This window comes from Paraburkholderia sp. SSBN10T (assembly GCF_056619545.1).
This window is the reverse complement of record NZ_JBWQQI010000015.1, coordinates 57,236-172,578: the sequence shown is the minus strand read 5'-3', so window position 1 is coordinate 172,578 and position 115,343 is coordinate 57,236. Positions and strand designations below refer to the sequence as shown.

The following is a 115,343-nucleotide window of genomic DNA, read 5'->3' as shown; positions in this document are numbered from 1 at the left end:
TCGTGGAATTTCCACCAGTGGACTGCCGATCTGGCATGGCAGTACACGGGTCCGTACTCCAACGCGCTGGGTCTGGACTACTCCACCGCATCGTATAGCGTGTTCAACCTGAACGTGTCGTACACGGGCTTCAAGCACTGGACGATCTACGGCGGCATGAACAACATCTTCAACAAGGCGCCTCCGTACGATCCGCTGTGGGTCAACCAGATCGACCAGACCGGTTACGACCAGTCCCTGTACACGTACATGGGCCGTTATCTGCAAGTGGGTGCAACGTATAAGTTCTAACAAGTTGTAAGCCTGTTGACGACTGTCGCTCCGGCTTTTGTGCCGCCGGAGCGACTTTTTTGCAAGTGGCACACTGTGTCTGGTAAGTAGCACACTGTGGACTTCTCCGTACGTCGCCGCGGCCGGCATGCCTCATCGCCGGACCCGGCCAGCGCGAGAGGAACGCAGGGATGGATGTCGGCGGCGCGGTCTGCGGTTCTGGACCCGTCGCGCGACGCTAACCCGTAACCCAAGGCGCCATGCGACGCCTTAAGTGACCGGAGCGCTGGCAGTTGGCCTCGCTCAAGTCGATCCGACGAACCGCGTGCCGGCCACGAGCCAGCGCGCGACCCTACGCATAACGATGATGAGACTTGTGAAGTTTCGGTTGCCGCGCGCTGTATGGACGATCTCTTGCGCAGCGGCGACACGGCAAGCCGCCACGCGCGCCGCGCCGGCGTTGGCTGCCGCGCTGCTTGGCGTGATGAGCCTGGGCGTCACGCCGGCTCAGGCTGCCTCGGCAATCGCGCAATACGATCAGCCCAAATATCCCGCCAATTTCACGCATTTCGACTACGCGGATCCTGACGCGCCTGCTAACGGCGTGATCAATTTCGAGAACTACAACGAGCTGCAGAGTTACGACTCGCTCAATCCGTTCCTGGTGCGCGGAGCAGCGGCTCCGGACATCCAGAACCTGATGTTCGACACGCTGATGCAGCGTAGCTGGGACGAACTCGCTTCTGAATATCCATTGATCGCGAACGACGTCGAAGTGGCGCCGGACCTGAGTTCCGCGACGTTTCACATCAATCCGGCCGCGCGCTTCTCGAACGGCGACCCGATTACGTCAGCCGACGTCAAGTATTCGTTCGACACACTGACGAGTCCGCAGGCGTCGCCGCTGTTCAATGCGCAGTTTTCGGTGATCAAGAGTGCGACGATCATCGACAAACTGACGATCCGCTTCGATTTCAGGCATGCCGAGCGCGATGCGCCGCTGATTGCCGGCGACCTGCCGATTTTCTCGCCGAAATGGGGCATGAAGGCCGACGGCACGCGTCCGCCTTTCGACCAGATCGCCAACGAGCCGCCGATCGCCAGCGGCCCTTATCTGATCACGCAGCGCAAGAACGACAAGGACATCGAGTACGTTCGCAATCCGAACTACTGGGCTGCCGATCTGCCGTCGCGACGCGGCATGTACCGTTTCCAGCGCATCCGTTTCAAGCTGTATCTGGACCAGTACACCCAACTGGAGGCCTTCAAGGCCGGCGATGCGGACGTCAAGGTCGAATACAGCGCGACGCAATGGGCGCGCAAATATGTCGGCAAGAACTTCAAGAATGGCTTGCTCAAGCAGGTCAACGTGCCGGATGGTCCGGCGCAAATGCAAGGTTTCCTGATCAATCTGCGCAGGCCGATGTTCAAGGACGTGCGCGTGCGCCATGCATTGTCGCTTGCGTTCGACTACGATTGGATGAACCGGATGATGTTCTACGGCCAGTATGTGCGCCTGAACAGTTATTTCGATGCCAGCCCGTTTGGCGCGACAGGTGTGCCCGGTCCGAAGGAGCTTGCCTTGCTCGAGCCGTTCCGCGCGAGTTTGCCGCCCGAAGTGTTCGGCCCGATGGTGAAGCAGGCCGACACACTGCCGCCGAACTCGCTGCGCGGTAATCTGCGTGTCGCCCGCGATCTGCTCGCGCAGGCCGGCTGGCATTATCGTGACGGCGCGCTGCGTGACGACAACGGCAATCCGATGACGATCGAGATCATGGACGATGAGCCCGGCATGGACCGGCTGATCCTGCCGTACATGCAGGCGCTCGGCACGCTCGGCATTCAGGCGCACATGCGCGAGATCGACAGCGCGCTGTACCAGAAGCGTCTCGATAACTTCGAGTACGACATGACCACCTTCATCTACCCGCCGGTCACGATTCCGGGCGCGGAGCTGGAGCGCCGTTTCGGCAGTGCTGCGGCGACGCAGGTGGGTTCGGAAAACTACCCGGGGATCCAGTCGAAAGCCGTCGATGCGCTGGTGCATGCCGCGCTGGCCGCCAATACCCTCGACGACCTCGAAGCGGCGACCCGCGCGCTCGACCGCGTGCTGATCAACGAGTATTACCTGGTGCCGCAGTACTACAACGCGAATTCCCGCATCGGCTACAAGACGACGCTGGCGTATCCGAAGATCACGCCTGTCACCTATCAGGCGGAAGACTGGATCATCAGCTACTGGTACCAGAAACCGCAAGCCGCGCTCAGCGCAGCCACGCCCGTTTCCTCGCCGTCCGCAGCCAACTGAGGACCACCATGCTTGCTTACATTCTTAGACGTCTGTTGTTGATGGTGCCGACCTTGATCGGCGTCGTGACCCTTACCTTTGTCGTCACGCAGTTCGTGCCGGGTGGGCCGGTCGAACAGGTGATGACGCAACTCCGCCACGGCAACGGCCGTGGCGGAGAGGCGGGGGCGGGCGGGGGCGGCTATCACGGCAGCCAGGGCGTCGATCCTCAGCAGCTCGAGCAGATCAAGAAGCAGTTCGGCTTCGACAAGCCGCCGCTCACGCGTTACTTCCTGATGATGAAGAACTACGCGACCTTCAATCTCGGGCAGTCCTACTATCAGCACGACAGCGTGTGGGATGTGATTCGCTCCAAACTGCCGGTGTCGATCACACTCGGTTTATGGACGGTGATACTGACCTACCTTGTCTCGGTGCCGTTGGGCATTGCGAAAGCAGTGCGCAACGGCTCCCGCTTCGACACGGTGACGAGCGTGCTGGTGCTGGCCGGTTACGCGATTCCAGGCTTCGTGCTGGGCGTGCTGCTGCTGATGCTGTTCGGTGGCGGCACCTTCTGGCAGGTGTTCCCGATGCGCGGCCTGACCTCGGATAACTTCCAGGAGCTGAGCGTCTTCGGCAAGGTGCTCGACTACCTGTGGCACATCGTGCTGCCCGTCACCGCATCGGTGGTCGGCAATTTCGCCATCGTCACGATCCTGACGAAAAACACCTTCCTCGAGGAGATTGGCCGGCAATACGTGCTGACCGCAAGAGCCAAAGGGGCGCCCGAGCGCGACGTGCTGTGGAAGCACGTGCTGCGCAACGCCGCGATTCCGCTGCTGACAGGTCTGCCCGCTGCGTTCGTGGGCGCCTTCCTGAACGGCAACCTGCTGATCGAAACCCTGTTCTCGCTCGACGGTATGGGCCAACTGTCCTATGACTCGGTGATCCGCCGCGATTACCCGGTCGTACTCGGTTCGCTGTTCCTGTTCACGCTGATCGGTCTTGTAACCAAACTTATTGCTGACGTCTGCTATGTCCTCGTCGACCCCCGCATCCAATTCAACCGCCTGGGCCGCTGATCCGGCGGCGGTCACGCTCGTCGCGTCGGTCTCGCCGTGGCGGCGTACGTGGCAGCGCTTCAGGAGCCAGCGTCTCGGTTACTGGAGCCTGCTGATTTTCGCGGCGCTGTTCGTGGTCAGCCTGTTCGGCGAAGTGCTCGCCAACGACCGGCCGCTGATCGTGCGCTACGACGGCCATTACTACTTTCCGATCGTCAAGGACTATCCGGAGACGCTGTTCGGCGGCGACTTCCCGGCGAAGACCAATTACCTGGACCCGTATATCCGTTCGCGCATCCAGGGTAACGGCAACTTCGCGCTGTATCCGCCGAATCATTACCACTACGACACGATCGACTATTTCGCGGCGCATCCGTATCCGGCGCCGCCGTCGTCGAGCAACTGGCTGGGTACCGACCAGTTCGGCCGCGATGTGCTGTCGCGCCTCCTGTACGGCTTCCGTCTGTCGGTGTTGATGGCGTTCGCGCTGACGATCTCGGGCGTGGTGATCGGCGTGCTCACCGGAGCGGTGCAGGGTTTCTACGGCGGGCGCACCGACCTGATCGGGCAGCGCCTGATCGAAATCTGGAGCTCGATGCCGGACCTGTACCTGCTGATCATCTTCGCCTCGATCTTCGAACCGACGCTGTGGCTGCTGTTTATCCTGCTCTCGATGTTCGGCTGGCTGGTGCTGTCGGACTACGTGCGCGCCGAATTTCTGCGCAACCGTTCGCTCGACTACGTGAAGGCCGCCCGCACCATGGGGCTGTCGAACTGGCAGATCATGTGGCGCCACGTGCTGCCGAACAGCCTGACGCCGGTGATCACGTTCCTGCCGTTCCGCATGAGCGCGGCGATCCTGTCGCTCACCAGTCTCGACTTTCTCGGCCTGGGCGTTCCGCCGCCGACGCCGAGCCTTGGCGAGCTGCTTGCCGAAGGCAAGAACAACCTCGATGCATGGTGGATTTCGATTTCGGCGTTCTCGGCGCTGGTGATCACGCTGCTGCTGCTGACCTTCATGGGCGACGCATTGCGCAACGCGCTCGATACACGTATGCGCGGCTCGGCATTTGGAGGTAGCAAGTAATGAGCAAGCCTTTGCTGGAAATTGACCGCTTCTCGGTGCGCTTCGGCGAGAAGGTGGCGGTGCAGGAACTGAGCCTGTCGATCGCTCGCGGCGAGCGTGTGGCGCTGGTCGGCGAATCGGGCTCGGGCAAGAGCGTGACCGCGCTGTCGATCCTGCGCCTCGTGGATGGGGCGCAACTGGGCGGGCGCATGCTGCTCGACGGCGAAGACCTGCTGCAGAAGAGCGAGCAACAGATGCGCGGGATTCGCGGCGCGGACGTCGCGATGGTGTTCCAGGAGCCGATGACGGCGCTCAATCCGCTCTATACGGTCGGCAAGCAGATCGCCGAGAGCCTGCGGCTGCACGAAGGCATGCGCCCGAATGCGGCGCGCGAGCGCGGCATCGAACTGCTGCGCCGGACCGGCATTCCCGAGCCGGAACGCCGTATCGACAGCTTTCCGCACCAGTTGTCGGGCGGCCAGCGCCAGCGCGCGATGATCGCCATGGCGCTCGCCTGCCGGCCGCGTCTGTTGCTGGCCGACGAGCCGACCACCGCACTCGACGTCACGGTGCGCCAGCAGATCGTCGATCTGCTGATCGAATTGCAGGAACAGGAAGCGGCCGAGCGCGGCATGGCCGTGCTGCTGATCACCCACGACCTGAATCTGGTGAAGCGCTTCGCACAGCGCGTCGCGGTGATGGAAAAGGGCGTGCTGGTTGAAACCAATACCACCGAAGCGCTGTTCTCGAATCCGCAGCACCCATACACGCAGCGCCTGCTCGACAGCGAGCCGCAGCGCGAGGTGGACGAGGTTGAGAAGGACGCACGCCGCATTCTCGACGTGAAGGGCCTTGCGGTTGACTATCACGTGTCGGGCAAAGGCCTGCGTTCGATCTTCGGCAAGTCGACCTTCCGCGCCGTGCACGATGTGGACCTGAGCTTGCGCCGCGGCGAGACGCTCGGCATCGTCGGCGAATCGGGTTCGGGCAAATCGACGCTCGCCGCGACGGTGCTCGGCTTGCAGCACGCCGCCCAGGGGCAGATCGAGATTGACGGCCTGCCGTTGTCGTCGCTGAAAAACGCCCGTGAAAAGCGCGCGCTTTACTCGCGCATGCAAGTGGTGTTCCAGGATCCGTTCGGCTCGCTTTCGCCGCGTATGACGGTCGAACAGATCATCGGCGAAGGGCTTGTCATGCACCGTCCCGACATCGACGCCAGGACGCGGCGCAACCGCGTCGGCGCGCTGCTCGAAGAAGTCGGCATGCCGGTGGAATCGATGCTGCGCTATCCGCACGAGTTCTCGGGCGGCCAGCGGCAGCGCATCGCGATTGCCCGCGCGCTCGCCGTCGAACCCGAACTGCTGGTGCTCGACGAGCCGACCAGCGCACTCGACGTGTCGATCCAGAAGCAGGTGCTGAATCTGCTCACCAGGTTGCAGAAAAAATACCAGCTCAGCTATCTTTTCATCACCCACGATCTCGCGGTGATGAAGGCGATGGCGCATCGCGTGATCGTGATGAAGTCAGGCCGCATTGTCGAGGCGGGCGACACCATGGAGGTGCTGCACGCCCCGTCGCATCCTTACACCCAGTCGTTGCTGGCGTCTTCGATGATGACGCCTGTGTTTGCTACCCAAGAGAAAATCGCATGATTGACGAACGGTGGGCGCAAGCCGCTCGCACACTGAAGAGCGAGGCGGATTTCTGGTCGCTGCGCATCGTCGACGAAACGATCGACGATCACGAAGTCCGTAACGACGTAGCCCAGCCACTGCGCACCGTGCGCGATCGCGGTGCGATGCTGATTGCATATGTCGGCGCCGGCGCCGGTTATGCGGCCACCGCCAATCTGTCTGCTGCGGGCCTGCAGGCTGCGCTGGAGATCGCCACTGCGCGCGCGAGAGCGAGCGCGGCGCTGTCGCTGATCGATCACCGTGAGATCGCGCGTCCGGCGACGAGCGGCCGCTATGTCTCGCCGAACGCCGAGCACGCCTTGCCGAGCCGGCACGACTGGCTCGACCGGCTGGCGCGCGAGTGCGCCGCGGCCAACATCGATCCGCGTATCGTTGAACGGACCGCCAGCGTGCAGGTGACGCACACCGATCAGCTCTATATCACCGGCGACGGCGTGCGCATCGACCAGCAGTTCCGTTTCGTGATGCCGCAACTGAGCGTCGCCGCGCATGCTGACGGCGACACCCAGGTGCGCACGCTCGGCGGCAACTACGGCACGCTCGCGCAGGGCGGCCTCGAAGTGCTGGCGCGCTACGGTTTCGACGGCGCGGGTGCACGCGTGGCTCACGAGGCGCTGCAATTGCTGGGCGCGCCGAATTGCCCGTCGGGCAAGCGCGATTTGCTGCTGATGCCGGACCAGATGATGCTGCAGATCCACGAGTCGATCGGCCATCCGCTGGAGCTGGACCGCATTCTCGGCGACGAGCGCAACTTCGCCGGCTGGAGCTTCGTGAAGCCGGAGATGTTCGGCAGTTACCAGTACGGCTCCGAACTGCTCAACGTCACGTTTGATCCGGAGCTGCGCGAAGAGGCCGCGTCCTACGCCTTCGACGACGACGGCACGGCTGCACAGAAGCACTATCTGATCCGCGACGGCCTGCTGGAGCGGCCGCTCGGCGGCGCGCTCTCGCAACAGCGCGCGCATCTGCCGGGCGTGGCGAATTCGCGCGCCTCGAACTGGAACCGGCCGCCGATCGACCGGATGGCGAACCTGAACATCGAACCGGGCGACCAGTCGCTCGACCAGATGATCGCCAATATCGAACACGGTATTTTGATGCGCACCAATACGTCGTGGTCGATCGACGACCATCGCAACAAGTTCCAGTTCGGCTGCGAGTTCGGCCAACTGATCGAAAACGGCCAGCTCACCCAGGTCGTGAAGCAGCCGAACTATCGCGGCATCTCCGCGAATTTCTGGCGCAGCCTCTCGGCAGTCGGCGACGCGAGCACGCGGCAGGTGTTCGGCACGCCGATGTGCGGCAAGGGCGAGCCGGCGCAGATCATCCGGGTCGGCCATGCGTCGCCCGCCTGCGTGTTCAGCAACGTCGACGTGTTCGGAGGCGCATGATGAGCGGCTCCGTTATGTTGCAAGGTTCGTCCGCAGTGGACTGGCATCGTCACTTTCTGCTGCTCGCCGATGCGGTGGAGCATGCGCAGCAGGGCAGTGAAATCACGCTGGCGTCGTTTTCGGCGGAGCAATCCGATTTCATCCGCTTCAACGCGGGCAAGGTGCGGCAGATCGGCAGCGTCTCGCAAGGCAAGCTGACGCTGCGCCTGATCGACGGCGCGCGCCAGGCGTATTCGACGCTGACCGTGTGCGGCGACGCCGGTATCGACCTGCAGGAGGTGAGCCGCGCGCTCGCCACGCTGCGCGAGGGGCTGCGCGACGCGCAGGACGATCCGCACCTGCTGTTCGACAAGTCGCAGTGGGAGCGCTCGACGCGCCGTGCCGGCAAGGTGGCGGAGCCGCAAGCGCTGGTGCGCACCGTCGCCGAATGTGCGAAAGGGCTCGACTTCGTGGGCTTTTATGCGGGCGGCACGCTGGTGCGCGGCTTCGCTTCGAGCAAGGGCAGCCGCGGCTGGTACGAAGTCGCCAACTTCAGCTTTAGCTGGTCGCTTTACGACCCGAGCGGCCGCGCGATCAAGACCAGTTACGCCGGCGACCACTGGAGCGACGCAACCTTCGCCCGCAAGGTGGAGCAGGCGGCGGCCCGCCTGCCGGTTCTCGCGCTCACGCCGCGTGCGCTGTCGCCGGGGCGTTACCGCTCGTATCTCGCGCCCGCCGCGCTCGAAGAGCTGCTGGGCGTGACCGCGTGGGCCGGCTTCTCGGCGCGCGCCCAGGCCACCTCGCGCAGCTCGCTCTACAAGCTGCACACGGGCGAGGTCGCGCTCGATCCGCGCGTCACGCTGACCGAAGACCTGAGCCTTGGGATCACCCCCGGCTTCAACGAAGACGGCTATCTGCGCGCGAGCGTGCCGCTGATTCAGGACGGCCGCAGCCTCGAGCGCCTCACCAATGCCCGCAGCGCCCGCGAGTACGATTTGCAGCCGAACGGTGCGTTGGACTCCGAAGCACCGGTCGCGCTGTCGATGGAAGGCGGCGACCTCGCCGAGGACGACGTGTTGGCGCAACTCGATACCGGCCTCTATATCGGCAACCTCTGGTATGTGAATTTCTCGGACCGGATGAATTGCCGCCTGACCGGCATGACACGCTTTGCGACCTTCTGGGTGGAGCAGGGGAAGATCGTTGCGCCGGTCGAGGCGATGCGCTTCGACGACAGCATGTACCGGCTGCTCGGCGATCAGCTCGAACGGCTCGGCGCGCAGCCCGAACTGCTGCTGAGCGACTCGACCTGGGGCGAACGCGGCACCGGCGGCATGCAGTTGCCGGGGCTGCTCGCGCGCTCCTTCGAATTGACGCTGTAAGCGGACGGCTCCATAGCGGGCGCGCCCGGCGATATACTTGTTGGCTTCGGAGCGCGGCCGCCCGGCAAGGTGCGGCGCGCCCATCCGGCGACAATCGCCCGCGGCGTGCATGACACATGACACGGTTTCGCGAACCGGCGCTGTTCGCAACGGACCCAAAATAATGATTACAAGCAACGAAAGGTTTGAGAGAGAGGCGGGGGGCGGCCCACACGTCATCGTGCGGGCCAGCGAAGCGCCGCAGGTCTTGCACATGGCGCGTCTCGCCGCCGCGCCGTCGTTCGTGCAGCACTGACAGGAAGCCTGCGTGCCCTCATTTTTCATTGACCGACCGGTTTTCGCCTGGATTGTGGCACTCGCCATCATGGTGGCGGGTGCGCTCGCCATTCCGGAACTGCCTGTCGCCCAGTATCCGCGCCTCTCGCCGCCGCGCATCGTGATCGACGCGAGCTACCCCGGCGCCGCCACCGAAGTGGTCGACGGCGACGTGGGCAGCATCATCGAGGAAAGTCTCGATGGCGCCGACGGCATGCTGTACTACGAAACCAGCAGCGACGGCCAGGGCAACCTCGAAATCGACGCCACCTTTTCGCCTGCCACCAATCCCGACATCGCGATGGTGGACGTGCAGAACCGCCTGAAGCAGATTGAGTCGCGCCTGCCGCAGCAGGTCGTGCAGAACGGCATCAGCGTGTTCAAGGCATCGAACACGTTCCTGATGCTGGTGGCGCTGACTTCGAGCGACGGCACGCGCGATTCGACCGAACTCAGCAACTATCTGAACCGCTATGTGATGCGCGAACTGAAGCGTGCGCCAGGTGTCGGTTCGGCCGAGCTATGGGATTCCGACCAGGCGTTGCGGATCTGGCTCGACCCGATGAAGCTGCGCGAATACGGCCTGTCAGCCGGCGATGTGAATGCCGCGATCATGGCGCAGAACGCCACGGTGACGGCCGGCACGCTCGGCGATGCGCCGTCGGTGCCGGGGCAGGAACTGGTGGCCTCGGTGAGCGTCAAGGGGCAACTGGTGTCGCCGGAGGAATTCGGCCAGATCGTGCTGAAGGCGAAACCGGACGGCTCCGCGGTGCGCCTGCGCGATGTGGCGCGGGTCGAACTGGGCCGCGACGATTACTCGTTCTGGTCGCGCCTGAACGGCCGCTCGTCGGCCACGGTCGGGATTCAGCTCGGGCCGCGCGGCAATGCGCTGGAAACCTCGAATGCGATTCGCGCGCGCCTCGCCGAGCTGTCGAAGAGCTTGCCGCCTGGTGTGGAAGTCGAGATTCCGTTCGACAGCGCGCACTTCGTGCAGATCGCGATTCGTGAGGTGGTGTACACGCTGATCGAAGCCGTGGTGCTGGTGTTCTTCGTGATGTGGCTGTTCCTGCGCGACCTGCGCTACACGCTGGTGCCGACCGTGGTGATTCCCGTCACGCTGATGGGCGCGTTTCTGGCGATGTGGGCGTTCGGTCTGTCGATCAACGTGTTCACGATGTTCGGCCTCGTGCTGGCGATCGGGATTCTGGTCGACGACGCCATCGTGGTGGTCGAGAGCGTGCACCGCGTCATGGAGGAGGAGGGCTTGCCGCCGCGCGAGGCGACCCGCAAGGCGATGTCGCAGATCGGCAGCGCGATTGTGGGCGTGACCGCGGTGCTGACCGCGGTGTTCGTGCCGATGGCGTTCTTCCCGGGCAGCGTGGGCGGTATCTACCGGCAGTTCTCGGTGGCGATGATCGCCTCGATGCTGGTGTCGTCGTTCATGGCGCTTTCGCTCACGCCGGCGCTGTGCGCCAACCTGCTGAAACCGACCGGCACCACGCCGCAGCAGCGCGAGATCCGCCGTGGCCTGCGCGGCTTCGCCGCGCGTGCGGCCTCGACATTCGCCGACGGTTTCGAGCGCGCCTCGCAGGGCTACCGCTGGCTCACCAACCGCACCGTGCGGCGCGTGGGCCGCGTACTCGCCGTGTATGCGGTGCTGGTGGGCATCTGCGGGCTGCTCTACTGGCAAATGCCGGGTGGTTTTCTGCCGACCGAGGATCAGGGGCAGCTACAGGTGATGATCCAGTTGCCGGCCGGCTCGACCCAGGCGCGCACGCTGGCGGTGATCAGGCGCGTCGAGCAGATCCTGCATCGCCACGCCGAGATCGCGCACGTGACGAGCCTGATCGGCTGGAGTTTTCAGGGCACCGGCCAGAACGTCGGCATGGCCTTCGTCGAACTGAAGGACTGGGACAAGCGCAAGCTCAGCGCCATGCAATTGCAGGACCAGTTGAACAACGAGTTCTCGGCGATTCTCGACGGTCAGGTGGACGCGCAGTTGCCGCCGTCGGTGCCGGGCGTCGGCCACTCGGACGGCTTCGTGTTCCGTCTGGAAGACCGCGGCGGGGTGGGGCTCGACGCACTGAAGGCAGCGCGCGAGGCCTTGTTCGCCAAGGCCAAGGTGGATCCGGTGCTCGCCGACGTGCACTCCGAGGACCTGCCCGATGCGCCGCGCGTCGAGCTGACGATCGACCGCGCCAAGGCGTACGCGCTCGGCGTCTCGTTCGACAAGATTTCCGATCTGCTCGGCAGTACCTTCGGTTCGACCTACGTCGACGATTTCCCGGCGAGCGGCCGCATGCGCCGGGTGGTGGTGGCAGGCGACGCGAGCACGCGCATGAGCGACGACGACCTGATGGCGTTGTCCGTGGTGAATTCGCAAGGGACCATGGTGCCGCTGTCGGCCATCGCGACGCGCAAGTGGACGGTGGGGCCGGTGGCGCTTAGCCGCTACAACGGTTATCCGTCGCTCGACGTGAGCGGCCGCGCGGCGCGCGGCTTCAGCTCGGGCGCGGCGATGGCGGAGATGGAGCACCTTGCCGCCGCGCTGCCGGTGGGTGTGGCATACGACTGGGTGGATGCGGCGCGCGAGGAGACCGTGGCGGAGAAGCAGACGCCGCTCCTGATCGGCTTGTCGCTGCTGGCGGTGTTCATGGCGCTGGCCGCGCTGTACGAAAGCTGGACGATTCCGTTCGCGGTGCTAATGGTGGTGCCGCTCGGCGTGATCGGCGCGGTGTCGGCGGTGCTGATGCGCGGCATGCCTAACGATGTGTACTTCAAGGTGGGCATGATCACGGTGATCGGCCTGTCGGCGAAGAACGCGATTCTGATTGTGCAGTTCGCGCGCGATCTGCATGCGCGCGGCTTGCCGTTGACGCGTGCGGTGATCGATGCCGCGGGCGCGCGCTTCCGGCCGATCGTGATGACCTCGGCGGCGTTTTTGCTGGGTGTGGCGCCGCTGGTGGTGTCGAGCGGAGCGGGCGCCGAGAGCCGCCAGTCGATCGGCACGGGTGTGTTCGGCGGGGTGCTGGCGGCGACGCTGCTCGGGCTGGTGTTCGCGCCGGTGGCGTTTCATGCGGTGGTGTCCGTTACGCAGGGCCGGCGTGGGCGCTCTGCCACTCCGCCCGGGCGTACGCCGGACCCGGCACGGCCGGCGCGTTCGGATCGGCAGATGGAGTCCAGTAAGTGAGGGTAATGGGGTGGGGCTGTCGGCTCGCGTGACGAGCGGGCGGCAGCGCGCCGCTTTATTCGCTCAGCGGCCGGCCCGCTTCGATCCAACGCGTCAACTCTCTTAGCGTCAAACGGTAGCGGGCGAAGTTGTGCTCACCGAGGCGCGCGATGTCTCCTTTCACGGTTTCGGTGAGTCGCTCGGCGTCCTGCTGCGAGAGACCGAACTCGGCGACCGCTTGCCTGAGCGGGTGGCGGTCACGCACGACGCGGCTAACCAGTTCGTTGATGGCGTCCCGGTGTGTCGTGCGAAACAGATCGGGTAGACCTGCAGCCTGAATCTGCACCGCATATTTCTCGATCGAGCGACGATAGGTCCACGCGAACAGATCCGCGGCAATGCTGGTGTCCAGCCGTTCGTAGACGCCGATCTTGGCGCGGCTATAGTCCTCGTCGCTCACATCGAGAAAACTGAGCGGCGCGCAGTTGTACATCAGAAGCGGAATATTCGCGGCGAGCCGGCTGGTTCGCTTGTTGCCATCCTCGAAGGGCTGCAGGTAGGCGAGGTTCACCCAGAGGAAAAAAGCGGCTTCTACGGGATTCTTTATATCCCGTGCCTTGGCGACGATGATGCTGAGCATTTCTTCCAGTAACGAAGGCATATGCGCCGGTACGTAGACCGTATTGCTAATGTTCACGATCTTCTGGCGAATCGCGCCGAGCGCATTTTCGTCATGCAGAAGACCCTGCATCAGCAGGGTATGAATATTCCGCACCACCATCACGGTAAGTCCATATAACGGCACTTCGTCGATCAGGAATTCGATCGCGCGCTTGTGATTGAGCAGCATGATCGCGTCCTTGTCGTGCGGGTTGGCATTGCCGGAGCGGAACAGCACCTCGGTATCGAGTCGCGTGTATCGGTTGCCTTCGAGTCTGGACGAAGAGAAGGACAGATCGATTAGCAGCGGGGCGATGACGTTTCGCGCGTACGTTCCGGCCGGTTGCTGCCCTTGCAGCCGTCCTTCCTTGAAAAGGTCGTTCGCCAGCGACTCGGGCAGCAGGAACGTCTGGTTCGGTTTGTAATCGTCGACGAGGCTGCGCTGGTAGGCCACCGGCTTGCGAGCGCCGAGGGGCGCTTCGAGTACCGCGAACAGGTCCTGGGAGGGCGCCGACCATGACGGCGACGCCGTGGGCGTGATGACGCCGGCGAGTCCTGCATGCGATTCGACGGCCGGATTGGCTGCGACCTGCTGCGACGGCAGACCCCAACGCGACGCGGAGGTGCTGCCCGACTGCTCGACCTTGCCGTCGGCCTTGAGTCGCGCCAGATAGCGCAAGACGGTCGAGGGCGACTCGCCAAGCGCCGTGGCGATATCCGCTCGGGAGACCGGGTGATGCCCGGCGTCCCGCTGTTCGGCCAGATACTGGAGGATGCCGTCGTAGAGTTCGCGCTTCGCCATGTCGTTACCGGAAGGGTGCTGGAATGACCTAAGATTGGATCTTGATCCAATCTTAGGTCAAAATGGCCGAAAAATGAACCAAGAATGACTCAAGATTGAGCTAAGAATGGTTCAAGATCCAAAAAATGATCTGAGATTGGTCTAAGCGGGAGCGAGCCGGCGAATGGGAGCCGTGGGCGCACGACCTGATCGAACGCTTCCGAACGGCGCGCTATCAAGTAAACAGCCGGGGAGGGGAGTGCAAAAGAATCGCGCCGCAAACCGGGACTTCAAGAGTCCAGCTTGCGGCGCGAGAGGTACTGCGAGTGACAACCTGACCAGCGGAAAACCTGAGCTTACTTCGACGCCACCAGAATCCACAAACGGGCAAGGTCGGCCGAACCATCGTCGCCCTTGACTGCACGGAACGCCTGGATCGCCTTGGCCTTCTGGCCGGCGATGAAATACGCCTCGCCCAGATGCAGTTGCGCCTGATCCGGATGCGGCAGACCACCCTTGGCGATCAGTGCCTCCATCGCCGCGAGACCCTGCTGAGCCTGGCCCGCGAACACCTGGTTGAAGGCAGCGTCGAACGGCGGAATCGGCACCCCGTTGCTGTCGACCGTGCTCGTCGCGCGCTTCGCCGCCAGCGCCTGCAGACGCTTTTCGCGGTCCGCGCCGGCGTCATGACCCAGCACACCGGACGAGAAGCCCTGATCGATCACCTGCTTGCCTTCAGCCGAGGTGCCCGCAATGATCGAGAGCTGCGTCATCTGCATATAGTCGTCAGCCGTCGTCAACGAACCGGTAGCGCGGCGCAGACGATAGGTGTCGATATCCAGACTGGACGAGTAACCCGGCTTGCTGCGGATCGCCGCGAACAGGTCGTCCCAGTACGACTGCTTCGGGTGGAACGCCACCAGCTTTTCGAGCGCACCGCGATAGGTGGCCGAATCGTTGGACTTCTGCGCGCACGTGCCCAGCAACTGCAACTGGGACTCGTCCGGCGCATGGCCGGCGCGCGCCTGTGCGTCCACGGTCGGCTTGAGTAGGCTCACCACGCTCGTGCAGTCGTTCGACAGGTAGTAGGACTGGATCAGCAAGGTCCGCATGTCCGAATCCGTACCGCCGGTTTTCAGGTAACGCTGCCCAGTCCTGATCGCGAGTGGGTAGTTCTTTTCCTGAAAGTAGATGCCGGCGAGCGCAGCGGTGGTGCGCTGCTCGTCCGCGCCCGTCAGCTTGCCGGAAGCCAGCAGCGTCTCGTAGGCCTTGGCCGCGGTAGCGGAGTCGCCCGCTGCAGCCGCCGCGGCGCCGCGCATCTCTTCGACCATATAGCTTTCATATGGCGTCTTGTTCGGCACGGCGTCGGCCTGGGCGATCTTCGCCAGTGCGTCCTGGTACTTGTGAGCCCGGTACGAATCCTGCGCCGCGTTGAGCGGCTTGGCCACTTCGGGGCGCAGCGTGTCGGCGGCATATGACGCCGCCGGCAGCACGGCGAGGGCGGAGAGCCCCCCGAAAGCGGCCGCAATCACGGCACGCTTGAACCTTTGATGGATCATTAGCACTCCCACATCCTTATTGCATGTACTGCTCGTTGCCGATCAGTCCGATCTTGGTTGCGCCGATGCGTTGCGCCGAAGCCAGCACGGCGGCGACATCCTTATACGGCACCAGCTTGTTCGGCAGCAGATGGATCTCGGCCTGCACCGGTTCAGCGGCAACCTGAGCCAGCTTGGCATCGAGGGCGGCCTGACTGGGCACGACCGTGCCGTTCCACATCATCGTGCCGTCGAAGTCGATATCGATCTGCACCACCTCCGGCTGGACCGCCAGAGGGGGAGGGTTGCCGACCGGCAGGTTCATCTTGATGGCGTGCGTCTGGATCGGAATCGTGATGATCAGCATGATCAGCAACACCAGCATCACGTCGATCAGCGGCGTGGTGTTGATGTCGACCATCACATCCGGCTCGCTGCCTTTACCTGAAGAGACGTTCATTCCCATAATCGATTCCCTTCTCAGCCTCCGCGCGGCGGCGGCTCAGTGATAAATGACACCTTGGCGATACCCGCGCGCTCGCACGCGGTGATCACGCGGCCGATAAACTCGTACCGCGTGTTCTGGTCGCCGCGCACGTTGACTTCCGGTTGCGGCTGCATCACAGACACGGTCTTCAACTGCGTGAGCAGCGTCGCTGCATCCACGTGCTTCTCGTTCCAGAAGAAATCGCCATCGCGGTTGACCGCGATCACGATACTTTTGGGCGTGGTCTGCAGCGGCTGGATTGCCTCTTTCGGCAACTGCACCGGTATCGTATGCGTCACAACCGGAATCGTGATCAGGAAGATGATCAGCAAAACCAGCATCACATCGACTAGCGGCGTGGTGTTGATGGCGGAGATGACTTCGTCCTCATCCCCCTCTTGCCCAACGCTCATAGCCATGATTTAGCCCGCCTGTTCGACCAGCGTCGCCTTTTGACCTGCCACAGGGCGCTTCACCTTCTTGCCGCCGGCCAGCAGCACGGTGTGCAGTTGTGCACCGAAGGCACGCACACGTTCCATCACCGACTTGTTACGGCGAACCAGGAAGTTGTAGCCGAGCACCGCGGGAACTGCCACAGCCAGACCGATTGCCGTCATGATCAGCGCTTCACCGACCGGACCTGCCACCTTGTCGATCGATGCCTGACCGGCGATGCCGATAGCCGTCAGCGCGTGGTAAATACCCCAGACCGTACCGAACAGGCCGACGAACGGCGCCGTGGAGCCCACCGTACCGAGGAAGGCGAGGCCGTCCTGCAGGCGGTTCGAGACGTTGGTGATGGCGCGTTCGACCGACACGTCGATCCAGGTATTGCGGTCGACCGCTTCCAGCAGCGCTTCGTCGTGGTGTTCGCCGGCTTCGATCGCGGTTTCGGCGATGAAGCGGAACGGCGACGCCTCATCCAGCAGCTTCGCGCCTTCGGCGAGCGACGGAGCGCTCCACAACTGGTCGTCGGCGCTCTTCGCGCGGCGGTTGGCACGGTATTGTTCGAAGAACTTCGTGATCATGATGTACCAGCTGCCCATCGACATGATCACCAGCAGGATCAGCACGAAGCGGGCAACGAAGTCACCGTTTTTCCACAGGGCGCCGAGGCCGTACGGATTGCTGACGGTTTCGGAAGTGGCCGGTGCCGGCGGCGGCACGGCCTGATCCGCGGGTGCTGCTGCGGGTGCGGCCGTCGGTGCGGCGTCGGTTGCCGATGCTGCTACGGTTGCGTCGCTAGCTTGCGCGTAGGCAATTTGCGGTGCGACAAAGGTCGTCGCCGTGGTTACGGCGAACACCATGCTTGCCGCCACTGCGGCGAGAGAACGCTTCTTCATGTCTGCTCCAGTTCATGCGTTGAACTTGTACAACGTGACTAATAAATCGCTACCGGTACCGCTCAGTTCGTGGGTTCAGTTCAGGTTAAACGTGAACGGAACCTGGACACGCACAGGTTGGCCTTGGGAAACGCAACTAAACTTCTTTACAGCATTGAATGCCGCGCGATCGAGTGAAGAGTCTTCCGACGACTTCGCGACATGCTCATCCGTAATATGGCCCTGCGGATCGACTACGAATTCGATTAGTACGTCACCCGTGACGTTGTTTTCCTGAGCTTCCTTCGGATAAACCACGGATGAGCGGACCTGATCGGAGTTCGGGCACGCCACGTCGACCTGCGCGCTCACCGGCTTGGACGGGGCAGGCGCGGGCGGGGCAGGCGGCGGTGCGGGCTGCGCCACGACCGGGGCGGCCTGGTGCGTAATGGTGGGCTGCGGCGGGGTCGGCACGTTGACCTCCGGCGGCGGCACGAACGGCGGCGGCGGCGGCGCGAATTTCGGCGGCGGCAACTGCACGGTCGGCATCGGCGGCGGTGGCGGCGGCTTCACCGGCTCGATGATCTTGGTTTCAATCGGATGTTGAATGACTTGCACCACCTTGGTGGCCAGGCCATTGAGCAGTGCATAGATCAGCACCACGTGGAGGAGAAGAACGACGGCAATACCGCCAAAGCGGCGCACGGGGTTCTGCTGCTTTTTCCCGAACTCGCGCGGGCGCCCGGTTCTCTGAACCGCGGACACGCCCGCCGGAAACTGCCCTTCAACTTTCATTACCACCTTGGTTCCTCCCGGCGTGAACCGCCCATTTCCGTGACTGCAGCATTCTTGCTATTTCGAAACATTGTTTACTTCAGCCCAACGACGGCATACAGCATGCTTTGTTGGACTCCGGATGGGATGTACCGTACCGCTCGACTTGAGCCTCGAGGCCCGCGCCTCGAACTCCGAAACGGGTTGCGACGGCGTCTTGCGGACTGTTTGCAAGGCGCATGCCCGCTTCGGACAGATTCTGGGTGGACCGCGGGGATGAGCGGAAGCAGCCAGCAATCTATCTGCGTAGAGGTACTAATAGACGGTATTTGATACATCCCCTTCGGTTTGACACAGGCTGCGACAGACGAAAAGATGCTCGAACGTCACACGTATTTCACAGGCTAGCTCTAGGTGCGGCTGTGATTCCTGCGACGGAACGATATCAGTTCAAAATCACGCGTCAAACTTTTTTTGATAGGGGCATACAGTGTTTAGAGGCTGTACTCTAATCGTGTAGAGTGCAGTAAAGCCGTTTGCTTACAATATCGTAGGGTTTCGGCAAAAAAGTCTTTTGTCTTCAACGATATGCGGAATGACGTTGTAAGCTTATCGAGCCTCGCGTTAATACTTATATACGGCTCGATAAAAAGCGGTAAGGGGATTCAACGCGGCTTTAAACGATTCTAAAGCAGGTGGGCGGTTGACTGCACCAGAAAAAAAACGTAGCGCGATGCGGGGGATTGACGAAGGGGGCGGCAAGATAGGCAGGATAAGCAGCGGCCGACGCGGGACCGGGCGAGGCCAGTCCCGCGTCGTGCAGTCGCCCGGCTAGCTCGCCGGATTCGCCGCGTCCGGCGTAGCCGGCGCCGCGGCATTGCCGGCTCCCTGGGCATTCGTCATCGGCGCAGCCGGTGTGCAGTCGGCGCGGTATTCGGCTTGCAGCTTTTTCTCGGCCGCTTGCAGATCGGCTGGGTAGTCGCTGTCGTCGCCGGCGGGGTTGTAGCCCACGGCCTCCAGTTCGCCCAGTTCGCGCATCAGTTGGCGATGCGTCACCTCGCCCTTGAGCGGCTTGAACGGATAATCGTTGCACTCCTGCGGCGTGAGGTGCGGGGCCGCGATGGCCGATGCGCTGCCTGCCAGCAGCAGGGCCGTCAAGAGGGTTCGGGTAGCGCTTCTCGTAGTCAGCTTCATGTCTGCATTCCTCCGGATAAGGTCACACCAGCGCAGCCGCGACGGGCCGCCGGATGCAGACAGGCTAGGGGATGGCCGCTACCGGATCGGCCTCGCAAGGATGAAAGTTGTTTCATCGTTATGCCCCGACCGCCGACGCCCGCCGGTACTCAGGCGCGGCGCCAATTTAAATATTTTTTAATGAAACCGATACGCGACCGTTAAATGCACGCGCGTAGCCTGTGAACCACGCAGTCCATCACGCCGCGGCGCCGCCAGCGCCGCCCGGTCCCGAACTCAACCCGCAAGCCGAATATGGCATCATGTCCTTCTGCTGATAACCAGTCGCGCACGAAATCATCATGTCGCGAGTGCTGACAATCGAAGATGACGAGATCACCGCGAACGAAATTGTCGGTGAATTGAAAAGCCGCGGCTTTACCGTGGATTGGGTGGCGAACGGCCGCGACGGCATGGCGCGCGCCATCAGCGACGAATATGACGTGATCACGCTCGACCGCATGCTGCCGGGCGTCGACGGCCTGACCATCCTCACCACCATGCGCAGCATCGGCGTCCAGACGCCGGTGCTGATGCTGAGCGCGCTCGGCGACGTGGACGAGCGCGTGCGCGGGCTGCGCGCCGGCGGCGACGACTACCTGACCAAACCCTTCGATCCCGAGGAAATGACCGCGCGCCTCGAAGTGCTGCTGCGCCGCAGTCAAACCCCGGCTACCCAGTTCGAGACGACGCTGCACGTCGGCCCGCTCGAACTCGATCTGATCTCGCGCAAGGTCCAGCGTGACGGCGAAGAAATCGTGCTGCTGCCGACCGAATACCGGGTGCTCGAATTCATGATGCGCCATGCCGGCCAGACCATTACCCGCACCATGCTGTTCGAAGCGGTGTGGGGCTATCACTTCGATCCGGGCACCAACCTGATCGACGTGCACATGGGGCGCCTGCGCAAGAAGATCGACCCGCCCGGGGTCAAACAGATGATCCAGACCGTGCGGGGCTCGGGCTATATCCTCGCGTGAGCAGACAACCTTGACGGACAACTCCTTCCCCGCGCAATCCGCCCTGGGGCGCCGCTGGCATTCCACCACCTTCCGTCTGATTACGATCTACGCCGCGATCTTTTCCATTTCGGTGATGTCGCTGCTCGGCTTCATCGGTTGGGCGGTGACGGGCGACATGGAGCGCGAGACCGACGTCGTGATGGAATGGCAGTTCATCTACTTCGACTCGATGCCGCGCAGCGACCTGGCCGCCGCGATCCACCGGCGGCTCGAACATGAGCGGATGCATGCGAACTACTATGGCCTGTTCGCGGCAGACGGCCAGCGTATCTCCGGCGACGTGCTGCAACTGCCGCCCGATCTGCCTGTCGACCGGCGCGGCGTGACGCTCCAGCACACCTTGCGGGTGACCGGCAGCGAACCGGCGCCGGTGGTGCGCGCGATGGCCGAGCGCCGCAGCGACGGCGAGACGCTCGTGCTGGCGCGAGATCTCACGCATATCCTGCGGATTCGCGAGACCATCATCAACGCGCTGATCGGCGGCGGGGTCCTCTGCCTCGTGGCCGGCGTGGCGGGCGGACTGGCGCTGAGCGTGCGGCAGATGCGCCGCCTGAAAGCGATTCGCCGCGTCACCCGGCGCATCGCCCAGGGCGATCTCGGTCAGCGCCTGCCGATCGGCGGGCGCGACGAGATCGACATGCTGGCGCATCTGGTCAATCACATGCTCGAAGAAGTCGAGCGGCTGATGAACGAAGTCAAGGGCGCCTGCGACGGCATTGCCCACGACCTGCGCACGCCGCTCGCGCATGTGCGGACCTTGCTCGCGCACGTCGCCGAGCGCACAGAGAGCGTCGACGATGCGGCGCTTTCGAGTCTGGTGGAGCGCGCCCGCACGGAGACCGATGCGCTGCTCGACCGCTTTCGCGCCATGCTGCGCATCTCGGAGATCGGCACACTGCAGCGGCGCGGCGGTTTTGCCGAGGTCGAACTGCAGGCGCTTGTCGCCGAAGTCGGCGAGCTGTACGAGCCGCTCGCCGAAATTCGCTCGCTTCAGTTCGCGGTGGAAGCGGAACCGGTCGAGGCGATTTACGGCGACCGCGCGCTGCTGTTCGAAGCGTTCAGCAACCTGCTCGACAATGCCTTCAAGTTCACGCCGCCGGGCGGCGCCGTGCGGATGTCGCTCAGGCAAACCCAGGCTGGGCCGCTGGTGGAGATGGTCGATAACGGCCCGGGTATCCCGCTCGACGAGCGCGACGCCGTGCTGCAACGCTTCTATCGTGGCGAGCGCACGCGCCATCTCGCGGGCTCGGGGCTGGGCTTGTCGATCGTGTCGGCCGTCATGCGCGTCCATGACTTTACGATGCGCATCGGCAACGCCGAACCGGGCACGCGCGTGAGCATCGAATGCTGGTCGAGGACGCTCGCATGAGCGCGCCGGTCTTCCTTTCCGCTCGCTTGCCTGCTCCGATGGGAGGCTGAATGCGCATCCTGTTCGTCGCCGCTGCACATCCCGAATCTGCCTGGCTGTACAAAGCATTGCAGGAGAGCGCCCACAGCCTGCAACGCGCCGACGATTTGCGCGACGGCGCTTTTCTCGCCACCCAGGAGCCGTTCGACGCGATCGTCCTGATGACGCTCGAACCGGCCTCGTATGCCGGCCTGCTCGAGGCGCTGCCGCAGTTCGTCGAGGCCGCGACGGGCGCTGCGATCATCGTGGTGCTCGGCCAGTCGAGTGCCCAGGACCGCACCCGGACATTGCGGGCCGGCGCGGATGCCTGCTTCGGGCAACCGTATTCGTTCATCGAAATGCACGAACGCATGCAGGCGCTGCGGCGCAATGCGGTCTCGCGCGCGGCGCACGACTTGCCGCCCACGGTTGCCGCGGCGAGCACGGCACTCACGCTCGATCCGCTCACCCGCGAGCTGGTGGACGGTCAAGGCCGGCTGGTGGTGACGCGGCGCGAGTACCTGCTGCTCGAATGCCTGATGCGCCAGCTCAATGCGCCGGTGCCACGCGAGCAACTGATTCGCTATGCCTGGCCGGAGAAGGACGATGTCGATCCGTCGAGCGTCAATCTGGTGGTGTCGCGGTTGCGCCGCAAGCTCGCGCAGCATCTGCCGGACGTGCATATCGAGACGGTCAGCCGCTACGGCTATCAGATCAGGACCGGGCCGCGCGAGACGCTCTGAGGGGCGTCTTGAGATGCGATGGCCCAGGATTCGTCACCGGGACACTTCGCAAAAACGCGCGCCCTCAGGGCGCCGACGCTACTGCAATGCGAACTTCCCGGTAGGCGGCCACCAGCGCATCAAGGTTGAACGCCCTGTTGAGTCCACTTGGATTGGGTAAGACCCACGCGCGTGCGCCGCCGAATGGCTTGGGTTGCGGCCCCCAATCGATATCGCGCGTGCCGGAGATCGCCGAGACCGCCGTCTTTCCAAGGAAAGCGATGTGCCGCGGGGCATATTGCTCGATCTTGCGTCGAAAAGCCTCTCCGGCCAGTTCAATTTCCGCTCGCGACAGTTCCGCGGCCTGTGCTGTCGGCCGCGGGACCACCGTTGTTAGACCACAACCGTATCGAAGAAGCGTTTGGTCGTCTTCGGGAGAAATCTGTTCGGGCGTAAAACCCGCGAGATGCACGACCCGCCAGAAGCGATTGCCTCTGCCCGCAAAGTGATGGCCTGTCGATGCCGCACGGAGACCCGGATTGATTCCGCAAAATATGAGCGACAAGCCCGGTTCAAGGACATCAGGAAGAGATTGAGGCGGATCGGTGGCAGTCACAGGGCAGACAGTCCTTGAAACGAGGCGTGCATTGTTGCAATGCTGCGCGCTCCGGCAGATCGTGCCAGTAGTAAGCGCGAACACAGTTCCGAAGGTTTCCCGACGGGGCTTGCAATCTGGAAGAAGCGGTAGGCACTGGATTGGGGCGAACGGATGTGTTCGCCGCATTTTGCCTCAGTCGCCGGGAATTTCCTGCGCAGCAAGGCAAATTGAAAAAGAGGCGGTCGCGCGAAATATCACGGTTGCCCTTTTTGCCGATCGTTCACGAACCGAAATACGGCTGGCAGAAACTCGGCGGTCCGACGCAGCCGTTGGCGGCATCGGGGCCGGCCGCCGCGCAAGCGGACAACATCAGTCCGGCCGTGGCGGCCGCGATCGCGTAGAGAGCGGCGCGTTTAAGCAGAGTAAAAGTTTTCATGGTTTTCATCAGCAGATCTGGCGGCAGTATCGGACCGCCTGCATGGCCGTTGTCTTAGTGCGCGTAGATGGTCGAGTTCAGGTAGTTGAGCTGGCCATCCTGCTCGGCATGCACCAGTTCCTGATAGACCTGGGCCCGCGTCTTGCCCGCGGTAGCCTGGCCGTCCGGCGGCACCCATTGACCATCCTGCTGCACGAGCGCAGACGAGTTCTGCGCCATTTGCGTGGCCGCAGCCGGTTGTTGAGGCGTCGACGGACTGGATTGTGCGAAGGCGGAGGCAGTAGCCGTAGCGCCCACCAAAGCGATCGCGATCATCATGGATTTCATATTGGTTGTCCTTAATATATGCTGGTTGACCGACTTCAGGTTGAGTGACCGAAGCGCGAAGCAGAAGAGAAGCGGGAAGTCCTTCGCTGCCTGGTTGATGAACAGGATAGTCAAGCGGGTATAGCGGATCGATGGTGTGAAAGTGAAAAGAAATTTATCCGCAAGCAGATGATCGTCACGGCGCCTTCGCCAATGCACCCGCGCCGATGCACCTTCGCCAACTTATCGAAATCGTGTCGCTAACTTAAAAAAGCTTTCATTAAACGACCCGCTTTAATCACGGCTGTGTCACCCGCCGCTCCTAAATTGTCGGCACCCGCACGCTACGCGGGATGACGGCGCATCGCCGGCGCGCTTCGTGCGCGGCGATGCGCGATCAACGGCTTCTCTCACCGGAATCAGACATGAATAAAGTATTGGTATCGACGCTGGTCGCACTGGCGGGAACCTGCGCCACGGCTGCTTACGCCCAGAGCAGCGTGACGTTGTACGGCACGCTCGACACGGGCATCGACTATGTCAGCAACCAGAAGGCCGGCAGCGCTGGGCACAACAACTGGATGATGGAAAGCGGCAACATCAGTACCGACCGCTGGGGCCTGCGCGGCAAGGAAGATCTGGGTGGCGGCCTGAGCGCGGTGTTCGATCTCGAGAACGGTTTTAACGTCGACAACGGCAAGCTCGGCAACGGCGGCGATCTGTTCGGCCGGCAAGCCTGGGTGGGTCTGTCGAGCAACCAGTACGGCACGATGACGCTGGGCCGTCAATACGACTTCCTGGTCGACTTCGTGGCGCCGCTGTCGGCAACGGGTTCGGGCTTCGGCGGCAATCTTGCCGACCATCCGTTCGACAACGACAACCTGAACAACGACTTCCGCATGAACAATGCGGTGAAGTATCGCAGCGCAACCTACGACGGCGTGACGTTCGGTGGCGCGTACGCATTCAGCAACGCAGCGGGCGGCTTCAGCAATAACAACGCGTACAGCCTCGGTGCCCAGTGGGCCGGTGGTCCGTTCAACCTGGCGGTGGCGTATTTGCAGGCCAATCAGCCGGGTGGCGTGAACAATCCGACCAACACGGGCGGCGCGCTAAGCAGCAGCGACAACGACGCCACGCTGACCGGCGCGCGCCAACGCATCTTCGGTGCGGCAGGCCGCTATGTGTTCGGCCCGGCGACGATCGGCCTCGTCTTCACCCGCACGATGCTCGACGATCCGCGCCAGATCCAGCAGGGCGGTTCTTACGCGACGCTGAACGGCGAGTTCCTGACCTTCAACAACTATGAACTGAACGCACGCTATGCGATCACGCCGGCTTTCTCGCTGGGCGGCTCGTATACGTACACGGACGGCCATTTCAGCACGGCGGGCAGCGCAATTTCGCCGAAGTGGAACCAGTTCATGTTGCAGGCCGACTATGCGCTGTCGCATCGCACCGACGTGTACCTGGAAGGTGTGTATCAGCACGTGACGGGCGCCGATGGCGTGGCGGTGCTGGGCAACGCTTCGGTGTACTCGCTGGCGGCCTCGGCCAGCAACAGCCAGGCGGTGGTTGCAGTGGGGCTGCGCCACAAGTTCTAAGCGCGTAAGCGCAGGGCTGAATGAAAACGTCGCCGGAGCGATCCGGCGACGTTTTTGTTTGATGAGGCACAGCGAGGCGGGGGCGCGAAGTGTGCGAGAAGCGCGGGGCAGTACGCTGAATGGCAGGGCGTCTGGGAGGCGCCCTACAATCTGCGCAAACGCTAACTGGCGTCGGCCAGCTTATTGCTCTCCACCTGCGCTTGCACGGGCTTGGCAGGCGCAGCCGCAACTGCCGCCGGATTCGTCGACCAGCCACCGCCCAGCGCCTCGATCAGCCCCACCGAGGCCAGCAGACGCCGCGTATTCACATTCAACGCGAGGATCTGCGTATTCAGTTCGGTGGTCTGCGCGGTCACCACATCCAGATAGCTGACCACCCCGTCGCGATAGCGCGACATCGAGAGATTCAAGGTGCGTTGCGCGTCGGTGAGCGCCTCGTTCTGCTGGGTCGCTTCATCGCCAAGGTGATGCAACTGCGCCAGGTTGTCCTCGACCTGCTGGAACGCCAGCAACACCGCCGCCTTATACTTCGCGCCGTTTTCCGCCAGACTGGCGCGCGCCTGCTGCGTGATCGCTTCACGACGGCCGCCGTCGAACAGGGTCATCACGAGACTGGGTCCGATCGACCAGATTTCATTGGGCGCCATGATCCACGGCGATAGCGTATCGCTCTGGAAGCCGCCGTCGAGTCCCAGCGAGACATCGGGAAAGAACGCCGCCTTGGCGACGCCGATCTTCGCGTTCGCTTCAGCCACGCGCCGTTCGGCGGCGGCGATGTCGGGACGCCGCTGCAGCAACTCGGCGGGCATGCCGGTTGGAATCGACGGCAGATACGCGAGGCCGACCGACGGCGCCAGCGCGAACGACGACGCCGGCACGCCGGTGAGCGAAGCGATCGCATGTTCATATAGCGCGCGGCGCGCCTTGACGTCCTCGGCCGATGCGCGCGCCGAAGCGAGCTGGGTCTGGGCGCGCGACACATCGAGATCCGAGGCGATGCCGCCGGCGTGACGGCTCATCGTCAGCTTCAACGCGCGCTCGTAGGTGCTGATGGTGTCGGCGAGAAGCTGCTGCTGCTCGTCGAGTCCGCGCAGATTGAAGTAGGCGTCGGCGAGACTTGCCTGCAGGCTGAGGCGCACCGAGGCAAGATCCGCCGCGCTCGCCTCGGCCGCCGCGCGGCCCGCGCTCACTTCGTTGCGCACCTTACCCCATAGATCGAGGTCGTAGCTGATCCCCACGTCCACGGTGTTCGAGCCGTAGACGTTGGGTTGATCCGCACCGCGCAAGGGCCGGTTAGCGGATTGCCGGTTGCTCGACACGTCGGCTTCGGCGCCGATGGTCGGGAACAGGCCCGAGCGCGCCTGCGCCAGGTAGGCGGTGGCTTCATCGTGCCGCGCAACCGCCGCGGCGACATCAGGGTTGGCTGTGGCCACCTGTGCTTCGAGCCTGTCGAGCACCGGATCGCGATACACCTTCCACCAGCCGTCGTGCGGCTCCTGATCGGCGGGCTTTGCCAGTTGCCACGCGCCGCTTTCCTTGAAGGCCGTCGGGATAGCGGTGGGCGGTGTCTGATAGGTCGGCGCGAATGAGCAGCCGCTAAACAGCGCGGCGACGGCCAGCATCGCGCAAACACTGCGCCTGAATTTAAGCTCAACCATGAGCGCGCTCCGCCTCGCGATGGTCGGCAAGCGAGGCTGCTGCTGCGTTCGTAGCCTGCGTGGCGGCGAGCCGCACGGCGTCGCCGGTGGCGATCGAGTCGGGCGGGTTGTCGATCACGCGGTCGCTGGCGTCGAGTCCCGAACCGATTTCGACCTGGGTGCCCAGATCGGTGGCGATGGTGACGGGCTTGAGGACCGCATGATCGTCCTTGCCGACCACCGCCACCTGCAAGCCGCTGCGGCGGAAGATCAGCGAGCTGGCGGGAATCAGTAGCGCGTGCGGATTGGTAGGCATTGCGAAGTGAACCTCGGTGTATTCGCCGGGAATCAGCAGGCCGCTCTGATTGTCGACCGCCAGTTGCACGAGCAGGGTGCCCGAAGACGGCGTGATCGAATCGTCGGTGTCGACGAGCTTCGCGTCGAACTTCATCCCGGGGCGTTCCGGCACCGTCAGTGTCGCGCTCATGCCAGGCTTGATGGCGGCCGCGTCGCTTTGCGGCACGCTGACGTAGACGCGCAACTGGCGCGCATCGGACACGGTGAAGAGCTCGTGACCGTCGCCGCCGCCCGCGTCGATCAGCGCGCCGATATCGGTCTTGCGCGCGGTCACGATGCCGTCGAACGGCGCGGTGATGCGCTTGAACGATTCCAGCGCTTCGAGGCGGTTCACGTTCGCCTCGGCCGCCGCCACGGTGGCCTGCTTGGCGGCGAGGTCGCTGGTCTTCTCGTCGGTGTCCTGCTGCGACACCGAGTCCTGCTTGAGCATCTCGGTCCAGCGTTTGGCGGTGGACGCCGCGAGCTTTTCGTTGGCCTGCGCATTCTGCAGATCGGCCTTGGCCTGCAGCAACTGCTGGTCGAGATCGGGCGTGTCGATCAGGCCGAGCAGTTGCCCGGCTTTCACATGCGTGCCGATATCGGCGTACCACGCATGTAGATAACCGGGCACGCGTGCATAGATCGGCGCATTGACGAAGGCGGACAGGTGGCCCGGCAGGATCAGCGCTTGCGTCGCACCCTGGCGATCCGGGGTGTAGGCGACCACGGTCGGGATAGCCTGCGCGGCGGACCACGTGGTCATCTCCTGCTTCGCGTGCACGCGCGTGAAGATGCCGGTTGTCACGACCCCGGCGGCGGCGAGCAGCACGACGATGCCGACCAGTTTCAGATGGCGCAGCCGCTTCGGCGAATTGATCTCGATCTCAGTGGACATGGAGAACTCCGGTTTCGGAAGTAGGGTGATCTTTGTCTTTGACAGGAGGGTGCTTCGCCGCATCGCGGCGGTGCACGAGGCTAAATACAACCGGTACGAACAGCAGGGTGGCGCAGGTCGCGCAAATCAGACCGCCGATCACGGCGCGGCCGAGCGGCGCGTTCTGTTCGCCGCCGTCGCCGAGACCGAGCGCCATCGGCGCCATGCCGATGATCATCGCGAGCGCGGTCATTAGCACCGGGCGAAAGCGCGTGAAGCCGGCCTCCATGGCCGCGACGAGCGCATTGCCGGTGACCGCGAGCCGTTCGCGGGCAAAGCTCACCACCAGAATGCTGTTGGCGGTGGCGACGCCCATGCAGAGAATCGCGCCGGTCAGAGCCGGCACCGAGAGCGGCGTGTGCGTGGTGAACAGCATCCAGACGATCCCGGCGAGCGCCGCCGGCAAGGCGGTGACGATCACGAACGCGTCGGACCACGAGTGGAAGTTCACGACGATCAGCATGTAGATCAGCGCGATCGCGCCGACGAGACCGAGCGAGAGTCCGAGGAACGCGCTGTTCATCGTCTGCACCTGGCCGCGCAAGGTGACGATCGAGCCCTTCGGTACGTCTTTGGCGCTCGCGTGCAGGATCTGCTGGACATCGCTGGCCACCGCGCCCAGGTCGCGCCCCTGGGTGGTGGCAAACACGTCGTAGAGCGGCTCGATGTTGTAGTGCGAGACGACTGCATCGCCTACGCCGCGTTCGATGGTCGCGATCCCGCCGAGGATCTGGGACTGGCCGTCCTTGCCGGTGACCGGCAGGTTGTTCAGCGCCGAAAGCGATTCCATCCGGTATTGCGGCGTCTGCGCGACGATCGGATACGACACGCCGTTATGCGGGTTGAGCCAGTAGGTCGGCGACACCTGGCTCGTGCCGGAGAGGCTCGCCACCACCGAGTTGGTGACGTCCTGCTCGGTGATGCCCAACTGGTCCGCCCGCGAGCGGTCCACCGAGACGGTGAACTGCGGGTAGGTCGAGGTCTGCTGAATGCGCGTGTCGGCAATGCCCGGAATCAGGCGCATGCGGCGCATTACTTCATTGGCGTAGCGATGGTTGGCATCCTGGTCCGGGCCGGCCACTTGCAGGTCGATCGGCGCCGGCGAGCCGAAGTTCAGAATCTGGCTGACGATGTCGGCCGGCAGGAACGAGAAGGTCGTGCCGGGGAATTCGCGCGGCAGCAGCTTGCGCAGTTGTTTGACGTAAGTGGCAGTGGGCGCGTGATTTTCGTTCAGCGAAATCATGATGTCGCCGTCCTGCGAGCCGGTGGTGCCGCTATTGTTGTAGGTCAGGTTGATGCCGCTGTTGGGCAGGCCGATGTTGTCGATGATGCTGCCCAGTTGCTCGGGCGGCACCACTTTGCGCACGGCGTCTTCGATGTGATCGAACTCGGCGGCGGTGTCCTCGATGCGCGTGCCGATCGGCGCGCGCACATGAATGGCTATTTCGCCGGAATCGATGTCCGGAAAGAAATTGCGGCCGAGCCACGGCGCGAGCAGGAACGATGCGCCGACGACGATCAGAAAGCCGGTCACGAAACGCTTGCGGTTCGTCAGCGCGAGACCGAGCACGATCCGGTAGACGCCGCGTACGCGTTCGAAACGATGCTCGAAGCCGCGCTGAAACCGCACCAGCGGGTTACGCGAAGGGGGCGCATGGTGGCGGCCGTCGTGCGCTTCCATCAGGGCCGCCAGTTCGCCGGAGGCATGGCCGCCCGAGGCGTGCGGGCGCAACAGGTACTGCGCGAGCATCGGCACGAAGGTGCGCGACAGGACGAACGAGGCGACCATCGCGAAGATCACCGCCTCGGCCATCGGCACGAACAGGAAACGGGCGATGCCGTTGAGCAGCAGCATCGGCACGAACACGATACAGATGCACAGCAGCGAGACGAACGCCGGCCCGACGATCTGCGCGGCGCCGTCCATGATCGCGCTCCTGACGTCCTTGCCTTGTTCGAGGTGCCAGTTGATGTTTTCGATGGTCACGGTGGCATCGTCCACCAGAATCCCGACCGCTAGCGCCAGGCCGCCAAGGGTCATCACATTGAGCGTTTCGCCCATCGCCGAAAGGCCGGCAATCGCCGCCAGTACGGCAAGCGGAATCGACGCCGCGATGATCAGCGTCGAGCGCCAGCTACCGAGGAACAGCAGGATCATCAGCGAAGTCAGCGCCGCAGCGATGACGCCTTCGCGGGCTACTCCGCTGACGGCGCCTTTCACGAAGGTCGACTGGTCGCCCATCGTGATGAGCTTGAGCCCGGGCGGCAGCGTCTCTTCGATGCGCGGCAGTTGCGTCTTCACACCCGCGATGATGTCGAGCGTCGAGGCCGAGCCGTTCTTCAGGATGCTCATCAGCACCGCGCGGTGGCCGTCCACGCGCACGATGTTGGTCTGCGGCGGATAGCCGTCGCGCACATGCGCGACGTCGCGAATGTAGATGGTTGCGCCGTCCACCGTCTTGATCGGCAGCGCATTCAACTCCTGCAGCGCGAGCGGACTATTGTTCAGCTTGATGTTGTATTCGAAGCGGCCGATCTTTTCGGTGCCGGCCGGAATGATCTGGTTCTGTTGCGCCAGCGCGTCGGCCACGTCCTGAGCCGAGAGCTTCTTCGCCTGCAGCGCCTGCGGGTCGAGGTCGATTTGCACTTCGCGGGTCTTGCCCCCGTACGCGGTTGGAATCGCCACGCCCGGCACGCTTAGCAGTTGCGGACGAATGAAGTTGGTTGCGTAATCGGCGAGCTTCTGTTCGTCGAGCGTGTTGCTGGTGAGCGCCAGTTGCAGCACCGGCACAGTGGAAGCGTTGTAGTTCAGGATCTGCGGCGGCGTCGTGCCCGGCGGCATCTGCTTGAGCACCGTTTGCGAAACCGACGTAACCTGCGCGGTGGCAGTGCGAATGTCGACCGTCGGCTGAAAGAAGATCTTGACGATGCCGTAGCCGCGGAACGATTGCGACTCGATGTGCTGGACGTCGTTGACAGTGGTGCCGAGCGTGCGCTCGTAGTAAGTGACGATGCGCCCGGCCATGTCGTCCGGTTGCAGGCCCGCGTAGTTCCAGACCACGCTGATTACGGGAATGCGGATGTCGGGAAAGATATCGGTCGGCGTGCGCAGTGCGGATAGCGGGCCGATCAACAGGATCAGCAACGCCAGCACGATAAACGTGTAGGGCCGCGTTAAGGCTAGCCGGACAATTTTTAACATCGAAAGCTGCTCCGTTCGTGCGTCAATCGCTTAGGGCAAGTCCGGATGGTGGATTGCCGGATGTCGGTATTCTGGAGAGCAGGCCCTAACAGGCAGCCACTAAAAGAATGAAACAAGTTTTAGCTGTCCGACATAACGTACTAGATGCCGCTGCAGCGCCCGAAGCGCCGCGCTCTGCATGCAGAACGGGCGCCTGGTTAAAGCGGGAAGTGGCGCAAGCGAGTGCGCCGGCGTGTCAGCCGAACAGGTAGCCTGAGCCGCGAATCGTGCGGATCAGCGGGCGCTCGCCGGGCGCGTCGACTTTCTTGCGCAGACGCCCAACGTGCACGTCGATCAGGTTGGTGCCCGGATCGAAGCGGCACCCCCACACGGCCTCGAAGATCATCGTTCGCGTCAGCACCTGGCCGGCGTGGCGCATCATGAATTCGAGCACGCGAAACTCGGTGGGCTGCAATTCGAGCTGGCGCTTTCCATGGGTGACGCGGCGACGCACGAGGTCGAGTTCCAGTGCGCCGGTGCGCAGGAAGGTTTCGGCTTTCGCATTGCGCGGCCGGCGGCGCAGCAGCACCTCGACACGCGCAAACATTTCGTCCGCCGAGAACGGCTTGGTCAGATAGTCGTCGCCGCCGGCACGCAGACCCTGAATGCGGTGGTCCACATCGGACATCGCGCTCATCACCAGTACGGGAGTCTCCATGCCGACGCCGCGCATGGTGGCGACGATCGTCAGGCCGTCCAGGTCGGGCAGCATGCGGTCCAGCGTGACGACGTCGTATTCGCCCGCCATCACCTTGGCCATGCCTTCGCGGCCGGTGCGCGCCACGTCCACCGAATAGCCGCTTGAAGTGAGCGTGCGTACGATGTCGTCCGCGATCAGCTCATCGTCTTCGATCGTCAGTATCTTCGGCATAGTTTGCGATTGATATGCTTGTGGTCTATCAAGCCACGACCCGCAGCGCAACAGGTTTGTCGGGCGCGCGGTACTGGCTCACCGCGAAGTCGATGAAACTGCGTACCTTCATCGACAGATAATTGCGGCCCGAGTACAGGATCGACACGTGACGCGGGCCACCGTTCACTTCGTACTGTTCGAGCACCGGCACGAGCGTGCCATGCGCTAGGTCGTCGGTGACGAACGGCAGCGGCAACAGTGCGACGCCCATATGGTTGAGCGCCGCGACGCGTACCATCGCGCTGCTGGTGGCGGTCAGCGCGCTGCCGGTGCTGACGCGGTAGACACCGTCGGCGTCAGCGAATTCCCAGCTGCGCGAACTGCCGTCCGAAACCGTCAGCAGTCCGTGACGGTTCAACGCAGCCGGATCGCGCGGCGTGCCGTGACGGGCGAGATACGCGGGCGTTGCCACCGTGACTTCCTCGATGCTGGTGAGCGTGCGGCTCACCAGCGTGGAGCTGGCAAGGCGGCGCTCGTCGGAGAAGCACACGTCGAAGCCGCCTTCGACCATGTCGATATGCGTGTCGTAGGTGGTGACGTCGAAGTCGACCCGCGGATGCAGCGTGCGATACGACGCCAGCAGCGTGCCGAGGCCCGCGGTGGCGAAGGTCATCGGTGTGGCGATACGCAGCGTGCCGCGCGGGTCGCGCGTGGTTTGCACGAGGTTCGACTCCATTTCATCGAGCTTCTCGATGATGGTGCGGCAACCGTCAAGATATTCCTTGCCCACTTCGGTGAGCGACAGGCTGCGCGTAGTGCGGTTGAGCAGGCGCATGTTCAGATGTGCCTCGAGCATGCTGACACTGCGCGTGACGGCGGCTGCCGACATGCCCAGTTGCCGCGCGGCCAGATTGAAGCTGGCGAGATCGACTACACGTGTAAAGACACGCATTGCTTGTAGCTGGTTCATGTTCCGACACTAGGAAAGGACGATGCATGCATCATCGCCACTCGCGGATAACACGGGGCTGACAGCTTGATTAAGTCTTTTTTAATTTTATGCAATGTTCATGAACTGCATGGGGCATCGAGTGTGCCAGCGACGTATTGCGGACAACGCCTTGCAAAAACGACAGGCAAAAAAGAGCGCGGACCAGGCCGCGCTTCTAAGGAGATCTTGAAAAAGACCGCAGTTACGCGGACAACGAAGTATAGGGCGCGGCCTGCCGGCGGTGAGCGCGAACCTTGAAAGACAATTGTGCGTGAAGTGAAACAACGCCGTGACGCAAAGCGTGGGTCGATGAGGTGATGCGCCGATCGAGAAAGAGTGTATTGCTAAACATAATGTGAATCGGGCCGGGGCACGTTGGCTGTGTCGGCCTCAAGACGCGGCGATTGCTTGTCGCTCAATTCATCGCCGCTCAATTCATCAATGCGTGCACGTCTTCTGCTTGCAGCGTTTCGAGGTGTTTGCCCAATGCTTCATTGAGTTTGACGAGACTGGGCGTCGGCAGCGCGAAGCCGGCCCAGCCGAGACCCGTGTGGCGCATGAACAGCACCGCGCCGTCGTAGAGCGGATGTTTTTCGGTGTGCCAGCAAGGGTCCATCTCGATCACGTACTGGTGTGTACGCGATGGCTCCTTCGACACTTCCGGACGCATCGCGGCGCGGATCAGGCTTAGGCGCTCGATCACCGCATCGACTTCTTCCGCGCTGAGCAGCACGGCGTTTTGATCGACCGCGACCCGGACCGCAGGGTCGCCGTACTCGTTCACCATCTCGATGATCATCGTCATGTCCCGGCTCCTCAGACGTATTTCGATAGGGAAATTATGGATCGCTGCGGCGGCGGCGAGGTTGAAAGAGGGCAATCGTTTGATGAAACTTTGTTTAAGGAGCGTTTGCCGCGAGTATGGGTCGGCTTCGGCGCAGGGGCGTGAAGGACGGCAAACGGTGGTGAAGAACGCAAAGGGAGCAAAGGGCGGTAAAGGGCGAACTGTTGGCAGGCGGCTTCGAGGTCTGAAGAATAGGCTCGGGTTCAGATAGCGGGACATCTGGTTTCAGGCTGAATACAGTCGGGACGATTCGTCACTAAAAAGGAGTGAAGAACAATGCGCAACGTGCATAAAGCGGTGTTTCCGGTAGGCGGGCTCGGTACGCGGTTTTTGCCCGCCACCAAGGCGAGTCCCAAAGAGATGCTGCCGGTGGTCGACAAGCCCTTGATCCAGTATGCGGTCGAAGAGGCGATCGCCGCGGGCATGACGGAATTGATCTTCGTCACCGGCCGCGGCAAGCGCGCCATTGAAGATCACTTCGACAAGTCGTACGAGATCGAAGCGGAACTGATGGCGCGCGGCAAGCAGGCGTTGCTCGATCTGGTGCGCGGTATCAAGCCGGGCAACGTCGACTGCTTTTATGTGCGCCAATCGGAACCGCGCGGCTTGGGGCATGCCGTGCTGTGCGCGGAGAAGCTGATCGGCGACGAGCCTTTTGCCGTGATGCTGGCAGACGATCTGATCGACGGCCGTCCGCCCGTGCTCACGCAGATGATCGGCCTGTTCGATCACTATCATTGCTCGATGATCGGCGTGGAAGAGATCGAGCCGCAGGACACACGCTCGTATGGCGTGATCGAAGGCAAGGCGTGGGACGACCGCATCTTTCGCGTGTCGGGCGTGGTGGAGAAACCGGAGCCGGCTCTCGCGCCATCGAATCTCGGCGTGGTGGGGCGCTATGTGCTGACGCCCGGCATCTTCGATCATCTGCGCAAAACCCGGCCCGGGGCCGGTGGCGAGATCCAGCTCACCGATGCGATCCAGTCGCTGCTCGCCGACGAACAGGTGCTCGCCTATCGCTATCGCGGCAAGCGCTTCGATTGCGGCAGCAAGCTAGGTTATCTGAAGGCGACCGTGGAATTCGCGCTCAGGCATCCTGAGGTGAAAGCGGGTTTCGAGGCGTATCTGGATGCGAAACTCGCGGCGGGCTATCCGGAGCCGGCGCTCTGAGGTGAGGACGCGTACATATATAGGGCGCCGCTCAGCGGGAACGCGGCGCAAACACCGCTCAGATACGGCGCAAACACCGCTCAGCGAAAATACGCCTTGGTATTTTCATGCACGTCGGGGCAGCTCAGCAGCTCCGACGGCGCCATCCACACATAGTCGCTATGCTGTTCGAAGCGTCCGATCGGCGCGGCGTCGCGCAGCAACAGCATATAGCCGAGCACCACATAGTGGGTTGAGATGTCGGCTGCGCCGGCAAAATTGTCGTCGTAGTGGTGTTCGAACACACCGCGAAAACACGCTGCATTCTGCGTGACGTTCTCCAGCCCGAGTTCCTCGCGCACGATGCGGCTAAAGGCGCCGTTCAGCGATTCGTCCTTGTGGATCCGCCCGCCCGGCACGAACCACGCGCCGCGCGCCGGCCGGTTGACACGCCGCCCGAGCAGCACGCGGTCACGGTCGTCGACGACGATCAGGTCGATCGAGACGAGCGGCGTCAGGCGGACGACGTCGAGAAATTCGGGTCGCGCAAGCATGGTTTCGTAGATCTCCTCATTCATCTCTTTCCACCCGCGCGATTCGGGCCGATACGCCCCAGAGCAGCCAGACGAGTCCCGCTGCCACGAGCAGCAGCATGACGAGCGAGCCCAGCATTCCGCCAAGCAGGAGCCAGTACCACGGCAAGTCATGCATGACGTCTCCACGAGCAGGCTGGTGCGGGACTGCAAGTAGAAGGAAAGGGGCTGCTCTCGCGGGTGCAAGGGGCGCGGGCAGCCGGCTCGCCGCGCTCGGCGGCGCGCTCGTCCGCAATGCCGCGGTGCTTTCAGTCTAGCGTCTTGCGGTGGCGCGTCCGTGCGCCGTACCCCTGCCAAATGCGCCGAAGTCTCTGCGCCTCAGGACAAATCACTGGGCAACATAACCCGCCGGAGGCGTGACATTGGCTTTCGCGACGCTTGCATTGGCCGAGATCACATAGATCGGCGCTTCGGTCAGTGTGAGCGCGGCCATGCCGTTGCTATAGGAAAGGCTCGATGGGTTACCCATCATGTCGATTACGGTCACCTGGCCGGAGGTGCCCGGCGCGTCGACCTGCAGGCTATAGGGCGTCTGGTAGGTCGAACTGAAACCTTGGCTCGCGTTCCAGACGGCGTTGTTGTGGGTCCACAGCGCGGTGATCACTGCGCCGCCGTTCAGTTGCTGGAACGCGTAGGCGTAGACGCCGGCCGGCAGGCCATTTACCGGCCCGAGCGTGTTGGTGCCGTCGATGAGGCGCGTCATGGCGGCGGTGACCATGGCTGCGGGCTTCGGACTGATCGCCGAGGGGCCGAAACCGCCTTGCGGGTCGGCCAGATCGAAGAACAGTCCGTAGCCTATCTGCCCCGGGAAATCCGTCGCGTAGAACAGGTAGGTCACGTCTGCGCCTTCGCCGAGCAGGATCAGGTGAGTGCGGGCCACCAGCGCGCCCTGTGCGTACAGGACATTCGGAGTCGGCGAATTCGGGCCGTATTTCGCGCCGATGTCGTAGCTGATGCCGGTTTCGGTGACGAACAGGCGCGCGCCGGGCTTGAGGGTGGCGGCGATCTGCTGGCGCAGCGCGCGCATGGTGGCGGGCAGGGCTTGCGCCGCCTTCGCCGGATCGCTGTCGCCGACCAGCCGCTCGGGCGGATGCGAGGGCGAGGTGCCGACGTCGTAATAGCCGTGGATCGACACGCCGTCGAGATAGCGGGTGATGCCGAGCGGCGCGAGACGTTGCAGCCATTGCGTATTGGTGGCAACCGAGGCGTTGGTGGTGCCCATGATCACCGCGTCGGGATCGGTCGCGTGGATCGCTTCCCAGGTGGCCTGATAGAGCGCGACCAGGTTGGCGTCGGTGTCGCGCCATGGCAGGCCGCTGTTGTAATCGGGTTCCCAGGTCACCTGATAGTAGTTGCGCGACTGGCGCGGGAAACGTTGCGCGCGCACCTGGTTCGACTCCTGCCCGACCCGCTTCATGAAGCTCTGGTAGGCCGGCAGCGAAACCGGCAGATAGCTGTGGGTGGCCGCGTGGGTGGGACTTGCCCAGGCCGGGATGCCGTCGAGCTGGATCAGCCGCATCAGGTCGCCGGACCGGAACACCGGCGAGAGCGGATACGCGGCGGCGTCGAAGGTGTTCGGCCCATTCGGCTCCATCATGTACCAGTTGCGATTGTCGTTGACCCAGCGCAGCCCGAGATCGGGATAGAGCGGCCGGTAGCCGTCGCCTGAACAGCAGCTCTGGCCGGGCGCGACGTATGCCGCGCCCTGGCCGCCGAAGCGGTGCAGGTCCTCGCGCGCGTAGGTGGGCGGCGCCAGCACGCCGCTCAGATTCGGCAGCACGCCGAAGGTCGCGATGCCGGCGGGCCGCGTGCCGCGCGCCGGCAAGCCGGCGCCGGCTGAACTGAGGCTTGCCGACACGGCGAAGTAACCGGCCAGCGTGGCAACGCAATTCAGCGACACGGTTTGTGGACCGCTCGCCACCTTGAATTGGCCGGAGGCCAGCACATTGCTCCATGCGTCGAGAATTTGCCAGTCGAGCGTGTCGCTCCGGTTCGCGCGAGTGGTGAAATTCACCACAAAGGGGCGGCCGTTGGTAAACATGCGGGTGCCGTCGCTACCGGCGGTGTCCGCCTCGATCAAGACGCCGTTTGGCGCGGCATTGACGGGGTCGGAGGGCGCGCTGCAGGTCAGCGCGTTGTTGCCGGGCGTGGCGGTGAGCGACGGCGCGCTCGGCGTGGGTGCGACGCCGCTGTCGTACCAGCAGCGCTTTTCCGTGCCGGGTGCGGGATCGCCGAACACGCCGTTGTCGCAAGGCGTGCCGCCGCTAAAGGTCAGGATCACGTATTGCGTGTCGCTGCCGTATTTGACCTCGTGGGTGCCGGAAAAGGCGCACACGCCATGTTCGGCGGCGCAAGCGGTCCACGTGATGGCGGCGTGCGAAGGCGCGGTATCCGTTGTGCGTGCAACCGTGCGCCCTGCGGTGGCCGTCGGCGCGCTCGCAGCCGTGGCGCTGGCCGCGTCGTTGTGCGGGCTGCAGGCGGCGAGGGCGAGCGCAACCGTCAATTGCAGCGCGGCCAGCGAACCTCGCTTGCCCTGGGTAGGGCGCACGGGGTGTGCGGCGTCGAGCTCCGGGGCCGGCAGGTGTCTCATGATGAGTGGACGAGTGACTGAAGGCAGCATCAGGCCCCAGCATAAGAGATACGGACCTGGCATGCCACGACAAAGCCCAGGCCATGCGAGCAAAAAATGTCGTACGTCGTGCGTATTTCTCGCCGGTCTCGCGACAGGGCTGACACCGGATGCGATGTTGTGATCGTACGATCGTTGCGCGGTAAGAGATACACATCCACGCACGGCTAAATTGATACGAACTGCGAACTATCTGCCGGAAATTTCAGGTGCTGTCCGAAAGTGCCTGGCTCGCTCCGCCACGTGTCCATATCGCCACGCGTATGCGTAACGCTGCGGAAATGTACAAAAACCAATAGATCAGATGTATCGAATTAACGTGCCGTTTCAAGATTGAAACAGTTTCGCCAGCCGCGGACTTTGTATAGTTTTGAAACAACTTTGCTGATCGCTCGTAAATAGGCTATTTCAGCGTTTTGGAAAAAATAACCAATGCCGGATTTCATCGTGTATCCCGCGAAAGCCGATCCGCGGCCGCCCGTTCAATTTCACGATTGAAACATTTTTGACTGTTTGAAGCGCCGCCGCTCCCGCCACGCACCCGCAATCCCGCATCGGATCAGGGTTGGTACGGGGTGTGCTTGTTGCGACGCATCATAGGGTTTTACACAGGCCATCGTACGAGGATTCCCCCAAGGAGTCCTGCCAGACGCAGCGCAACCTCACCGCCTCCCGGTGATTTCGCCTGCCGTACCGGCTTGAGCTCATCCAGTAGACCGTCGATTCGTCGGATGTTCAGTGCGCCTTTGATATCGCAGGCGTAACCGCATTTCAAACGGATCAAAGTCGCGATTAGCCAGGCTGTTGTACGTTCGCATCAAATTTCCAATTTGCGAATTTATATATGGCGACGCTATCCGCCAACATCGCGCGCATTTCGGTCACTGCCGTCAATGGCGATTTTCGGCGTGGATATGATGCAGTGCAATGCTATTAAGAGATTACAAAATCAGAAGATTCGGCCCACAACGTATGACATGATAGGGGAAGATCATGCCGCATATGTCTGTTGATACTGCGAGAATCACGTGGCTGCACACGCCTAGTGTGAATGTGCGCTGTGCCGCACGTCGCGTCGGTATCGTCCTGTTCGACCGATTCGGCCTGCTGGGAGCAGGCATCGTGGCCGAGATGTTCCATACTGCCAACGAAATCGCCACCGCGCATGGCGGCGACGATCCCCCTTACGAAGTGCAATTCCTCTCGATGGAAGGCGGCAGCGTAGCCAGTTCGTCGTCGGCGCGGATGTGGACCGATGGCGTCGATGCACGCTACAGCATCGGCTTCGACGTGCTGTTCGTGGCAGGCGGCTACGGCGCCAACGCGGCGGCTCGCGACGAACGCCTGCTGGGCTGGCTGCGCTCGGTGCGCGCCCGCACCCGAACGATCGAGCCGATTGCCGAAGGTCGCATCGTGCTCGCGGCAGCAGGACTCGCGGAGCACGATGATCTGCGCCATGCGAGCCCGTATCTGTTGCAGGTTTCGGGCGACAGCGCACCAGGCGAGGCCAACGATCGCCACGACGCGAGCAAGAGCGCACTGACGTTCATCAAGCGTGATCTCGGCCTCGATGTGGCGCGCAATGTGGCGGATCGCGTGATGCCCGGCATGGGGGCGGCGTTGATGCCGCGGCTCGCCGAGGGCGGCACTATGAGCGTCGGCGAGAAGATCCGCGCGGCGGCCCGCTGGATGGAGGCCAACTGCGACCGGCCGGTGTCGGTTGCGGATGCGGCGCACGTGGCGGCCATGAGCGAGCGCAATTTCCTGCGCCGCTTCAAGCACGAGATGCACGTCACGCCGTCGGATTACCTGCTGCAGGTTCGCTTGCGCATTGCCTGCAATTTCCTCACGGAAACCGAATTGCCCGTGGACAAGATTGCACGGCGCAGCGGCACCGGCAACGGCGACCGTCTGGCGAAGATCTTCCGCAAACGCATGGCGCTCTCGCCGACCGAATACCGCGCACGCAGCCGCACCGCAACTCAGGATTGAGCACGGCGGGTCGGCGCGCACGTCGTGTGATGCGGCCCTGCAGGGGAAGGAACGTCCTATTTAGTAATAGTAATAGGAGTGCTAAAAATGGTAAATGCGTACCGGGATGACGCCGAGCAGAGCGGCAACACCGGCGATGGCGCGGATCGGCTCGCGTCCGGCGAGCCGCGGGCGAGTGGTCTGAGCATTGCTCCTGTGATTCTCGCCGGCGGGTCGGGAACCCGGCTCTGGCCCCTGTCGCGCGAGCACTATCCGAAGCAACTGATCGACGTGATCGGCGCGCATTCGCTATTGCAGGACACGGTGCGGCGCCTTGACGGCTTTCCGGCGCAGTGGACGGTGCGGCCCACGCCGATCATCGTGTGCGGCGACGAACATCGTTTCGTGACTGCCGAGCAGTTGCGCGAAAGCGGCGTCGCGGCTCACCTCGTGGTGGAACCGGCGCGGCGCGATACCGCTCCGGCGCTGACGCTCGCGGCCGCGTTGGCGGCCGCCGACGGTGAAGACACGATTCTGGTGGCCATGCCGGCCGACCACGCGATGCCCGATACGTGCGCCTTCCAGCAAGCGGTGGCACAGGCGGCGCTGCATGCGCAGCGCGGCGCGATTGCCACGCTCGGCGTTCCGCCGACACGGCCCGATACCGCATTCGGCTATATCCGCCTCGGTGCCGAAATCGAACCGGGGACCTATCGGATCGACCGTTTCGTCGAAAAGCCGGCCCTCGAACTCGCCGCGCAGTACGTGGCTTCAGGTGCGTACTGGTGGAACAGCGGCATCTTCGTCGTGCGTGCGTCGGTGTGGCTCGCGCTGGTCAAGCGTCTGCAGCCCGCGATGGCGGACGCTTGCCTTGCCGCGTTTGCCAACGGTCACGTTGATGGTCCGTTCTTCCGGCCGCAGGCCGAAGCGTTTGCGAAGACGCCTGCCGATTCGATCGACTACGCGGTGATGGAGCGGCTCGGCACGGCCGGTCCGGCGGGCGAGCCGTTCGAAGGTGTGGTGGTGCCGCTGGTGGCCGGCTGGTCCGATCTGGGTTCGTGGGATGCCGTGTGGGATGCGCTCGACAAGGACGCCGCCGGCAACGTCGCGCGCGGCCGGGTGCTGTTCGAAGGCGCAACCGCGTCGTATGCCCACTCCGAAGGGCGCCTCGTGGCCTGCGTGGGCACCAGCAACATCGTGGTCGTGGAAACCGCCGACGCCGTGCTGGTGGCCGACCGCTCGCACGTGCAGGACGTCAAGGGGCTGGTCGCGCGCATCAAGGCCGAGCATTCGCCCGAAGCCGACGAGCACCGCAAGGTGCGCCGTCCATGGGGCTTCTACGATTCGATCGATCACGGCGACCGCTTCCAGGTGAAGCGCATCGTGGTCGATCCCGGTTCCCGGCTCTCACTGCAGTTGCACCATCATCGCGCCGAACATTGGGTCGTCGTGCGCGGCACGGCGATGGTCACGCGCGGCGAAGAGCGCTTTCTGCTGAGCGAAAACGAGTCGACCTACATCCCGCTAGGGGTGCGGCACCGGCTCGAGAACCCCGGCAAGGTGCCGCTCGAAATTATCGAAGTGCAATCGGGATCGTATCTCGGCGAAGACGACATCGTGCGCTTCGACGATACGTATGGGCGCTGCAATTGAGTTTGCCCTGTTCGGCAGGAACAGTCGGCAAGAGCGTTGGATGGAGGCAGTTCGCAAAAGTGGTGGCACAGGTAGTTAGCAAAACGTAGTAGGCAAAAGTCGTTTCAATGGCGTTGGGTGGGGAGAGAAAAATGATCAAGCCTGAAGCATTGGCCGCACGCCTCGTGGATGTGGCGCTGGTCGTTGCGGGCGCGGCTATCGCGTCCCATATACGTTTCGACGAGCTCGGGCAGAGCAGCTTCTATTACGCCTTCGTCGCATTCGCGGCGGCGTTCGCACTCGCGCTGTTTCCGGCCTTCGGCGTCTACCAGTCGTGGCGCGGCCGCTCGAAGATGGGTCTGGTGGGGCAGGTGTCGCTTGCCTGGCTGACTGTGCAGACCTGTGCGCTGGTGCTGATGTTCACCTTGCACCGCAGCGACTTCGTCTCGCGCCTCTGGTTTGCCTACTGGACCGGCACCACCGGCGCGCTGTTGATCTTCTCGCGTGTAGTCGTGCACCGTGTGCTGGCCCGGGTGCGCCTCGCCGGCATGAACCTGCGCCAGGTGGCGGTGGTGGGGCGCGGCGCGCATGCCGCGGCGCTGGTGCGCAAGATCGACGGTTGCACGGCAGCGGGTTTTCGTACCGCGGCGGTGCTCGACGTGTCGCACGATACGCCCACGCTCGGCGCCGCTATACCTTCGGTGCCGTCCTTCGGCGAGTTGCACGCGTTCGCCGACTACATTCGTGCCCAGGACGTGCACGAATTGTGGCTGGCGTTGCCGCTTTCGGAAGAGCACACCATTCACGAATGCGTGAAAGAGCTGCGCGACGATCTCGTCAACATCCGCTTCATGCCCGACCTGCGCAGCGTGGCGATGTTCGAGAGCACGATGATCGACCTGCTCGGCGTGCCGGCCATCAATCTGGTGGCGTCGCCGCTCTCGCAGGCCTCGCAGTTGCAAAAGGAAATGTTCGACCGCCTGTTCGCCGCCGTCGCGCTGATTTCGCTCGCGCCGTTGCTGCTGGCGATCGCCATTGCGGTCAAGCTGTCCTCGCGTGGCCCCGTGCTGTTCAAGCAGAAGCGCAAGGGTGCGGACGGCCGCGTGTTCACGATCTACAAGTTCCGCTCGATGCGTCTGCACACCGAAACGCCTGGCTTGCTTGCCCAGGCGACGCGGCACGACGCGCGCATTACCCGGGTCGGCGCCTTCTTGCGCCGTACCAGCCTCGACGAGCTTCCTCAGTTCTTCAACGTGCTGCGCGGCGATATGTCGGTCGTCGGACCGCGTCCGCACGCGCTCGAGCACGACGATCTCTATCAGAAGGTAGTGGCGGGCTATATCCAGCGCTACCGCATCAAGCCGGGCATTACCGGCTGGGCGCAGATCAACGGCTTTCGCGGCGAGACCGACAGGATCGAAAAAATGGAGCGGCGTGTGGAGCATGACCTGTATTACCTCGGCAACTGGTCTTTTGCATTGGACATGCGCATCATCGCAGCAACCATCGTCAAGGGCCTGGTGCACAACAACGCTTATTGACGCAGTGAGGGAGACAAAAATGTATCGAATAAAGACAGCAACAGGTAGGACCGCTCTGTCGCACATGGCAGTTCAGCGTGTGCGCGGGTTCGGCGTCATGGCGGCGTTTGCGGTGCTGGCGGCGTGCTCGGCTGTGCCCGGCCAGCGCATGGTGCAGCCGCCAAGCCTGCCGGTTAGCAATACCGACGATGGCAAGGCCACTGGAGCCGAACAGATTCCTATCACCGATATCACGCTGGCGACCGTCCAGCAGGAGCAGCAGAGCATGGTGAGCGGCGCCGGCAACGATCTGGCGCCGCTGTTAGGGAATCCGGGCCCGTACAGGATCGGCCCCGGCGACGTGTTGCAGATTACGGTCTGGGACCACCCGGAACTGGCTGCTGCACAGGGCCAGCCGGCCGCGCCCACGCGTCCCTCGGATGCGGCGCTGGGCTTTCTGGTCGACCACGAAGGCAACCTGCAGTTTCCGTACGTCGGCAACCTGCACGTGGCCGGCGACAGCGCCGAGCAGGTACAGCGCAAGATCGCGGCCGACCTGGGCAAGGTCATGGTGAAGCCGCAGGTGACGGTGCGCATCGCCTCGTTCCGCGCCTCGCAGGTCTACATCGACGGCGAAGTGCGCGCGCCCGGCTCGCAGTCCATCAACGACATACCCATGACCTTGACCGAGGCGATCAATCGCGCGGGCGGCTTTGCGCCGAGCGCCGATCAAAGCCATGTCGTGATTGTGCGCGACGACAAGACCTATTACGTCAATGTCTCGCAGATGCTGCACAACAACCAGAACCCCTCGAAGATCGTCCTGCAGAACGGCGATCTGCTGCGTATCGAGGCGCGTGAGGACTACGGCGTCTACGTGATGGGCGAAGTCAACAAGCCCGCGACGGTACTGCCGATGAAGAACGGCAAGCTCTCGCTGGGCGAGGCGATCTCGCAGGCGGGCAGCCTGAATAACACCACGGCCAATGCGAAGGAGCTCTACGTGATTCGCGGTGGTCCGGGCCTCAAGCCGCAGGTCTGGCATCTGGACGCCACCTCGCCGGTCTCGATGCTGCTCGCGAACCAGTTCGAGCTGCAGCCGAAAGATGTGGTGTATGTGGACGCGGGCGGGCTGGTGCGCTTTAACCGTGTGCTGAATCTGTTGTTGCCGTTGGTCAACGCAGGGCTGACCGCGGCGATCGTCACGAAGTAAGCCGGTGCCGGGAACGTTGGGGAATAACGGACCCGGCAGCGTGCGCCGATTGAACGCAATTGTTGTGCGGGATTGATGACACCATGGCTACTAATTTCGAAAACCGGTATATCGATGTCCAGAGCAGCGACGAACTGCGCCTGTCGGACTACCTGTCGGTCATCTCGCAACATTGGCGGATGATTCTCGTGGTCACGCTGTCGGCCTTGCTGATCGGCACCCTGGTGGCGTTTGTGCAGACCCCGGTGTACCGGGCCGATGCGATGATCCAGGTGGAGGACACCGCCAACGACGGCAACGGCAACGCAAACGGCAACAAGGATGCCTTGCAGACGATGGCGTCGATCTTCGACACCAAGGCGGTGACCTCGGCGCAGATCGAATTGATCCGCTCGCGCCTCGTGCTCGACGAGACGGTGCGCAAGCTGCATCTGGATATCACCGCCGCGCCGCGTCATTTCCCGGTGCTCGGCAATCTGCTCGCGCGCTGGCGCGGCGGCGACGGTCTCGCTGCGCCGCTGTTCGGCATGCCGCAGTACGCGTGGGGTGGCGAGCAGATCGGCGTGACGCTGTTCGATACGCCGAAGGAAATGTACGGCAAGCCGTTCGTGCTGACCGTGCAGCCCGACGAGTCCTATGTGGTGAGCGACGAGAAGGGCGCCGAGGTGTTGCGCGCGCGTGCCGGGCAACTGGCGGTCGGCACGACCTCGCACGGTCCGGTGCGTCTGCAGGTCGATCAGTTGACGGCGCGTCCAGGCACACAGTTCGACCTGACGCGCGCCTCGACACTCGATACGGTAAACAAGCTGCAAAAGGAACTCAACGTCGTCGAGACGAGCGTGCAGTCCGGCATCATCGCGGTCACGCTCGAAGGCGGCAACAGCGAGCTGACGGCGGCAGTCGTCAACAACATCGCGCGCCAGTACGTGCAGCAGGACATCGACCGCAAGTCGGCCGAGGCCGAGCATACGCTTGCCTTTCTCGACCAGCAGTTGCCGCAACTGCGCACCGAGCTCGATCAGGCCGAACAGCGCTACAACACCTTCCGCAACCGGCAGGGCACGGTCGATCTGAGCGAGGAAAGCCGTCTGCTGCTGCAGCAGATCGTGGAGAACAAGACCAAGCTGGTCGACCTGCAGCAACAGCGCGCCGAACTGGCGACGCGCTTTACCGCCGCCCACCCCGCGGTCGCCGCGCTCGACGCGCAGATCGCCCAGTTGCAGGCGGTGCAGGGCGGCTTGACACATAACGTGTCGACCCTGCCGGACACCGAGCAGACCGCGCTGCGGATGTTGCGCGACGTGCGCGTCGATACCGAGCTATACACGAACCTGCTCAACAGCGCGCAGCAGTTGCGCATTATCAAGGCGGGCCAGGTGGGCAGCGTGCGCGTGGTCGATTACGCCGAGCCGGCCGACGACCCGGTGCGGCCGCAACGCGCGCTGCTGATCCTGATCAGCACAGGTCTCGGCCTCGTGCTCGGCATCCTCGCGGCGTTCACGCGCAAGACGCTCTATGGCGGCGTGCAGAACACCACGGAAATCGAATCGTTGCTCGGCGTGCCGGTCTGCGCGGTGGTGCCGCGCAGCAACCTGCAGGTTCGCGTGCAGCGCAACGTCGGCCTGCGCCGTGCGGGCGTGCATGTGCTGGCCGCCCAGGCACCGGACGACGTCGCCGTGGAAGGCGTTCGCAGTTTGCGCACCACGCTGCAATACGCGCTGGTTTCGGCGCGCAACAACGTGGTGATGCTGACCGGCTCGCGGCCCGATGCGGGCAAGTCGTTCATGTCGGTCAACCTGTCGGCGCTGGTGGCGTCCGCCCACAAGCGCGTGCTGCTGATCGACGGCGACATGCGGCGCGGCGATATCCACAAGCACTTCGGCCTGCCGCACACGCCAGGGCTCGCCGACGTGCTGAACGGCGCGGAGCTGCAGGAGTGCGTGCTGCGCGACGTGCTGCCTGGTCTGGACGTGCTGACCAAGGGCGGCTTGCCCGGCAATCCGTCAGAACTGCTGATGAGTGAGCGCTTTCGCACGCTGCTCGAACACTTCTCGCGCGTCTACGACCTGGTGATCGTCGATACGCCGCCGGTGCTGGCGGTGACGGACGCGGCGCTGATCGGCAAGCACGCGGGCACCACGCTGATGGTGGTGCGGCACGGCCGGCATCCGGCGATGGAAATCTCCGAAGCGCTCAAGCGCCTCGTCAATGCGGGCGTCAACCTGCATGGCGTGCTGCTCACCGACGTGCCGCCGCCGAAGCTAAACCTGGGTGGCTACACCGGTTATTACGGCTACGAAAGCCGCGCGGATTGAACCCGCGCCGGGGGCAGCGCGGCAACGCGCTGTGAAGCAAGACCGTTTTCCACACGCGTGCGGTGGACCGCCGCACGCGCGGCTCTGCAGTCAAACGCTTCGACGAGGGGAACACAATGGATCGCAAGGTCGCTTTGATTACCGGCGTAACAGGGCAGGACGGCTCGTACCTCGCCGATCTGCTGCTTGCCAAGGGCTACGATGTGCACGGCATCAAACGGCGCACGTCGCTGTTCAATACCGATCGGATCGATCATCTGTGCTGCGATCCGCACGTCGCCGACCGGCACTTCTTCCTGCACTACGGCGATCTGACCGATGCGTCGAGCATCGTGCGCATCATCCAGCGCGTGCAGCCGGACGAAATCTACAACCTGGCGGCGCAAAGCCATGTGGCGGTCTCGTTCGAGGAGCCGGAGTACACCGCCAATGCGGATGGCCTCGGCACGCTGCGGATTCTCGAAGCCATGCGCATTCTCGGGCTGGAGAAGCGGACCCGTTTCTATCAGGCGTCCACCTCCGAGCTGTATGGGCTCGTGCAGGAAGTGCCGCAGAAAGAGACCACGCCGTTCTATCCGCGCAGCCCGTATGCGGTCGCCAAGCTGTACGCCTACTGGATCACCGTCAACTACCGCGAAGCGTACGGCATGTACGCCTGCAACGGGATTCTGTTCAACCACGAATCGCCGGTGCGCGGCGAGACCTTCGTGACGCGCAAGATTACCCGCGCTATCGCGCGCATCGCGGTGGGCCTGCAGGAGGACATGTATCTCGGCAATCTGTCTGCACTGCGCGACTGGGGCCATGCGCGCGACTACGTCGAGATGCAATGGATGATGCTGCAGCAGGACGAACCGGAAGACTTCGTGATCGCGACCGGCCAGCAGTACAGCGTGCGCGAGTTCGTCCAGGCCGCCGCCGCCGAACTGGGCGTGACGGTGCGCTTCGAAGGCGAGGGCGTCGACGAAGTGGGCGTGGTCGACAAGGTGGAGGGCAAGGAAACGCGGCTCTCTCGCGGCGACGTGATCGTGCGCGTCGATCCGCGTTACTTCCGGCCTACCGAAGTGGAGACGCTGCTCGGCGACCCCTCCAAGGCACACGCCAAGCTCGGCTGGAAACCGGCTACGCCGTTCCAGACGCTGGTCAAGGAAATGGTGCGGGCCGACTACCAGATCGCGCGCCGCGACGCGCTCGTCACGCTGGCCGGTTTCAAGGCGCTCGAACATCACGAATAACGTCACCGGTAACGTCACGCATCACTTCAAGGGGAAACGGCTATGGACAGGAGCGCGCGCATCTTCGTCGCCGGCCATCGCGGCATGGTGGGTTCGGCACTGGTCCGCTGTCTGCAGGCGGACGGTTACACCGACATCCTGACAAGAACCCACGCCGAACTGGACCTACTCGACCAGGCGGCGGTGCGGCGCTTTTTCGCCACCGAGCGTGTGGATGTAGTGCTGCTGGCTGCGGCGCGGGTGGGCGGGATCCTCGCCAACGCCACGCAGCCCGCGGACTTCATCTATCAGAACCTCGCGATCGAGACCAACGTGATTCACGCGGCCTGGCAGGCCGGCGTGACTCGCCTCGTGTTCTTCGGCTCGTCATGCATTTACCCGAAGGCCTGCGCCCAGCCGATCGAGGAAGAGTACCTGCTGAGCTCGGCGCTCGAAGCGACCAACGAGCCGTACGCGATCGCCAAGATTGCCGGCCTCAAGCTATGCGAGGCCTACAACCGCCAGTACGGCACGAAGTTCGTCGCGCTGATGCCGACCAACCTGTACGGCCCGAACGACAACTACGACCTGCGCAGTAGCCATGTGCTGCCGGCGCTGATTCGCAAGGCGCATGAGGCGAAGCTGCACGGCGACGGCGTGCTGACCGTATGGGGCACCGGCACGCCACGCCGCGAATTCCTGCATGTCGACGATCTGGCGGCCGCCACCGTGTTCGTGCTCGAACGCGAGGTGGCCGACGGCCTGCTGAACGTGGGCGTGGGCGACGATCTGTCGATCCGCGAAGTGGCCGAACGGGTCGCCGAAACGGTCGGCTTCGACGGCCAGATCGTGTTCGATACTTCGAAGCCGGACGGCACGCCGCGCAAGCTGCTCGACGTGTCGCGTCTCGCCAGGATGGGCTGGCGCGCGCACATCGGTTTGCGCGAAGGCATCGAAGCGACCTATCGCGACTTCGTGGCGCGCTTCGGTGCGGCGACGCTCTCCGAAGGGACGGTGTGAGATGGCTAGCGGCACCGTCACGATCTTTCATAACGTGGTCTGGTCGCGCCATAAGGCCGTGGTGTTTTCGGCGCTGCATGCGATCTCGGCGGCAAGCCCGATCAAATATTCGATCGTGCAGATCTCCGAGACCGAGCACTTTCGGCTCGGTTTTTCCGACGTCGACTATTCGTATCACCGCTACCCGATGCGCACGCTGTTTCACGGCTGCTACGAGGACGTGCCGCCCTGGCGCATGATGTACCGCCTGACCATGGAAGTTCTGCGTACCCAGGCCGATCTGGTGGTGCTGCCCGGCTACCATCGCCCGGAATACTGGGCCATGCTGCTCGCCTGCATTGCGACCGGCAAGCGCCGCGCGGTGTTTTGCGATTCCACCGGTCGCGACCGGCCGCGCCGCCTGCTGACTTCGATTCCGAAGCGCGTGTTCTTCTCGCTATGCGACGGCTATTTTGGTTTCGGCGAACGCAGCCGTGAGTATCTGATGTCGCTTGGCGCGAAGCGCGAACGCATCTTCGTGCCCTGCCAGGCGGCGGCGCTGCCCTGGTCGTTCGTGCCCGAGCGTGCGCTCGACGAGCGTCTGTATGCCCGCCGCGCTCAGGACCCGGTGTTTCTGTTCGTCGGACGACTCTCGCAGGAGAAGGGCATCGACGCGCTCGTCGAGGCATTCGCGGCGATTCGCCGGCGGATTCCCAAGGCGAAGCTGCGTATTGTCGGCACCGGTCCGCAGGGCGAACAGTTGCAGAACCACGTGAGCGAGAGCGGCCTTGGCGACGCGGTCCGCTTCGTCGGCAGCCTGCAGGACGAAGGGCTGTCGCGCGAGTATTTCGGCGCCTCGTGCCTGGTACTGCCGAGTTTCAGCGAGCCGTGGGGCCTTGTCGTCAACGAGGCGTTGAACCACGGCTGTCCGGCGGTGGTAAGCGACAACTGTGGTTGCGTGCCCGAACTGGTGATCGACGGCGTGACCGGCTACGCGTTTCGCTCGGGCGACGCAGCATCCCTGCATCGCACGATGTTGAAAGCGCTCGAGGCGTTTGCCGATACCGGGCAGACTGCCCGCGCCTGCATGGAGGTGATCCGCCGCTTCGATCCGCCGAACGCCGCGTCGAATATCGCACGGGGCTGTGCCGTGATGCTCGCTCGATGATGGACGCAACGCCTGATCGTCTGATGCTGTGCTGGATTGGCTGGAAAGAATGACGTGCTGGCGCCGGCGCGCGGTGCGCGCTGGGCCGAACGGGAGGGGTATGAGAATTCTAATTGTCGGGCTCAACTACGCGCCGGAGCTCACGGGGGTCGGCAAGTACAGCGCCGAGATGGCGGAAGCGCTGGTCGCCGACGGGCACGAAGTGCGCGTGGTGTGCGGGCCGCCCTATTACCCGCAATGGCGCATCGCGGCGGGCTTCAGCGCCTGGCGCTATCGGCGTGAGCTGCGCAACGGCGTGCAACTGCGCCGGGTGCCGCTGTGGGTGCCGGCGAGACCCACCGGAGTTTCGCGTCTGCTGCATCTGGCGAGCTTTGCGCTCGCGTCGTTGCCGATGCTGGCTGCACAGCTCGCATGGCGCCCCGACGTGGTGATGAGCATTGCGCCGAGCCTGATGAGCGCGCCCGGCGCCTGGCTCGTCGCGCGCCTTGCCGGTGCACGCTCGTGGCTGCATATTCAGGACTACGAGGTGGATGCCGCGTTCGACCTCGGCCTCGTCAAGGGAAGCCGCGCGCGCAGCATCGCGCTTGCCATCGAGCGTCGGCTGCTGAGTCGCTTCGATGTGGTGTCGAGCCTGTCGGCGAAGATGGTCGAGCGCGCCATCGCCAAGGGCGTCGATCCGCTCAAAGCCTACTGTTTGCCCAACTGGGTCGATACGCGCGCCATCGTGCCGCTCGCGCATGCCCGCTATTACCGCAGGCTGCTCGGCCTCGACAAACGGGCCTTGCCGCAAACCGTGGTGCTGTATGCGGGCAACATGGGTTCCAAGCAGGGGCTCGAGATTCTCGCCGCCGCGGCGGCCGAACTCGCCGGACGGCCCGACATCAGTTTCGTTTTCTGCGGCAACGGGCCGGCTCGATCGATGCTGGAGGCGCGCTGCGCCGGCTTGCCCAACTGCAGCTTCATGGCCTTGCAGCCGGCCCGCCAGTTGAACCAGTTGCTCAACCTCGCCGACATTCATGTGCTGCCGCAGCGCGGCGGCGCTGCCGATCTCGTGATGCCCTCCAAGCTCAACGGCATGCTGGCGAGCGGACGCGCCATCGTAGCGATGGCCTGTGCCGGCACCGAACTGTATGACGTGGTGGAGCCGCGCGGTGTCGTCGTGCCGCCGGAGAACGTCGGCGCGCTGGTGGAAGCGATCGTGGCGCTGGCGGCCGATCCATCGCGACGCGCGGTACTGGGTGCAGCGGGGCGCGAGTATGCCGAACGCAGCCTGTCGAGCGCGAGCGTGCTCGGCGCCTTGAGTCGCAAGCTGCGCGAGTTGTGCGGTGAGGGCGACGCGGCTGCGGCACAGAGCGGTATTAACGGCGCAGGTGGTAGTGGCAATGGTAGCGGTGGTACGGCGAGCGGTCTGGCGTGCGGGAAGCTTACAGGAGCGCCGTTGGAGCCGACCCAGGTGGACTGAGGCAAGCGCGCGGTGGCGAGCGAACGCTCGCCGGGTTGATCCGGCGAGTGCTGTCACCAGCTCGATGGGGACGATGGTGTGGCCGACGCGGATCGCGCCGCGGCCTACCAAGGCATCTTGTAGATGTCGTGACGCGCGGCGCCGCTTGCGGTGCCGTTGCCATAGAGCTGCTGCGCCGCGTTGACCGGCGTCTGCGTCAGCGTCGCAGTGCCGGTGCCGGTGCCGGGCGCACCTGCGCCGGGTTTGACCGCATTCGCACCCGCGCCGATTGCCGCGCCGCCAGGCTGCGGCGTCCCCGGGTTGGTCAGCATGTGCTCGACCGGCGTCACACCACGGCCTTGCGGATTGGCCGCGGCCGCCGGGACGTTTTGATCGAGGCGGTTATCGGCAGTCTGGTTGCGGTACACGTCGCCATACGCAGCCGGACCGCCGAGCAGCGACGCATCGCCGGTGCCCGGCGCGAACGCACCGCCGCCGTTGCCGGCGCGGGTCGCCGCGGCAGCCGCGCCTTCGGCCTCGGCAGCGGGCGCATCGCCGTAGGTGGCGAGCGCCTGGCCATATGCGGCACTGCAGGCGAGAACCAGTGAGAAGGAGAGCGCGATGCGCAGGGCAAGAGCATTCATCAGTAGCGTCCGGGCTCGTCAGGGGGCGACGCACGCAATCGCGCTGCGTCATCCTAATGGTAGTGTCAACCGCGCTGTGTCCCTCATCAGATGCCAGTTCAAAGACGACAAAGCCTGTGCACATCAAGCCAATCGGCGCTAGCAAAAACGAAACCTCGTGAGGACTGTGCACAATTTCTTACACGATGCTACAAGGCGGAAAAGCGCCTCCCGGAGACAGCGGACGACTGTCCGCGCAGAGCATAGCGGGATACAGGTGGAGCGCAATATTCACATGAAACGCGACGAACTCGACGCAGCGCTGGATTGGCAAGCGGATGCCGTCACGGCGACTTCGGCCATGCCACACGTGATCGATCTGAGCCTTGCCGGCAAGGGCAATTACGTGCGGCGCGTGAGCCGCCTCACCGAGGCCGTGTGGTTCGTGATCGAAGCCTGTGTGATCAACAACAAGCTGGTGCCGTTTTCGGCGCTGCGGGTGGCGTTGTTGCGCCTGTTCGGCGCGAAGATCGGGCCTAACTGCCGCTTCGTGCATCCGCTGCGCGTGAAGGCGCCGTGGAATCTCGAGGTCGGTACGAACTGCTGGTTCGGCGTCGATGCATGGATCTACAACCAGGCGCCGATTCGCATCGGCGCGAACGTGTGCATTTCGCAGGGCACGCTGCTGACTGCCGGCTCGCACGACTATGCCACCAATATGGACTTGCACGTCGCGCCCATCGTGATCGAAGACGGTGTGTGGATTTCCTCGAAATGCGTGGTGCAGATGGGCGTGACGATCGGCCACTCCGCGCTCGTTACACCGCTCTCCGTGGTACATCGCTCGCTTGCTGCCGAGGGCGTGTATGGCGGAAATCCCGTGCGCTTTATCAGGAAGCGCTTCGCGCACCAACGCGTGCCGTAATGCGTGATACCGAACACCGCGATTCGCGGGATGCGTGAAAGATAGATTGCAGTACTTGACGTACCCGGACCGGTTCAGCCGGGCGACAGCTACCGCCGCGAGCGGCATGTCGAAAAGCAGCGCAGAAGGGCCCGAACATGTACCACCGGATGCCGTCGCGGGCCAGGCGCCGGCGTCGCAAGTACGTGAAGCGAGGACCGACCCCGGCGCTGCTTGCGAACTCAGGGTGGCCGGCGTGAAGTGCCGGTAAGGCTGCACAAGAATCACGGGAGCGGGGATGTTCATCGACAGCCGGGGTGTGGAAGAGCGGTCGGTCATCGGGACCACCGTTTGCATTATCGGGGCAGGCGTGGCCGGTATCACGTTCGCGCTCGAAATGAACCAGTTGGGCATCGACACGTGCCTGCTGGAGAGCGGCGGCTATACGGCCGACGACGAGACGCGCGACCTGTATCGCGGCGAGAATGTCGGCATTCCCTATACGTTTGCGGACGGCAGCCGCAGCCGTTTTCTCGGCGGCAGCAGCAATTGCTGGGGCGGCTGGTGCCGTCCGCTCGATCCCTGGGACTTCGAAAAGCGCGACTGGGTTCAGGACAGCGGCTGGCCCTTCGGCCTCGAGGAACTCAAGCCGTACTACGAACGCACCCACGGCCTGCTGAAGCTCGGGCCGCAAAATTTCGATCCGGCCTACTGGGAAGCGGCGATCGGCCGTGCCGATGTGCGCCGGCACCCGCTGCCGAGCGGCAACGTGCGCGACACCATCTCGCAGTTCAGCCCGCCCGTGCGCTTCGGCAAGCTGTATCGCAGCGAGTTGCAGAAATCGCGCTACGTGCGCGTGTTTCTCAACGGCAATGCGCTCGATATCGAAACCGATGGCGAAGCCCAGCAGGTCTCCCGCATTCAGGTCGGCACGCTGAGCGGCCGGCGTTTCGCGGTGGCCGCCAAGGTGTTCGTGCTGGCTACCGGCGGCATCGAGAACGCCCGGCTGCTGCTGGCGGCCAACAAGGTGCAGGCGGCGGGTCTCGGTAACGGCCACGATCTCGTGGGCCGCTATTTCATGGACCATCCGCGCATCATGTCGGGCAGCATCCGCTTTAACCCGGCATGGGCGCGCAACAAGCTATACGACATCAAATACCACTACCAGAACGACGCGGTGAAGGCGCACGGCCAGCATATCTCGTCGCAGTTCGCGCTGACCCCGCAGGTGCTCGAGCGCGAGAAGCTGCTGAATGCGCGCGTGTGGTTCTATTCGATGTTCTACGGCGAAAACACCGCTGGCGCCGAGGCGTTGATCCGCTGCAAGCAGGCCTTGCTGAAGAAAGACCAGCCGGGCTGGAGTCTGCGCCGCGATCTCGTGACCATGGCCATGCATCCGGTCGAGGCCGGGTGCTTCGGCGCCGCTCGCCTGTTTCAGCCGCGCTCGCTGATCACCGACGTGAAGTTTCAGACCATCGTCGAGGCCGAGCCCAACCGCGATAGCCGCGTGACCTTGTCGACCCAGCGCGACCGGCTCGGCATGAATCGCGTCAAGGTGGACTGGCAACTGACCGATCTGGTGAAGCGAACCTTCGATCGCACCAATGCGTTGCTTGCCTGGGAGATGCAACTGGGCGGCGTGGCGAGCGTATCGCTCGATGCGCCGCTCGAAGGACGGCCGTGGCCGGCGCAACTGGAAGGCACCTGGCATCATATGGGCACCACGCGCATGCACGCTTCGCCGCGCCACGGCGTGGTGGACGGCGATTGCAAGGTGCACGGCATCGCCAACCTGTATGTGGCCGGCAGTTCGGTGTTCCCGACCGTCGGCGCGAACTTTCCGACCATCACCATCGTGGCCTTGACGTTGCGGCTGGCCGAGCACATTGCGGCGGCGCTGAAGGGGCGCGACGGCGCGCAACTGGCGAGCCTGGGCGCGCTGACTCCGGCGCCGGCGGCGAGCGGCGAACCGGTAGGCGAGAAACTGCCGTTTGCAGCCGAGGTACGGCCCGAGGTGCGGCCGATGGGGAAGGATCTGCTGTTTCTCGCCAAGAAGTGAAGGAGGCCTACGGAGTGAAGGGCGGATACGGGCCGCTGGATCAGACCAGGTTCGCCACGCCGCTGCGCCACCGCACCGCTCGCTGTTGCGCGCCGCCTTGCTTTGTGGCGCCCGCTCGCCGTGCAGTGTGTGATTCGCCTAACCCTGTTCGAGCGCGAGCGGGCGTTCCTGCGGCCCCTGCTTGCCGCGCCCTTGCTGTAACACCCGCAGCAGATCGGCCGACATCGCTTCCACCGTGAAATGTTGCTCGAAACAGTGCAACGCTTGCGCCCGCATCGTGGCTACCGCAGCGGGGTCGAGCTGCAGCCAGCGCGTGAGATTCGCGAGCGTGCCTTCGACGCTGTCGGGTGCGACGAAGCCCGCACCCTCCGCTTCGACCTCGCGCCAGATATTCACCTTGTCGGAGATCAGCGCGGGCAGGCCGCAGGCTAGCGCCTCGGCCACCGCGATGCCGAAGTTCTCCTGATGCGAGGGCAGTACGAAGGCGTCGCTGGCGTAGAACGCCCCCCACTTTTCGTCGCCTTGCAGCATGCCGGTCCAGGTGACGCGCGGTGCAATCCCCAGTTCCGCCGCGAGTGTTTTTAGCGCCGGGGTCCACTCGCTGTTGTCGGGGCCGGCCATCACCAGGTGCAGCGACGTATCGCGCTCGCAGAGCGTGGTGAATGCCTTCAGCAGCAGATCGCAGCCTTTCTTCGGATGGATGCGGCCGAGAAACAGGAGCAGGCGGCGCTCGCGCAAGGCCGGTTGTGCCGCATAAAACGCGGCGCGCAGAGTGACGGCATCGGCGGGCGGCCGGTTCGTGCCGAATGCCACGACTTCTTCGTTGGCGCGATAGAGCCTGAACGACTCGCGCGCGAGCCTGCGCTCTTCCTCTGCAGTGAAGATCACTCGCGTCGCATCGCGCAGCACCCGGTATTCAGCCCACGGCCAATAAAGGCACTTCTTCAGATGCTTGAGCGGATAGGTGCGCTTGAACCACGGGTCGAGCATGCCGTGCGGAAACACATAATAGGGCACGCTGCTATGGCGCAGCGCTTGCCATGTCGCATAACTGGGGTATTGCCAGAGTCCGTTGACGATGACCGCGTCGAACTCGGCGGCATGGGCCTGCAGCCACGGCACGAGGTTAGGCGTGTAGCCGTAGAACCCCTTGGCGGGTCCGAGCGCATGCACCGGCAGCGGGAAGGTGTCGAGCCACGCCGCCGCCGGATTGTCGACGCTGGCGACCTCGACCTGATGACCGAGCGCCGTCAGGCTCAGACCGCTTTGCCGCACGCTTTCAGTGGGGCCGCCGGCGCGGGGATCGAGGGTCGGCAGCAGATGCAGAAGCTTCATCGGCGCACTCATGACTGGGCTTTGCCGCGCAGGCCAGGCGGCAACTGGGCGAGACCCGGACGGCCGTCGAGGCTGCCGTGCGGCCATTGCGGCGCGGGCGACATGGTCGGCACGCGGTGCGGGCGGCCCACGTGGCGCGCGGCGCGCACCCGCATGGTCTGCGCAATGCGGCCATAGGTGGCCACCAGCATGCCAAGTGCGACGCCGAACACGAGCCCCGAAAAACGCGGCCCCAGCGGGTTGCCGCCGATCGAGGTGGCCGGCAGCGCGGCGAGCAGCAGAATGGAGCGGCCGAGTACCGGCAGATACAGCAGGTTCGGCATGCGGCGCCGCCATTCGCGATGGGCGAGCGTGCCCTTGTAGAGCGCATAGAGGATCGCGAACGGCATGCCGATGCCGAACAGGAGACCGCCCGCGAACAACTGGTAGACCCAGAAGTTGTGGCCCGCCACCCACTCCTGGATAGCGAAGAAATCCTTCGCGCTCATCTGCCCCTGGAGGTCGGGCAGGAAGCTTGGCGAATAGCGATACAGGTGCCCATATCCTTCGCCGGTGAGCAACGCGGCCGACGACGAGGTCACCTGGTCGTACTGGTTCTTCATTTCGGCGAGGCGCGTGATGGTGGTCGGATCGACGCCGGCTTCGGTTTCCCTGGAGGCGAAGATGCGCTGGGTCCAGTGCGCGGATACGGCCGGGAACAGCGCGGCGACGCCGGCCACGGTCACGCAGATCAACAGGCCGATCACGATCGAGCGCGTGGCCGCGCGAATCAGATGCCTCAGTGAAGTCGCGCTCAGCCACGTGGCGAGCAGAAACAGCAACGCTGTGCCGAGCAGCAGCGAGCGGGTCACGCTCAGCAGTTCGATCACGATAGTGGCGAAAAACAGCGCCAGCGCGAAACGCGTGTAGCGCTTGGCGACGACGAATTCATGCAGCAGCACCGCTTGCAGCGCGAGGAAGGTGACCGAGACGATGCGAAAGCGCACCTTGTCGAGACCGCCGCCGGTGGCGACGCCGTACATGAAGCTGAACACGAGCGAGATGATCATGGCCCACAGCAAGGCCTTTTCGATCTGTGCGAGCCGCACGTCGCTCCACGGATGGCAGGCCACGGCGTAGCCGAGCAGAAACAGCAGGAACGGCAGCAGCACGCGTAGATAGTTGCCGGCCTGATTGCCCTGCATGGCCTGCGTCAAGGCGCTGCCTAGAATCGTCAGCAGCAGCGCGAAGGTGACGACCTTGCGCATGTGCGAGCGGTACTCGAAGCGCGGCGCGATCAACAGCAGAAGAAAGCCCGCGCCCACCGAGGGGACGACGAGCAGGATCTGCGCGAGATGGCTGGCGGCATCTTCGGAGGCCTTGAAGTCGAGTGCGAGCGGCATGAGGAATAGCCAGATCCAGACGCCGGTGAACTTGTTGCGCACGATTGGGTTCTCCTTATGCTGCAGGTGCGGCAGTTGCGGCAAGGTCGCTAGCAATGTACGAGCCCGCGGCACTGCTGTCCGTGTGGCAAACCACGCAAGGCGCACAGCGCGCAGCGTGGAGCGCACGCAGGTAGCGGCATGAGGGAGAACGGCGCGCGGGGCGCGACGTGAGGGCGCCGGGCGGACGCGCTCCGGACGCTATGCGGGCTTGCGCCGCTGCCGCAGTCGGGCGCGGCGCGCAAGGACATAAGCCGTGTGCAAACGGGTTGTCGCATGGTCGTTTCCATGGCCCCGCATTCCCCCAATCATTGCTTCGAATATAGCAGCGCGTCCCTCTGCATCTGCCGGCCTGGGAGGGGGGCGGCGTCTGGCGGCTAGTCTTCGGCGTGAATCGACTGGCAGATGGGTGGTGCAGCGCGGCGCGGCGTTGGACTTCGCCAACAGTGAGTGCGCCTGGCCGCGAACGGCGTGATGTTGGCGGATGGAACCGGACCTGTCACAAGAAGATAAGAGGACAGATGGCGGAAATCGGTTTGAACAGATCAATTCCGTAGCCGGGGGAAATCATGCGCTGGTTCGGCACCGACAATTCGAAGGGACCTCAACGCTCGATCGAGCTCGATTTCATTCGGGGCATCGCCATCATCGCCGTGATGGGCTTTCACTTTCATACGGTGCACACGGGCAGCACGCTGATCGCCGTCATCGAATACCCGCTGAAAAGCTTCGGCAAGGAAGGCGTCAACCTGTTCTTCACGCTGAGCGGCTTTCTCGTAGGCGGGCTGCTGCTCAAGCAGTATGCCAAGGTGGGGCACATCGACGCGCGCCGCTTCATCATCCGGCGGATCTTCAAGATCTGGCCTGCTTACTACGTGCTGATCCTGTTCCACGTATTCGCCGGCCGTCATCCCACCAGCACGTTCCTGGTGCAGAACCTGACACATATGCAGAACTATCTGGGCACCTCGATCACGCAGACCTGGAGCCTCGCGGTCGAAGAACACTTTTATCTGTTTCTACCGGCGCTGCTGTCGGTCGTGGTGATGCTCAGACTGCGCGCGAACGCGATTCTGGCGACGTTGCTGGCGATCTGCGCAATCGTGCTGGCGGCGCGCTGCGTGGTGGTGGCGAAGGGCGATCTCGATGCGGCGTTTTTCTACACGCAGTATCGGATCGACAGTTTGCTGTTCGGCGTGATCCTGGCCGCCGTGTACTGGATGAAGCCGGAGCTGTACCGGCGGCTTGCCGCGTACAGGAAGACGCTGATCGCCATGGTAGTGGGGGTGGTTGCATGGCTCGTGCTGGCGACGAGAGATATCCCGCTCGACGAAAGCATCGGCTACACGATCCAGGCGCTCGGCTTTTGCGCGCTGATCGTGCTGACCATCGAGTATTCGCACAAGCTGCGCGAGGCTTGGCTGTTTCGCGCGGTAGCCTGGATCGGCGTCTACTCGTACGGAATTTATCTGTGGCATTCGCTGGCCCTCGCACCAGGCGACATGCTGATCCGCAAGTTCGCGGCCCTGCATGTGCCCGCGATCGCCGCGTGGGCGCCGGTGCTGATCGCGCAGTTTGTGATTGCCATCGCAATCGGCTACGTGACGACACGCGCGGTGGAGTTTCCGTTCCTGCGTCTGCGCGATGCGATTTTCCCGGCGCGCCGCAAGGGCCTGAAGGGCGAGGGCATGCCGGAGGAACTGGAAGTGCCGGCGGTCGGCGGACACGTTTTGTAAAGGAAACGCATCGATGACGATCCAGCGGCGTCTTGCAGTACTCGATGCGGGACGCGCGCTCGCGATCCTCGGCGTAATCGCCGTCCATCTGTCGCCGTGGTTCGTCGATCTGCCGGTGTGGATCGCGACGCTCTCGCGCTTCGGACAGTACGGCGTGCAGACTTTCTTCGTCATCAGCGCCATCACCATCTGCACCACGCTCGAAGGCGATGCACGCCGTTACTCGAGCCGCGATACCTGCCGGCGCTTTTACATCAAGCGCTTTTTCCGCATCGCGCCGCTGTATTTCGTGGGGCTTGCAGCTTATGCGCTCATCGACGACAGCGCGCTGCTGATGCATTCGCGCATGCTGCTGCCGCACGGCCTCGTGGACGTGTTCGCCAATCTGCTGTTTATCCACGAGTGGGTGCCGGGCGCAATCAATAGCGTGGTGCCGGGCGGCTGGTCGATCGGCGTCGAGATGTTTTTCTATCTGCTGGCGCCGGCCTTGTTTGCCGCTTGCCGCACGGTTCGCGGGCTGACGGCTGCGAGCCTGCTGGTGATGCTCATCTGTGCCGCCTTCTGGTATGCGGGGCCGTGTTCGCATGCGCGGGGCTGCCTCGTGCAGAACAATGAGTTCTATTACTTCTGGCCGCCCGCGCAGTTGCCGTGTTTCGTCGTGGGCATCTGGATATGGCGTCTGGCCCGCCCGGTGCTTGCGGGCGACCAGCGGCTCGGGCCGCTCGAGCTGTCCGGCACGGTGACAATGGGCGCGCTATGCGGTGTATTGCTGTATCTGTGCGGGGTCGGTGACGGACTGAGCCACGGGCTTGCGCCTTTTTTCGCCGCGTGCCTGTCGGCCGCGTTGCTTCTGCTGATGTCGGGGTTTCCTGAAGCAGTCCTGAGTTTGAAGATTCTGTCCGCGCTGGGCCAGTATAGCTACGGCGTCTACATCTGGAACTTTGCCGGCATTGTCGTCATTCGAGCCGTGCTGAAGCTAGGTGTGTTTAGCGGTGCGGCGCTCGCGTATCCGCTGACCGGCTATCTCGCGGCGCTTGCACTGGTGACGCTTGGCGCGTATCTCGGAGCGCGCACGACGGCGCGGTATATCGAGGAACCGATCTCGCGGCTCGCCCGCGAACGCTGGCTTGAACCGGCGGGCGGTGCGGTGCGTAGCGTCCAGGGGCCGGGGGCGGCGGGGTGAGCGGCGCTCGGTTGGGTTCGACAAGCCGGTTTGCAGATGCGGGACTGATTTGCCAGGTGAGTCCGCTTATGTCGGCGCGGCGCCAGGATGGCATGCACTTGCGGTCCACACCTTCGGGCTTTCGAGCAGCGCCGCTTGCAAGGTCTGCTTGAAATGAGCGAGCGTATTGCGCTCGAGCAGATGCGGGCCGTTCGCCGCGCCGGGGGGCTGCCAGTTCTGCGCGAGCAGCGTATCGAGCGCCTGATTGATCGAATCGGGCGCGAGTTCGTCGATTACCGGGCCCAGCTCGCCGTTGCGGCAAAACCAGCCGATCAGGCCATCGGCTGTCGCGATCAGCGGCTTGCCGAAGCGGTAGGCTTGCACCAACACGCCGCTCATTCCGTAGTGCCCTTTGTAGCCGAGCCAGATCACGTCGCAGGCGGAGAAGAGCGCCTGTTCGGTGGCGGTATCGATGAATCGGTCCAGCACCACCGGCTCCGACGCCAGTTGTGTCAGCGCCTTGAGCAAGGGGGCCCGCACTTCCATATCCTGAACGCCGGCGATCACGAGCGTCGGGGCGTCGTCGCGGGCGGCCAGCGCATCGACGAGTTCGAAAATGCCTTTGCGCTCGCTGATCGTGCCGTACACCAGCACGAACTGACCGTAAGCGGCGAGACCGAGCTGCTCGCGGGCATCCCACGGATCGAGCGGCGCGGCTTCGGGGCACGGGTCGGCCAGATACTGCACCGGCGCGGCGCCGGGCTCGGGATGGTTGGCGCACCAGTCGGCCAGCGTCGGGTCGATTGTGAGCAGCGTCTTCAGGCCGCCCGTGCGAATCGCACGCCGAAACAATTGCCCTTTGACCGCATTGACGAGCGGGCGGCGTGGTGTACGTACGCCGGCTTCGTGATGATGAAACGTTGCGCGCATCGTAATGCCGAGCCAGGGTGTGGCGCCGAACGGTGAGCCGAGTAAAGGCAAGGCATAGAAGAAGTAGTCGAGATACGGCACCACCACCTGCACCACGCGGTACTCCCGGCTGACGGTGCGATAGATATGCTGAAAGTGGCGAAAGAAGCGCACGTAGCTGAGCGAACCGATGCCGGGAGGGCCGGCGTCGGCGGGCGGATCGACGAAGCTGATCTGTAGGTCTGCCGAGGCATCGATCCCGTTGCCGGCGGCGAGACGTTGCGCGAGCGGGTGGGTGGCGTTGGCCGAGGCGGTCACGATCACGCACTGATAGCCCGCGTCGACACACGCCTGCGCGGTCCATTCGGCATAGCGCCAGCGGTGACCCGTGAAGTCTGGTTCGATGACGAGGATAGTGTCTTTTGTCATACCCCAAAGGTAACGAAAAACATTGTCCGGGGCCTGCACGGGGCCGATATCGGCTAGGAGATGGCGGTCCCCGCATAAACAGCCGCGTTACCGTGTCAGAGATGGATTGCGCATGTAAAAAGGGGAGGGCATCCGTGAGATCGATCAGGGCTCCGCTTGTCTCGATGAGACCTGCATTCGACGGCAGCGCGGCGACCTGGGTATTGATCCAGCAGGTGGTTGTCCGTGGATTGGTCGCGTTGAAGTTTCTTGCGATCGGCCGCATGCTCGGGCCGGCGGCGATCGGCAGCGTCAGCGTGGCCTTGCTGGCGGTGGCGATTGCCGAGGCGCTCAGCGAGACCGGCCTCGCCCAGGCCGTGGTGCAGGCGAAGGTTATCCCGAGCCGTGCGGAACTCGGTGCGGTGTGGACCACGCTAACCGCACGCGGCATGCTGATTGCGCTGTTGCTGATCGCGCTCGCGCCATTGATGAATGCGCAGTTCCATCTGGGTGGCTCGCTGGTGCTGCTGCAACTGGCCGCCGCGCTGCCGCTGATTCGCGGCCTCGCGTCCCCCGCTTACTACATGGTGCAGCGCGAGCGGCGCTTCCAGCAACTGGCCGGTGTCGAAACCTCGTCGGCATGCGCTGATTGCGCGATCGGCCTTGCTTGCGCATGGGGTGGCGCCGGCGCCTTCGCGGTGCTGATCGGCATGATCGCCGGCGAAGCGCTCAAGACCATGCTGAGCTGGACCACCATGGGTCCCCGGCCGCCGGTGCGGCTCGTGTGGCACGGCATCGGCCACTACGTGAATTTCAGCCGCTGGATCTGGGCCGGCAGCGTCGTCAACCTGCTGCTCAACCAGTTCGACAAGGTGCTGGTCGCCAAACTGCTCGGCCCGGTGGCGCTCGGCGCCTATCAGATGTCGTCGAAGCTCGCGCAGATGTTGCTTGCCGATGCGGCGATCGCGCTCGGCCAGTATCTGTTTCCGACCTTCTCCGCGCATCATCGGCGCGAAGACGGTTCGGCGGCCAGACTGTTCGCGCGCTACATGGCGATCATCGTGATCGGCCTCGTGGCGGTGGTGCTGGTGCTGCGCTGGACCGCGGCGCCGCTCTTCATGCTGGTGCTCGGGCCGGCGTGGATGTCGGCCGTGCCGCTCTTCAGGATCTTCGTCATCAACATGGCGATCGGCGCGGTGATCGCCATGCTGGTCGCGTACCTGCGCGCCGTCGGCGCACCGAAAGCGGCCACCGAGGCTTCGGTGCTGCAGGTGGTCGCGCTCGTCGTCATCGTGCCGCCCGCCACCCATCTGTGGGGCGTGACCGGCGTAGCATGGGCGTTGACAGTGGGCCTGAGCGCGAGCGCAGCCTGGATGCTCTATCGGATCCTGAAGAGGGCGTGATGCGAATTCTTCATCTGGTTCTTGCGCCGCGGCTCTCGGGCGCCGAAGTGCTCGCGAAAGACCTCGCGATCCATCAGCAGACGCACGGCGACACGGTGGGCGTGACCTCGTTGCTGCCGCAACAGGACGACTTCGTTGCGCTGCGCGGCGAGCTCGAAGCGCAACAGGTGGCTTGCCTGTTCCCGGTCGTCACTCACGGCAGCCTCGGCAAGCTGTGGCATCTGTATCAGGCGATTCGCCGTTTCAAACCCGACGTGCTGCTTGCGCATGCAACCATTCCGGCGTTCTATGCGCGGGCCTTGCCGGTGCGGGTGCCGGTGATCTATGTGATGCATTCGGCGGCCAACGACTTCGAGCGCTCGCTGTTTCGCCGCGTCGAGCGGCTGCTGTCGAGCCGGGCGCGGGCGGTGATCGGCGTGTCGGAGAGCAACCTCAAGGACTACGTTGCCGCGATTGGCCGTCATCCGCTGATGCAGGTGATTCCGAACGGCGTCGATACGCGCCGCTTCGTCTGCACGACGCAGGCCGACGCCACGCGTGCGGGCAGCCCGCTGCAGATCGTGCAGATTGGCCGCTATAACGCGGTCAAGAACCAGTTGCAGACGGTGAGCGCGTTTGCCGAGGCGCTGCAAGCAGTCCCCGAGGCGCGGCTGCTGCTGGCCGGGGTCGTCGAAGATCCGGCGTACTTCGCGGCAATAGAGGCGCGCGTGCGCGAGCTTGGACTCGAGACACGGGTCGTCATGCACGGTCCGCGCGGTGACGTCTCGCGCCTCTTGACCGAGTCGGGCGTATTTGTCATGCCGTCGCGTTCGGAAGGGCACAGCATCGCGTTTCTCGAAGCGCTGGCGACGGGGATTCCGGTGGTCGCCAGCACGATCGACGCGTTCGCTTTCGCGCGCGATTTTCCCGGTGTGCAATTGCTCGATACCGCCGACACCGGCGCCTATGCGCAGGCGCTGGTCGCGGCGCTGCGGCAGCCGCGCGTGGCGCGCCCGCTGGCAGGTCTGACGCTCAACGACACCGCCGAGCAGTACCAGGCGATTACACGCCGGGTGGCAGGTGCGCCGGCATGAATACCCGTCATTCGCAACCGGCACGGCAGGGCGCGACGCATGGCGGGAGAAGCGCGGCCGAACGGCTTGCCAGCCGCAGCATCCGGGCGCGTCGCGGCAAGGCGGCGCCTGTTTACGGGGCAGGCGCCACGACTTTGAAGGTCACGCGCACGGCGCTCCCGGAAGTGAAAATCGTCGAATCGGAGTTGTTCTGCGACGAGTTGGGCAGCGCGTTCGAGACCTTCAATGCCGACGAATTTGCGCGCCACGTGGCCGCGGGTGTCGAGTTCGTGCAGGACGATCATTCGCGCTCGCGACGCGGCGTGCTGCGCGGCCTGCACTATCAGATCCAGCATCCGCAGGGCAAGCTCGTGCGGGTCGTGGCCGGCGACGTGTTCGACGTGGCGGTGGACATCCGCCTCAGCTCGCATAACTTCGGCAAGTGGATCGGCGTGCATCTGAGCGCCGACAACCGCCGGCAAATGTGGGTGCCGCCGGGGTTCGCGCATGGCTTCGTCGTGATGTCGGAGATGGCCGAGTGCCTGTGCAAGGCCACCGACTACTGGTATCCCGAACACGAGCGCAGCATCCTGTGGAGCGATCCGGATATCGGCATCGACTGGCCGATCGAGTTCGCGCCGATTCTGGCCGCCAAGGATGAGGCCGGCAAGCGTTTGTACGAGGCGGAGTATTACGCGTAGTTTTTTACGCCCTCGATATCCTCGATCTTCGCGCTCCGCTCAAATCCCCGTCGCACGCAGCCGCTGCTTGCCCCACCGACGCGGCGTTCAGGGCGCCGCCAGCACCACCCCCAAACTGGCGCTGACAACCAGCAGCATGCCTGCCAGTTGCGGCAAGGTCAGCGGCTGACGCAGCACGACGAAGCCGGCGAGCGCACCGATGGCCGGTTCGATACTCATCAGGATGCCGAACGAGGAGGCGCGCATATTACGCAGCGCGACCATTTCCAGCGCATACGGCAGGAGCGGCACCAGCACCGCGAGACCGGCGCAGACGCCGAGTTGCGCGAGCGGGATGTGGCCGCCGCTTTCGACAAGGCCGAACGGCGTCGCTGCCACGGCGGCGGCGAGCAGCGACACCGACAGTCCCTCTAGGCCCACGAACAGCGCGCCAGTTTTTTTCATCAGCACGATATAGCTGCCCCAGCCGAACGCCGCGCCGAGCGCCAGCAGCACGCCGAGCGGGTCGCCGACCCAGCCGGCGCGATCGTGGGCGAGCAACAGTACCCCGGCGATGGCGAGAACCGGCCACACGAGCGCTCGCAGACGGCGCACGCCGAAGGTGGCGACCGTGAGCGGGCCGAGGAAATCGATCGCGACCGCCAGACCCAGCGGGATGCGCTGGAGCGCCGCGAAGAAGCACAGCGTCATGCCCGCCATCGCCACGCCCAGCGTGCCGGCGGCGAGCCAGTGCGAGCGGGCATAGCTGCGCAAGGGCGGGCGGACGATCAATGCCAGCACGCCGGCTGCCCAGCATAGCCGCAGCCACGTCGTGCTGAACGAGCCGTAGGCCGTCATCGCGGGCGCGGACAGGGCCGCGCCGAACTGCACGCTCGACATCGACAGCATGGCGAGCAATGCCGCCAGGCCGGCCGCGCGCCGCGCTGCGCCGCCGGGTGTCGCAGAGGGCGGGGAGGCCGCCGCGCCATGCGCATCATGCGTGCCTTCAGCGCCCGCGGCGCCGTCTACCCCGGGAGCCGGGGCGAGCATGTGGTCGTCCTGCATGAAAGTCTCTTCGAATGATGTGCGCTCATCATAATCGCGCTCGCGACGTTAAGATAAGCTGATATTTCTTATGCCGACATCAAGGGCCTTGATAATGCGTGATCTCGATAGCAGCTTGCTGCGCGCCTTCGTGACGGTCGCGGAGACCGGCGCGGTCAGTGCCTCGGCCACCCGTCTGGCGCGCACCCAGGCGGCCGTCAGCATGCAGTTGCGGCGGCTCGAGGAAGAGGTCGGGCAACGCTTGCTGGACCGCTCGCCGCGCGGTGTGCGTCTGACCGAAGCCGGCCACCGGCTGCTGCCGTATGCGCATACGATCCTCGGCGCGGGAGCCGATGCGCGCCGGGCGCTGAGCGCGGAGCAGGTGGCGGGCACCGTGCGCCTCGGCCTGCTCGAAGATATTGCCGTGGGGCGGTTGCCGCATGCATTGCGGCGCTTCTCGTCGGCTTATCCGCAAGTGGCGCTGGAGATCGTCGTCGATAGCAGCGAGGCGTTGTCGAACCGGCTGGGCGAGGGCAGTCTGGATGTGGTCGTAGGCGATCCGGCGCTGATCGACGCGACGCCGCTGTTTGCGTGGACCCAGCCGCTCTTCTGGGTCGGCGCGCGTGGCTTTAGCCGTGCGGCCGACGAGCCTCTGGCGATCGTCGCGTTCGGCGCCGGGTGTCTTTGGCAACAGCAGGTCTTGACCTTGCTGCGGCGCGCCGGCTTTGCATGGCGCATCGTTTGCACCAGCACCAGCTTGCCGGCCGTGCAGTCGGCGGTGGAGGCGGGACTCGGCGTCGGGGTGCTGCTGGAAGGCAATATCCGCCCTGACGCGATGCGCGTGCTCGGCGCGAACGACGGCTTGCCCGAGCCGCCCACCGCCGACTTTGGCTTGTTCGCGCGCAGCAGCGGCGCTAGCCAGGCGGCGGCCGTGCAGGCCTTGCAGACGTTTCTGTGCGAGGAGTTGCAGCTCGGCGAGACGGTGCCGCAACTGGTGTGAGGCTCCGCGTCCCCCGCAGTTTTTACGGGATTTTTTCTTGCGGGCGTTCCCCGGCCAAACCTACACTTCAAGTAACCCGATGAATGTGGATGGTCATGGTGAAACAGCGCGCAGCCCGGCAACAGCCAGTCCAGATCGACTATGTACGGCACGGCTTCGGCCGCATCGAACTGCGACGTTTCGATCCGGCGCGCGATTCGTTCGATGCGCTCACAACCATGCTGCACCGTGCGTTCGAGCGGCTCGGCTCCATGGGCCTGAACTGCACCTGCGTCGATCAGAGCGCCGCTGTCACCCGCTCGCGGGCCCAGCGCGGCGACTGCTACGTGGCGGTATGCGACGGCCGGATCGTCGGCACCATGACGCTCTATGCGCCCGATAGCGATTCGCCGTGCGAGCTCTACCGGCACGGCGACGTTGCCAGCCTGCGTCAGGTCGGCGTCGAACCGGCCTGGCAGGCGCGCGGCATCGGTACGCTGCTGCTGGCTTTTGCGGACCACTGGGCCGCTACGCGTGGCTATGCGGAACTCGCCCTCGACACGCCGCAGCCGGCCGCTCATCTGATCGCGTTCTATCGCGGTCATGGCTTTCGCATCGTCGACTTCCAGCGCTTTGACGGCAAACGCTACGACAGCGCGATCCTCAGCAAACCCGCCGTGGTTGCGCGCAGCCTCGCCAACTGGTCGCAGCGGCTCGAACTGCCGCGCCGCCAGATCGCCTGCGCGGCATGAGCGGCCATGCACGACCCCTTGAATTGACCCGCAGAAGGACCGAAGAAACCGATGGTGCGCCCAAGACCGGGAATGATGCTCCGAGGCATGCTCAAGGTCCTGCTGATCGCGATTGCGGTGAGCCAGGTCCTGACCACCGCGTTCACGTTGTTAGCACACCAGATCGATCCGGCGCTCTCGCCGCAGATCGTCACGGTGTTCGGCTTCGTGACTTGCGGCCTGGTATCGACGTGGCTGCAGGCCGACGCGCGCCGCGCGTTCGGCTTCGCAAGGCAGAAGGGTTTCATCGCGGCTGCGCGCGACGGCCAGCCCGGGCCGCAGATTGCAGCCGATTGTCCACGGCGCTGGCTGGTCGTACTGCATAGCGAGCTGAATCCTGGCGCAGCGACGCTTTAATTCGCCTGGTGTAGCGCTCGTCACTTGTCTTCCAAGGGGACTTCCTTCGGGGCGTTTGGCTCGGCCAAGCGGCGCTCCTCGCTTCTTGCACTGCGGCCGGCAACCCATGTTCGCAAGCCCGTTATTGGCGTGAACAGGTCCTAATGCGCATGCACGGAAGCCGAGGACGCCGCCGCGCCCGCCGCGCGTGACAGCGGCGCCGCGGGCCAGGCCGTCACGCGATTGCGGCCCGCTTCCTTCGCGCGGTACAGCGCCGCGTCGGCCTGCGCGAGGAGTTCGGCGGCCGGGATCGGCGCATCGGGGCCGGAGGTCGCCACACCAATCGATACGCTCACGCAGTCCGCCTCGGCGAACCGCGCCGCGACGGCGAGCCGCTCGACCTCTGCATGCAGCGTGTCGGCAATGTGCACGGCCGTCTCGCGGTCGCAGTCCGGCAGCACGACCACGAACTCTTCGCCGCCGAAGCGGGCGACAAAATCGCCGCTGTGCCGCAGACCTGCCTGCAACGCGCCGGCCACCGCGACGAGGCATTCGTCGCCACGCAGATGGCCGAACGTATCGTTAAAGAGCTTGAAGTGGTCGATGTCGACCATCAGGATCGAGAGTGCGCGTTGCTCCACGCTGGCCTGGGCGAGGGCCAGCGGGTAGCGCTCTTCGAAATAGCGCCGGTTGAAAATGCCGGTCAGGCCGTCGCGCGATGCGTATTCGGCGAGCCGTGCATTGGCCGCATGCAGTTCGCGGTACAGATGGCTGATCTCCCAGATCAGCACGCCGAGCACGGTGCTCGACGCCAGCACCGATTCGAGCCGCGCGACGTACCAGCCTACGCTGAAGCGCGCGTTCGCCACCAGCGTCACGACCACGTCGCCAAGGCCGGCGAAGAGCGCCACGCCGAGCCACAGTTCGAGCAGGGTCCGCAAGCGCGTGGTGATCACCAGATAGAGCAGCGCGCCCGCGCTCAGCAACGCGACCCCGATACCCGAGGGGCTATGCATCAGGCGCTGGTAGGAGTGGCCGTCGACGAGCGGGGGCAGCGCCGAGGCGCCGCGAATGGCCAGCGCACACAGCAGCAACGACAGGCATACCGGGCCACCGACCAGAGCGAGGCCGGCGAGGCGGAGTTTGACGCGCGGCAGCGGGTTGGGGAAGCGGCGCCGTACGCACAGCGCGACGACGATCAGCAAGGGCGAGCCGCAATGCCAGAAGGCCCAGATCCATACTGCGCTTTGTGGTCCGGCGCCGAGCAGGCCGGTTGCCGAGAACACGCCGGGGAACACCATCAACTGGATCGCCACCGTCACCGCGGTGTACGCATAGGCGCCCGCGAGAGCGGCCAGGAACGCGCCTCTGGTGATGAAGAATTGTGTCCACAGCAGATAGGCGGTGAGGCCTTCGGTGGTGAACACGGCCATCGCAAACAGCGGCAGGAATGCAGCCACCCTGGGCTCGGCGACCTTGGCCAGCGGCAGCGCCGCCAGCACCACGCACAGAATGAAACCGGCCACGCCATAGGCCGCGATGCGATGGTGGCGGCTGACCGCCAGACTCATGATGCTGCTCTTCATGCAACGCTTGGCTGGAAGGGTGACAGAAATTTTGAAAGGTTTTAGAAAGACTCTCGGGAGGCCTAATGAAACATACCCAAGGCGCATTCTATCGGCAGGTTTGCGATTTGGGCGCGGCTTGCAGGCCGCAGGGGCGGATTTTGTTCTGCGCTGTTGGGCAATTGCCGCAAGTACATCTGGTTTGTGTGAGCGGTATCGATTTCACCCGCCCGGGTTTGCAGATACCAGCACTGAATGCCGGCCGAAGGCAGCCCATCGTGCGGCAACAGTTTTCTGCATGACGGCAGCTTCTCTGGCGAGCGCCATGCCGGTGCCGGCCTGAACGTGCAGTGTTTGCGCCGCATCAATTGCGCCGGAAATGATTCTTCGAATGATCCGGAAAAGACCGCAAATGCGGACGATTGAGGCCGGGGATATTCCCACATAAAAGAATGATTAACGTCTTGCGAAGTCGTTTGCGATAACGTTTGCGCGGGTTTCCTAAAGGTTAAAAATTGGAACGACCGTGCGGTGCCGAACGTACGAATTAAAGTGTTAAACATGGTCAAAGGAAATTCGAAATCCGGAATCGCCTTGCTTCCGGAAAACGTTTGCGCTAGTCCATTTGTCACGGTTCATCTCATAATTCGCTGTCATTCCTCTGACCAGGTTAAAACAGGGTAATAACCTGTCGTAAAAATAATGATTCCAGCATTGGCGGGACGCGTTAGAATGCGCGCCAATTCGTTGTGTCAGTCTGTGCGTTTTGCGCCGCGATCAATCCTGTCGGTAGCTGCGTGAATCTGGCTGTTGGTTTTTCCCGTATAGGGAAAGCTTGCCGGTAAATACCGGTGGCGTTTGAAGTCGAATCGGTAGATTTGGCCTGATTGGCATGGCCGTGTATCGCCGGTTGCCAATAAAACATCCAAAGCGATCATAAGGAATCGGATGCGAATCGGAATTGCGCCGATATTCGGTGTGCGAGCGGGGGCTCTCGGGGGAGCGCTGCTCGTCAAGCGAGTTGCAGGGCACGCGATTATCGCGGGGCGGGCCGGTTTTAAAAGCTCATACCGCCTGAAGCCCTCAGCCGGGCGCACGCCGAGTGCGCGTGCGGCGCGTTGCTGCGCGCCGCTGCTGATGGCGCTTGCCGTGCTCGGCGCCGGCGCCGCGCCGTGGCAGGACGCCCACGCAGCCGATGCCTCCGCGAGTGCCGCCGGCCACGCGCTGCAGCCGAATCTCGCCTTCTTCTACGCCGTCAACCCGCCGGTCGATCTGCTGCAGGCCTTCGATGCCGTGGTGCTCGATCCCGCACGCGGCTTCGATCCGGCGGCACATCCGCTGGCACATACCGTCTGGATTGCCCGCCTGCGTCCCGCCGACCCCGGTACGACGCCCGAACAGGTGGTCCAGTTCGTCGAGCCGTTGTGGGCGCACGGCTATCGCGGCTTCCTGCTCGACACGCCGGCGGCGCTTGCCGCAGCCGAAGCGATCCGCGCCGCGCATCCCGAGGCACGCCTCGTCGCCGCCGGGCCCAACGCGCTGCAGGCCGCCACACTGCACGCGAAAGCGCTCTATGCGGTGGTGGGCGACTCGCTCGTGCGCGGCCTCAACGACAGCGGCACCTTGCCGGTCGAGGTGCCGGACGCGATCCGCGCGAGCCGCCTCGCCGCGGCGCGCAGCTTCACGCAGCAGACCGGCGTGCCGGCGGTCTCGCTCGAGTATTGCCCGCGCACCGACCGCGACTGTGCCCGCAGCACGGCGGCGCAGGTGCTCGCGAGCGGCGTGGTGCCCTACGTGACGAGCGCCGCCCGCGATATCGTCGGCGTGGGGGCGCTCGAAGTCCTGCCGCGCAAGATCCTCGTCGTGCAGGACCGCGACACCAAAGAGCCGCTTGATCTGAGCGTCGGCGTGCGCGATCTCGCCACGCCGCTCAATTACCTCGGCTACGACGTCGAATACGCCGACTTCTCGAAACCCCTGCCGGCCAACGTCACGCCGGACCGCTATGCGGGCGTGGTCGCCTGGCTGCAGGGCAACGCCTTGCCCGACCCGCAGGCCTGGCAGCGCTGGGTCGCCGCGCGCATCGTCGACCATGTGCCGGTGGTGTTCCTCGGCCAGTTCGGCTTCGACCCGGCCGGCGCGCTCGGCGATGCGCTCGATCTGCAGGCCGTGCCGGGCACGATGGCCGCACCGGTGAACGTGATCGCCCGCGACCCGATGGTCGGCTTCGAGATCGATCCGCGGCCCGATCCGCGCGATCTGCTCGGCGTGCGGGTCGGCGTGAAGAGCCATGCGCTGCTGCGCGTGTCGGCCAACGGCGCGCTGATCGACCCGGTCGCGCTGACGCCTTGGGGCGGCTATGCGCTCAATCCGTACACCTCGGTGTCGCTCGACAGCATCGGCCAGGAGCGTTGGGCCATCGAGCCGCTCAAGTTCCTCACCGCGGCGCTGCGTCTGCAGACCATGCCGTCGCCGAGCGTCACGACCGAAAACGGCCGGCGCCTGTTGATGACCCATGTCGACGGCGACGGCTTCGCCTCGCGCGCCGAATTCCCCGGCCCCGACTATTCGGGCGAAGCGCTCTATCAGCAGATTTTCACGCGCTACAAGATTCCGATGACGCTTTCGGTGATCGAAGGGGAGGTGGGTCCGGCGGGGCTGTATCCGAAGCTCTCGCCGCGTCTGGAAGAGATTGCCCGCAAGATGTTCGCGCTGCCGTATGTGGAGATCGGCACGCATACCTATTCGCACCCATTCCAGTGGGAAGACGTGGACAGCAGCACCGGCGCCAAGGTGGACCGCGGCGGCGGCGATGCGGCGTTCTCGCTGAACATTCCGGGCTACCGGTTCAATATCGACCGCGAAGTGAGCGGCTCGATCGACTACATCAACTCGCGCCTCGCGCCCCCCGGCAAGAAGACCGTCGTGCTGCAGTGGTCCGGCGATTGCCAGCCGCCCGGCATCGTGGTGCGTAAGGTGTACGAAGCAGGCGTCTACAACTTCAACGGTGGCGATACCGTCATCACGAAGTCCGCGCCGAGCTGGACCAATATCGCACCGATCGGCGTCGACAAGGGAGCGGGCGCCTACCAGGTGTACGCGCCGAACCAGGACGAGAACGTTTATACGAACGACTGGCAGGGGCCGTTCTACGGCTTCACGCGCGTGCTCGAAACCTTCGACATGACCGACCGGCCGCGCCGCTTCAAGCCGATCGATATCTACTACCACATGTATAGCGGCACCAAGGTGGCCTCGCTGCGTGCGCTCGAGCAGATTTTCTCGACCGTGCTGACGCAACCGGTGCTGCCCGTGCATGTGACCGACTACATCCGTAAGGTGCTCGACTGGCGCTCGTTTGCGGTGGCGCGCCAGGTGGGCAGCCGCGACGGCTGGGTGGTGCGCGGCGACGGCGAAGTGCGCGAGCTGCACTGGCCGGGCACGAATGCGCCGCTGCTCGACGGCGCCTCCGGCGTCACCGGTTTCGCCGCCGGCCCGGACGGCACCTATATCCATATCGATGGTGGCGCTGCGCGCTTTTCCTTCGGCGCCGATAGTACCGGTGGCGCAGGTGGCGCGCATGCGCTGCCGTACATCGCCGAGGCCAATGGTTTCGTGCGCAACTTCCGCTATACCGCCAACGGCATGAGCTTCGAGTTCGGCGGCTACTATCAGCCGTTCGTCACGCTCGCCAATGCGCAGACCTGTAGCGCGAGTGTTGCCGGCAAGCCGGTGGTTGCGCGGCGCGACGGTGCCCTGCTGCGTTTCGATACCCAGGGTGTGGCCGCGCAGCAGGTCGAGTATCAACGTGTCGAGATCGGCTGTGGACACTAGCCGCCCACGCATTGCCTCCCCGGGGCTGGTGCTGCTGCTCGCAGCCGTGGTGGTGCTGATTTTTTACGCCACTTATCCGGGCGGTGGCCTGCGTGAACGGATGAGCGCGGCGGCCGAGCCGAGCGAGCTGAGTGCAGCCTATCTGGAGGCCTGGCTGCGCGTGCAGCCCGACAATGCCGAGTTGCTCACCACGCTCGGCGCGCAGTACGCGCAGCTAGGCCGTAACGACGACGCGGAGCGGATCGCCCAGCGCATGGAAGACCAGCATACCGAGGCGCTGCATCGCGCCGCAGTCATGTTGCGTCTGACGGTGGCCGAGCAGGAGGCGTTTGCGATCCCGGCCGCGGACCCGCGCCGCGCGGCGGCGCTCGCGACGTTGCGCGCGCGCTTTGCGGCGGTGGCCGGCCTCGCATGGGACAACACGGAACTGGAGATACTCGCCTCCCGCGCCGCCGAGATCGACGCGCCGGAGCTGGCGGTGCAACTGTATGCGCGGCTGGCGGCCCAGGACCCGCAGGACCGCCGGCGCTGGAATGCCGAGGTGGCGAAGTATGGGCTGTGGGTCGGCCAGTACCGCCGCGCCGCGGCTGCCTGGTTTCAGCAGGAGACCGACGCAAGGACCCGCGACGAGCAGCGTCGTTGCTTCATTGCGGGCATTCGCGCGCTGCAGTCGGGCAACCTGCTGGTCGAGGCGCTGCAGGCGGCCGACGAACACGTCGGCGCGCTCGCCGACGACCGCGATACGCTGATCGTGCTGCTGAACCTGGCGCGTGCCGCGCAACGGCCGGACCGGGTCGACCAGTATGCGAAGGCGCTGATGAAATACAGCAGCGCGCAACCCCGCGAGCCGCGTGGCGGCCTGGCACTCGCCTCGCTGGTGTTGAGGAGAGGGCGGCAACTCGGGCGCGCACCCGAGGCTTATGCGTATATGGATGGCCCGCAAGGCGGCAGCGGCATGCGGCCGTGGGCATCGGTGCGCGTGTTGAGGGCTGCGGCGAGCATTGCGGCGAGCGGTAACCGGGCGAGCCCGAGCCAAGCGAGTGAAGCAGGCAGCGCCGCTGCGCCCGCAGCATCGGGAACGCCCCCGGCCGACATCGATGTCGCGAGCCTCGTCTACCAGTCGTTCCTCGAATCGAGCGACCTCGACAACGCGCAGAAGGTCGCCGCCGCGCAGGTTGCGAAGGATCCGCATTCGGCGCTCTGGCTCAAGCGTCTTGCTCAGGTGGCCGAATGGAACCGCGCGGCGCCGCTCGCGCTGCAGTCGTGGCTCGGCTACGCGCAGGCGTCGAACGATCCGCTTGGCTGGAGCAACGTGCTGCGTCTCGCGCCGATGCTCAACGACGACTCGGCCTATCTCGCTGCACTCGTGCATGCCTCGAACGCCTCGCCGGGCGACCTCAAGCTGGTGGACTCGGTGATCGCCACGTACGAGCGCCTCGGCCGCCCGGACGACGGTCTCGCTTTCCTGCAGGCGCATCAGCGCGACGCAGGCAGCCACGCGATCGACGAACGCATGGCGCTGCTTGCCGAGCGCGCCGGTCACGACGACGAGGCGCTCGCCATCTGGCGCAAGCTGCAGGCGAGCGAGCCTGGCAACACCTCGTATGCGCTGCATGCCGCGAGCATCCTGTACCGCCAGGGCAAGTACGCCGAAGCGCTCGCCGCGCTGGAGCGGTCTCGTGCCGGCGCGCGCGACGACGACGTGCTGTTCTGGCGCAACGACGCGCAGCTCGCCCGCCTGCTGCAACAGGACAAGGTGGCGAACGACGCGTACCGGCATCTGCTCGCAAGCGGCGCGGAAACGCCTGAAGATCTGAGCGCGATGACGTACTTCTACGACGCGTATCCGCTCGACGCCGGCCGCACCGCGCAGTTGCAGTACGAGCGCGACCACACGCCACGCGCGCTGCAAGAAGCGATCTATTACTACACCACCGCGCAGGCGCCGCAGCGCATCGCCGCCTTGCTCGATGGCCTCACGCCGGACGAGCGCGCCGCAGCCGAACAGTCGCCGGGCTTTCTCGGCGTGCGCGCCGAGTACTACCGGCAGACCGACCGGCCGCTCGACGCGCTGCACGATCTGGAGCGCGCCGTGGATTTGCCGGGCGCCACGCCGGAAGTACGTGCCGCGCTGCTCTGGTCGCTGGTCGACTACGGCAGCGACGCCGAGTTGCGTCGCGCGCTCATGCGCTGGCGCGACGACGCTGCACAGGACAGCCTGCTGTGGGGGCCGTTCGCCGCGGCGGAGCTGCGCAGGAACCGGCCGGTCGCGGCGCTGCAGTATCTGCGTTTGCAGTCGGCGCTGATGTCGCGCGACCCGCTCTGGCTGTTGACGCTGGCCGACGCGCAGGAGATGGCGGGGCGGCCCGATCTCGCCTGGTCGCTGCGCCGCAAGGTGTGGCACCAGATCGAGCTCGACGGGCAGGCGCTGCGCACGGGCGGCAGCGGCGCCCAGGCGGCGCTCGGGCGGCGCGCCTCGCAGGATGCCGAAGCGCGCGAACAGGTGCGCGGCCGACGCGTCTCGCTGGCGGAAATCTTTGCCGACGCCGATGTGTCCAGAGGACTGCTTGACGATCTGCTGAAGCAAGACGGTGCGCGCGCCGACAACGCCGCGGTGCGCCGCACGCTGCTCGGCGATGCGCCGGGCCTGCCGCCCGCACCGCCGGCCGTCAAGACGCCGGACGATGGACGCCTCAAGTCGGCGGTGGCGAAAGACGTCGCTGTGGCATGGGCCTTGTCGCACGAGGCGAATCCGCTTGCCAAGCGCTGGCTCGCCGAGCAGTACGTCAACCGTCTCGCGCAGCCGGCCGACTCGCAACTTGCGATCGCGCTGGCCGAGGGCGACACGGCGAGCATGGAGCGGCTCGTCGACAAGGAGGGCGCGCGCCTGCCGCTGTATGGCCGCATCGACGCGAGCATCGCGCTCGACCGTCCCGGCCAGGCCGAGCAACTGGCGTTCAACGGGCTCGACGGGGCGCCGGAGGACACTGAATTGCATACGCGCCTCGTCGATACGGCGCTCGGCTGGCCGCAATCGCTCGGCACCACGGTGGAGAGCTACGTCGAGCATCCGCTCGACTACGTGGAGCAGACCCTCAACGGCAGCATCAAGGTGGCGGATCGCTACATGATCGGCGTGACCGGCACGCAGCGCTACCAATGGTCGGTCGACCGGACGCAACTGGTGAACGTGCCGGGCGTGGACCGCGCGCTCGATTTCTTCGTGCGCCGGCAGACGCTCGATACCGCGTTGCAGGTGACAGGCGGCCGGCGCGAAGGGCTCGACAGTTTCTATACGCTCGATATTGCCGGCGAACTCGGCCGCAACTCGACCTTGACGCTGACGGGCAGCGCCGGCCGCGACCAGAGCGCGACCGAGTCGCAGGCGCTGCTGGTCGGCGGCATGAAGGACAACCTGGTCGGCGGCTTCACCTGGCGCATGACGCCGCGCATCTACGCGTCGGGCACCGTCGAGGCGGATCGCTTCTACAGCCAGGCGCGCGATTACCTGGGCAGCGGCGTGCTGTCCTCGGGCGAACTCGGCTACAAGATCCGCACCGACTATCCGGACTTTACCGTGCGTCTCGCAGGCGTGCGCGGCGCATATGGCGCGAGCGGCGAGGCCGATGCGCTGATCTCGCGTCTCGCGCCGCTCAGCGCAGGCCCGACCAGCGCCGCCACCTTCATGCCGCAGACCTATGCGCAGTACGGCCTGTTCTTCGGCTTCGGCAACGACCTGCTCGATCAGTACACGCATCGCTGGCGACCGTTCCTCGACGTCGGCATCGTGCACAACTCGCTGCAGGGGTGGGGGCCGCAGGTCAGTGTGGGGGTGGCCGGCAGCGTGTTCGGCGGCGACCATGCGGCGCTGTACCTGGAGCATGAAAGCGTGTCGCAGGTCGGTTCGGCGCCGATCACGGTAATCGGCGCCCGTTATAGCTGGTTCTACTGATAGAGCGAAGCGGCTGCGCTTCGATGCGGTGCGGCATGCGGCAAGACTGCCTGGATGCGCGCCGCAGCGCAACTGGAACACATATCGACGTTATCTGAGGAGTGCTTCAATGAACGGATTCAAGGGTGGTAGGCGTCTGGCCTGGTGGTCTTCATGGTCTTCGTGGTGCATGGCGGCACTGGCCGCGTCGCTGCTGCTGGCGGGCTGCGGGACGCTCAGGCACACCGCTGCGCCGACGCTGGGCGCGAGCGATCCGGTGGCCGTGGCAACCATTGCGAACTACACGGAAACGCCGTCGGCCGGCGGTAGCGCGGCCTCGATCGCGGCCAGCGTGCTGCGCGCCAATGGCCTGAAGGACGTGCGCCTGGCGCCCGCCGAGGCCGGTTCCAACGCGCTCTTCGACACGGCGCAGCGTGAAGGCGCGGAGCAGAAGCTCGCATGGGCGCAGTCGCAGCAGGTCAAGTACATCCTGACCGGTGCCGTCGAGGAGTGGCGCTACAAGACCGGCGTCGACGGCGAGCCGGTGGTCGGGCTGACGCTCGAACTGATCGACGTGCAGTCGGGCCAGGTGGTCTGGAGCGCGACGGGCGCGCGCAGCGGCTGGAGCCGTTCGAGCCTGTCGAGCGTGGCGACTTCGCTGATCGGCAGCGTGCTGGCGCCGCTTGCGCCGCGCCACTAAGTTGTGTCACTGAGTTACGTCACTCAGTTACGTAACTAAGCCGCTCGCGGGCCGTTGAATTGCATTACGCCATGTCATAAGGAAAGGGCCGTGAATACCGCTGCCATGCCACCTGCGCCACCTGCTTCCGCTGCCGCGAAGACGCGCACCTCGAATCCCTTCGGCAACCTGGGGCGCGTGCGCCGTTTCATGATGCCGGCCGTGACACGGCCGTTCGCCATTGTCGAGACGGTCGTGTTCATGGCGGCCGTGGTCGGCGTGAGCTGGCTGGCGGACCATCGCGATCCCTTGCTGCTGCATGCGGGATTTCCATGGTTGTGGCTCGCGCCCTTGATCGTCGCGCTGCGCTACGGCACCTTGCCTGGCCTTTTGGCGGGCGCGATGCTGCTCGGCGCGTGGAAGCTGCTGTATCCGGCCACCGATCCCTGGCCGGTGATGGTGTTCGTCGGCGGGCTGCTACAGACCGTGATTGCCGGCCATTTCGGCGATACCTGGGGTCATCGCGCGGCCCGCGCCTCGACCATCAACGGCTATCTGAACGACCGGCTGGTGGCGATCACCAACAGCCACTATCTGATGCGCCTGTCGCACGAGCGGCTCGAGAAAGATCTGTTGTCGAAGCCGACTACGCTGCGCGATTCGATTACCGAGCTGCGACGCCTGTCGGTGACGACCGGGGACGCGGAGCTGGGCAGCGTGCCGGCCGGCGCGGTGCACGCCGGACAGGCGCAGGCAGGCGCCGCGCCGCTGCGTGCCTTGCCGAACGCGCACGGCCTGCTCGAATTCGTCGCCCAGGTATGCCAGATCGAAGTCGCGGCGCTCTACCCGGCGCGCAACGGCCGGCTCGGCACCGAGGCCGCCGCGCGGGTGGGCGACGACTTCGAGCTGGCGCCCAACGACGAGCTCGTCGCGCACGCCATCAGTACCATGAGCGTCGCGCATCTGAAAACCGAGGACATTCCGGCCGCGCAATCGCAGTACCTGGTGTGCGCGCCGCTGGTGAGCGCCGACGGCCAGTTGCTGGCGATGCTCGTCATCAAGCGCATGCCGTTCCTCTCGCTGAACTTCGACAACCTGCAACTGCTGCTGGTGCTGCTCGGCTACTACGCGGACGGCGTGGAGCATGCGAGCCTCGTGGAAGGCATTCTCGCGGCTGTGCCTGGGTGTCCGTACGACTTCGCACTCGACCTCGGACGCCTCACGCGCCTGCAGCGCGATGCCGGCATCGCTTCGTCGATGGTGGCGCTGGCGTTCCCGCGCGACGAAGCCGGCGACTCGCTGTTCGAACACGTGATCCGCCGCCGCCGTGCGCTCGATCTGATGTGGCCGGTGCAAACCGCCTCGCAGTCGGTGCTGGTGAATCTGATGCCGGCCACCGACACGACCGGCATCGACGGCTATCTGGCGCGCATCGAAGCCAGCCTCTCGGCCCAGTTCAATCTGGATCTGGAGAGCGCCCGCGTCGGCGTGCATACGCTGCACCTGGGCGCCATGGAGCCGGGTCCGGCGCTGCAGCGCCTTCTGAAGCGAAGCGGCCTCGATGTCTAAGCCCACGTCCTCCGCCGTCGAGGTGCTGCTGTCAGCGGCGCTGTCTGCCGTGCTGTTTACCGCGCTGTTTACCGGTTACGTGCTGGTGGAGTACCTGGCTTACCTGAGCGTCGTGCATGCGCCGGCGGGGCTCGATCCGCTGCTGGCCGGTTTCGCGGCCCAGGCGCTGGTGGCGCTCGTGCAGGCGCTGCTGTTGCGGTGGCTGCTGCCCGTACGCTACCGCGAACCGCGCCTGTGGACACTTCTGCTGTTGTGGGCGCTATGCACGTTCGTGCCGCTTGGCGGCGGTCTGGTTCTGCTGGCGAGCTGTATCTGGGCTGCGTGGTTTCCCGGAAAGCACGAAAGCGATCTGCTCGCCGACGTGCCGCGCCCCGAGTTCGTCACCTACCTGGTGTCGCGGGTCTCGCACGGCGGCGGCGCCCGTTTGCAGGCACGCCTCGTCAACACCCAGGTGTCGTCCACCGACCGCCTGAGCGCGCTCGTCGCGATCCAGAGCATGCCGACCCGCACCACCGGCAGCCTGCTGCGCGAACTGCTGGCCGATCCGATCGAGGACGTGCGTCTGATCGCCTACGGCACGCTCGACCAGGCCGAGAACGAGATCATGCAAAAGATCTTCGTCACCGGCAAAGCGCTCGAACAGGCCCAGGACGACAACGAGCGCCACGCCGTCAACCGGCGCCTCGCCGAACTGTATTTCGAGCTGGTCTATCAGAACCTCGTGCAGGGCGCCGTGTACCGCCATACGCTCGAACAGGCCGACCGCTACGCTCGCGCGGCGCTCGCCACCGACGAGAAGGATGCGGCGCTGTGGCTGATCCGCGGGCGCCTCGCGCTCGCCGAAGACCGGCCCGATGAGGCTGGGCAGTACATGGAACGCGCCCTTGAACTGGGCTTTCCGCGCGAACGGCTGATTCCGTGGCTCGCCGAAGTCGCGTTTCTGCGCGGCGATTACGGCCAGACCGGCCAGTTGCTCGCGACGCTCGGCAACGCGGCTGCGCTGCCGACGCTCAAACCCACTGTGAGTTACTGGTCGTCATGAAAGAGTCCCTGATGCGGCGCGCCGCCGATGCCGATGTCTGCCTGTTGCTGGAAGGCACCTTCCCGTTCGTGCGCGGCGGGGTGTCGAGCTGGGTCAATGAAATGCTGCGCGCTTATCCAGAGAAGCGCTTTGCGATTGTCTTCATCGGCAGCCGCGAGGAGGACTATAACGGTGCAGCTTATGCGTTGCCCGACAACGTCGTGCACCTGGAGACCCACTACCTCTACGAGGCGGCGCCGGCCGACACGCGCCGGCCGCGCGAGATCGAGGGCGACGCGGCGGCGTTCGCCAGATCGGCCGAACTGCATGCGGCGTTGCGCGATACGCGTGGCGCCGACGTCGGCGCACTGATGGCCGAGATGGTGCCGACGCTCGGCGAGCACGGCACGCTCAACGAAGCGCAGTTCCTGGCGAGCCGCCAGTCCTGGGAATTCATCGTCCAGCAGTACGAAAAGTACTGTACCGACCCGTCGTTTACCGACTACTTCTGGACCGTGCGGATCATGCATAAGCCGCTGTGGCAACTGGCGAACGTGGCCGAGAAGCTGATCCCGGCGCGCGTCTATCACACGGTTTCGACAGGCTATGCAGGCTTTCTCGGCGCGCTCCTGCACTACCGCACGGGGCGCCCGCTGCTGATTTCCGAGCACGGCATCTATACCAAAGAACGCAAGATCGACCTGCTGCAGAGCCAGTGGATTCGCGACAACCGCGGGGCGTTCGAGCGCGACATCTCGCGCATCAGCTATTTCCGCGAGTTATGGGTGCGCTTTTTCGAGGCGATCGGCAAGCTCGCGTACGACGCAGCCGACGAGATCGTCGCGCTGTATGAAGCGAACCGCCAGCGTCAGGTCGCCGACGGCGCCGCTGCCGAGCGTACCCGCAGCATTCCGAACGGCGTGGACGTGGACGGCCTCGCGCCGCTCGTCGGGCAACGCGTGGCGGGGCCGCACCGGGTCGTGGCGCTGATCGGCCGGGTGGTGCCGATCAAGGACATCAAGACCTTTATCCGCGCGATGTTCGTGGCCTCGCGCAGCATGCCTGATATCGAAGGCTGGATCATCGGGCCGGAAGAGGAAGACCCGGCCTATGCGCTCGAATGCCGCGCGCTGGTGGAGAGCCTGGGTCTTGCCGGCAATGTGAAATTCCTCGGCTTTCAGCGCATCGACGCGGTGCTGCCGAAAATCGACGTGATCGCGCTGACCTCGATCAGCGAGGCCTTGCCGCTGGTCGTGCTGGAGGGCTTCGCGGCGGGTATCCCGTCCATTACCACGGACGTGGGCGCCTGCCGCCAGATGATCGAGGGCTTCAGCGACGAAGACCGGGCTCTCGGCCGCGCCGGCGCGGTGGTGCAGATCGCCAATCCGGCGGCCTTCGCGCAGGCCGTGGTGGCCCTGCTGAACGACGACGCCCGCTGGCTCGACGCGCAGCAGGCCGGCCTCGCACGGGTGCGCCGCTACTACACCAAGGCGCAGATGACCGGCAGCTACCGTACCCTGTACGACCAGCTCGCCGCCGCGCCGGACGTGAGGCGCGGGGCGCGCAATCCTGCCTCGGGCGGCTGCCCGGTGCACCACGGCGCGTCGGCGGATGACCGCGCCGCTCAAAGCGGGGAGACACGTTAATGGCCGGGATTGGTTTCGAACTGCGCAAGATCCTCAAGCACGAGACGCTGTTCGGCGTGGCGCGCGCTTATGCGTATGCCGGCCTGATCAGCTCGGGGCCGCTGATCCTGTCGATCTTCGGCATCCTGATCATCGGCGTGATGAGCCTCGCCTTCGTGATACCGAAGTACGCGATCGTGCAGTTTCAGGTCTCCGTGACGTATCTGATCTCGCTCAGTCTCGTCCTGACCGGGCCGCTGCAACTGTCGTTTACGCGCTTCATCTCCGACCGTCTGTTCGAAAAGCGCGACGATCTGGTGCTGTCGAACTACAACGGTGTGGTGCTGGTCTGCACGCTTGCGGCCGGGCTGGTTGGCTTTGTAGCGATGCTGCTCGGGTTTCGCAGCGCGCCGCTGGCGTATCGCGTGCTGATGGTGGCGGGTTTCGTGGTGGTCAGCAACATCTGGATCGGAGTGATCTTCCTCTCCAGCGTCAAGCAGTACCGGCAGATCCTGTTTGTGTTCCTGATCGGCTACGGCTGTACCGTAGCGTTCGCCTTGCTGCTGAACCGGCATGGCATTGTCGGGCTGCTGGGCGGCTTCGTCGCGGGGCACCTCGTGCTGCTGGGCGGACTCTCAGGGCTGATTTACCGCAACTACCGCAGCGGGCGGCTGATCTCCTTTCAGGTATTCGACAAACGCTTCGCCTATCCGACGCTGGCGTTGGTGGGGCTGTTCTTCAATCTGGGCGTGTGGCTCGACAAGCTGATGTTCTGGTACGCGCCCGGCACCGGCTCGCCGGTCATTGGGCCGCTGCATGCGTCGGTGATCTACGATATCCCGGTGTTTATCGCTTACGTCTGCGTGATGCCCGGCATGGCGACGTTCCTGGTGCGCATCGAGGCGGACTTCGTCGAGTATTACGACGCCTTCTACGACGCCGTGCGCAGCGGCGCGACGCTGCGCCACATCAACGACATGCGCGACATGATGGTGGGCAGCGTGCGCGCCGGTCTCTATGAAATCATCAAGATTCAGGCAGTCGTGCTGTTGCTGATCATCGCCTTCGGACAACATGTGCTGCAGGCGCTGCATATTTCGACGCTCTACATGCCGCTTTTGACCGTCGACGTGATTGCCGCGAGCCTTCAGGTGGTGCTGCTGGGCCTGCTGAACGTCTTCTTCTATCTGGACGCGCGCCGCACGGTGCTGAAGCTGTGCATCGCGTTCGTGGCGCTCAATGGGCTGCTGACGTGGCTCACGCTGCGGATGAGCCCGAATGCCTACGGTTACGGCTTCGCGCTGGCGCTGCTGATTCTGGTGGTCGGCGCGGTGCTGACGCTGGATCGCAAGTTCGCCAGGCTCGAATACGAAACCTACATGCTGCATAACTGATAGCGCGAGATGCGAATGTTCATGATGCGCACGCTGTGCCGCTTCGCCGCCTGGGTGGCCTGCCTCGGCACGGCCACGGGTCTCGCGCCGTTCGCCCAGGCGCAGACAGGCGCCGACGCGGCCAGCAACGCCGCGCGGACGGCCGCTGCTCCTGTGCCGCCTTCGGTGGCGTTCTTCTACGGCGAACAGGTGCCGGTTCAAGCACTGTCCGCCTTCGATGCGGTGGTGGTCGAACCGGATAGCGGCTTCGATCCTGCGGCGCAACAGGGCGGGCACACGGCCTGGTTCGCGTATGTCAGCGTCGGTGAAGTGACGCCGCAGCGGCAGTATTACGCCGCGCTGCCGAAGGAGTGGCTCATCGGCCACAACGCCGCATGGGCGTCGAAGGTGGTCGATCAGGACGCTCCCGGCTGGCCGGCGTTTTACGTCAAGCAGGTGATCGCACCGCTGTGGCGTAAAGGCTATCGCGGCTTCTTTCTCGACACGCTCGATTCGTACCAGTTGATCGCCAAAACCGATGCGGCGCGGCAGCGCCAGCAGGCGGGACTGGTCGAGGTGATTCGCGCGATCAAGGCGCGTTATCCGCGGGCGTCGCTGATGTTCAACCGCGGCTTCGAAATCCTGCCGCAGGTGCACGATCTGGTGTATGCGGTCGCTTTCGAATCGCTCTATAGCGGCTGGGACCAGGGCAAGCAACGCTATACCCAGGTGCCGCCGGCCGATCGTAGCTGGCTGCTCGGGCAGGCGAAGATCATCCGCGAACAGTACGCGTTGCCGGTCATCGCGATCGACTACTGCGCCCCCGGCGATGAGCAATGCGCGCGCGGGACCGCGCAGAAGATCTGCAAGGACGGCCTCGTGCCGTATGTGGCGGACGGGGCGCTGCAGACGGTTGGAACAGGGCGCGCGGGAATCTGTGCGGATGAGTCCGGCGGCGTGCAGCCTTGAGGAAAGGCCGCACGTGTTCTCGCAGGTGTCGCTAGCGGGCGCCGGACGGCCCGGGCTGCCGCAGCCGAGGTTCAGGCAACGGACGGGCGCTGTTCTGCAAGCTCAGGGATGGGATGCAAGTCGAGTCGCCGGCCGGCCTTGAGCAACTGGCTCGGCACGTCGTGGCCGATCAGGCGAGGCAGATGCGCTGCGGCTTCCAGTGCCCGGCCCAGATCGACGCCGGTGTCGTAGCCGTTCAACTCCAGCATGTGCACGAGTTCTTCCGTGCAGACGTTACCGGTCGCACCCGGCGCGTACGGGCAGCCGCCAAGGCCGCCGAGCGATGCGTCGAAGCGGTCGATTCCAGCCTCCAGTGCAGCCAGCGTATTAGCGAGCGCCATGCCGCGCGTGTTGTGAAAGTGCAGCGTGGTTTCGAGTTGCGGGAAGTCGTGACGGGTGCGTTGCGCCAGTTGCCGGACCTGATTGGGATACGCCATGCCGGTCGTGTCGCACAGCGTCACGCCGCGCACCCCGAGGTCGGCGAAGCGCGCTACCCAGCCGAGCACCTCGTCTTCTGCGATATCGCCCTGCATCGGACAACCGAACGCGGTCGACAGCGATACGTTAACGGCCACGTGTGTCTTGCTAACCACCTCGATCACATCGCGCAGTTGTGCGAACGATTCCTCGCGGCTCATGCGCAGGTTGGCGCGATTATGGCTTTCGCTCACCGACATGACAAGATTCACTTCGTCGACGTTGCACGACAGCGCGCGCTCGGTGCCGCGCACGTTCGGCACCAGCACGGTGTAGATCACGCCCGGACGGCGCGTGATGCGCTGCATCACGCTTTCCGCATCGCGCAGCGCCGGAATGGCGCGCGGCGAGGTGAACGAGGTGACTTCGATCTTGGCGAAGCCGCACTCGGAGAGGCGGTCGATCAAGGCGATCTTGTCGTCGGTTTCGACAAAACGGGCTTCGTTCTGGAAGCCGTCGCGGGTGGCGACTTCCTGGATGTAAAGGCGTGGGCGGCTCGCGCTCATGCTGGGTCTCCGTGCAGGTGGTTCGTCAGATCACGCGGCGCTCGCGCAAGGCGGCGCGCTGGGCTGCGTCGAGGCCGAGCGAGGCGAGCACTTCATCGGTGTGTTCGCCGAGCACCGGGGCGCGCGAGCGGATGGTGCCGGGTGTGGCGTCGAGCTTCGGCAGCACGCCCGGCAGTTGCACCGGCGTGCCGTCGGCGAGCGTGCTGTCGACGATCATGTCGCGGGCGCGGTAGTGCGGATCGGCGGCGATATCGGCGATGTCGTAGATCTTGCCGGCCGGAATGCGCGCTTCGTTGAGACGCGCCAGCACGTCGTCGAGCGGGCGTTGCGCGGTCCATGCGCCGATCGCGGCATCGAGCCGCTGGACCTGCGCCACCCGGCCGTCGTTTTGCGCAAGCTGCGGATCGGCCGCGAGGTCGGGGCGCTCGATCACTTCCATCAAGCGGCGGAAGATGCTGTCGCCGTTGCCGGCGATCAGCGCGTATTTGCCGTCCCGGCAGCGGTACGCGTTGGAAGGGGCGATGCCCGGCAGGCTGCTGCCCGCCGCCTGCCGCACCGCGCCGAACACCGAGTACTCGGGCAGCAGGCTCTCCATCATGTTGAAGACCGATTCGTACAGCGCGACATCGACCATCTGGCCCGCGCCGCCTTGCTGGTCGCGATGGCGCAGCGCGAGCAGGATGCCGATCACGCCATGCAGCGCGGCCAGCGAATCGCCGATCGAGATGCCGACGCGCACCGGCGTGCGGCCCGCTTCGCCGCTCAGATGACGCAACCCGCCCATGGCTTCGCCGATCACGCCGAAGCCGGGCAGATCGCGGTACGGCCCGCTCTGGCCGTAGCCGGAGACGCGCAGCATCACGAGCCTCGGATTCAGTTCATGCAGGGTGTCCCAGCCGAGGCCCCAGCCTTCGAGGGCGCCGGGACGGAAGTTTTCGATTACGACATCGGCCTCGGCGGCGAGGCGCCGCGCGATGGCCTGGCCTTCGGGGTCGCGCAGATCGAGCGTCACCGAGCGCTTGTTGCGCGACTGCGCGGCCCACCAGACCGAGGTGCCGTCGTGCAGCATGCGCCACTTGCGCAGCGGATCGCCGGTGCCGGGCGGTTCGATCTTGATGACATCGGCTCCGAACTCGGCCAGCATGCGGCTCGCAAACGGGCCGGCAATCAGTTGTCCGAGTTCGAGGACGCGGATTCCGTCGAGCGGTCCAGCCATGCTTCGTCTCCATCCAGTGTGTGGCATTGACGAGGATGGTGCGCGCGAACGGCGGCGCTGGGAATGTCGGAATGGTCACGGACCCTTTCCGCGGGGGAAAGGCCGGGGCGGCGTGGCGTGGTCGCGGTGTGGTTATTGCGCGCCCGGCGCGCCCGTCATGAACTCGAACAGCCTGACGGCTTCCGGCGTCAGCGCGTCGCTCTGTTTGGCCGCGATCCACAGCGTGCGTTCGGCCCAGGAGTCGCTCAATTGCACCGCGCGCAGGCCGGCCGCGAGGACTTCCGGCCGCACGGCCGCCGCGGGCAGGATGCCGATGCCCAAGCCCGCTTCGATCATCCGGCAGATGCCGTCGAAACTGCTCACCTGAATCCGCAGCCGCAACGGACGTTCGGCGGCGAGCGCGGCGTCCATCAGGCGCAGCAGCAGCGAACTGCCGCTGTTCAGGCCGACGTAGTCGTAGTCGAGCGTCTCGGCGAAGGCGATCTGCGCGAGGCCCGCCAGGGCGTGGCCCGCGGGCACCAGCAGAATCAGCCGGTCGCGCCGGTACAGGTGTTTGTCGACGAACGGCGCGGGCACGTTGTCGGCGAACACGCCGAGGTCGGTGCGGCCTGCACCCAGGGCTTCGATGACTTCGCTGCTCAGGCGCTCTTCGAGCGTGATCCTGACGCTCGGGTTGGCGGCGAGAAAGCGCTGCAGGTCGGTGGGCAGGAACTGCACGACTGCCGAGGTGTTGGCCCAGACCCGCACATGGCCGCGTACGCCGACCGCAAAGTCGCTCATCTCGCTGGCCATCCGGTTGACCTGGTCGAGCACCTGCAGCGCGTGGTTCAACAAGCCGTGGCCGGCGGGCGTCAGTTCGACGCCACGCGGATGGCGCACGAGCAGGGCGCAGTCGGTGGCGCGTTCAAGGTCGGCGATGCGTTTGCTGATTGCCGAGAGCGTCATGTGGCAGCGCTCGGCGGCGCGCGTCAGGCTGCCGGTTTCGGCAACCGCCAGAAAGACGCGCAGAGAATGCAGATCGAAGTGCGTCGGGTTGACCATGAGGGCGGCAGTCTGCGAAAACGGGACGGAAGCCCGATTCTACGGCTTACCGTCCCGTTTGTTGTGCCGCCGGGTTTGCCACCCGAGGCGCTGCCTGCCGGACTGCTGAATGCCACATCTAACGCAACTGCGTGACGGCAAGCAGCAGGATCATGCTGCCGATCGCGCCATCCAGCACGCGCCAGGCCATGGCACGGCGAAACAGCGGCGCGAGCGCGCGGGCGCCATAACCGAGGCCGACGAACCAGACCGCGCTCACCGCCATGGCGCCGAGTGCGAAGGCGACCCGGCCGCCGGCTGCCTCGCGGGCGCCGGCCGTGCCGATCAGCAAAAACGTGTCGAGATAGACGTGCGGGTTGAGCCAGGTGAAGGCGAGCGTCATCAGGACGATCGGCATGGCGCGTGGCGCCGACGGCGCGGCTGCCGGAGCGGCGCTCGCCGCGGCCGGCTGGCCAGGCGCTTCGACCTCCATCACGGCGTGGCCGGGCCGCACCGCGCGGCGCAGCGCGCTGATGCCGAACCACGCGAGGTAGGCGAGGCCCACGTACAGCATGGCATGCACGAACACCGGATAGCGTTCGACCAGCACCGAAGCGCCGCCGACGCCCGCGCCGATCAGGATGAAGTCCGACAGCGTGCACAGCAGCACGATCTTGCCGACGTGCGAGCGCATGATGCCCTGCCGCAGCACGAAGGCATTCTGCGCCCCGATGGTGACGATCAGCGACGCGCACAGCGCCGCTCCGTGGGAAAACGCGAGCCAATCCATAAGCGATCCAGTAGACGGGTGAGACGAATTGGCGCTAGTCTGCGGTCTTGCGTCTCATAAGAGAAGCTAATTCAGTTAATGCCGATTAAGGAACGCTAATGCTCGACTATGCCTTGCTCGATGCGCTGGCCGCGGTGGTGCGCCACGGTTCGTTCGACCGCGCGGCGAGCGAACTGAATGTGACGCCCTCGGCGGTGTCGCAGCGCGTGAAACTGCTGGAGGAGCGGGTGGGCAGCGTACTGGTCAAGCGCGGCCAGCCCTGTGTGGCGACCACCTCCGGCGCGCTGCTGTGCCGGCATACCGAGCGCGTGCAATTGCTCGAATCCGAACTGACGGGGCGCTTGCCGGCGATGCCCGGTGCGCTGGTCGAAGCGTGGCCGACCTTGCGGGTCGCGGTCAACGACGATAGCGTCGGCACGTGGTTCATCGACGCGGTCGCGGGCTTCTGTGTGGAGCGCGAGATGCTGCTCGATCTGGTGATCGACGATCAGGACCACACGGCGCAGCGGATTCGCGACGGCAGCGTGCAAGGCGCGGTCACGACGCAGGCCGAGCCGGTGCAAGGCTGCCGCTCGGTGCGCCTCGGCCGGATGCGTTATCTGGCGGTCTGCGCGCCGGATTTTTACGGGCGTTACTTCGCCGGCGGCGTCACGCGCGAGTCGTTGCGGCGCACGCCGTGCATCGACTTCAATCCGAAGGACCAGTTGCAAAAGCGCTTCATGCGCCGGATTACGCGAGCCGAGGTCGATCCGCCGCAGCACTGGATTCCGCATGTCGCGGGTTTCCTGCGAGCCTGCGCGACGGGGATGGGGTGGGGCCTGTGTCCGGAACGGATGATCGCGGCGCACCTGGCGAGCGGCGAACTGGTGGATATGGCGCCGGGCAAGCCGATCGACGTGGATCTGTACTGGCAGAGTTGGCGCCTGTCGATTGGCTGGCTGGACGACTTCGGCACGATGTTGCGCAAGCGGGCGGCGGAGTTTCTGGATTGAGGCGCCCCGCAGCGCCTCCGCACATCGGCTACCGCGCCTCCGGCACACCCTCCGCTTGCGGCACGGTCTCGGTCTCGCGTGTCTCGGGCATCGCCGCCCACACGAGCAGCACGGCCAGCGCGCCGGCCGCCGCGAGGCCGAAGAAGCTGACCGTATTGCCGAAGCGATCGGCAATGAAGCCCGCCGCCGCCGTGCTCAAGGTCGCGCCGATACCGGCCGCGAGGCCGAACAGGCCGATACACAGGTTGTAGCGGCCCTTGCCGCCGGCCACGTCCGCGGCGATCAGCGGCAGCATCACGCCGAACACCGCCGCGCTCAGGCCGTCGAGCATCTGCACCGGCACCAGCAGGTAAGGGCTGCTCACGCCGGCGAACAGCAAGGCGCGGATCGGCAGCGCGGAGAAGCCGAACAGCAGGATCGGCCGGCGTCCCCAGCGTTGCGCCGAGCGGCCCACCCACGGCGACATCATCGCGACGATCGCTTGCGGCACGATGATGCAGGCGGCAATCACGAGCTGCACGTTATCGCCCATGCCGGCGGTCACTTCACCGGCGGCGAGGTTGAGCATCGCCGCATTGGAGAGGTGGAACAGCACGATACAGGCGGCGAAGACCAGCATGCGCTTGTCGCGCAGCAGCTCGCGCAGGCTCTCGCGCCGTTCTCCCGCGTCCGGTTCGGGGGCCGCCTGGGGCAACGGGTTCACGGTGCCGGTGTGCTGCACCATGCTGAGCGCGATCAGCGCCGGCATGGCGAGCGCGGCCGTCAGCCAGAACACGGCGCGCGACGAGAAGTACTCGCCGAACAGGCCCATCAGTCCGGCTGCGACCGCACTGCCGATCGAGGCCCAGCGCGCGTTGCGGCCGAGCCGGTCGCCGAGGTTCTGGCGCCCGACTAGCGCGAACGAGATCGCCGCCATGGCCGGCACCAGCATGCAACTGGCGAAGCCGTGGAAGACTTCCGCGGCGATCACGGGCAGCACGGTCGGGCTGCTGGCGAGCAGCACCGCGGAGAGGATGATCGCGAAGATCGCCCACGCGGCGGCGCCTTTCTTGTTGCGCATCGCATCGACGGCCGCGCCGGCCGGCACCTGGCTCACCATCGCGCTGATCGTGCCGACCGACAGCGCCATGCCGATCTCGCCCTGGGTCCACTTGTGCGAGGCCAGGTAGGACGCAATGAACGGACCGAAGCCGGTTTGCACGTTGGCGACGAAGAAGTTCATCCAGTCCAGCGCGCGCAGGCTTCTCGCGGTAACCATCTGGCGGCCTGTCATCGGGCCGCCCGTGCGGTCGAAGCCGCCGCTGTGGATGCCGGGGCGGCCGGCGGCGCGGGCGGTGCCGGCGGCGCCGGCGAGACGGCGCGAATCGGCTGTCCGGACGCGTACGGCGGCGACGCGGCGATCGCCGCATCGCTCAAGTCCATCAGCGGATAGAGCGCCTTGTCGCGGGTCGCGAAACGCAGCGCCGACCAGTTGGCGGCAATCGTGCGGCGCTCGGTGCTGACCATGCCGCTGACGTCGAGCACGACCGCCTGCGGCTGCGCATTGCCGTCGATCAGCACGTCGACCACGCGGCCGACTTTCGCGCCGTTAGGCCGTTCGACGGTGGCGTCGAGCAACGGCAGGCGCGTGGCGGTCGCGACGCCTGCGGCGGCCGCAGCGGCCTTGGCGCGATCGGGCGGGGGCGCCTGGCCCGGTGCGAGTTTCAGCGTGATCGGCGCGCTCTTCGCGCTCGGCGTGAAGCGGAAGGCGCTCCACGGGAAATTGACCTTGCGGTCGCCGACCCCGAGGAAGCCCTGCAGGTTGACGATCATTTCGATCGGCCTGCCGCTCGCGTCGGTCACCATGTCGACGGCGCGTCCCACGACCTTGCCATCGGACTTCTGCACTTCGCTGTCGAGCAGTCCGTGCGCCTGGTCGCGGTCGATCAGCCGCGTCACGATCAGCGGTGCAGGGGCGGGCGGCGGCGGCGCGGGCGTCGCCACCGGCGGCGGAGGCGTTTCCTTTTTCGGCGGCGGCGCAACGGGGCGTTTGGGCTTCGCCGGCGTTTCGGGTTTGCTCGCTTCCGTTTGCACCGTCGTCTCAGGCGGGCTGGCTACGAGCGTGGAGCTGGCGGATTCGACGAACTCCGGCACGGCCTCGGTGATCGGCGCCTGCTGCGGTCCGCGCAACAGGCTGCAACCCGGCAGGGCAATCGCCACGAGCACGAGAAGGATCGGATAACGGAAAGCTGGACGTGGAAAACCGCCACTCATCAAGAAGGACTCCATGGGCGAGAGCGCACGGTGCGAGGGATGGGCCGCACCGGCCGCTGCTGCAATTGAAACGGCGTTTGCGTCAGAGTTTAACCCGCAGCGCGGGGCGCCCCGGCTCGGGGCCGCATGAAAGTAAAGCGCAGGCGTCGTCCGCGAGGTGTTCGCGAGGCAATAGCCGAGGCATGGGAAAACGACAGGACAGACGACACGCATGCGACAGGCGCATGACAGGCCGTAGGTGTAAACACGCGGGCCGAACCCGCATGCCGCCGTGCCTTAAACGATATAAGCATCGTGACATGACCGGCATGCCATTCATGCGATAGGAGACATATTTGTATTCGCCTACATTTCGGGACAGCAAATGACGAACGGTGCTAACGCGGTTTTCAGCCCGGGGTTTCGATCCGGGGGCCGGCCCGATATGCAGGTGCCCGATTGTAAGGGATGTCGGGAATCTTCGGACGAAATCAGCCGGCCTGAGACACAGACTGGCGGTTTCGGCGAACGTTCAAAGCTTGCCCCACCACATTAGACAAACGCAACGAGACGAACCTGATGACAGCCGGTGCCCCGGCTGTTTCAGCATGCTGATAAAGGAGGCACTCATCATGATGGAACCCCACGCCCAGCCGATTTCCGAAGTCGGCGTCGACACCTTCGACTCCAAGGGCTTTCTCGACCGCTACTTTGAAATCTCCTCGCGCGGCAGCTCGCAGCGTCAGGAGATCATTGCCGGCGTCACCACGTTTCTGGCGATGGTCTATTCCGTCTTCGTCGTGCCGGGCATGTTCGGCAAGGCGGGGTTCGACACCAGCGCCGTGTTCGTGGCCGTCTGCCTGACCACCGCCTTCGGCTCGCTCCTGATGGGCATCTGGGCCAGGCTGCCGATCGCGATCGGCTGCGCGATCTCGCTGACCGCGTTCACGGCTTTCGGTCTCGTGCTCGGCAAGGGCCTGCATCCGAGCGTCGCACTCGGCGCCGTGTTCCTGATGGGCATCGTCTTCACCGGCATTTCGGTGACGGGGGTGCGCTCGTGGATTCTGCGCAACCTGCCGAGCGGCGTCGCGCACGGCACGGGGATCGGCATTGGCCTGTTCCTGCTGCTGATCGCGGCCAACGACGTGGGCCTCGTGGTGAAGAATCCGGGCGCCGGCCTGCCGGTTTCGCTCGGTCATATCACCGCGCTGCCGGCGCTGATGTCGGTGGCGGGGCTGGCGGCAATTTTCGGCCTGGTGCGCCGCCGCGTGCCCGGTTCGATCCTGATCGTGATCGTCGCGATCTCGGCGCTCGGCCTGCTGATCGATCCGGCTGTGACGTACCACGGCGTGTTCGCGCTGCCGTCGCTGAGCGCGCCGGGCCATGCATCGCTGATCGGCGCGATGGACATCAAGGGTGCGCTCTCGCTGGCGGTGCTGCCTAGCGTGCTGGCGCTGGTGATGACGGCCGTGTTCGACGCCACCGGTACGATCCGCGCGGTCGCCGGGCAGGCCGGGCAACTGGACGCCAACGGCCGCATCATCAACGGCGGCCGGGCGCTGACGGCGGACTCGCTGAGCTCGATTTTCTCGGGCTTTCTCGGCGGCGCGCCGGCGGCTGCGTATATCGAATCGACGGTCGGCGTTGCTGCAGGTGCGAAAACGGGGATGGCGGCGGCAGTGGTCGGCCTGCTGTTCCTCGTGGTGATGTTCTTCTCGCCGCTCGCCGGTCTGGTGCCTTCGTATGCGACGGCGCCGGCGCTGATGTACGTCGGCCTGCTGATGCTCTCGAGCGTGAGCAAGCTCGATATGGACGATATGGTCGACGCGATGTCGGGGCTGGTGTGCGCGGTGTTTATCGTGCTGACCGCCAACATCGTGACCGGCATCATGCTGGGCTTCAGCACGCTGGTGATCGGCCGTGTCGTGAGCGGCGAGTATCGCAAGCTGAACGTCGGGACAGTGGCGATTGCGCTCGTGCTGGCGGCGTTCTATCTCGGCGGCTGGGCGATCTGATTTTTTCGCCTCTGCATCGTTGCCCCTCGTATCGTGTTCTTGACATCCGTCCTTGCCCGGCTAAACATCGTAAGTGAATGCAGGACGCTGGGTTTGAACGCTATTTCGTCCGACCACCGAGGAAGGAGATGCAGATGGAACCGCATAGCACTGTTTCAAGAGAAGAATGGCTGGTCGCGCGGCGCGCGTTGCTGGCCGAGGAAAAGGCCTTCACACACGCCCGCGACGAACTCAATCGCAAGCGTCTGGCGCTACCGTGGGTCAAGCTCGACAAGACCTATACGTTCGACACGCCGCAAGGCCGCAAGACGCTCGCCGAGTTGTTCGACGGGCGCAGCCAGTTGATCGTCTATCACTTCATGCTGGGCCCGGACTGGAAGGAGGGTTGTCCGGGGTGCTCGTTCCTGTCGGACAGCGTAGATGGCCTGCTGCCGCATCTTGAGCACCACGATGTCTCGTACATGGCGGTGTCGCGTGCGCCGCTCGAAAAGATCGAGGCGTTCAAAAAGCGCATGGGCTGGCGGTTCCGTTGGGTCTCGTCGCATGGCAGCGATTTCAATTTCGACTACCACGTGTCGTTCACGCCGGAAGAAATTGCCAGAGGCAAGGGCTTCTACAACTTCGAGGAGCAGGACATCTCCGGCGACGAAGCACCCGGCCACAGCGTGTTTTACCGGAACGAAGCCGGCGAGATCTTCCATACCTATTCCAGCTATGCGCGCGGCGGCGAGCCGTTTATCGGTACCTATACGCATCTGGACATCGCGCCGAAGGGTCGTAATGAAGTGAAGAATCTCGGCGATTGGGTCAAGCATCACGACCGCTATGAAGACGCGCCGAGTGGTTGTCCGGCGTGCGGCTCTTGAGGAGAGACCCCGTAGCGCTACCACCCGGTAACGCTACGGTTCCCGATTCCCAGCCTCGTAAAACAACGCAAACAGCTCGGACTGCGAATTAATGTTGAGCTTTGTATAGATGTGCTTCTTGTGGGCGCGCACGGTCTCGAACGAGATGGACAGCTTCTCGGCAATCGCCCGTGTCGAGAAGCCGCTGAGCGTCTGCATGGCGACTTCCACTTCACGCGTCGTGAGCGGGGCACGGCCGCCGGTCTGGGCCACTTGCGCAAAGCGTGCCGCATAAGTCGGGGTTTCGTTAGCCTCTAGTGCGGGACTGCCGCCGGACTCGGTCACGGAACCCGGCTCATTCACATCACTCGCCTTGGCGGAGCCCGCCGCCGGGGCCAGGCCGAACGTCTCATGCGGCAAACGCTGCCGCATCAACGCAAGCACCCACGGCGCGCACAGCGCGAGCACAGCGAGATCGCGTTCGCCATAGCGATGTGTCGCGCCGAGCGAAAACGCCAGCGTATGGCGCGCATCGATCCTGTAGTTGAAGTGCACCTCGTCGCCGACGATGTTCTTCCTGAAATAGCGCTGATAGTAGGAGGTCATCGTGAAGTTGTCCGGCGCGACGTCGGCCAGCGTGACGAAGCCCGATGCCGGTCGCTCGCAGGCGTCGATGTAAAACGGATCGAGCTGATACAGCGCTTCGAGATAGTCCTGGAACATCACATCGACGGCGCCGTCGGGCGTGGGCGATTCGGCGCACACGAGCGGCGCTTCGGCCGGCGCGAAACGCAGCGCCACCCAGTTGTCGAAGGCAACGTAGCGTTCGAGCGCTCGTGTGAGACGCGTCCAGAATTGCGTGCTGTCGAGCGCTTCGATGACGGCGCCTATTTCGCGGTGAAAGGCGAGGTCGCGCCAATCGAGTTCCATGCGTGCTCCGTTGAGGGTAACCCAGCCGGGTGATTCCCTGAGAAATATGTCTGGTGATAATAGCCCCAAGCGCGACGCCCGCGGCCTGAAATTGAAAGCCCGCGCATGCGGAGCAGGGTGGCAGGAACATCAGGCATCTTGCATGGGGCTGGAGCGCTAACTCCGGTCGATATACACATTGCATGGGACTGGAGTAAGCGCTGAAGCGCTAACTCCAGTCGACCGCAGCCGAGCTGCATGGGATCAGAGTAAGCGCTAAAGCGCTAACTCTGATCGACATAGGAGACAGATATGCAACTTGAACTGGCGCAGATCCCGATCGTGGATGGCGCGACCGATACCAATGTGCAACGCGTGCTGGAAGTCATCGGCAAGCGTGCGCCCGGCACCGATCTGATCGTGTTTCCCGAAACCACGTTGTCGGGCTTCCCGACCCGTGACACGGTCGCCGACGTGGCCCAGCCGCTCGACGGCGCCGCCTTGACCCGCGTGCGTAACGCCGCTCGCGAAGCGGGCGTGGCGCTCGCGCTGGGTCTCGCCGAACGCGACGGCAAGCGCTTCTACAACACCACGGTGCTGATCGACGCGCAAGGCGAACTGGCGCTGCGTTATCGCAAGACGCATCTGTGGGCATCCGACGTCGGCGTGTTCGAACCGGGCGACCGCTACGAAGTGTGCAGCTTCAAAGGCATGATCGTCGGCCTGCTGATCTGTTACGACATCGAATTCCCCGAAACCGCGCGTGCGCTCGCCTCGCTCGGCGCCGATCTGCTGATCGTCACCAACGGCAACATGGATCCGTTCGGCCCGGTGCATCGCCGCGCCATCGTCGCGCGCGCCATGGAAAACCAGATGTTCGCGGCGCTCGTCAACCGCACCGGGACGGGCGACGACAACCTGACCTTCCCCGGCGAATCGGCCCTGATCGATCCGTTCGGCGAGGTCGTATGCGAAGCGGGTAGAGGTGAGACCGTGCTGCAGGCCTCGCTCGATGCGGCGCGGCTGGAAGGCGCGCGCGAACACTATCGCTATCTGCACGATGCGCGCATCGCGCTCGATCTCAAGACGCTCGACGACCAGAACGGCCAGCGTGCCCGCCTGATCCGGTAGCGCGCAGTCGCGAAACCCAGCGTGGCTCAAGCGGGTTTCGTCACACCATAAGTTGCCACACCGAACCTGTTTCACCAACCGGGTGATGCGGCTCGTCCGTATCACGCCCAACCACTCGCAGCACCGCCCGTTCGTCTGGCCAGGCTGGCCGGCGAGTTTCGTAACAAGTTGCATGGGACCGGACTAAGCGCTGAAGCGCCAACTCCGGCCGACAGCTTTGCATGGGACGAGAGTAAGCGCTAAAGCGCCAACTCTCATCGACAGGAGACATTGCATGACGACGTCATCGCCCGCCGAACGCGCGGGCACGCAAACTACGCACCTCAAGCGCACGCTTGGCTTGCCCTCGGTGTTGCTGTTCGGCCTCGCCTACATGGCGCCGCTGATCGTCTACGGCACCTACGGCGTGCTCGCTGGCGCGAGCGACGATACCGCCGCGCTCGCTTATCTGATTGCCTTGATCGCCATCGTGTTTACCGCGTTGAGCTACGGCAAGCTCGCGCGGCTCTTCCCGGTCGCCGGTTCCGCTTATACCTATACGCGCAAGACGTTCAGCGCGCATCTGGGCTTCATGATCGGCTGGGCGACGCTGCTCGATTACTTCTTCCTGCCAATGGTGATCTGGCTGATCGGTGCGGCTTATCTGGGCGCGGCGTTTCCGCATGTGCCGAACTGGCTGTGGATTGTTGCCTTCATCGTGCTGACGAGCGCGCTGAACATTCTCGGCATCGAACTGGCGAATCGCTTCAACATCGTGCTGATGGTCGTGCAACTGGCGATCGTGGCGCTGTTCGTGGTGCTGTGCTGCCACTACGTGAGCGCGGCGATGGGACCGGGCGGCCTGATTTCCGCCGAGCCGTTCTTCAAGCCGCACGTGCCGTTCTCGGCGACCATGGCGGGCGCCGCGATTGCCGCGTATTCGTATCTCGGCTTCGACGCCGTCTCGACGCTGACCGAAGAAACCATCGAGCCGGAGAAGACCATGCCGCGCGCGATCGTGCTGATCGCGCTGATCGGTGGGGCGATCTTTGTGGTTGCCGCTTATACGGTGCAGCTTGCCCATCCGGGCGCGGTGTTCAAGGACCCGGATTCCGCTGCCTTCGAAGTGGCGCGCAAGGTAGGTGGGGATATCTTCGTGACGGTGTTTCTGGCGGGCCTGATCCTCGCGCAGTTCGCCTCGGGAATCTCGGCGCAGGCGAGCGTCGGACGCTTGCTGTATGCGATGGGCCGCGACGAAGTGCTGCCGAGGCGGATCTTCGGCTTTGTGCATCCGAAGTTCAAGACGCCGGCTATCAACATCGCGATCGCCGGGGCGGTGGGGCTGATCGCATTGAAGCTCGACGTGGCGACCTCCACCTCGTTCATCAACTTCGGCGCGTTTCTTGCCTTCACCGCGGTCAATCTGTGCGTGGTGCGGCAGTACTTCCTTGCGCGAGGTCGCGCGCAAGCCATGGGCGTGCTCGGTGGCCTGCTGTTCCCGCTGTTGGGGGCGATTGCCGATCTGTGGCTGCTGGTGAGCCTGGAGAAGACGGCGCTGGTGCTGGGCGCGATCTGGTTCGTGCTGGGGCTCGCGTATCTGGCCTGGCTCACGCGGGGCTTCCGCCGTGCGCCGCCGGAGGTGGCAGCGGTGTTGTAAGCGGGTGAGGCGCCCGGCATGCGACGACATGCCGAAGGTGCCGGCGGCGCTGCTTCGCTCGGGAGGCGCGCTGCCGCGTTTGCTGCCGTTTTCTACCGTTTCTACAGGGCCATTTCGAACGCAGGCCTGAGGAACATCTCGATCGCCATGACGATCAGTCCCATCGCCCCTGCGGCGAGCGTCAGCGTGCCGTATTCGTCGTAGCGCGAATCATAGAGGCACGCCACGACGAACAGGATCGCGAGGAAGTTGGTCAGCCAATCGAAGTTTAGCGCGAGGTTCATCGAGGAATCCGGGCCCAGGGGGCGACTCGCCTGGTCGAAGTGCCCCATTGATTTGGGCGCGATTCTAGCGGCTTGAGCTTACGGATTCGCAACATTTCCGCTTACACGGATTACGCCCTGGAGGGCGCCCCCTCGGGGCGCCCGGAAGAAGTGCCCTTGGGGGCGCCCTGCTGGATCTCTCCTGGGCGCCTGGAAGAAGTGCCCTTGGGGGGCGCCCTGCTGGACTTCTCCTCGACGCCCGGAAGAAGTCCTCTTGGGCGTTACCGGACCAGGGCCACACAGCCGCAAAACCAACCATCAGCGGGCCCATGTTGCGGCGCCGGACTACTCGGCCGGCCGGGTTGGCATGGAGCAGCACATCACCCCACTGTGGCATAGCGAACCGAACTCGCACGCGGCGCCAGGCAAACTGGTTCCGTGAAGCAGGTGCAGCAAATTCGCATTCGAATAAATCAATTGGCGTCGATATGCCCGATGGCGATAAGCTGGCCGGCGAGGTCGATTTAGCTGGTTGATGAAAAGTCATCTGTATTACTGTCACAAAGTATCTGCGTAATGCAGATAATTAATATGTTGTGGATTGCTGAATGAGTGTGGTGAGACGTAATATTGCTCCGTGAACTTTTTGTGATTTATACTTCGCACAATGCGTTGTTTTAAGCGGGAGGTTTTTGAAGGCAGGGCTGGGTAATTTGACGATCCAGACGTCGAAAGATACGTTTTTCAGCTTATTGAAAAGTAGTGGTTAGCCCTCCTGCGGAAGACCTGTTTGATCTTTGGAAGGCAAGCCAGGTAAGGACTTTGAGCCGGTTCGCGGGATGCTATGCGATTCGCTCCGGTTCGCCTGCATCAATTGCATATGTCAGAACAGAAACGTTTTTCATTTCTATGGTTTTACATTAAAAATGACATATATCAGATTGAATTTAAATGCTTGTGCAAACGCACATTGTCTCTATGCCTGAGTGATGCGGCTTTTGGGTGTTGCATCCAAGAAACAAAATATACAGGTAAAAACCCCAATAAAAACCATCGGTGCCGCCGGAATGGCGAATTCTCCTTTTATTTCAAGGTGTTACACGCATGGCATCGCGTATGCATCTTGGGGCGGCGGATTGGCCCGGTTGGCCCAGCCGCCTTACCTTCTATCAGGAGGATTTCATGCGAAGAACTTTACTGGCGACCGCCGCGGCCTTGGCCCTGGGCTTTAGCGGATACGCGATGGCAAACCCCTGCAGCGGCACGACAGACGCCTGCGACCAGTCGGCCGGCAGTGGCGGCTCCAACTCTCTCGATGCATCTGCATCCGCCACGCAGAGCACCGGGACCGGCAGCAACGCGAATGAAATAACCGGTCAGGCGACGCAAGACTCTTGGAATACCACCAAGGTGGTCGCTGTCAGCAATCTCTCGGGCTATGTGAGCAATGTCGCTGTCTATGGCATTGGCAACCAGGCGTGGAACACGGGTAACGCCAACGGCGGTAGCGGTGGCAAGGGCGGTACGGGCAAGGGCGGCATGGCCCTGGGCGGCACTGGCGGCGCCGGCGGCAACGGTGGTGCCGGCGGCAGCGGCGGCAGTGGCGGTAGCGCAGTCAACGGCAGCGCCACGGCAGGTTACGCGAGCAACGGCGGCGCCACGGGTGCGGACGGTTACGCCGGCAATGGCGGCAAGGGCGGCTCTTCGAAAGCTGGCGGCACTCAAGGCGGCAACGCCTATGGGCTTGGCGGTATCGCAGCCGCCAAGGGCGGCGGCGCCATTGGCGCGTCGGTTGGCGTTGGCGGTGGCGGCTCAGGAACGGGCACGGGTACGGCTAGCGGTACCGGCAGTGGCGGCAATGGTGGTAACGCCAATTCCGTGGCAGGCCTGGGTGGGACGGCAACCGGCGGTTCAGGCGCGTCCGGTTCTGGCTCTGGCACGGCAACCGCAGCCGGCGCCGGAACAGGCGGCGCAGGTTCGGCAGGCGCTGTGACGGCTTCGGGAGGAGCGGGCTCGGCAACCGGCGGTGCAGGTTCCGGTACGGGCGGCGCCGGCGGCGCAGCGACCAGCACGGCGGGTGCTGGCGGTGCGGGCGGCACCGGCACCGGTGGCAGCGCCACCAACGGTAGTTCCTCGACGATGGCCAGCAACGGCAGCGCAACCGCAGGCAATGGCGCAACCGGTGCACTCGGGGCAGCGGGTGGTGCAGGCGGCGCCGGTAGCGGCGGCACTGGTGGCGTAGGCAATGGCGCAGTCGGCGGTGCCGGCGGCGCAGGTGGAGCCAACGCGGTCGATGCCGGCACCTTCGACATGGCCAACAGCATGGCGAGCGTCGGTCAGTCCGCAGCGGGCATCATGATTGCCAACCAGAACAGCGGAGCAGCGTCATTGGTGCAACAGGCTGTCACTGTGCAGGCTAACCTGACGGTCGGTCACTAGACGGTAGGCCTGGTTAGAAGAAGTAAGTCATGCGAATTGCCGTAAGGCGTGCAGTTGCGCTTTACGGCAATCGTTCCATCGCCATACGGACGAGGCTTCCGGCTAACGGTTGCAAACCGTATGGCGAAGATCGCAGGCATCGAGCTTTCTGCACAAGGTGCTTTGGGCCGTGCAGAGGCCAAGGAGACAACCATGCAAGCGCACAATCGGTTCGCGCGGCTGGTATTGCCTTTCGCGGTTGTGCTGCCTGGCCTCGTCGTTCAGGCGGCAGCCGCCGAGTCACAATCGACATCCACCGCAGTACAGGCTGCCGCGACGGACGCGGCGCCAGTCGCTGCTCCCGCACCGGCCGCTTCCGCGGAGGGCGCGACGCCCGCCACATTCACCATGCCCGCGACATCCGCGACATCCGCGACATCCACGGCGCCCGCAGCGGCCGCGCAGTCGAGCGACGACGCGAGCTTCGGGGTTGCGATGAACGCCGCGCAGCTCGACGAACAGCGTGGCGGTGACGTACTGGTCGGCACGAACAACCTGACCGGTGCGGTCTCGGATAACACGGCCTACAAGGTATCGACGGGCTCCAATGCCATTACCCAGGGATCGTTCGCGAGTTCCAGCGGGCTGCCGACAGTCATCCAGAACACCGGCGCCAACGTGCTGATCCAGAACGCGACGGTTCTGAACGTACGCTTTGGGGATTGAGCGATGAAACCCTTCGCACTGTGCGTCGCGCTCTTGTGCGGGGTTTGGCTGTCGGCTGCGAGTGCCGATCCGATCGACGTTGTCGATCCGTCCGGCGCGGACTACACGCTGCACGTGACGAGCCTGAAGGAAGCCCGCTTCAAGCGGACCATCAAGCAGAAGTACGACTTCAGTTGCGGATCGGCGGCGTTGGCGACGCTGCTGACGTATCAATACGGTTCTCCGGTCACCGAGCAGCAGATCTTCACGGAGATGTTCCAGAACGGCGATCAGGAGAAGATCCGTCGCCTCGGCTTCTCGCTGCTCGATATACGAAACTATCTGATCGCGCGAGGCTTCGAGGCAGACGGTTACGAGGCTCCGCTGGCAAAGCTCGAACAGACCAGCACTCCTGCGATCGTGCTGATCGTCGAACACGGCTATCACCACTTTGTCGTCATCAAGGGCGTGCGCAACGGGCGCGTCCTGATCGGCGATCCGGCCACCGGCACACGGGCCATGTCGCAGACGAGTTTCGAGGAAAAGTGGCAAGACCATGTGGTGTTCGTCATTCACAACCGGCATGAACTGGCGAGATTCAACGATCCACGCGACTGGCACGTCGCACCGGCTGCACCGCTCTATACGGCCATTACTCGCGACGGTCTGTTCAGTGTCGTGGTGCCGAAACTCGGTCCCGGTGAATTCTGAGAGCCATGATGAAACCCGAACACCTCAAGCTCGCCGGTATCGTCACCATGGTGTGCGGTGGAATGTCCTCGCTGGGCGCGGGTGCGATGGGCAGCGAGTCGCCGACGGTTGCAACCGGCCGGATCATACCGATGCAGAGCGAGCCGCAGAGCGCCACGCCGGCCGAGGACGTCGTTCCGGTGGAGCGTGCGGCATTGGACCCCGAGCCTGCGTCGGATCTGTCCGCTGTGCCGGCGGAGGAGAGTGAGCCGGTGGCGGCGAGCGCTGGGTCCGAGGTTGCGCCCACGGTGAACGCGACAGTCGTGCTTGCCGGCGATGCCACGCCGGTGACGCTGAGTCTTGCTTCGAACGTCGCACATGTGCCGGATGAGGAGGTGGTGGCAAGTGTGGCGGATATGCCTGCCACGCCGGCAACCGGTGCAACGCAGCGCGGCCAGGCGGCATTGAAACTGGGCGGCGCTGTCGATCTGGCCACCACCCAGCCTCATGAAGTGCAGCCGGCAGACCCCGGCGCTCAGGCGAGCGGCGCCTCCGTCGAACGCGAGGCCGTCACGCCGCGCGTCGCGCAAACGGATGATGCGGATCCGGCCTGGGCGTCCCCTGACCTCGTGGCGGTCAACGACAACCGTTTGGACAACATGCGCGGCGGGTTCGACTCGCCGTCCGGCCTTGTGGTGTCGTTCGGCATCTCGCGACTGGCATTCGTGAACGGCAATCTCGTCGCGTCGACGAGTTTCAACATTCCGAACATCGCCCAGATGACCCCGCAGCAGGCACAGATGCTCGCGAATGCCAATGCCGGAGCGCTGGTCCAGAACGGGCTGAACAACACCGTGCAGCCGGGCGCGTTGCCTGGGCTGACCGGCGCAGTCATCCAGAATACGTTGAGTAACCAGCAGATCCAGATGCTCACGACCATCAACACGACCGTCAATTCGCTAGCGGCGTTCAAGTCGTTGAATCTCGGTCAGACGCTGAACAGCGCGCTGCTGCGCGCCGTGCCCCGTTAGCGGTTGGTCTGGGGGAGTTCAGAAGGACATCGGCACGCGCAGGGTGAGGGTAAGGTCGGGCGTGTCACGGGTCAGCCCGGCGCCGATCGAAAAGTTGAGCGTGGTCTTCGGCGACAGCCGGTACGAATAGCCGATCAGCAGTGTGCCGAGATACTCCCGTACCGAGCCGACCACGGTCTGGCCGTTCTCCGAGGTCGGCTGGACGATGCTCTGGTCGTAGCCGATACTGACCGACGCCTTCTCATTCAGCGCGAGGCCCATGCCGACGCTGAAATCCCATATGTCGCCAGGTTGAACGTGACCGAGGAACTCCTTCACACCGTTGATGAGCGTGAGGCTTTCAGTTTTGCCGAAGCTATGCAGATAGCTGAAGTTGCCGAAGAACACGACCGGGTCGCTCGGAAAGAGCCAGGTGAGACCCGGCTGGATCGCGAGAAAGCCCGACCCGGTTGGCTGCTGCAGCGGCAGACCGGTTCCGGTGGTATTGGCAATACAGGTTGTGACGCAATCGGTCACGACGTCGAATGGACTCTTGCCGGTGGCGGTCTTGAAGCGCAGCCAGCCGACATAGTAGAACTTGTCGGGGCCGCCCTGGTTGAGCTGATAACGCATCGTCATTTCGACATCGCCGATGCCGTTGCCGTTGCTGCTGATCACGCTGTTAGCAGCGGCGCCGGTGAAGATCTGCCGGGCCACCGTATCGTTGGTCTGGTACACGTAGGGTACGCGAACCTCGAATTCCAGACGGTTCGTGATCCCGTAGCGAAACGCGAGGCCGCCCGTCAGCGTGGTTGTCTTCACCTCGCTCACGTTGATGAGCCCGATCAGCAAAGCGGGGATGATCGTGTACCCGACGAGTGAGAGCTGATTCTCCGACGAGTATGCAAACTGGAAGTACGGCTCGACCACCAGCGTGCCGCGTGGTGTGAGCACGCCTGGCTGGTCGAAGATCGGCGCGACGGCTGGTGGACGCGAGTCCTCCACCGGCGCTTCGCCGACCGGCTGGTTCGGCGTGGCCGCGGCGGGCTGCTGGGCGATACTGCCGGCGTTCTGAGCGTTCTGAGCGTTCTGAGCGTTCTGAGCGTTCTGAGCGTTCTGAGCGTTCTGGGCGGGGGCGTTCGTTCCGACCGGCAGCCCGTTGGCATCTTCTCCGCCAGTGCCGCGCTGTGTCTCGAGCTTGCCTGGCTCGAGCGCACGGCTGAGTCGCGCGAAGTTCGCCTCTTCATCGGCGAGCTTGCGCTTGATGGCATCGAGTTCCTTGATACGCTGGTTGAGTTCGGCGCGCAATGCATTGATGCTGGCCTGATCGGGCGGCGCCGCCTGGCCGGCCTGCGCCGCTTGCGCCGCATCCGCGGCTTGTGTCTCAAGTGATTGCGCGTGAGCGTCGAGGTTGAACAGCAACAGCGCGGCATAGCCGATGGCGCCGATGCGGCGATATGGCAGGCTCTTCATGGTTCCCTCTCCCATGATCCGGCTTGAGTGTCCCCCGGCTGACTTTCTGCAACAAGCTAGAGCTATCGACAGTGACATCAGATCCTGGTGCGCTGCGACACGGACGAGAATCCGTCATGGGCGCCAGGCTCCTGCGTCATCATCATGGAGCGCTCGACGAGGCGCATTGAGATATGAGCGGTTCTATTGAATACCGGACTGTTGTTGTATCCGCCAATCGCCTCTAAGGCTGACCTTGAAAGACTAGCTTATCCATCGTGCAAGCGCTAATGAGGTGAACCCTGAGATGCGACATTTGTGTGACATGCCATGCACTTTATAGAAACTGTTTTGGACTCCGTTTTGTTTAAGGTGCTAAAAAAACTCTGTTCGCTAGACCACATAGCGAGGCATCGGAATCGATACGGAAAGTTATAAGAACGGCAAGGAAACCACATCTCCGTGCAACCCGGAGATGTGGGGAAACGCTAGCCCTCGGTAGACATCATTTCGCCTTCGATCCAGTCGAGCACCGACGTGCGCTGCGGTTGCCAGCCAAGCAACTGGCGGGCCCGTTCGCCGCGCACCCGGCTATTCGAGCCGAGCCCGTAGTTCGCCATTTCATAACCCCATTCCTGCTCGGCATCCTCGAGCGGCCAGTCTTGCGCCGGGCCCAGCTTCATCGCACGGGCAATCGCGGTACTCATGTCGCGGAACGACGCTTCGCCGCTCTCGACAAAATAGAACATACCGGCTGGGGTCTTCTCCAGCGCCAGACGATACAGTTCGACCACGTCGTCGATATGCACGTTCGACCAGATGTTGCCGCCGCTGCCCACGTGCCGCACGCCGCCGCTTTTCTGCGCCTGACGCACGAGACGCGGCAATTGCACGCTGGCGCTGCCCGCCACCTTGCCGTGCCCGTAGATCAGCGTATTGCATAGCACTGCAGAGCGAATGCCTTGCTGGGCTGTCGCGAGCACCAGCCGGTCGATGCCGACACGCGCCGCTTTGTCTGCCGTCGGCTCGGGCAACGCGTCTTCGCGGTAAATCGCGGCCGCGCCGGCTTCGCCGCCCGACGCATCGCCGACGATGCTCGAACCGCTCGTGTGCAGAAACGGCTTGCCGGAGCCGGCGAGGCCTTCGATCAGCGCTTCCACGGCCACGCGGTGGTCGCTGCTGGCGGCGTTGATGACGGCGTCCGCAGCCTGCGCTTCGGCGACCAGCAGCGCGCGGTCGTCGAGCGTACCAGTGACGGGTTCGATGCCGAGGCGCTGCAATTCGGCGGCGTGTTCGGGGTTGCGGATCAGACCGCGCACGGTGTGGCCGGCGCGGACAAGGCCCGCGGCGATCGAGCCGCCGATAAAACCGCCGGCGCCGGTGATGAAAATCTTCAAGACGTTCTCCTGAGAACTGGGATGGCTGCAATGGATGGAATCGCTGCAATCGTTGTGGTCATCGTTGGATTGGCGATGGCATGCCCGCAGTATCCGCCGTCTTGATTCTCGCAAAAAGCGTGCTAGTCTCAAATCAATCTTGATTTGAAATCAACAATGAAGACTTCCACCGACGAGCTCCTGGTCTTCGTGACCGTGATCGACAGCGGCTCGATCACGGCCGCCGCCGAAAAACTGCAGCAGACCGTCTCCGGTGTGAGCCGCGCCCTGACGCGGCTGGAGAAGAAGCTGGATACAGCGCTGCTTCGCCGCACCACGCGGCGGCTGCAGCTTACGGAAGAGGGCGCGCTGTACCTTGGCCGTGCGCGGGCGATTCTCGATGCGATGGAGGAGGCCGAGCAATCGGTCGCGAGGCGTCGCGCGCGGCCCTCGGGCCGGTTGCGGGTGGATGCGGCATCGCCGTTCATGCTGCATTGCATTGCCCCGCATATGAAGGCGTTTGCGGCGCTGTATCCGGAGATCCGGCTCGAGTTGACCAGTAATGAACGGATCGTGGATCTGCTGGAACAGAAGGTGGACATCGCGATCCGGATCGGCACGCTGGAGGATTCGACGTTGCATGCGCGCGCGCTCGGCAGCAGCAAGCTGCGCATCGTGGCGAGTCCGGGTTACCTGGCCGAGTGCGGCGAGCCCGATTCCGTGGAGGCATTGCGTGCGCATCGTTTGCTCGGCTTTACCGCACCCGGGCATTTGAACCGCTGGCCGTTGCGCGACGGGGTGCATGCGTCGCTGAAGATCGCCCCGGCCATGACGGCGTCGAGCGGAGAAACGATTCGCCAGTTGGCATTGAGCGACGGCGGCATTGCCTGTCTGGCCGATTTCATGACCCTCGCAGACGTGCGCAGCGAGCGGCTCAGGCCGATTCTCGAAGACCTGCTTGAGGACGAGCGGCAGCCGGTCAATGCGGTGTTTTATCAGAGCGCCGCGCTGGCTGGCCGCGTGCAGGCGTTCCTCGATTTCATCGGGACGCGGTTGCAACTTTAGGCGCGCGTTGGCCGGCCTCCAACCTTGCCCAGCCCAGCCCAGCCCAGCCTTGCACCGCACCGGGCCGCACCGCACCGCACGCCGCACGCCAGCCCGCAACTCTTTTTGTCTGCTTGCAACCCAGCACATCAAACGTGTATATACAAGTCATGAGCGGATGACGGCGCTAGCCCGCGCCCACCTCTGGCGCAAGCACCCGCACCGGATCGGGGAATGTCTGCGAAAACCATGCCAGCAGAGCGTTGAAGTCTAATGGAAACCCCTAACGCCGGATCATTAAAAATAAGTTGTATATACAAGCTGTCGCCGCTAGACTTCTCTGAAATTGTATAGACAGCACTCTTCAAGGACGCTCCATGATGATTCTCAAGCCCGGCCACCTGACCCTCCCGCAACTGCGCCAGATCGCCCGCGAACACGTCACGCTGCAACTCGATCCCGCCAGCTTTGCCGCTATCGACGCCTGCGCGCAGGCCGTCGCCGAGATCGCCGCGAAGGGTGAGCCGGCTTACGGCATCAACACCGGTTTCGGCCGTCTCGCCAGCACGCATATTCCGCACGACCAGCTCGAACTGCTGCAACGTAATCTGGTGCTCTCGCACGCCGTCGGCGTGGGCGAGCCGATGTCACGTCCGGTCGTGCGTCTGTTGATGGCGCTCAAGCTGTCGAGCCTCGGCCGCGGTCATTCGGGCATCCGCCGCGAAGTGATGGATGCGCTGATCACGCTGTTCAACGCCGACGTGCTGCCGGTGATTCCGGTGAAGGGTTCGGTGGGCGCCTCGGGCGACCTCGCGCCGCTCGCGCATATGTCGGCCACGCTGCTCGGCGTCGGCGAGGTGCTCGCCAAGGGCGAGCGCATGGCCGCGACCGAAGGCTTGCGCCTCGCCGGCCTGAAGCCGCTCACGCTGCAGGCGAAGGAAGGGCTGGCGCTGCTCAACGGCACCCAGGCATCGACTGCGCTCGCGCTCTACAACATGTTCGCGATCGAAGACCTGTACCGCACCGCGCTGGTGGCGGGCGCGCTGTCGGTGGACGCGGCGGCCGGTTCGGTCGCGCCGTTCGATCATCGGATTCACGAGCTGCGCGGCCATCAAGGCCAGATCGATGCGGCGGCGGCTTACCGGTCGCTGCTCGAAGGCTCGGCCATTAACCTGTCGCACCGCGATTGCGGCAAGGTGCAAGACCCGTACAGCCTGCGCTGCCAGCCGCAGGTGATGGGCGCGTGTCTGGACCAGATGCGCCACGCCGCCGACGTGCTGCTGATCGAAGCGAACGCCGTATCGGACAACCCGCTGATTTTCCCGGACACCGGCGAAGTGCTGTCGGGCGGTAACTTCCACGCCGAGCCGGTGGCGTTTGCCGCGGACAATCTCGCGCTGGCCGCCGCCGAAATCGGTGCGCTCGCCGAACGACGCATCGCACTGCTGATCGATTCGACACTCTCCGGCCTGCCGCCGTTCCTCGTTCGCGACGGCGGGGTGAACTCGGGTTTCATGATCGCCCACGTCACGGCCGCTGCGCTCGCCTCGGAGAACAAGACGCTGGCGCATCCGGCTTCGGTCGATTCGCTGCCTACCTCGGCGAACCAGGAAGACCATGTGTCGATGGCGACGTTTGCTGCGCGCAAGCTCGGCGACATCGCGGAGAACACCGCCAACATCCTGTCGATCGAACTGCTGGCCGCCGCCCAGGGCGTCGACCTGCGCGCGCCGCATCAGACCAGCCCGAGCCTGCAGCATGTGATGAACACGGTGCGCCACGAAGTCGCGCACTACGAGCTCGATCACTACTTCGCGCCGGATATCGCCGCGATCACGCGTCTCGTGCAAAGCGGCACGATCGCCGCGCACAGTCCGTTCGCGTTCCCGTCGGAACAGTAAGCTGGCGCATGGCATCCACGGCACCCAGGGCAAACCCAGCATGAACGCACCGGCCTATCAGGGGATCAAGGACTTCATCCTCGCCCGCATCCACGCGGGTGAGTGGGGTGAGGGCGATCAGGTCCCTTCGGAAAACGAGCTCGCCCGCGAGTTCAACGTGGCGCGCATGACGGTCAACCGTGCGCTGCGCGAGCTCACCTCCGAGCAGGTGCTTACGCGGGTGCAGGGTTCCGGCACCTTCGTCGCGCGGCCGAAGTACGAATCGACGCTGGTGGCGATCCGCAGCATCTCGGATGAAATCGTGGCGCGCGGTCATCGCTACCAGGCGAAGGTGCTGCATATCGGCGCGGCGATTGCCGACGAGGCGCTCGGCGACGAAATGCAGGTGAGCGCCGGCAGCCCCGTGTTCCATTCGCGCGTGCTGCATTTCGAAAACGACGAGCCGGTGCAGCTCGAAGAACGCTGGGTCAACCCGGCAGTGGCGCCCGAGTACGCGCTGCAGGACTTCACCAACACCACGCCTAACCAGTATCTGGTGCGCGTCGCGCCGCTGCAGCGTGTCGAGTACCGCATCGAGGCGTCCGTGGCGGATGCCGACACGCGGCAACTGCTGACCATGGACGAGCTCGAACCGTGCCTCGTGCTGCATCGGCGTACGTGGTCGCAAAGCCTTGTGGCTTCGGTCGCCAATCTGTGGCACCCCGGCAGCCGTTACCGCTTCACCGGACATTTCTGAATTCACTTTTTCCGATCCGAGCTTCTTACCTGATTACCAAGCACTTTCCAGCCTCCGAGAGCCACCATGAACAACCCCAAGCACATCGATCCGCGTCTCGACCCGACCCGTACGATCCGCGCCCCGCGCGGCGCCGACAAGACCTGTAAGAGCTGGCTCACGGAAGCCGCTTACCGGATGATCCAGAACAACCTGGACGCGGAAGTCGCCGAGCATCCGCATGCGCTCGTGGTGTACGGCGGCATCGGCCGTGCCGCGCGTAACTGGGATTGCTACGACCAGATCCTCGCCACGCTGAAGGATCTGAACGACGACGAAACGCTGCTGATCCAGTCGGGCAAGCCGGTCGGCGTGTTCAAGACGCATGCCGATGCGCCGCGCGTGCTGCTGGCGAACTCGAACCTCGTGCCGCACTGGGCGACGTGGGAACACTTCCATGAACTCGACCGCAAGGGCCTGATGATGTACGGCCAGATGACGGCGGGTAGCTGGATCTATATCGGCAGCCAGGGGATCGTGCAGGGCACCTACGAGACTTTCTTCTCGGTGGCGAACCAGCATTTCAACGGCGACCCGAAGGGCCGCTGGATCCTGACCGGCGGCCTCGGCGGCATGGGCGGCGCGCAGCCGCTGGCTGCGACCATGGCGGGCTTCTCGATGATCGCCGTCGAATGCGACGAGACGCGCATCGATTTCCGTCTGAAGACGCGCTACGTGGACCGCAAGGCGAAGACGCTCGATGAGGCGCTCGCCATCGTCGAAGAAGCGAAGCAGACCGGCAAGCCGGTCTCGGTCGGCCTGCTCGGCAACGCGGCGGATGTGTTCGCCGAGTGCGTCGCGCGCGGCATCACGCCGGACTGCGTGACCGATCAGACCAGCGCGCACGATCCGATCAACGGCTACCTGCCGCAAGGCTGGAGCGTGGCAGAGTGGCGCGAGCGTCAGAAGACGGCGCCGGACAGCATCGTGACGCCCGCCAAGCAATCGATGGCCAAGCAGGTGCAGGCCATGCTCACGCTGCAGGAGCGCGGCGCCGCCACGCTCGACTACGGCAACAATATCCGCCAGATGGCGCTGGAAATGGGCGTCGCAAACGCCTTCGATTTCCCGGGCTTCGTGCCGGCGTATATCCGGCCGCTCTTCTGTGAAGGCAAGGGCCCGTTCCGCTGGGTCGCGCTGTCGGGCGATCCTGAGGATATCTACAAGACCGATGCGAAGGTCAAGGAGCTGATCCCCGACGATGCGCACCTGCACAACTGGCTCGACATGGCGCGCGAACGGATTGCGTTCCAGGGGCTGCCGGCGCGGATCTGCTGGGTCGGCGTGAAGGATCGCTATCGCCTCGGCCAGGCGTTCAACGAGATGGTGAAGAACGGCGAACTGAAGGCGCCGGTCGTGATCGGCCGCGATCACCTCGATACCGGTTCGGTGGCTAGCCCGAACCGCGAAACCGAATCGATGAAGGACGGCTCGGATGCGGTCAGCGACTGGCCGCTGCTCAACGCGCTGCTGAACACCGCAGGCGGCGCGACGTGGGTGTCGCTGCACCACGGCGGCGGGGTGGGCATGGGCTTTAGCCAGCACTCGGGCGTGGTGATCGTCGCTGACGGTACGGACGAGGCCAGCAAGCGGCTGGGCCGCGTGCTGTTCAACGATCCCGCTACCGGCGTGATGCGTCATGCGGATGCCGGTTATGAACTCGCGCAGCAAACCGCGCGCGATGTGGGTCTTAACCTGCCGATGCTGGGCCGTTGATCGTGACGCAGCGGAACTCGGCTGAGACGTTCGATACGGCGGTAGCGGATGCCGCTGCGGGGGCCGTCGGAGTTGCACGCGTTGCGGCTGCGGCATCAGCGACGGCCGCAGCCACGACCGTGCTGCGCGGCGCCGATCTCGTGGCGGCGCCGTGGAAGAACGGCGGCGGTGTCACCCGCGAGGTGACGGCTTATCCGCAAGGCGCGAGCTTCGACGCGTTCCTCTGGCGTGTGAGCATTGCTGATGTCGCGCAAGCGGGGCCGTTCTCGCGCTTCGAGGGTATCGACCGGACGCTGGTGTTGCTCTCGGGTGCGGGTATGCTGCTCGATGAGGCGAACGGGCCGACCCACGCGTTGACGCAACCGCTCGAGATGGCGCGCTTTGCCGGCGAGACCGCAATCGACGCGCGGCTTGTCGACGGCGCCACGCGCGATTTCAATCTGATGGTGCGGCGCGGTGCGGCAACGGGCGAAGTCGAGATATGGCGAGGTAAGGGCGAAGCGGGTTCCGCGCCGTCGCGCGAGCTTTCCGCTGACGTCGTTTTGCTGTTTTGCGCCACGGGTTCGGTGGAGGTGACGTTAGGCGATGCCGCTGCGATCACGCTCACGACCGACGACACGCTGCGTATCGAGGCGCCGCAGGCGCTCGCCTGCAAGCTGGGTGGCGCGGGAGCGTTGCTCGCCATCCGCCTTCACTACGCCTGAATTCACGGACCACAACCAGCCAAACTGCGACGAGCACGCGATGAAGCAAACCGTCTGGCACCACCTCAAGCTCTGCCCGCAGGGCGATCCGCAGCACACCCTGGCCGATGCCGCGCTCGCCGTGCGCGACGGCCGCATCGCATGGCTCGGCGCAGCCAGCGACTTGCCCGCCGAATACGCCGCCTGGTCGCGCGAGGATCTCGGCGGCGCGTGGGTCACGCCCGGTCTCGTCGATTGCCATACGCATCTGGTCTACGGCGGTCAGCGTGCCGACGAGTTTGCTCAGCGTCTTGCCGGCGTCAGCTACGAAGAGATCGCTCGGCAAGGCGGCGGCATCGTCTCGACGGTGCGCGCCACGCGCGCCGCCGACGAAGCGAGCCTGTTGCGCCAGGCGGCGGTGCGGCTCGAACCGCTGCTTGCCGAAGGCGTCACCGCCGTCGAAATCAAATCCGGCTATGGCCTCGATCTCGCGAGCGAGCGCAAGATGCTGCGCGTCGCGCGCCGTCTCGGCGAGCAGTACCCGGTGTCGGTCTATACGACCTTTCTCGGCGCGCATGCACTGCCGCCCGAGTTCGCCGGCCGGGCCGACGACTACATTACGGAAGTGTGCGAGCGCATGCTGCCGGCGCTGGCCGACGAGGGCCTGGTCGACGCGGTCGATGTGTTCTGCGAGCGCATCGGCTTTTCGCTCGCGCAAAGCGAACGCGTCTTCGCGGCGGCCGAGCGTCACAAGTTGCCGGTGAAGATGCATGCCGAACAGTTGTCGAACAGCGGCGGCACGGCGCTGGCGGCGCGTCATCGCGCCTTGTCCGCGGATCACCTCGAATTTCTCGACGAAGCGGGGGTGGCCGCGATGAAGGCGAGCGGCACGGTGGCGGTGCTGCTGCCGGGCGCGTACTACTTCATCCGCGAGACGCAATTGCCGCCGCTCGAGCTGCTGCGCCGTTACGAAGTGCCGATCGCGATCTCCACCGACAGCAACCCCGGCACCTCGCCCGCCACCTCGCTGCTGCTGATGATGAACATGGCGACCACGCTGTTTCGCATGACCGTGCCCGAGGTGCTGCAAGGCGTGACGCAGCACGCGGCGCGCGCGCTCGGCCAGGCGGAGCGCCACGGCACGCTCGCGGTCGGCCGGGCGGCCGATTTCGCCGTGTGGTCGGTCGATACGCTGGCCGAACTGGCTTACTGGATTGGCCGTCCGTTGTGCGCTCGCGTGGTGCGCGCGGGCGAGACGGTCTATACGCGGCCTGACGCCGCGCAACAATTATCGGGTGCCCGGCGTGGTTGAGCCAGGCTTCATGCCCACGTCGAATCCCAGCAAGGTCTGAAGATGACTGACTTGAAGCAAGCGCCGGCTACGTCGTCCAACCATCCGTCCATCCACGCGTCCTCTCACGCATCCGCGCCGGCAACGAAGCGCGCCCTGTTCGCCGAGCATGCCTACCTGCCCGAAGGCTGGCGGCGCAATGTCCTGCTGCAGTGGGACGCCACCGGCATGCTGACGCATGTGAGTCCTGACAGCGCCGCCTTGCCGGCCGATGTCGCGCACGCCGCCGGTCCGGTGTTGCCCGGCATGCCGAATCTGCATTCGCATGCGTTTCAACGCGCGATGGCGGGCCTGACCGAATATCGTGCGAACGCCACCGACAATTTCTGGAGCTGGCGCGACCTGATGTACCGCTTTGCCGCGAAGATCACGCCGCAAGGGCTCGCCGCAGTCGCTCAGTGGCTGTACATCGAGATGCTGAAGGCGGGTTATACGTCGGTGTGTGAATTCCACTACGTGCATCACGCACATGACGGCAGCCGCTACGGCAACCCGGCCGAGCTGGCCGAGCGGGTCGTGGATGCGGCGCAGGCGAGCGGCATCGGCATGACGATGCTGCCGGTGCTGTACCAATACAGC

At 64.5% G+C, this 115,343-nt stretch carries 92 protein-coding genes (2 of these 92 running past the window's edge); 56 read left to right on the top strand and 36 right to left on the bottom strand.

From position 1 onward, the window contains the following. From AC1ECK_RS22785 to AC1ECK_RS22750, 8 genes are all read left to right on the top strand, one after another. Positions 1-291: the end of a TonB-dependent receptor gene (locus tag AC1ECK_RS22785; RefSeq protein ID WP_480322972.1), read on the top strand. The gene continues 2,406 nt to the left of window position 1, outside the view; 291 of the gene's 2,697 nt are visible here — the last part of the coding sequence; the start codon falls outside the window, past its left edge; its stop codon occupies positions 289-291. A gap of 346 nt (positions 292-637) precedes the next feature. Beyond that, the gene (locus tag AC1ECK_RS22780; protein ID WP_480323062.1) at positions 638-2,578 is read left to right on the top strand and encodes an extracellular solute-binding protein; all 1,941 of its coding nucleotides are present in this window, start codon (positions 638-640) and stop codon (positions 2,576-2,578) included. Positions 2,579-2,586: 8 nt separating this feature from the next. After that, a complete protein-coding gene (locus AC1ECK_RS22775; protein WP_480322970.1) occupies positions 2,587-3,639 on the top strand; it encodes a microcin C ABC transporter permease YejB in 1,053 nt (350 codons plus the stop codon). Next, positions 3,593-4,705: an ABC transporter permease gene (locus tag AC1ECK_RS22770; protein ID WP_480322968.1), complete on the top strand. Its 1,113-nt coding sequence runs from the start codon at positions 3,593-3,595 to the stop codon at positions 4,703-4,705. Before AC1ECK_RS22775 ends, AC1ECK_RS22770 begins: the two co-directional genes overlap by 47 nt. Next, positions 4,705-6,336, top strand: a complete 1,632-nt coding sequence (locus tag AC1ECK_RS22765; protein WP_480322966.1) for an ABC transporter ATP-binding protein — start codon at positions 4,705-4,707, stop codon at positions 6,334-6,336. Before AC1ECK_RS22770 ends, AC1ECK_RS22765 begins: the two co-directional genes overlap by 1 nt. Next, positions 6,333-7,769 (top strand): TldD/PmbA family protein, encoded by a 1,437-nt coding sequence (locus tag AC1ECK_RS22760; protein ID WP_480322964.1) that lies wholly within the window; start codon positions 6,333-6,335, stop codon positions 7,767-7,769. Before AC1ECK_RS22765 ends, AC1ECK_RS22760 begins: the two co-directional genes overlap by 4 nt. Then, on the top strand, positions 7,769-9,130 hold the full coding sequence (locus tag AC1ECK_RS22755; RefSeq protein WP_480322962.1) for a TldD/PmbA family protein: 1,362 nt from the start codon (positions 7,769-7,771) through the stop codon (positions 9,128-9,130). Before AC1ECK_RS22760 ends, AC1ECK_RS22755 begins: the two co-directional genes overlap by 1 nt. A 307-nt stretch (positions 9,131-9,437) precedes the next feature. Continuing rightward, entirely contained in the window at positions 9,438-12,635 is a 3,198-nt protein-coding gene (locus tag AC1ECK_RS22750; RefSeq protein ID WP_480322960.1) for a multidrug efflux RND transporter permease subunit, read from the top strand. Between the two features lie 55 nt (positions 12,636-12,690). Here AC1ECK_RS22750 and AC1ECK_RS22745 read toward each other — a convergent pair whose 3' ends face one another. The 7 genes from AC1ECK_RS22745 to AC1ECK_RS22715 form a co-directional block, all read right to left on the bottom strand. Then, entirely contained in the window at positions 12,691-14,076 is a 1,386-nt protein-coding gene (locus AC1ECK_RS22745; RefSeq protein ID WP_480322958.1) for a Fic family protein, read from the bottom strand. A gap of 335 nt (positions 14,077-14,411) precedes the next feature. Beyond that, complete coding sequence (locus tag AC1ECK_RS22740) at positions 14,412-15,614, bottom strand: tetratricopeptide repeat protein (protein ID WP_480322956.1); 1,203 nt, start codon at positions 15,612-15,614, stop codon at positions 14,412-14,414. Between the two features lie 16 nt (positions 15,615-15,630). Then, positions 15,631-16,059 carry an ExbD/TolR family protein gene (locus AC1ECK_RS22735; protein ID WP_480322954.1) on the bottom strand — a complete coding sequence of 143 codons (429 nt, stop codon included), beginning with the start codon at positions 16,057-16,059 and terminating at the stop codon, positions 15,631-15,633. Positions 16,060-16,073: 14 nt separating this feature from the next. Next, positions 16,074-16,499 carry an ExbD/TolR family protein gene (locus tag AC1ECK_RS22730; protein ID WP_480322952.1) on the bottom strand — a complete coding sequence of 142 codons (426 nt, stop codon included), beginning with the start codon at positions 16,497-16,499 and terminating at the stop codon, positions 16,074-16,076. Between the two features lie 3 nt (positions 16,500-16,502). Then, positions 16,503-17,423: a MotA/TolQ/ExbB proton channel family protein gene (locus AC1ECK_RS22725; RefSeq protein WP_480322950.1), complete on the bottom strand. Its 921-nt coding sequence runs from the start codon at positions 17,421-17,423 to the stop codon at positions 16,503-16,505. Positions 17,424-17,498: 75 nt separating this feature from the next. Next, positions 17,499-18,197, bottom strand: a complete 699-nt coding sequence (locus AC1ECK_RS22720; protein ID WP_480322948.1) for an energy transducer TonB — start codon at positions 18,195-18,197, stop codon at positions 17,499-17,501. An 810-nt stretch (positions 18,198-19,007) separates the two neighbouring features. Beyond that, positions 19,008-19,370, bottom strand: a complete 363-nt coding sequence (locus tag AC1ECK_RS22715) for a DUF4148 domain-containing protein (protein ID WP_480322946.1) — start codon at positions 19,368-19,370, stop codon at positions 19,008-19,010. A 341-nt stretch (positions 19,371-19,711) separates the two neighbouring features. On the opposite strand from AC1ECK_RS22715, the gene AC1ECK_RS22710 reads away from it, so the two are divergent. From AC1ECK_RS22710 to AC1ECK_RS22700, 3 genes are all read left to right on the top strand, one after another. After that, positions 19,712-20,389, top strand: coding sequence for a response regulator transcription factor (locus tag AC1ECK_RS22710; RefSeq protein ID WP_480322944.1), 678 nt, complete (start codon positions 19,712-19,714; stop codon positions 20,387-20,389). 115 nt (positions 20,390-20,504) lie between these two features. Continuing rightward, positions 20,505-21,800: a HAMP domain-containing sensor histidine kinase gene (locus AC1ECK_RS22705; protein ID WP_480323060.1), complete on the top strand. Its 1,296-nt coding sequence runs from the start codon at positions 20,505-20,507 to the stop codon at positions 21,798-21,800. Between the two features lie 50 nt (positions 21,801-21,850). Next, a complete protein-coding gene (locus tag AC1ECK_RS22700) occupies positions 21,851-22,561 on the top strand; it encodes a winged helix-turn-helix transcriptional regulator (RefSeq protein WP_480322942.1) in 711 nt (236 codons plus the stop codon). 64 nt (positions 22,562-22,625) lie between these two features. Here the strand turns inward: AC1ECK_RS22700 and mug are convergent, their stop codons facing one another. The 3 genes from mug to AC1ECK_RS22685 all read right to left on the bottom strand — a co-directional run bounded on the left by mug (position 22,626) and on the right by AC1ECK_RS22685 (position 23,901). After that, on the bottom strand, positions 22,626-23,156 hold the full coding sequence (gene mug / locus AC1ECK_RS22695; protein ID WP_480322940.1) for a G/U mismatch-specific DNA glycosylase: 531 nt from the start codon (positions 23,154-23,156) through the stop codon (positions 22,626-22,628). Positions 23,157-23,418: 262 nt separating this feature from the next. After that, positions 23,419-23,574, bottom strand: coding sequence for a hypothetical protein (locus AC1ECK_RS22690; RefSeq protein WP_480322938.1), 156 nt, complete (start codon positions 23,572-23,574; stop codon positions 23,419-23,421). A gap of 54 nt (positions 23,575-23,628) precedes the next feature. Next, positions 23,629-23,901 carry a DUF4148 domain-containing protein gene (locus AC1ECK_RS22685; RefSeq protein ID WP_480322936.1) on the bottom strand — a complete coding sequence of 91 codons (273 nt, stop codon included), beginning with the start codon at positions 23,899-23,901 and terminating at the stop codon, positions 23,629-23,631. Between the two features lie 404 nt (positions 23,902-24,305). Here AC1ECK_RS22685 and AC1ECK_RS22680 point away from each other — a divergent pair, with 404 nt between their 5' ends. Continuing rightward, a complete protein-coding gene (locus AC1ECK_RS22680) occupies positions 24,306-25,484 on the top strand; it encodes a porin (protein WP_480322934.1) in 1,179 nt (392 codons plus the stop codon). A 161-nt stretch (positions 25,485-25,645) separates the two neighbouring features. Here the strand turns inward: AC1ECK_RS22680 and AC1ECK_RS22675 are convergent, their stop codons facing one another. The 6 genes from AC1ECK_RS22675 to AC1ECK_RS22650 form a co-directional block, all read right to left on the bottom strand. Next, the gene (locus AC1ECK_RS22675; RefSeq protein ID WP_480322932.1) at positions 25,646-27,142 is read right to left on the bottom strand and encodes an efflux transporter outer membrane subunit; all 1,497 of its coding nucleotides are present in this window, start codon (positions 27,140-27,142) and stop codon (positions 25,646-25,648) included. Then, positions 27,135-28,352 carry an efflux RND transporter periplasmic adaptor subunit gene (locus tag AC1ECK_RS22670; RefSeq protein ID WP_480322930.1) on the bottom strand — a complete coding sequence of 406 codons (1,218 nt, stop codon included), beginning with the start codon at positions 28,350-28,352 and terminating at the stop codon, positions 27,135-27,137. The genes AC1ECK_RS22675 and AC1ECK_RS22670 overlap by 8 nt, the downstream gene beginning before the upstream one ends. Beyond that, a complete protein-coding gene (locus tag AC1ECK_RS22665; protein ID WP_480322928.1) occupies positions 28,342-31,593 on the bottom strand; it encodes an efflux RND transporter permease subunit in 3,252 nt (1,083 codons plus the stop codon). The genes AC1ECK_RS22670 and AC1ECK_RS22665 overlap by 11 nt, the downstream gene beginning before the upstream one ends. 235 nt (positions 31,594-31,828) lie before the next feature. Further along, a complete protein-coding gene (locus tag AC1ECK_RS22660; protein ID WP_480322926.1) occupies positions 31,829-32,503 on the bottom strand; it encodes a response regulator transcription factor in 675 nt (224 codons plus the stop codon). A gap of 28 nt (positions 32,504-32,531) precedes the next feature. After that, complete coding sequence (locus AC1ECK_RS22655; protein ID WP_480322924.1) at positions 32,532-33,455, bottom strand: LysR family transcriptional regulator; 924 nt, start codon at positions 33,453-33,455, stop codon at positions 32,532-32,534. 451 nt (positions 33,456-33,906) lie between these two features. Then, complete coding sequence (locus AC1ECK_RS22650; protein WP_480323058.1) at positions 33,907-34,275, bottom strand: hypothetical protein; 369 nt, start codon at positions 34,273-34,275, stop codon at positions 33,907-33,909. Between the two features lie 321 nt (positions 34,276-34,596). On the opposite strand from AC1ECK_RS22650, the gene galU reads away from it, so the two are divergent. Continuing rightward, entirely contained in the window at positions 34,597-35,490 is an 894-nt protein-coding gene (gene galU, locus AC1ECK_RS22645; protein WP_480322922.1) for a UTP--glucose-1-phosphate uridylyltransferase GalU, read from the top strand. Between the two features lie 80 nt (positions 35,491-35,570). Here the strand turns inward: galU and AC1ECK_RS22640 are convergent, their stop codons facing one another. The 3 genes from AC1ECK_RS22640 to AC1ECK_RS22630 all read right to left on the bottom strand — a co-directional run bounded on the left by AC1ECK_RS22640 (position 35,571) and on the right by AC1ECK_RS22630 (position 38,652). Further along, positions 35,571-36,023: a GDP-mannose mannosyl hydrolase gene (locus tag AC1ECK_RS22640; RefSeq protein WP_480323056.1), complete on the bottom strand. Its 453-nt coding sequence runs from the start codon at positions 36,021-36,023 to the stop codon at positions 35,571-35,573. A 16-nt stretch (positions 36,024-36,039) separates the two neighbouring features. Then, positions 36,040-36,180 carry a hypothetical protein gene (locus AC1ECK_RS22635; protein ID WP_480322920.1) on the bottom strand — a complete coding sequence of 47 codons (141 nt, stop codon included), beginning with the start codon at positions 36,178-36,180 and terminating at the stop codon, positions 36,040-36,042. A gap of 210 nt (positions 36,181-36,390) precedes the next feature. After that, positions 36,391-38,652 (bottom strand): hypothetical protein, encoded by a 2,262-nt coding sequence (locus tag AC1ECK_RS22630; RefSeq protein WP_480322918.1) that lies wholly within the window; start codon positions 38,650-38,652, stop codon positions 36,391-36,393. 1,032 nt (positions 38,653-39,684) lie between these two features. Here AC1ECK_RS22630 and AC1ECK_RS22625 point away from each other — a divergent pair. The 9 genes from AC1ECK_RS22625 (at position 39,685) to AC1ECK_RS22585 (ending at position 52,185) form a co-directional block, all read left to right on the top strand. Beyond that, complete coding sequence (locus AC1ECK_RS22625; protein ID WP_480322916.1) at positions 39,685-40,683, top strand: GlxA family transcriptional regulator; 999 nt, start codon at positions 39,685-39,687, stop codon at positions 40,681-40,683. An 87-nt stretch (positions 40,684-40,770) separates the two neighbouring features. Continuing rightward, on the top strand, positions 40,771-42,315 hold the full coding sequence (locus tag AC1ECK_RS22620) for a mannose-1-phosphate guanylyltransferase/mannose-6-phosphate isomerase (RefSeq protein ID WP_480322914.1): 1,545 nt from the start codon (positions 40,771-40,773) through the stop codon (positions 42,313-42,315). A gap of 131 nt (positions 42,316-42,446) precedes the next feature. Then, on the top strand, positions 42,447-43,835 hold the full coding sequence (locus tag AC1ECK_RS22615; RefSeq protein WP_480322912.1) for an undecaprenyl-phosphate glucose phosphotransferase: 1,389 nt from the start codon (positions 42,447-42,449) through the stop codon (positions 43,833-43,835). 64 nt (positions 43,836-43,899) lie between these two features. Next, positions 43,900-45,027, top strand: a complete 1,128-nt coding sequence (locus tag AC1ECK_RS22610; RefSeq protein ID WP_480322910.1) for a polysaccharide biosynthesis/export family protein — start codon at positions 43,900-43,902, stop codon at positions 45,025-45,027. Between the two features lie 83 nt (positions 45,028-45,110). Next, complete coding sequence (locus tag AC1ECK_RS22605) at positions 45,111-47,342, top strand: polysaccharide biosynthesis tyrosine autokinase (RefSeq protein WP_480322908.1); 2,232 nt, start codon at positions 45,111-45,113, stop codon at positions 47,340-47,342. 116 nt (positions 47,343-47,458) lie between these two features. Continuing rightward, positions 47,459-48,577, top strand: coding sequence for a GDP-mannose 4,6-dehydratase (gene gmd, locus AC1ECK_RS22600; protein WP_480322906.1), 1,119 nt, complete (start codon positions 47,459-47,461; stop codon positions 48,575-48,577). A gap of 42 nt (positions 48,578-48,619) precedes the next feature. After that, the gene (locus AC1ECK_RS22595) at positions 48,620-49,576 is read left to right on the top strand and encodes a GDP-L-fucose synthase family protein (protein WP_480322904.1); all 957 of its coding nucleotides are present in this window, start codon (positions 48,620-48,622) and stop codon (positions 49,574-49,576) included. Position 49,577: 1 nt separating this feature from the next. After that, positions 49,578-50,723 (top strand): glycosyltransferase family 4 protein, encoded by a 1,146-nt coding sequence (locus AC1ECK_RS22590; RefSeq protein ID WP_480322902.1) that lies wholly within the window; start codon positions 49,578-49,580, stop codon positions 50,721-50,723. Positions 50,724-50,823: 100 nt separating this feature from the next. Beyond that, on the top strand, positions 50,824-52,185 hold the full coding sequence (locus tag AC1ECK_RS22585) for a WcaI family glycosyltransferase (RefSeq protein ID WP_480322900.1): 1,362 nt from the start codon (positions 50,824-50,826) through the stop codon (positions 52,183-52,185). A 104-nt stretch (positions 52,186-52,289) separates the two neighbouring features. On the opposite strand, the gene AC1ECK_RS22580 is transcribed toward AC1ECK_RS22585, so the two are convergent. Further along, a complete protein-coding gene (locus tag AC1ECK_RS22580; protein WP_480322898.1) occupies positions 52,290-52,808 on the bottom strand; it encodes a hypothetical protein in 519 nt (172 codons plus the stop codon). A gap of 340 nt (positions 52,809-53,148) precedes the next feature. Here AC1ECK_RS22580 and AC1ECK_RS22575 point away from each other — a divergent pair, with 340 nt between their 5' ends. Continuing rightward, a complete protein-coding gene (locus AC1ECK_RS22575; protein WP_480323054.1) occupies positions 53,149-53,712 on the top strand; it encodes a DapH/DapD/GlmU-related protein in 564 nt (187 codons plus the stop codon). 277 nt (positions 53,713-53,989) lie between these two features. After that, complete coding sequence (locus AC1ECK_RS22570; RefSeq protein WP_480322896.1) at positions 53,990-55,750, top strand: FAD-dependent oxidoreductase; 1,761 nt, start codon at positions 53,990-53,992, stop codon at positions 55,748-55,750. Positions 55,751-55,888: 138 nt separating this feature from the next. On the opposite strand, the gene AC1ECK_RS22565 is transcribed toward AC1ECK_RS22570, so the two are convergent. Then, positions 55,889-57,085 carry a glycosyltransferase gene (locus AC1ECK_RS22565; protein WP_480322894.1) on the bottom strand — a complete coding sequence of 399 codons (1,197 nt, stop codon included), beginning with the start codon at positions 57,083-57,085 and terminating at the stop codon, positions 55,889-55,891. A gap of 8 nt (positions 57,086-57,093) precedes the next feature. Continuing rightward, on the bottom strand, positions 57,094-58,509 hold the full coding sequence (locus AC1ECK_RS22560; RefSeq protein WP_480322892.1) for a hypothetical protein: 1,416 nt from the start codon (positions 58,507-58,509) through the stop codon (positions 57,094-57,096). A gap of 566 nt (positions 58,510-59,075) precedes the next feature. On the opposite strand from AC1ECK_RS22560, the gene AC1ECK_RS22555 reads away from it, so the two are divergent. After that, positions 59,076-60,242 (top strand): acyltransferase family protein, encoded by a 1,167-nt coding sequence (locus AC1ECK_RS22555; RefSeq protein ID WP_480322890.1) that lies wholly within the window; start codon positions 59,076-59,078, stop codon positions 60,240-60,242. Positions 60,243-60,255: 13 nt separating this feature from the next. Next, a complete protein-coding gene (locus AC1ECK_RS22550; RefSeq protein WP_480322888.1) occupies positions 60,256-61,425 on the top strand; it encodes an acyltransferase family protein in 1,170 nt (389 codons plus the stop codon). Positions 61,426-61,491: 66 nt separating this feature from the next. Here AC1ECK_RS22550 and AC1ECK_RS22545 read toward each other — a convergent pair whose 3' ends face one another. Next, positions 61,492-62,742: a glycosyltransferase gene (locus AC1ECK_RS22545; RefSeq protein WP_480322886.1), complete on the bottom strand. Its 1,251-nt coding sequence runs from the start codon at positions 62,740-62,742 to the stop codon at positions 61,492-61,494. A 164-nt stretch (positions 62,743-62,906) separates the two neighbouring features. Between AC1ECK_RS22545 and AC1ECK_RS22540 the strand changes: the two genes are divergently transcribed. From AC1ECK_RS22540 to rfbC, 3 genes are read left to right on the top strand one after another with little or no spacing between them, the layout of a single operon-like run. Continuing rightward, positions 62,907-64,124 carry an oligosaccharide flippase family protein gene (locus AC1ECK_RS22540; protein ID WP_480322884.1) on the top strand — a complete coding sequence of 406 codons (1,218 nt, stop codon included), beginning with the start codon at positions 62,907-62,909 and terminating at the stop codon, positions 64,122-64,124. Further along, the gene (locus tag AC1ECK_RS22535; RefSeq protein ID WP_480322882.1) at positions 64,124-65,197 is read left to right on the top strand and encodes a glycosyltransferase family 4 protein; all 1,074 of its coding nucleotides are present in this window, start codon (positions 64,124-64,126) and stop codon (positions 65,195-65,197) included. Before AC1ECK_RS22540 ends, AC1ECK_RS22535 begins: the two co-directional genes overlap by 1 nt. Further along, the gene (rfbC, locus tag AC1ECK_RS22530) at positions 65,194-65,877 is read left to right on the top strand and encodes a dTDP-4-dehydrorhamnose 3,5-epimerase (RefSeq protein ID WP_480322880.1); all 684 of its coding nucleotides are present in this window, start codon (positions 65,194-65,196) and stop codon (positions 65,875-65,877) included. Before AC1ECK_RS22535 ends, rfbC begins: the two co-directional genes overlap by 4 nt. Before the next feature lie 87 nt (positions 65,878-65,964). On the opposite strand, the gene AC1ECK_RS22525 is transcribed toward rfbC, so the two are convergent. Continuing rightward, complete coding sequence (locus tag AC1ECK_RS22525) at positions 65,965-66,921, bottom strand: EamA family transporter (protein WP_480322878.1); 957 nt, start codon at positions 66,919-66,921, stop codon at positions 65,965-65,967. A gap of 94 nt (positions 66,922-67,015) precedes the next feature. Here AC1ECK_RS22525 and AC1ECK_RS22520 point away from each other — a divergent pair, with 94 nt between their 5' ends. The 3 genes from AC1ECK_RS22520 (at position 67,016) to AC1ECK_RS22510 (ending at position 69,027) form a co-directional block, all read left to right on the top strand. Next, entirely contained in the window at positions 67,016-67,900 is an 885-nt protein-coding gene (locus AC1ECK_RS22520) for a LysR substrate-binding domain-containing protein (protein ID WP_480322876.1), read from the top strand. Between the two features lie 95 nt (positions 67,901-67,995). After that, complete coding sequence (locus AC1ECK_RS22515; RefSeq protein WP_480322874.1) at positions 67,996-68,631, top strand: GNAT family N-acetyltransferase; 636 nt, start codon at positions 67,996-67,998, stop codon at positions 68,629-68,631. Between the two features lie 72 nt (positions 68,632-68,703). Further along, positions 68,704-69,027 (top strand): hypothetical protein, encoded by a 324-nt coding sequence (locus AC1ECK_RS22510; RefSeq protein WP_480322872.1) that lies wholly within the window; start codon positions 68,704-68,706, stop codon positions 69,025-69,027. A gap of 140 nt (positions 69,028-69,167) precedes the next feature. Here the strand turns inward: AC1ECK_RS22510 and AC1ECK_RS22505 are convergent, their stop codons facing one another. Both AC1ECK_RS22505 and AC1ECK_RS22500 read right to left on the bottom strand, forming a co-directional pair. Then, positions 69,168-70,592, bottom strand: a complete 1,425-nt coding sequence (locus AC1ECK_RS22505; RefSeq protein WP_480322870.1) for a sensor domain-containing diguanylate cyclase — start codon at positions 70,590-70,592, stop codon at positions 69,168-69,170. Positions 70,593-70,654: 62 nt separating this feature from the next. Beyond that, a complete protein-coding gene (locus tag AC1ECK_RS22500; protein ID WP_480322868.1) occupies positions 70,655-71,203 on the bottom strand; it encodes a hypothetical protein in 549 nt (182 codons plus the stop codon). A gap of 505 nt (positions 71,204-71,708) precedes the next feature. On the opposite strand from AC1ECK_RS22500, the gene AC1ECK_RS22495 reads away from it, so the two are divergent. From AC1ECK_RS22495 to AC1ECK_RS22460, 8 genes are all read left to right on the top strand, one after another. Continuing rightward, on the top strand, positions 71,709-74,405 hold the full coding sequence (locus AC1ECK_RS22495; protein ID WP_480323052.1) for a bifunctional glycoside hydrolase/polysaccharide deacetylase family protein: 2,697 nt from the start codon (positions 71,709-71,711) through the stop codon (positions 74,403-74,405). Then, a complete protein-coding gene (locus AC1ECK_RS22490) occupies positions 74,395-78,357 on the top strand; it encodes a tetratricopeptide repeat protein (RefSeq protein ID WP_480322866.1) in 3,963 nt (1,320 codons plus the stop codon). The genes AC1ECK_RS22495 and AC1ECK_RS22490 overlap by 11 nt, the downstream gene beginning before the upstream one ends. A 109-nt stretch (positions 78,358-78,466) precedes the next feature. Beyond that, positions 78,467-79,036, top strand: coding sequence for a penicillin-binding protein activator LpoB (locus AC1ECK_RS22485; protein WP_480322864.1), 570 nt, complete (start codon positions 78,467-78,469; stop codon positions 79,034-79,036). Between the two features lie 90 nt (positions 79,037-79,126). Then, complete coding sequence (locus tag AC1ECK_RS22480; protein WP_480322862.1) at positions 79,127-80,584, top strand: PelD GGDEF domain-containing protein; 1,458 nt, start codon at positions 79,127-79,129, stop codon at positions 80,582-80,584. Next, positions 80,577-81,626, top strand: coding sequence for a hypothetical protein (locus tag AC1ECK_RS22475; RefSeq protein WP_480322860.1), 1,050 nt, complete (start codon positions 80,577-80,579; stop codon positions 81,624-81,626). The genes AC1ECK_RS22480 and AC1ECK_RS22475 overlap by 8 nt, the downstream gene beginning before the upstream one ends. Beyond that, the gene (gene pelF / locus AC1ECK_RS22470; protein WP_480322858.1) at positions 81,623-83,251 is read left to right on the top strand and encodes a GT4 family glycosyltransferase PelF; all 1,629 of its coding nucleotides are present in this window, start codon (positions 81,623-81,625) and stop codon (positions 83,249-83,251) included. The genes AC1ECK_RS22475 and pelF overlap by 4 nt, the downstream gene beginning before the upstream one ends. After that, positions 83,251-84,624 (top strand): exopolysaccharide Pel transporter PelG, encoded by a 1,374-nt coding sequence (pelG, locus tag AC1ECK_RS22465; protein ID WP_480322856.1) that lies wholly within the window; start codon positions 83,251-83,253, stop codon positions 84,622-84,624. The genes pelF and pelG overlap by 1 nt, the downstream gene beginning before the upstream one ends. Positions 84,625-84,639: 15 nt before the next feature. Next, entirely contained in the window at positions 84,640-85,572 is a 933-nt protein-coding gene (locus tag AC1ECK_RS22460; RefSeq protein WP_480322854.1) for an endo alpha-1,4 polygalactosaminidase, read from the top strand. A 71-nt stretch (positions 85,573-85,643) separates the two neighbouring features. Here AC1ECK_RS22460 and AC1ECK_RS22455 read toward each other — a convergent pair whose 3' ends face one another. The 4 genes from AC1ECK_RS22455 to AC1ECK_RS22440 all read right to left on the bottom strand — a co-directional run bounded on the left by AC1ECK_RS22455 (position 85,644) and on the right by AC1ECK_RS22440 (position 89,620). Continuing rightward, positions 85,644-86,594, bottom strand: coding sequence for a hydroxymethylglutaryl-CoA lyase (locus AC1ECK_RS22455; protein WP_480322852.1), 951 nt, complete (start codon positions 86,592-86,594; stop codon positions 85,644-85,646). A gap of 25 nt (positions 86,595-86,619) precedes the next feature. After that, entirely contained in the window at positions 86,620-87,810 is a 1,191-nt protein-coding gene (locus AC1ECK_RS22450; RefSeq protein ID WP_480322850.1) for a CaiB/BaiF CoA transferase family protein, read from the bottom strand. A gap of 132 nt (positions 87,811-87,942) precedes the next feature. After that, positions 87,943-88,851 carry a LysR family transcriptional regulator gene (locus tag AC1ECK_RS22445; protein ID WP_480322848.1) on the bottom strand — a complete coding sequence of 303 codons (909 nt, stop codon included), beginning with the start codon at positions 88,849-88,851 and terminating at the stop codon, positions 87,943-87,945. A gap of 118 nt (positions 88,852-88,969) precedes the next feature. After that, positions 88,970-89,620: a LysE/ArgO family amino acid transporter gene (locus tag AC1ECK_RS22440; protein ID WP_480322846.1), complete on the bottom strand. Its 651-nt coding sequence runs from the start codon at positions 89,618-89,620 to the stop codon at positions 88,970-88,972. 98 nt (positions 89,621-89,718) lie between these two features. On the opposite strand from AC1ECK_RS22440, the gene AC1ECK_RS22435 reads away from it, so the two are divergent. Continuing rightward, positions 89,719-90,612 carry a LysR family transcriptional regulator ArgP gene (locus tag AC1ECK_RS22435; protein WP_480322844.1) on the top strand — a complete coding sequence of 298 codons (894 nt, stop codon included), beginning with the start codon at positions 89,719-89,721 and terminating at the stop codon, positions 90,610-90,612. 28 nt (positions 90,613-90,640) lie between these two features. On the opposite strand, the gene AC1ECK_RS22430 is transcribed toward AC1ECK_RS22435, so the two are convergent. Together AC1ECK_RS22430 and AC1ECK_RS22425 are read right to left on the bottom strand one after the other, a co-directional pair. Then, positions 90,641-91,885, bottom strand: coding sequence for an MFS transporter (locus AC1ECK_RS22430; protein ID WP_480322842.1), 1,245 nt, complete (start codon positions 91,883-91,885; stop codon positions 90,641-90,643). Continuing rightward, positions 91,882-92,865: a PRC-barrel domain-containing protein gene (locus AC1ECK_RS22425; protein ID WP_480322840.1), complete on the bottom strand. Its 984-nt coding sequence runs from the start codon at positions 92,863-92,865 to the stop codon at positions 91,882-91,884. Before AC1ECK_RS22425 ends, AC1ECK_RS22430 begins: the two co-directional genes overlap by 4 nt. Positions 92,866-93,476: 611 nt before the next feature. On the opposite strand from AC1ECK_RS22425, the gene AC1ECK_RS22420 reads away from it, so the two are divergent. Both AC1ECK_RS22420 and AC1ECK_RS22415 read left to right on the top strand, forming a co-directional pair. Then, entirely contained in the window at positions 93,477-94,859 is a 1,383-nt protein-coding gene (locus tag AC1ECK_RS22420; protein WP_480322838.1) for an NCS2 family permease, read from the top strand. A 134-nt stretch (positions 94,860-94,993) separates the two neighbouring features. After that, complete coding sequence (locus AC1ECK_RS22415) at positions 94,994-95,725, top strand: DUF899 domain-containing protein (RefSeq protein ID WP_480322836.1); 732 nt, start codon at positions 94,994-94,996, stop codon at positions 95,723-95,725. A 33-nt stretch (positions 95,726-95,758) separates the two neighbouring features. Here the strand turns inward: AC1ECK_RS22415 and AC1ECK_RS22410 are convergent, their stop codons facing one another. Continuing rightward, positions 95,759-96,634 carry a helix-turn-helix transcriptional regulator gene (locus AC1ECK_RS22410; RefSeq protein ID WP_480322834.1) on the bottom strand — a complete coding sequence of 292 codons (876 nt, stop codon included), beginning with the start codon at positions 96,632-96,634 and terminating at the stop codon, positions 95,759-95,761. Positions 96,635-96,925: 291 nt separating this feature from the next. On the opposite strand from AC1ECK_RS22410, the gene AC1ECK_RS22405 reads away from it, so the two are divergent. Then, positions 96,926-97,744, top strand: coding sequence for a carbon-nitrogen hydrolase family protein (locus AC1ECK_RS22405; protein WP_480322832.1), 819 nt, complete (start codon positions 96,926-96,928; stop codon positions 97,742-97,744). Between the two features lie 274 nt (positions 97,745-98,018). Beyond that, positions 98,019-99,380 carry an APC family permease gene (locus tag AC1ECK_RS22400; RefSeq protein ID WP_480322830.1) on the top strand — a complete coding sequence of 454 codons (1,362 nt, stop codon included), beginning with the start codon at positions 98,019-98,021 and terminating at the stop codon, positions 99,378-99,380. A 101-nt stretch (positions 99,381-99,481) separates the two neighbouring features. Here the strand turns inward: AC1ECK_RS22400 and AC1ECK_RS22395 are convergent, their stop codons facing one another. Further along, on the bottom strand, positions 99,482-99,664 hold the full coding sequence (locus AC1ECK_RS22395; RefSeq protein WP_480322828.1) for a hypothetical protein: 183 nt from the start codon (positions 99,662-99,664) through the stop codon (positions 99,482-99,484). Between the two features lie 1,161 nt (positions 99,665-100,825). Here AC1ECK_RS22395 and AC1ECK_RS22390 point away from each other — a divergent pair. From AC1ECK_RS22390 to AC1ECK_RS22375, 4 genes are all read left to right on the top strand, one after another. Next, the gene (locus tag AC1ECK_RS22390; protein WP_480322826.1) at positions 100,826-102,082 is read left to right on the top strand and encodes a hypothetical protein; all 1,257 of its coding nucleotides are present in this window, start codon (positions 100,826-100,828) and stop codon (positions 102,080-102,082) included. Between the two features lie 192 nt (positions 102,083-102,274). Then, positions 102,275-102,787 carry a hypothetical protein gene (locus AC1ECK_RS22385; RefSeq protein WP_480322824.1) on the top strand — a complete coding sequence of 171 codons (513 nt, stop codon included), beginning with the start codon at positions 102,275-102,277 and terminating at the stop codon, positions 102,785-102,787. Positions 102,788-102,790: 3 nt separating this feature from the next. Further along, positions 102,791-103,477 carry a C39 family peptidase gene (locus AC1ECK_RS22380; RefSeq protein ID WP_480322822.1) on the top strand — a complete coding sequence of 229 codons (687 nt, stop codon included), beginning with the start codon at positions 102,791-102,793 and terminating at the stop codon, positions 103,475-103,477. Between the two features lie 5 nt (positions 103,478-103,482). After that, on the top strand, positions 103,483-104,487 hold the full coding sequence (locus AC1ECK_RS22375; RefSeq protein ID WP_480322820.1) for a hypothetical protein: 1,005 nt from the start codon (positions 103,483-103,485) through the stop codon (positions 104,485-104,487). Positions 104,488-104,505: 18 nt separating this feature from the next. Here AC1ECK_RS22375 and AC1ECK_RS22370 read toward each other — a convergent pair whose 3' ends face one another. Together AC1ECK_RS22370 and AC1ECK_RS22365 are read right to left on the bottom strand one after the other, a co-directional pair. Further along, complete coding sequence (locus tag AC1ECK_RS22370; RefSeq protein WP_480322818.1) at positions 104,506-105,939, bottom strand: acetate kinase; 1,434 nt, start codon at positions 105,937-105,939, stop codon at positions 104,506-104,508. A 467-nt stretch (positions 105,940-106,406) separates the two neighbouring features. After that, the gene (locus AC1ECK_RS22365) at positions 106,407-107,315 is read right to left on the bottom strand and encodes an NAD-dependent epimerase/dehydratase family protein (protein WP_480322816.1); all 909 of its coding nucleotides are present in this window, start codon (positions 107,313-107,315) and stop codon (positions 106,407-106,409) included. 156 nt (positions 107,316-107,471) lie between these two features. Here AC1ECK_RS22365 and AC1ECK_RS22360 point away from each other — a divergent pair, with 156 nt between their 5' ends. The 7 genes from AC1ECK_RS22360 to AC1ECK_RS22330 form a co-directional block, all read left to right on the top strand. Beyond that, positions 107,472-108,359 carry a LysR substrate-binding domain-containing protein gene (locus AC1ECK_RS22360; protein WP_480322814.1) on the top strand — a complete coding sequence of 296 codons (888 nt, stop codon included), beginning with the start codon at positions 107,472-107,474 and terminating at the stop codon, positions 108,357-108,359. A gap of 356 nt (positions 108,360-108,715) precedes the next feature. After that, positions 108,716-110,239 (top strand): histidine ammonia-lyase, encoded by a 1,524-nt coding sequence (gene hutH, locus AC1ECK_RS22355; RefSeq protein WP_480322812.1) that lies wholly within the window; start codon positions 108,716-108,718, stop codon positions 110,237-110,239. Positions 110,240-110,279: 40 nt separating this feature from the next. Next, positions 110,280-110,975 carry a histidine utilization repressor gene (gene hutC, locus AC1ECK_RS22350; protein ID WP_480322810.1) on the top strand — a complete coding sequence of 232 codons (696 nt, stop codon included), beginning with the start codon at positions 110,280-110,282 and terminating at the stop codon, positions 110,973-110,975. Positions 110,976-111,041: 66 nt separating this feature from the next. Next, positions 111,042-112,730: a urocanate hydratase gene (hutU, locus tag AC1ECK_RS22345; protein ID WP_480322808.1), complete on the top strand. Its 1,689-nt coding sequence runs from the start codon at positions 111,042-111,044 to the stop codon at positions 112,728-112,730. A gap of 119 nt (positions 112,731-112,849) precedes the next feature. Beyond that, the gene (locus AC1ECK_RS22340; RefSeq protein WP_480323050.1) at positions 112,850-113,434 is read left to right on the top strand and encodes a HutD/Ves family protein; all 585 of its coding nucleotides are present in this window, start codon (positions 112,850-112,852) and stop codon (positions 113,432-113,434) included. Positions 113,435-113,474: 40 nt separating this feature from the next. Further along, positions 113,475-114,725 carry an imidazolonepropionase gene (gene hutI / locus AC1ECK_RS22335; RefSeq protein WP_480322806.1) on the top strand — a complete coding sequence of 417 codons (1,251 nt, stop codon included), beginning with the start codon at positions 113,475-113,477 and terminating at the stop codon, positions 114,723-114,725. Between the two features lie 42 nt (positions 114,726-114,767). Then, positions 114,768-115,343 carry the beginning of a formimidoylglutamate deiminase gene (locus AC1ECK_RS22330; protein ID WP_480322804.1) on the top strand. It continues 891 nt past the right edge of the window, so 576 of the gene's 1,467 nt are visible here — the first part of the coding sequence; its start codon is at positions 114,768-114,770; its stop codon lies beyond the right edge, outside the window.

Excerpts from the sequence above, each read along its gene's own strand:
- AC1ECK_RS22780 (WP_480323062.1), top strand. The coding sequence starts at position 638 with ATGAGACTTGTGAAGTTTCGGTTGCCGCGCGCTGTATGGACGATCTCT.
- AC1ECK_RS22775 (WP_480322970.1), top strand. The coding sequence starts at position 2,587 with ATGCTTGCTTACATTCTTAGACGTCTGTTGTTGATGGTGCCGACCTTG.
- AC1ECK_RS22770 (WP_480322968.1), top strand. The coding sequence starts at position 3,593 with ATGTCCTCGTCGACCCCCGCATCCAATTCAACCGCCTGGGCCGCTGAT.
- AC1ECK_RS22765 (WP_480322966.1), top strand. The coding sequence starts at position 4,705 with ATGAGCAAGCCTTTGCTGGAAATTGACCGCTTCTCGGTGCGCTTCGGC.
- AC1ECK_RS22760 (WP_480322964.1), top strand. The coding sequence starts at position 6,333 with ATGATTGACGAACGGTGGGCGCAAGCCGCTCGCACACTGAAGAGCGAG.
- AC1ECK_RS22755 (WP_480322962.1), top strand. The coding sequence starts at position 7,769 with ATGAGCGGCTCCGTTATGTTGCAAGGTTCGTCCGCAGTGGACTGGCAT.
- AC1ECK_RS22745 (WP_480322958.1), bottom strand. The coding sequence starts at position 14,076 with ATGGCGAAGCGCGAACTCTACGACGGCATCCTCCAGTATCTGGCCGAA.
- AC1ECK_RS22740 (WP_480322956.1), bottom strand. The coding sequence starts at position 15,614 with ATGATCCATCAAAGGTTCAAGCGTGCCGTGATTGCGGCCGCTTTCGGG.
- AC1ECK_RS22735 (WP_480322954.1), bottom strand. The coding sequence starts at position 16,059 with ATGGGAATGAACGTCTCTTCAGGTAAAGGCAGCGAGCCGGATGTGATG.
- AC1ECK_RS22730 (WP_480322952.1), bottom strand. The coding sequence starts at position 16,499 with ATGGCTATGAGCGTTGGGCAAGAGGGGGATGAGGACGAAGTCATCTCC.
- AC1ECK_RS22725 (WP_480322950.1), bottom strand. The coding sequence starts at position 17,423 with ATGAAGAAGCGTTCTCTCGCCGCAGTGGCGGCAAGCATGGTGTTCGCC.
- AC1ECK_RS22720 (WP_480322948.1), bottom strand. The coding sequence starts at position 18,197 with ATGAAAGTTGAAGGGCAGTTTCCGGCGGGCGTGTCCGCGGTTCAGAGA.
- AC1ECK_RS22715 (WP_480322946.1), bottom strand. The coding sequence starts at position 19,370 with ATGAAGCTGACTACGAGAAGCGCTACCCGAACCCTCTTGACGGCCCTG.
- AC1ECK_RS22710 (WP_480322944.1), top strand. The coding sequence starts at position 19,712 with ATGTCGCGAGTGCTGACAATCGAAGATGACGAGATCACCGCGAACGAA.
- AC1ECK_RS22705 (WP_480323060.1), top strand. The coding sequence starts at position 20,505 with ATGTCGCTGCTCGGCTTCATCGGTTGGGCGGTGACGGGCGACATGGAG.
- AC1ECK_RS22700 (WP_480322942.1), top strand. The coding sequence starts at position 21,851 with ATGCGCATCCTGTTCGTCGCCGCTGCACATCCCGAATCTGCCTGGCTG.
- AC1ECK_RS22690 (WP_480322938.1), bottom strand. The coding sequence starts at position 23,574 with ATGAAAACTTTTACTCTGCTTAAACGCGCCGCTCTCTACGCGATCGCG.
- AC1ECK_RS22685 (WP_480322936.1), bottom strand. The coding sequence starts at position 23,901 with ATGAAATCCATGATGATCGCGATCGCTTTGGTGGGCGCTACGGCTACT.
- AC1ECK_RS22680 (WP_480322934.1), top strand. The coding sequence starts at position 24,306 with ATGAATAAAGTATTGGTATCGACGCTGGTCGCACTGGCGGGAACCTGC.
- AC1ECK_RS22675 (WP_480322932.1), bottom strand. The coding sequence starts at position 27,142 with ATGGTTGAGCTTAAATTCAGGCGCAGTGTTTGCGCGATGCTGGCCGTC.
- AC1ECK_RS22670 (WP_480322930.1), bottom strand. The coding sequence starts at position 28,352 with ATGTCCACTGAGATCGAGATCAATTCGCCGAAGCGGCTGCGCCATCTG.
- AC1ECK_RS22665 (WP_480322928.1), bottom strand. The coding sequence starts at position 31,593 with ATGTTAAAAATTGTCCGGCTAGCCTTAACGCGGCCCTACACGTTTATC.
- AC1ECK_RS22660 (WP_480322926.1), bottom strand. The coding sequence starts at position 32,503 with ATGCCGAAGATACTGACGATCGAAGACGATGAGCTGATCGCGGACGAC.
- AC1ECK_RS22655 (WP_480322924.1), bottom strand. The coding sequence starts at position 33,455 with ATGAACCAGCTACAAGCAATGCGTGTCTTTACACGTGTAGTCGATCTC.
- AC1ECK_RS22650 (WP_480323058.1), bottom strand. The coding sequence starts at position 34,275 with ATGATCATCGAGATGGTGAACGAGTACGGCGACCCTGCGGTCCGGGTC.
- galU (WP_480322922.1), top strand. The coding sequence starts at position 34,597 with ATGCGCAACGTGCATAAAGCGGTGTTTCCGGTAGGCGGGCTCGGTACG.
- AC1ECK_RS22640 (WP_480323056.1), bottom strand. The coding sequence starts at position 36,023 with ATGCTTGCGCGACCCGAATTTCTCGACGTCGTCCGCCTGACGCCGCTC.
- AC1ECK_RS22635 (WP_480322920.1), bottom strand. The coding sequence starts at position 36,180 with ATGCATGACTTGCCGTGGTACTGGCTCCTGCTTGGCGGAATGCTGGGC.
- AC1ECK_RS22630 (WP_480322918.1), bottom strand. The coding sequence starts at position 38,652 with ATGAGACACCTGCCGGCCCCGGAGCTCGACGCCGCACACCCCGTGCGC.
- AC1ECK_RS22625 (WP_480322916.1), top strand. The coding sequence starts at position 39,685 with ATGCCGCATATGTCTGTTGATACTGCGAGAATCACGTGGCTGCACACG.
- AC1ECK_RS22620 (WP_480322914.1), top strand. The coding sequence starts at position 40,771 with ATGGTAAATGCGTACCGGGATGACGCCGAGCAGAGCGGCAACACCGGC.
- AC1ECK_RS22615 (WP_480322912.1), top strand. The coding sequence starts at position 42,447 with ATGATCAAGCCTGAAGCATTGGCCGCACGCCTCGTGGATGTGGCGCTG.
- AC1ECK_RS22610 (WP_480322910.1), top strand. The coding sequence starts at position 43,900 with ATGGCAGTTCAGCGTGTGCGCGGGTTCGGCGTCATGGCGGCGTTTGCG.
- AC1ECK_RS22605 (WP_480322908.1), top strand. The coding sequence starts at position 45,111 with ATGGCTACTAATTTCGAAAACCGGTATATCGATGTCCAGAGCAGCGAC.
- gmd (WP_480322906.1), top strand. The coding sequence starts at position 47,459 with ATGGATCGCAAGGTCGCTTTGATTACCGGCGTAACAGGGCAGGACGGC.
- AC1ECK_RS22595 (WP_480322904.1), top strand. The coding sequence starts at position 48,620 with ATGGACAGGAGCGCGCGCATCTTCGTCGCCGGCCATCGCGGCATGGTG.
- AC1ECK_RS22590 (WP_480322902.1), top strand. The coding sequence starts at position 49,578 with ATGGCTAGCGGCACCGTCACGATCTTTCATAACGTGGTCTGGTCGCGC.
- AC1ECK_RS22585 (WP_480322900.1), top strand. The coding sequence starts at position 50,824 with ATGAGAATTCTAATTGTCGGGCTCAACTACGCGCCGGAGCTCACGGGG.
- AC1ECK_RS22580 (WP_480322898.1), bottom strand. The coding sequence starts at position 52,808 with ATGAATGCTCTTGCCCTGCGCATCGCGCTCTCCTTCTCACTGGTTCTC.
- AC1ECK_RS22575 (WP_480323054.1), top strand. The coding sequence starts at position 53,149 with ATGCCACACGTGATCGATCTGAGCCTTGCCGGCAAGGGCAATTACGTG.
- AC1ECK_RS22570 (WP_480322896.1), top strand. The coding sequence starts at position 53,990 with ATGTTCATCGACAGCCGGGGTGTGGAAGAGCGGTCGGTCATCGGGACC.
- AC1ECK_RS22565 (WP_480322894.1), bottom strand. The coding sequence starts at position 57,085 with ATGAAGCTTCTGCATCTGCTGCCGACCCTCGATCCCCGCGCCGGCGGC.
- AC1ECK_RS22555 (WP_480322890.1), top strand. The coding sequence starts at position 59,076 with ATGCGCTGGTTCGGCACCGACAATTCGAAGGGACCTCAACGCTCGATC.
- AC1ECK_RS22550 (WP_480322888.1), top strand. The coding sequence starts at position 60,256 with ATGACGATCCAGCGGCGTCTTGCAGTACTCGATGCGGGACGCGCGCTC.
- AC1ECK_RS22545 (WP_480322886.1), bottom strand. The coding sequence starts at position 62,742 with ATGACAAAAGACACTATCCTCGTCATCGAACCAGACTTCACGGGTCAC.
- AC1ECK_RS22540 (WP_480322884.1), top strand. The coding sequence starts at position 62,907 with ATGAGACCTGCATTCGACGGCAGCGCGGCGACCTGGGTATTGATCCAG.
- AC1ECK_RS22535 (WP_480322882.1), top strand. The coding sequence starts at position 64,124 with ATGCGAATTCTTCATCTGGTTCTTGCGCCGCGGCTCTCGGGCGCCGAA.
- rfbC (WP_480322880.1), top strand. The coding sequence starts at position 65,194 with ATGAATACCCGTCATTCGCAACCGGCACGGCAGGGCGCGACGCATGGC.
- AC1ECK_RS22525 (WP_480322878.1), bottom strand. The coding sequence starts at position 66,921 with ATGCAGGACGACCACATGCTCGCCCCGGCTCCCGGGGTAGACGGCGCC.
- AC1ECK_RS22520 (WP_480322876.1), top strand. The coding sequence starts at position 67,016 with ATGCGTGATCTCGATAGCAGCTTGCTGCGCGCCTTCGTGACGGTCGCG.
- AC1ECK_RS22515 (WP_480322874.1), top strand. The coding sequence starts at position 67,996 with ATGGTGAAACAGCGCGCAGCCCGGCAACAGCCAGTCCAGATCGACTAT.
- AC1ECK_RS22510 (WP_480322872.1), top strand. The coding sequence starts at position 68,704 with ATGATGCTCCGAGGCATGCTCAAGGTCCTGCTGATCGCGATTGCGGTG.
- AC1ECK_RS22505 (WP_480322870.1), bottom strand. The coding sequence starts at position 70,592 with ATGAAGAGCAGCATCATGAGTCTGGCGGTCAGCCGCCACCATCGCATC.
- AC1ECK_RS22495 (WP_480323052.1), top strand. The coding sequence starts at position 71,709 with ATGGCGCTTGCCGTGCTCGGCGCCGGCGCCGCGCCGTGGCAGGACGCC.
- AC1ECK_RS22485 (WP_480322864.1), top strand. The coding sequence starts at position 78,467 with ATGAACGGATTCAAGGGTGGTAGGCGTCTGGCCTGGTGGTCTTCATGG.
- AC1ECK_RS22475 (WP_480322860.1), top strand. The coding sequence starts at position 80,577 with ATGTCTAAGCCCACGTCCTCCGCCGTCGAGGTGCTGCTGTCAGCGGCG.
- pelF (WP_480322858.1), top strand. The coding sequence starts at position 81,623 with ATGAAAGAGTCCCTGATGCGGCGCGCCGCCGATGCCGATGTCTGCCTG.
- pelG (WP_480322856.1), top strand. The coding sequence starts at position 83,251 with ATGGCCGGGATTGGTTTCGAACTGCGCAAGATCCTCAAGCACGAGACG.
- AC1ECK_RS22460 (WP_480322854.1), top strand. The coding sequence starts at position 84,640 with ATGTTCATGATGCGCACGCTGTGCCGCTTCGCCGCCTGGGTGGCCTGC.
- AC1ECK_RS22455 (WP_480322852.1), bottom strand. The coding sequence starts at position 86,594 with ATGAGCGCGAGCCGCCCACGCCTTTACATCCAGGAAGTCGCCACCCGC.
- AC1ECK_RS22450 (WP_480322850.1), bottom strand. The coding sequence starts at position 87,810 with ATGGCTGGACCGCTCGACGGAATCCGCGTCCTCGAACTCGGACAACTG.
- AC1ECK_RS22445 (WP_480322848.1), bottom strand. The coding sequence starts at position 88,851 with ATGGTCAACCCGACGCACTTCGATCTGCATTCTCTGCGCGTCTTTCTG.
- AC1ECK_RS22440 (WP_480322846.1), bottom strand. The coding sequence starts at position 89,620 with ATGGATTGGCTCGCGTTTTCCCACGGAGCGGCGCTGTGCGCGTCGCTG.
- AC1ECK_RS22435 (WP_480322844.1), top strand. The coding sequence starts at position 89,719 with ATGCTCGACTATGCCTTGCTCGATGCGCTGGCCGCGGTGGTGCGCCAC.
- AC1ECK_RS22430 (WP_480322842.1), bottom strand. The coding sequence starts at position 91,885 with ATGACAGGCCGCCAGATGGTTACCGCGAGAAGCCTGCGCGCGCTGGAC.
- AC1ECK_RS22425 (WP_480322840.1), bottom strand. The coding sequence starts at position 92,865 with ATGAGTGGCGGTTTTCCACGTCCAGCTTTCCGTTATCCGATCCTTCTC.
- AC1ECK_RS22420 (WP_480322838.1), top strand. The coding sequence starts at position 93,477 with ATGATGGAACCCCACGCCCAGCCGATTTCCGAAGTCGGCGTCGACACC.
- AC1ECK_RS22415 (WP_480322836.1), top strand. The coding sequence starts at position 94,994 with ATGGAACCGCATAGCACTGTTTCAAGAGAAGAATGGCTGGTCGCGCGG.
- AC1ECK_RS22410 (WP_480322834.1), bottom strand. The coding sequence starts at position 96,634 with ATGGAACTCGATTGGCGCGACCTCGCCTTTCACCGCGAAATAGGCGCC.
- AC1ECK_RS22405 (WP_480322832.1), top strand. The coding sequence starts at position 96,926 with ATGCAACTTGAACTGGCGCAGATCCCGATCGTGGATGGCGCGACCGAT.
- AC1ECK_RS22400 (WP_480322830.1), top strand. The coding sequence starts at position 98,019 with ATGACGACGTCATCGCCCGCCGAACGCGCGGGCACGCAAACTACGCAC.
- AC1ECK_RS22395 (WP_480322828.1), bottom strand. The coding sequence starts at position 99,664 with ATGAACCTCGCGCTAAACTTCGATTGGCTGACCAACTTCCTCGCGATC.
- AC1ECK_RS22390 (WP_480322826.1), top strand. The coding sequence starts at position 100,826 with ATGCGAAGAACTTTACTGGCGACCGCCGCGGCCTTGGCCCTGGGCTTT.
- AC1ECK_RS22385 (WP_480322824.1), top strand. The coding sequence starts at position 102,275 with ATGCAAGCGCACAATCGGTTCGCGCGGCTGGTATTGCCTTTCGCGGTT.
- AC1ECK_RS22380 (WP_480322822.1), top strand. The coding sequence starts at position 102,791 with ATGAAACCCTTCGCACTGTGCGTCGCGCTCTTGTGCGGGGTTTGGCTG.
- AC1ECK_RS22375 (WP_480322820.1), top strand. The coding sequence starts at position 103,483 with ATGATGAAACCCGAACACCTCAAGCTCGCCGGTATCGTCACCATGGTG.
- AC1ECK_RS22370 (WP_480322818.1), bottom strand. The coding sequence starts at position 105,939 with ATGAAGAGCCTGCCATATCGCCGCATCGGCGCCATCGGCTATGCCGCG.
- AC1ECK_RS22360 (WP_480322814.1), top strand. The coding sequence starts at position 107,472 with ATGAAGACTTCCACCGACGAGCTCCTGGTCTTCGTGACCGTGATCGAC.
- hutH (WP_480322812.1), top strand. The coding sequence starts at position 108,716 with ATGATGATTCTCAAGCCCGGCCACCTGACCCTCCCGCAACTGCGCCAG.
- hutC (WP_480322810.1), top strand. The coding sequence starts at position 110,280 with ATGAACGCACCGGCCTATCAGGGGATCAAGGACTTCATCCTCGCCCGC.
- hutU (WP_480322808.1), top strand. The coding sequence starts at position 111,042 with ATGAACAACCCCAAGCACATCGATCCGCGTCTCGACCCGACCCGTACG.
- hutI (WP_480322806.1), top strand. The coding sequence starts at position 113,475 with ATGAAGCAAACCGTCTGGCACCACCTCAAGCTCTGCCCGCAGGGCGAT.